The sequence below is a fragment of the Pseudomonas sp. NPDC086581 genome, from assembly GCF_044746165.1.
In the GTDB taxonomy this organism is placed as follows: domain Bacteria; phylum Pseudomonadota; class Gammaproteobacteria; order Pseudomonadales; family Pseudomonadaceae; genus Pseudomonas.
Genome location: NZ_JBIVBR010000004.1, coordinates 1 through 110987, shown reverse-complemented (window position 1 = coordinate 110987; position 110987 = coordinate 1). Strand labels below are relative to the sequence as shown.

The 110987-nt window shown below is 66.0% G+C and carries 109 protein-coding genes and 2 pseudogenes; 65 read left to right on the top strand and 46 right to left on the bottom strand.

Annotated elements, in window-relative coordinates; genetic code table 11:
- Positions 1-512: 512 nt before the first annotated feature.
- The 4 genes from ACIPK7_RS10240 (at position 513) to ACIPK7_RS10225 (ending at position 3336) form a co-directional block, all read left to right on the top strand.
- Complete coding sequence (locus tag ACIPK7_RS10240; protein ID WP_192294201.1) at positions 513-1349, top strand: outer membrane protein OmpK; 837 nt, start codon at positions 513-515, stop codon at positions 1347-1349.
- 189 nt (positions 1350-1538) lie between these two features.
- Positions 1539-1922 (top strand): hypothetical protein, encoded by a 384-nt coding sequence (locus ACIPK7_RS10235; RefSeq protein WP_401087527.1) that lies wholly within the window; start codon positions 1539-1541, stop codon positions 1920-1922.
- 158 nt (positions 1923-2080) lie between these two features.
- Positions 2081-2749: a TetR family transcriptional regulator C-terminal domain-containing protein gene (locus ACIPK7_RS10230; protein ID WP_401087526.1), complete on the top strand. Its 669-nt coding sequence runs from the start codon at positions 2081-2083 to the stop codon at positions 2747-2749.
- On the top strand, positions 2746-3336 hold the full coding sequence (locus ACIPK7_RS10225) for an IMPACT family protein (protein WP_401087524.1): 591 nt from the start codon (positions 2746-2748) through the stop codon (positions 3334-3336). Before ACIPK7_RS10230 ends, ACIPK7_RS10225 begins: the two co-directional genes overlap by 4 nt.
- 475 nt (positions 3337-3811) lie before the next feature.
- On the opposite strand, the gene ACIPK7_RS10220 is transcribed toward ACIPK7_RS10225, so the two are convergent.
- The 5 genes and pseudogenes from ACIPK7_RS10220 to xdhA form a co-directional block, all read right to left on the bottom strand.
- Positions 3812-4540 (bottom strand): methyl-accepting chemotaxis protein, encoded by a 729-nt coding sequence (locus ACIPK7_RS10220; RefSeq protein ID WP_401087809.1) that lies wholly within the window; start codon positions 4538-4540, stop codon positions 3812-3814.
- A gap of 138 nt (positions 4541-4678) precedes the next feature.
- Positions 4679-5701 (bottom strand): annotated as a pseudogene (locus ACIPK7_RS10215) (cache domain-containing protein); the annotation flags it as partial.
- A gap of 146 nt (positions 5702-5847) precedes the next feature.
- Positions 5848-6708 (bottom strand): xanthine dehydrogenase accessory protein XdhC, encoded by an 861-nt coding sequence (gene xdhC, locus ACIPK7_RS10210; protein ID WP_401087522.1) that lies wholly within the window; start codon positions 6706-6708, stop codon positions 5848-5850.
- Positions 6705-9044: a xanthine dehydrogenase molybdopterin binding subunit gene (gene xdhB / locus ACIPK7_RS10205; RefSeq protein WP_401087520.1), complete on the bottom strand. Its 2340-nt coding sequence runs from the start codon at positions 9042-9044 to the stop codon at positions 6705-6707. Before xdhB ends, xdhC begins: the two co-directional genes overlap by 4 nt.
- The gene (xdhA, locus tag ACIPK7_RS10200; RefSeq protein WP_401087518.1) at positions 9037-10461 is read right to left on the bottom strand and encodes a xanthine dehydrogenase small subunit; all 1425 of its coding nucleotides are present in this window, start codon (positions 10459-10461) and stop codon (positions 9037-9039) included. Before xdhA ends, xdhB begins: the two co-directional genes overlap by 8 nt.
- Positions 10462-10927: 466 nt before the next feature.
- On the opposite strand from xdhA, the gene ahpC reads away from it, so the two are divergent.
- Positions 10928-11491 carry an alkyl hydroperoxide reductase subunit C gene (gene ahpC / locus ACIPK7_RS10195; RefSeq protein ID WP_017517843.1) on the top strand — a complete coding sequence of 188 codons (564 nt, stop codon included), beginning with the start codon at positions 10928-10930 and terminating at the stop codon, positions 11489-11491.
- A 261-nt stretch (positions 11492-11752) separates the two neighbouring features.
- A complete protein-coding gene (gene ahpF, locus ACIPK7_RS10190; protein WP_401087516.1) occupies positions 11753-13318 on the top strand; it encodes an alkyl hydroperoxide reductase subunit F in 1566 nt (521 codons plus the stop codon).
- Positions 13319-13495: 177 nt separating this feature from the next.
- On the opposite strand, the gene cls is transcribed toward ahpF, so the two are convergent.
- The 14 genes from cls to zur form a co-directional block, all read right to left on the bottom strand.
- On the bottom strand, positions 13496-14929 hold the full coding sequence (cls, locus tag ACIPK7_RS10185; protein ID WP_401087515.1) for a cardiolipin synthase: 1434 nt from the start codon (positions 14927-14929) through the stop codon (positions 13496-13498).
- Between the two features lie 42 nt (positions 14930-14971).
- Positions 14972-16369 carry an amidase gene (locus ACIPK7_RS10180; RefSeq protein WP_401087513.1) on the bottom strand — a complete coding sequence of 466 codons (1398 nt, stop codon included), beginning with the start codon at positions 16367-16369 and terminating at the stop codon, positions 14972-14974.
- Between the two features lie 106 nt (positions 16370-16475).
- Positions 16476-17057 (bottom strand): alpha/beta hydrolase, encoded by a 582-nt coding sequence (locus ACIPK7_RS10175; RefSeq protein WP_192432415.1) that lies wholly within the window; start codon positions 17055-17057, stop codon positions 16476-16478.
- A 118-nt stretch (positions 17058-17175) separates the two neighbouring features.
- On the bottom strand, positions 17176-17829 hold the full coding sequence (locus ACIPK7_RS10170) for a gamma-glutamylcyclotransferase (RefSeq protein ID WP_401087511.1): 654 nt from the start codon (positions 17827-17829) through the stop codon (positions 17176-17178).
- 369 nt (positions 17830-18198) lie between these two features.
- The gene (locus tag ACIPK7_RS10165; protein WP_024766994.1) at positions 18199-18600 is read right to left on the bottom strand and encodes a biopolymer transporter ExbD; all 402 of its coding nucleotides are present in this window, start codon (positions 18598-18600) and stop codon (positions 18199-18201) included.
- A gap of 1 nt (position 18601) precedes the next feature.
- On the bottom strand, positions 18602-19318 hold the full coding sequence (locus ACIPK7_RS10160; protein WP_401087509.1) for a MotA/TolQ/ExbB proton channel family protein: 717 nt from the start codon (positions 19316-19318) through the stop codon (positions 18602-18604).
- A gap of 49 nt (positions 19319-19367) precedes the next feature.
- Positions 19368-20180 carry an energy transducer TonB gene (locus tag ACIPK7_RS10155; RefSeq protein ID WP_401087507.1) on the bottom strand — a complete coding sequence of 271 codons (813 nt, stop codon included), beginning with the start codon at positions 20178-20180 and terminating at the stop codon, positions 19368-19370.
- A gap of 328 nt (positions 20181-20508) precedes the next feature.
- On the bottom strand, positions 20509-21291 hold the full coding sequence (locus tag ACIPK7_RS10150; protein WP_401087505.1) for a MetQ/NlpA family ABC transporter substrate-binding protein: 783 nt from the start codon (positions 21289-21291) through the stop codon (positions 20509-20511).
- Positions 21292-21332: 41 nt separating this feature from the next.
- Entirely contained in the window at positions 21333-21998 is a 666-nt protein-coding gene (locus ACIPK7_RS10145) for a methionine ABC transporter permease (RefSeq protein WP_192432410.1), read from the bottom strand.
- Positions 21995-23005, bottom strand: coding sequence for a methionine ABC transporter ATP-binding protein (locus ACIPK7_RS10140; RefSeq protein ID WP_401087503.1), 1011 nt, complete (start codon positions 23003-23005; stop codon positions 21995-21997). Before ACIPK7_RS10140 ends, ACIPK7_RS10145 begins: the two co-directional genes overlap by 4 nt.
- A 194-nt stretch (positions 23006-23199) precedes the next feature.
- Positions 23200-23586, bottom strand: coding sequence for a hypothetical protein (locus ACIPK7_RS10135; protein ID WP_081518833.1), 387 nt, complete (start codon positions 23584-23586; stop codon positions 23200-23202).
- A 37-nt stretch (positions 23587-23623) separates the two neighbouring features.
- Positions 23624-24412 carry a zinc ABC transporter permease subunit ZnuB gene (znuB, locus tag ACIPK7_RS10130; protein WP_017521234.1) on the bottom strand — a complete coding sequence of 263 codons (789 nt, stop codon included), beginning with the start codon at positions 24410-24412 and terminating at the stop codon, positions 23624-23626.
- Entirely contained in the window at positions 24405-25205 is an 801-nt protein-coding gene (gene znuC, locus ACIPK7_RS10125) for a zinc ABC transporter ATP-binding protein ZnuC (RefSeq protein WP_192432408.1), read from the bottom strand. The genes znuB and znuC overlap by 8 nt, the downstream gene beginning before the upstream one ends.
- Positions 25205-25711 carry a zinc uptake transcriptional repressor Zur gene (gene zur, locus ACIPK7_RS10120; RefSeq protein ID WP_015474971.1) on the bottom strand — a complete coding sequence of 169 codons (507 nt, stop codon included), beginning with the start codon at positions 25709-25711 and terminating at the stop codon, positions 25205-25207. Before zur ends, znuC begins: the two co-directional genes overlap by 1 nt.
- A 70-nt stretch (positions 25712-25781) precedes the next feature.
- On the opposite strand from zur, the gene znuA reads away from it, so the two are divergent.
- The 3 genes from znuA (at position 25782) to ACIPK7_RS10105 (ending at position 30051) form a co-directional block, all read left to right on the top strand.
- On the top strand, positions 25782-26711 hold the full coding sequence (gene znuA / locus ACIPK7_RS10115) for a zinc ABC transporter substrate-binding protein ZnuA (RefSeq protein WP_401087500.1): 930 nt from the start codon (positions 25782-25784) through the stop codon (positions 26709-26711).
- A gap of 488 nt (positions 26712-27199) precedes the next feature.
- Positions 27200-29347, top strand: coding sequence for an adenosylcobalamin-dependent ribonucleoside-diphosphate reductase (locus ACIPK7_RS10110; RefSeq protein ID WP_401087498.1), 2148 nt, complete (start codon positions 27200-27202; stop codon positions 29345-29347).
- 17 nt (positions 29348-29364) lie between these two features.
- On the top strand, positions 29365-30051 hold the full coding sequence (locus ACIPK7_RS10105; RefSeq protein ID WP_401087497.1) for an NrdJb: 687 nt from the start codon (positions 29365-29367) through the stop codon (positions 30049-30051).
- 254 nt (positions 30052-30305) lie between these two features.
- On the opposite strand, the gene ACIPK7_RS10100 is transcribed toward ACIPK7_RS10105, so the two are convergent.
- Positions 30306-31256 carry a homoserine kinase gene (locus ACIPK7_RS10100; RefSeq protein WP_401087495.1) on the bottom strand — a complete coding sequence of 317 codons (951 nt, stop codon included), beginning with the start codon at positions 31254-31256 and terminating at the stop codon, positions 30306-30308.
- A 34-nt stretch (positions 31257-31290) separates the two neighbouring features.
- Positions 31291-31578 carry a DUF2782 domain-containing protein gene (locus tag ACIPK7_RS10095; RefSeq protein ID WP_401087493.1) on the bottom strand — a complete coding sequence of 96 codons (288 nt, stop codon included), beginning with the start codon at positions 31576-31578 and terminating at the stop codon, positions 31291-31293.
- A 74-nt stretch (positions 31579-31652) separates the two neighbouring features.
- On the opposite strand from ACIPK7_RS10095, the gene polA reads away from it, so the two are divergent.
- Positions 31653-34403, top strand: coding sequence for a DNA polymerase I (gene polA / locus ACIPK7_RS10090; RefSeq protein WP_401087491.1), 2751 nt, complete (start codon positions 31653-31655; stop codon positions 34401-34403).
- A 277-nt stretch (positions 34404-34680) separates the two neighbouring features.
- On the opposite strand, the gene yihA is transcribed toward polA, so the two are convergent.
- On the bottom strand, positions 34681-35343 hold the full coding sequence (gene yihA, locus ACIPK7_RS10085) for a ribosome biogenesis GTP-binding protein YihA/YsxC (protein WP_045213409.1): 663 nt from the start codon (positions 35341-35343) through the stop codon (positions 34681-34683).
- A 180-nt stretch (positions 35344-35523) separates the two neighbouring features.
- Between yihA and ACIPK7_RS10080 the strand changes: the two genes are divergently transcribed.
- From ACIPK7_RS10080 to ACIPK7_RS10045, 8 genes are all read left to right on the top strand, one after another.
- A complete protein-coding gene (locus ACIPK7_RS10080; protein ID WP_017521244.1) occupies positions 35524-35814 on the top strand; it encodes a cytochrome c5 family protein in 291 nt (96 codons plus the stop codon).
- A 46-nt stretch (positions 35815-35860) separates the two neighbouring features.
- Positions 35861-36466: a cytochrome c gene (locus tag ACIPK7_RS10075; protein ID WP_151188949.1), complete on the top strand. Its 606-nt coding sequence runs from the start codon at positions 35861-35863 to the stop codon at positions 36464-36466.
- 179 nt (positions 36467-36645) lie between these two features.
- The gene (locus ACIPK7_RS10070; RefSeq protein WP_081518825.1) at positions 36646-37287 is read left to right on the top strand and encodes a thiol:disulfide interchange protein DsbA/DsbL; all 642 of its coding nucleotides are present in this window, start codon (positions 36646-36648) and stop codon (positions 37285-37287) included.
- A 12-nt stretch (positions 37288-37299) separates the two neighbouring features.
- Positions 37300-38172, top strand: a complete 873-nt coding sequence (locus ACIPK7_RS10065) for an endonuclease/exonuclease/phosphatase family protein (RefSeq protein ID WP_192432401.1) — start codon at positions 37300-37302, stop codon at positions 38170-38172.
- A complete protein-coding gene (locus ACIPK7_RS10060) occupies positions 38169-40175 on the top strand; it encodes a diguanylate cyclase (protein ID WP_401087488.1) in 2007 nt (668 codons plus the stop codon). Before ACIPK7_RS10065 ends, ACIPK7_RS10060 begins: the two co-directional genes overlap by 4 nt.
- A 158-nt stretch (positions 40176-40333) precedes the next feature.
- Positions 40334-41104, top strand: coding sequence for a DeoR/GlpR family DNA-binding transcription regulator (locus ACIPK7_RS10055; RefSeq protein ID WP_192432399.1), 771 nt, complete (start codon positions 40334-40336; stop codon positions 41102-41104).
- A 15-nt stretch (positions 41105-41119) separates the two neighbouring features.
- Positions 41120-42955, top strand: a complete 1836-nt coding sequence (glmS, locus tag ACIPK7_RS10050) for a glutamine--fructose-6-phosphate transaminase (isomerizing) (RefSeq protein ID WP_192432398.1) — start codon at positions 41120-41122, stop codon at positions 42953-42955.
- A gap of 503 nt (positions 42956-43458) precedes the next feature.
- Positions 43459-44763, top strand: a complete 1305-nt coding sequence (locus ACIPK7_RS10045) for an MFS family transporter (protein WP_401087486.1) — start codon at positions 43459-43461, stop codon at positions 44761-44763.
- Between the two features lie 15 nt (positions 44764-44778).
- Here the strand turns inward: ACIPK7_RS10045 and ACIPK7_RS10040 are convergent, their stop codons facing one another.
- The gene (locus ACIPK7_RS10040; protein WP_401087484.1) at positions 44779-46251 is read right to left on the bottom strand and encodes an MDR family MFS transporter; all 1473 of its coding nucleotides are present in this window, start codon (positions 46249-46251) and stop codon (positions 44779-44781) included.
- Between the two features lie 341 nt (positions 46252-46592).
- Between ACIPK7_RS10040 and cfaB the strand changes: the two genes are divergently transcribed.
- Together cfaB and ACIPK7_RS10030 are read left to right on the top strand one after the other, a co-directional pair.
- The gene (gene cfaB, locus ACIPK7_RS10035) at positions 46593-47777 is read left to right on the top strand and encodes a C17 cyclopropane fatty acid synthase CfaB (protein ID WP_192432396.1); all 1185 of its coding nucleotides are present in this window, start codon (positions 46593-46595) and stop codon (positions 47775-47777) included.
- Positions 47778-47907: 130 nt separating this feature from the next.
- Complete coding sequence (locus ACIPK7_RS10030) at positions 47908-48384, top strand: GNAT family N-acetyltransferase (RefSeq protein ID WP_192432395.1); 477 nt, start codon at positions 47908-47910, stop codon at positions 48382-48384.
- Here ACIPK7_RS10030 and folE2 read toward each other — a convergent pair.
- The gene (gene folE2 / locus ACIPK7_RS10025) at positions 48381-49268 is read right to left on the bottom strand and encodes a GTP cyclohydrolase FolE2 (RefSeq protein ID WP_401087481.1); all 888 of its coding nucleotides are present in this window, start codon (positions 49266-49268) and stop codon (positions 48381-48383) included. The two genes, ACIPK7_RS10030 and folE2, sit on opposite strands and share 4 nt — an antisense overlap.
- Before the next feature lie 69 nt (positions 49269-49337).
- Positions 49338-49739 carry a hypothetical protein gene (locus ACIPK7_RS10020; RefSeq protein WP_401087479.1) on the bottom strand — a complete coding sequence of 134 codons (402 nt, stop codon included), beginning with the start codon at positions 49737-49739 and terminating at the stop codon, positions 49338-49340.
- A gap of 116 nt (positions 49740-49855) precedes the next feature.
- On the opposite strand from ACIPK7_RS10020, the gene dksA reads away from it, so the two are divergent.
- Genes dksA through ACIPK7_RS10005 form a run of 3 tightly spaced genes read left to right on the top strand, consistent with a single transcriptional unit; the run spans position 49856 to position 52226 of the window.
- Positions 49856-50260 (top strand): RNA polymerase-binding protein DksA, encoded by a 405-nt coding sequence (dksA, locus tag ACIPK7_RS10015; protein ID WP_192432392.1) that lies wholly within the window; start codon positions 49856-49858, stop codon positions 50258-50260.
- A 29-nt stretch (positions 50261-50289) separates the two neighbouring features.
- Positions 50290-51504 carry a zinc metallochaperone GTPase ZigA gene (gene zigA, locus ACIPK7_RS10010; protein WP_401087807.1) on the top strand — a complete coding sequence of 405 codons (1215 nt, stop codon included), beginning with the start codon at positions 50290-50292 and terminating at the stop codon, positions 51502-51504.
- Positions 51504-52226 carry a DUF1826 domain-containing protein gene (locus ACIPK7_RS10005; protein ID WP_401087477.1) on the top strand — a complete coding sequence of 241 codons (723 nt, stop codon included), beginning with the start codon at positions 51504-51506 and terminating at the stop codon, positions 52224-52226. Before zigA ends, ACIPK7_RS10005 begins: the two co-directional genes overlap by 1 nt.
- 47 nt (positions 52227-52273) lie before the next feature.
- Here ACIPK7_RS10005 and ACIPK7_RS10000 read toward each other — a convergent pair whose 3' ends face one another.
- On the bottom strand, positions 52274-52630 hold the full coding sequence (locus ACIPK7_RS10000; protein ID WP_192294118.1) for an NADH:ubiquinone oxidoreductase: 357 nt from the start codon (positions 52628-52630) through the stop codon (positions 52274-52276).
- Between the two features lie 77 nt (positions 52631-52707).
- On the opposite strand from ACIPK7_RS10000, the gene ACIPK7_RS09995 reads away from it, so the two are divergent.
- Complete coding sequence (locus tag ACIPK7_RS09995; RefSeq protein ID WP_401087475.1) at positions 52708-53670, top strand: CobW family GTP-binding protein; 963 nt, start codon at positions 52708-52710, stop codon at positions 53668-53670.
- Positions 53671-53755: 85 nt separating this feature from the next.
- The gene (locus ACIPK7_RS09990; protein ID WP_401087473.1) at positions 53756-54781 is read left to right on the top strand and encodes an energy transducer TonB; all 1026 of its coding nucleotides are present in this window, start codon (positions 53756-53758) and stop codon (positions 54779-54781) included.
- Positions 54782-54923: 142 nt separating this feature from the next.
- Here ACIPK7_RS09990 and ACIPK7_RS09985 read toward each other — a convergent pair whose 3' ends face one another.
- Together ACIPK7_RS09985 and ACIPK7_RS09980 are read right to left on the bottom strand one after the other, a co-directional pair.
- On the bottom strand, positions 54924-55433 hold the full coding sequence (locus ACIPK7_RS09985) for a nucleoside 2-deoxyribosyltransferase (RefSeq protein ID WP_401087471.1): 510 nt from the start codon (positions 55431-55433) through the stop codon (positions 54924-54926).
- Between the two features lie 2 nt (positions 55434-55435).
- The gene (locus tag ACIPK7_RS09980; protein WP_192432388.1) at positions 55436-56518 is read right to left on the bottom strand and encodes a calcium:proton antiporter; all 1083 of its coding nucleotides are present in this window, start codon (positions 56516-56518) and stop codon (positions 55436-55438) included.
- Between the two features lie 191 nt (positions 56519-56709).
- Here ACIPK7_RS09980 and ACIPK7_RS09975 point away from each other — a divergent pair, with 191 nt between their 5' ends.
- From ACIPK7_RS09975 to ACIPK7_RS09965, 3 genes are all read left to right on the top strand, one after another.
- The gene (locus tag ACIPK7_RS09975) at positions 56710-57660 is read left to right on the top strand and encodes an adenosine deaminase (protein WP_401087469.1); all 951 of its coding nucleotides are present in this window, start codon (positions 56710-56712) and stop codon (positions 57658-57660) included.
- A 189-nt stretch (positions 57661-57849) separates the two neighbouring features.
- Positions 57850-58530 carry an SDR family NAD(P)-dependent oxidoreductase gene (locus tag ACIPK7_RS09970; RefSeq protein WP_401087467.1) on the top strand — a complete coding sequence of 227 codons (681 nt, stop codon included), beginning with the start codon at positions 57850-57852 and terminating at the stop codon, positions 58528-58530.
- A gap of 79 nt (positions 58531-58609) precedes the next feature.
- Positions 58610-59539 (top strand): AEC family transporter, encoded by a 930-nt coding sequence (locus tag ACIPK7_RS09965; protein WP_401087465.1) that lies wholly within the window; start codon positions 58610-58612, stop codon positions 59537-59539.
- A 204-nt stretch (positions 59540-59743) separates the two neighbouring features.
- On the opposite strand, the gene ACIPK7_RS09960 is transcribed toward ACIPK7_RS09965, so the two are convergent.
- From ACIPK7_RS09960 to ACIPK7_RS09935, 6 genes are all read right to left on the bottom strand, one after another.
- Positions 59744-61273, bottom strand: a complete 1530-nt coding sequence (locus tag ACIPK7_RS09960) for an APC family permease (RefSeq protein WP_192432384.1) — start codon at positions 61271-61273, stop codon at positions 59744-59746.
- A 122-nt stretch (positions 61274-61395) separates the two neighbouring features.
- Entirely contained in the window at positions 61396-62412 is a 1017-nt protein-coding gene (locus ACIPK7_RS09955; protein WP_401087463.1) for a heme-dependent oxidative N-demethylase family protein, read from the bottom strand.
- A gap of 14 nt (positions 62413-62426) precedes the next feature.
- On the bottom strand, positions 62427-63395 hold the full coding sequence (locus ACIPK7_RS09950) for a PDR/VanB family oxidoreductase (protein WP_401087461.1): 969 nt from the start codon (positions 63393-63395) through the stop codon (positions 62427-62429).
- The gene (locus ACIPK7_RS09945) at positions 63392-63991 is read right to left on the bottom strand and encodes a dimethylamine monooxygenase subunit DmmA family protein (RefSeq protein ID WP_192432381.1); all 600 of its coding nucleotides are present in this window, start codon (positions 63989-63991) and stop codon (positions 63392-63394) included. Before ACIPK7_RS09945 ends, ACIPK7_RS09950 begins: the two co-directional genes overlap by 4 nt.
- A gap of 579 nt (positions 63992-64570) precedes the next feature.
- Positions 64571-66007, bottom strand: a complete 1437-nt coding sequence (locus tag ACIPK7_RS09940; RefSeq protein WP_401087459.1) for a sigma-54 interaction domain-containing protein — start codon at positions 66005-66007, stop codon at positions 64571-64573.
- Positions 66004-67125: a PAS domain-containing protein gene (locus ACIPK7_RS09935; protein WP_192294094.1), complete on the bottom strand. Its 1122-nt coding sequence runs from the start codon at positions 67123-67125 to the stop codon at positions 66004-66006. The genes ACIPK7_RS09940 and ACIPK7_RS09935 overlap by 4 nt, the downstream gene beginning before the upstream one ends.
- 372 nt (positions 67126-67497) lie before the next feature.
- Between ACIPK7_RS09935 and ACIPK7_RS09930 the strand changes: the two genes are divergently transcribed.
- Positions 67498-67860 carry a PilZ domain-containing protein gene (locus ACIPK7_RS09930; RefSeq protein ID WP_192432379.1) on the top strand — a complete coding sequence of 121 codons (363 nt, stop codon included), beginning with the start codon at positions 67498-67500 and terminating at the stop codon, positions 67858-67860.
- 48 nt (positions 67861-67908) lie between these two features.
- Here the strand turns inward: ACIPK7_RS09930 and ACIPK7_RS09925 are convergent, their stop codons facing one another.
- The 7 genes from ACIPK7_RS09925 to ACIPK7_RS09895 are packed head-to-tail and all read right to left on the bottom strand — an operon-like array spanning position 67909 to position 74181.
- A complete protein-coding gene (locus tag ACIPK7_RS09925; protein ID WP_401087456.1) occupies positions 67909-70005 on the bottom strand; it encodes a flagellar biosynthesis protein FlhA in 2097 nt (698 codons plus the stop codon).
- A gap of 2 nt (positions 70006-70007) precedes the next feature.
- A complete protein-coding gene (flhB, locus tag ACIPK7_RS09920; RefSeq protein ID WP_401087454.1) occupies positions 70008-71141 on the bottom strand; it encodes a flagellar biosynthesis protein FlhB in 1134 nt (377 codons plus the stop codon).
- Complete coding sequence (gene fliR / locus ACIPK7_RS09915; protein WP_081518794.1) at positions 71134-71934, bottom strand: flagellar biosynthetic protein FliR; 801 nt, start codon at positions 71932-71934, stop codon at positions 71134-71136. The genes flhB and fliR overlap by 8 nt, the downstream gene beginning before the upstream one ends.
- Before the next feature lie 4 nt (positions 71935-71938).
- The gene (locus tag ACIPK7_RS09910) at positions 71939-72211 is read right to left on the bottom strand and encodes a flagellar biosynthetic protein FliQ (RefSeq protein ID WP_045213351.1); all 273 of its coding nucleotides are present in this window, start codon (positions 72209-72211) and stop codon (positions 71939-71941) included.
- Positions 72212-72221: 10 nt separating this feature from the next.
- Positions 72222-72974 (bottom strand): flagellar type III secretion system pore protein FliP, encoded by a 753-nt coding sequence (gene fliP / locus ACIPK7_RS09905; protein ID WP_401087452.1) that lies wholly within the window; start codon positions 72972-72974, stop codon positions 72222-72224.
- Positions 72974-73345, bottom strand: a complete 372-nt coding sequence (locus tag ACIPK7_RS09900; protein WP_138213266.1) for a FliM/FliN family flagellar motor switch protein — start codon at positions 73343-73345, stop codon at positions 72974-72976. The genes fliP and ACIPK7_RS09900 overlap by 1 nt, the downstream gene beginning before the upstream one ends.
- Positions 73342-74181 (bottom strand): FliM/FliN family flagellar motor switch protein, encoded by an 840-nt coding sequence (locus ACIPK7_RS09895; protein WP_401087450.1) that lies wholly within the window; start codon positions 74179-74181, stop codon positions 73342-73344. Before ACIPK7_RS09895 ends, ACIPK7_RS09900 begins: the two co-directional genes overlap by 4 nt.
- A 453-nt stretch (positions 74182-74634) precedes the next feature.
- Here ACIPK7_RS09895 and ACIPK7_RS09890 point away from each other — a divergent pair, with 453 nt between their 5' ends.
- From ACIPK7_RS09890 to ACIPK7_RS09810, 17 genes are all read left to right on the top strand, one after another.
- Positions 74635-76035 carry a sigma 54-interacting transcriptional regulator gene (locus tag ACIPK7_RS09890; RefSeq protein ID WP_401087448.1) on the top strand — a complete coding sequence of 467 codons (1401 nt, stop codon included), beginning with the start codon at positions 74635-74637 and terminating at the stop codon, positions 76033-76035.
- A gap of 23 nt (positions 76036-76058) precedes the next feature.
- A complete protein-coding gene (locus tag ACIPK7_RS09885) occupies positions 76059-76394 on the top strand; it encodes a flagellar hook-basal body complex protein FliE (protein WP_192432372.1) in 336 nt (111 codons plus the stop codon).
- Positions 76395-76403: 9 nt separating this feature from the next.
- Positions 76404-78104: a flagellar basal-body MS-ring/collar protein FliF gene (gene fliF / locus ACIPK7_RS09880; protein WP_401087446.1), complete on the top strand. Its 1701-nt coding sequence runs from the start codon at positions 76404-76406 to the stop codon at positions 78102-78104.
- Positions 78082-79122, top strand: a complete 1041-nt coding sequence (locus ACIPK7_RS09875; protein WP_045213334.1) for a FliG C-terminal domain-containing protein — start codon at positions 78082-78084, stop codon at positions 79120-79122. The genes fliF and ACIPK7_RS09875 overlap by 23 nt, the downstream gene beginning before the upstream one ends.
- Before the next feature lie 6 nt (positions 79123-79128).
- Positions 79129-79827, top strand: coding sequence for a flagellar assembly protein FliH (fliH, locus tag ACIPK7_RS09870; RefSeq protein ID WP_401087444.1), 699 nt, complete (start codon positions 79129-79131; stop codon positions 79825-79827).
- A gap of 2 nt (positions 79828-79829) precedes the next feature.
- Positions 79830-81161 carry a flagellar protein export ATPase FliI gene (fliI, locus tag ACIPK7_RS09865; protein WP_401087443.1) on the top strand — a complete coding sequence of 444 codons (1332 nt, stop codon included), beginning with the start codon at positions 79830-79832 and terminating at the stop codon, positions 81159-81161.
- On the top strand, positions 81161-81583 hold the full coding sequence (locus ACIPK7_RS09860; RefSeq protein ID WP_401087441.1) for a flagellar FliJ family protein: 423 nt from the start codon (positions 81161-81163) through the stop codon (positions 81581-81583). Before fliI ends, ACIPK7_RS09860 begins: the two co-directional genes overlap by 1 nt.
- 181 nt (positions 81584-81764) lie before the next feature.
- Positions 81765-82049 (top strand): flagellar biosynthesis anti-sigma factor FlgM, encoded by a 285-nt coding sequence (gene flgM / locus ACIPK7_RS09855; RefSeq protein ID WP_192432367.1) that lies wholly within the window; start codon positions 81765-81767, stop codon positions 82047-82049.
- Complete coding sequence (flgN, locus tag ACIPK7_RS09850) at positions 82046-82486, top strand: flagellar protein FlgN (RefSeq protein WP_192432366.1); 441 nt, start codon at positions 82046-82048, stop codon at positions 82484-82486. Before flgM ends, flgN begins: the two co-directional genes overlap by 4 nt.
- Positions 82487-82847: 361 nt before the next feature.
- Positions 82848-84197, top strand: a complete 1350-nt coding sequence (gene fliD / locus ACIPK7_RS09845; RefSeq protein WP_401087439.1) for a flagellar filament capping protein FliD — start codon at positions 82848-82850, stop codon at positions 84195-84197.
- A complete protein-coding gene (fliS, locus tag ACIPK7_RS09840) occupies positions 84194-84592 on the top strand; it encodes a flagellar export chaperone FliS (protein ID WP_192432364.1) in 399 nt (132 codons plus the stop codon). The genes fliD and fliS overlap by 4 nt, the downstream gene beginning before the upstream one ends.
- Positions 84576-84893 carry a hypothetical protein gene (locus ACIPK7_RS09835; protein ID WP_192403249.1) on the top strand — a complete coding sequence of 106 codons (318 nt, stop codon included), beginning with the start codon at positions 84576-84578 and terminating at the stop codon, positions 84891-84893. The genes fliS and ACIPK7_RS09835 overlap by 17 nt, the downstream gene beginning before the upstream one ends.
- A 3-nt stretch (positions 84894-84896) precedes the next feature.
- Entirely contained in the window at positions 84897-86054 is a 1158-nt protein-coding gene (locus ACIPK7_RS09830) for a flagellar hook-length control protein FliK (RefSeq protein WP_401087437.1), read from the top strand.
- 44 nt (positions 86055-86098) lie between these two features.
- Entirely contained in the window at positions 86099-86587 is a 489-nt protein-coding gene (locus tag ACIPK7_RS09825) for a flagellar basal body-associated FliL family protein (protein ID WP_192432362.1), read from the top strand.
- A gap of 6 nt (positions 86588-86593) precedes the next feature.
- Positions 86594-87364 carry a FliA/WhiG family RNA polymerase sigma factor gene (locus ACIPK7_RS09820; RefSeq protein ID WP_225614841.1) on the top strand — a complete coding sequence of 257 codons (771 nt, stop codon included), beginning with the start codon at positions 86594-86596 and terminating at the stop codon, positions 87362-87364.
- Between the two features lie 13 nt (positions 87365-87377).
- A complete protein-coding gene (gene motA, locus ACIPK7_RS09815) occupies positions 87378-88250 on the top strand; it encodes a flagellar motor stator protein MotA (RefSeq protein WP_401087434.1) in 873 nt (290 codons plus the stop codon).
- Positions 88247-89305, top strand: a complete 1059-nt coding sequence (locus ACIPK7_RS09810; RefSeq protein WP_401087433.1) for an OmpA family protein — start codon at positions 88247-88249, stop codon at positions 89303-89305. The genes motA and ACIPK7_RS09810 overlap by 4 nt, the downstream gene beginning before the upstream one ends.
- A 5-nt stretch (positions 89306-89310) precedes the next feature.
- Here the strand turns inward: ACIPK7_RS09810 and ACIPK7_RS09805 are convergent, their stop codons facing one another.
- The 3 genes from ACIPK7_RS09805 to lafA form a co-directional block, all read right to left on the bottom strand.
- On the bottom strand, positions 89311-89799 hold the full coding sequence (locus ACIPK7_RS09805) for a hypothetical protein (RefSeq protein ID WP_192432360.1): 489 nt from the start codon (positions 89797-89799) through the stop codon (positions 89311-89313).
- Entirely contained in the window at positions 89787-90626 is an 840-nt protein-coding gene (locus ACIPK7_RS09800) for a transcriptional regulator (RefSeq protein WP_401087431.1), read from the bottom strand. The genes ACIPK7_RS09805 and ACIPK7_RS09800 overlap by 13 nt, the downstream gene beginning before the upstream one ends.
- A gap of 292 nt (positions 90627-90918) precedes the next feature.
- Positions 90919-91800 carry a lateral flagellin LafA gene (gene lafA / locus ACIPK7_RS09795; RefSeq protein WP_192432358.1) on the bottom strand — a complete coding sequence of 294 codons (882 nt, stop codon included), beginning with the start codon at positions 91798-91800 and terminating at the stop codon, positions 90919-90921.
- Positions 91801-92106: 306 nt separating this feature from the next.
- Here lafA and ACIPK7_RS09790 point away from each other — a divergent pair, with 306 nt between their 5' ends.
- The 7 genes from ACIPK7_RS09790 (at position 92107) to ACIPK7_RS09760 (ending at position 99154) form a co-directional block, all read left to right on the top strand.
- The gene (locus tag ACIPK7_RS09790; RefSeq protein ID WP_401087429.1) at positions 92107-92724 is read left to right on the top strand and encodes a CDP-alcohol phosphatidyltransferase family protein; all 618 of its coding nucleotides are present in this window, start codon (positions 92107-92109) and stop codon (positions 92722-92724) included.
- A gap of 63 nt (positions 92725-92787) precedes the next feature.
- A complete protein-coding gene (locus tag ACIPK7_RS09785) occupies positions 92788-94545 on the top strand; it encodes a bifunctional alpha/beta hydrolase/class I SAM-dependent methyltransferase (RefSeq protein WP_192432356.1) in 1758 nt (585 codons plus the stop codon).
- An 8-nt stretch (positions 94546-94553) separates the two neighbouring features.
- A complete protein-coding gene (locus ACIPK7_RS09780; RefSeq protein ID WP_401087805.1) occupies positions 94554-95894 on the top strand; it encodes a phosphatase PAP2/dual specificity phosphatase family protein in 1341 nt (446 codons plus the stop codon).
- A complete protein-coding gene (locus ACIPK7_RS09775; protein ID WP_401087427.1) occupies positions 95884-96330 on the top strand; it encodes a hypothetical protein in 447 nt (148 codons plus the stop codon). Before ACIPK7_RS09780 ends, ACIPK7_RS09775 begins: the two co-directional genes overlap by 11 nt.
- A gap of 14 nt (positions 96331-96344) precedes the next feature.
- The gene (locus ACIPK7_RS09770) at positions 96345-96974 is read left to right on the top strand and encodes a lysophospholipid acyltransferase family protein (RefSeq protein WP_401087425.1); all 630 of its coding nucleotides are present in this window, start codon (positions 96345-96347) and stop codon (positions 96972-96974) included.
- Between the two features lies 1 nt (position 96975).
- A complete protein-coding gene (locus tag ACIPK7_RS09765) occupies positions 96976-97905 on the top strand; it encodes a phosphatidate cytidylyltransferase (RefSeq protein WP_192432352.1) in 930 nt (309 codons plus the stop codon).
- 187 nt (positions 97906-98092) lie between these two features.
- Positions 98093-99154: an ATP-grasp domain-containing protein gene (locus ACIPK7_RS09760; RefSeq protein ID WP_401087423.1), complete on the top strand. Its 1062-nt coding sequence runs from the start codon at positions 98093-98095 to the stop codon at positions 99152-99154.
- Between the two features lie 60 nt (positions 99155-99214).
- Here ACIPK7_RS09760 and flgA read toward each other — a convergent pair whose 3' ends face one another.
- On the bottom strand, positions 99215-100012 hold the full coding sequence (flgA, locus tag ACIPK7_RS09755; protein ID WP_168190521.1) for a flagellar basal body P-ring formation chaperone FlgA: 798 nt from the start codon (positions 100010-100012) through the stop codon (positions 99215-99217).
- 86 nt (positions 100013-100098) lie between these two features.
- Here flgA and flgB point away from each other — a divergent pair, with 86 nt between their 5' ends.
- From flgB to ACIPK7_RS09695, 12 genes are all read left to right on the top strand, one after another.
- The gene (flgB, locus tag ACIPK7_RS09750) at positions 100099-100464 is read left to right on the top strand and encodes a flagellar basal body rod protein FlgB (protein WP_081518768.1); all 366 of its coding nucleotides are present in this window, start codon (positions 100099-100101) and stop codon (positions 100462-100464) included.
- A gap of 4 nt (positions 100465-100468) precedes the next feature.
- Positions 100469-100897, top strand: a complete 429-nt coding sequence (gene flgC, locus ACIPK7_RS09745) for a flagellar basal body rod protein FlgC (protein ID WP_081518767.1) — start codon at positions 100469-100471, stop codon at positions 100895-100897.
- Entirely contained in the window at positions 100897-101565 is a 669-nt protein-coding gene (locus ACIPK7_RS09740; RefSeq protein ID WP_401087421.1) for a flagellar hook capping FlgD N-terminal domain-containing protein, read from the top strand. The genes flgC and ACIPK7_RS09740 overlap by 1 nt, the downstream gene beginning before the upstream one ends.
- A 36-nt stretch (positions 101566-101601) precedes the next feature.
- Positions 101602-102789: a flagellar hook protein FlgE gene (flgE, locus tag ACIPK7_RS09735; protein WP_401087419.1), complete on the top strand. Its 1188-nt coding sequence runs from the start codon at positions 101602-101604 to the stop codon at positions 102787-102789.
- A gap of 9 nt (positions 102790-102798) precedes the next feature.
- Positions 102799-103527: a flagellar basal body rod protein FlgF gene (locus ACIPK7_RS09730; protein ID WP_401087417.1), complete on the top strand. Its 729-nt coding sequence runs from the start codon at positions 102799-102801 to the stop codon at positions 103525-103527.
- 27 nt (positions 103528-103554) lie between these two features.
- Positions 103555-104340 carry a flagellar basal-body rod protein FlgG gene (flgG, locus tag ACIPK7_RS09725; protein WP_259758564.1) on the top strand — a complete coding sequence of 262 codons (786 nt, stop codon included), beginning with the start codon at positions 103555-103557 and terminating at the stop codon, positions 104338-104340.
- A 2-nt stretch (positions 104341-104342) separates the two neighbouring features.
- Entirely contained in the window at positions 104343-105005 is a 663-nt protein-coding gene (flgH, locus tag ACIPK7_RS09720; RefSeq protein ID WP_401087415.1) for a flagellar basal body L-ring protein FlgH, read from the top strand.
- 15 nt (positions 105006-105020) lie between these two features.
- Complete coding sequence (locus ACIPK7_RS09715) at positions 105021-106124, top strand: flagellar basal body P-ring protein FlgI (protein ID WP_401087413.1); 1104 nt, start codon at positions 105021-105023, stop codon at positions 106122-106124.
- Positions 106124-107164 (top strand): lytic transglycosylase domain-containing protein, encoded by a 1041-nt coding sequence (locus tag ACIPK7_RS09710; RefSeq protein ID WP_192432346.1) that lies wholly within the window; start codon positions 106124-106126, stop codon positions 107162-107164. The genes ACIPK7_RS09715 and ACIPK7_RS09710 overlap by 1 nt, the downstream gene beginning before the upstream one ends.
- Positions 107161-108528, top strand: a complete 1368-nt coding sequence (gene flgK, locus ACIPK7_RS09705; protein WP_192432345.1) for a flagellar hook-associated protein FlgK — start codon at positions 107161-107163, stop codon at positions 108526-108528. Before ACIPK7_RS09710 ends, flgK begins: the two co-directional genes overlap by 4 nt.
- Before the next feature lie 22 nt (positions 108529-108550).
- Positions 108551-109465: a flagellar hook-associated protein FlgL gene (flgL, locus tag ACIPK7_RS09700; RefSeq protein WP_401087411.1), complete on the top strand. Its 915-nt coding sequence runs from the start codon at positions 108551-108553 to the stop codon at positions 109463-109465.
- A 141-nt stretch (positions 109466-109606) separates the two neighbouring features.
- The gene (locus ACIPK7_RS09695) at positions 109607-110653 is read left to right on the top strand and encodes a hypothetical protein (protein ID WP_401087409.1); all 1047 of its coding nucleotides are present in this window, start codon (positions 109607-109609) and stop codon (positions 110651-110653) included.
- 195 nt (positions 110654-110848) lie between these two features.
- On the opposite strand, the pseudogene ACIPK7_RS09690 reads toward ACIPK7_RS09695, so the two are convergent.
- Positions 110849-110987 (bottom strand): annotated as a pseudogene (locus tag ACIPK7_RS09690) (IS110 family transposase); the annotation flags it as partial.

Genomic DNA, 110987 nt, shown 5'->3' with positions numbered 1-110987 from the left:
CGGATCAGAGCTGTTGCCGACCCGAACGGCGGCGTTCGAGCCATGAAGCAGGCATCCGACAGACCGACCGCCGGGCGGTCCGAGGCACTTTGGCAGGTGTGGTGAAGGCCCTTGTCTGGCATCATCCGCGCCCGGAAAAACGCGTGGTGTGTTCCGACGGCTGTTGTGTAGATTTCCCACAAGATAGTTGTATACAGAATTTGCGTTGATTCGTTTCAACACAAAGAGGTCATGTATCCAATCTTCTGGTCGGCGATCGCCATTGCGGTGCCTCCTGTTGGGGCCGATGCCCTCCAATCAGGCGAAGTTGTCCTGTGAGTCAGGAAATGGCCCGTCCCGTGCACCTGCGTCTTCCCTGCCAAAGGAGCGGACCTGAAGGGGTTCGTCATAAAAGTGGAACATCTGGTCAGGATTGGCGCCAATCTTGCTTTTCCTCGCCAGGCCTGACCGACCGGACAGGTTCCACCGACAATTAAAAAACGCAACACGACTGCACTGATTAGGAGCAACGCATGACTCGCACTCTCGCATCCCTGCTGCTCGCCGGCGGGCTGCTCGCGGCCGGGCAGGCCATGGCTGGCGGTGAAGACCTGACACCGGCGCCGGCTTCCAACGACGGCCCGCTGATCTGGCACAACGAAAGCCTGACCTACCTGTGGGGCAAGAACTTCAAGGTAGACCCGCCGATCCAGCAGACCTTCACCTTCGAGAGCGCGAGCGCCTGGACCTGGGGCGACATCTGGTTCTTCGTCGACCAGATCAACTACAACGGCAAGGAAAGCGCCACCAACGGCAAGAACACCTACTACGGTGAGTTCAGCCCGCGCCTGTCGTTCGGCAAGATCACCGGCACCGATCTGTCCTTCGGCCCGGTCAAGGACGTGCTGCTGGCGACCACCTACGAATTCGGCGAAGGCGACGTCGAGTCCTACCTGGTCGGTCCGGGCTTCGACCTGGCGCTGCCGGGCTTCGACTACTTCCAGCTGAACTTCTACTACCGCAAGCCCGACGGCAACCGCGTGCCGTCCGGCGCCTGGCAGATCACCCCGGCCTGGGCCATGACCTTCCCGGTGGGTAATTCCGACATTCTGTTCGATGGCTTCATGGACTGGGTCGTCAACAACAAGGACGCCAGCTCCAGCCACCGCAACCAGTCGGACTACCACGCCAACCTGCACTTCAACCCGCAGCTGAAGTACGACCTGGGCAAGTCGCTGGGCTACGAAGCCAAGCACCTGTATGTGGGTATCGAGTACGACTACTGGTCCGACAAGTACGGCATCAAGGATTCGCAGTACTTCACCACCGACCAGAACACCGTGAGCGCGCTGGTCAAGTACCACTTCTGATGTTCCCGACGACCCCGCCGCCTGGCGGGGTTGTTCTTTCCCGCGGTCTTCGCCTGATTCGCTTCCCTCTGTTTTTCCCGCAAGACTTTCAGAAATGGCTGACATTTGACCCGGTCCCCGGCCAATTGGCCTCGCGGGAGCGAGGCACTAGCGTTGCATCTCTTTAGCTTCACCAAGGAGATGTGAGCCATGAAGAAACTGTTGATCGCGGCCGTCGTCGCGAGTATTTGCACCCCGGTGCTGGCGGCGGAGCCCGGCGCGATCCAGCCGCTGGAGAGCTACCGGCACAAGCAGGGCTTCTACCAGAGCACCGAGATGCGCCCGATTCTCAAGCCCGCCGTGGCTGAAACGGGCACCAATACCGGTGCTGCCGCTGTGGGTGGTGGCGCTGCTGCCGCTGCCGTTCCGGCCGCTGGCGCATCGTTGGGCCTGGCCACGCCGCTGGTGGGTTCGCTCACCGTCGGCGCAGCCGTGGGTATCGGTGCTGCGGTGGTTGCCGTTGGCGCGGCCGTTGGCAACCATGGCGGTGGTGGGCACCACAGCACTTCCGGCACCACCGGCACCACTCGCTGACGTTGACGCCCGGCCTGCGCCGGGACGTTACCGCCGATGGCAGGAACCGGCCGCCGTGAGGGAGCCGGTTCCTGCCATTTTTCACGCATCGCGCTTGAATCCCGCTACCCGCCTGGGTTATCCATGCAGCGCCCCCGCTCAATGCACGGACATCCCGCATGACCCTCCAGGTACCCGCCCATACCGCGCCCCACGGCGAAAAGCCCGCCGGCCGCATTCGCCAGAAGAACGAGGAAGCCATCCTCGCCGCCGCCGAGGAGGAGTTCGCCCGCCACGGCTTCAAGGGCACCAGCATGAACACCATCGCCCAGCGCGTCGGCCTGCCCAAGGCCAACCTGCATTACTACTTCAGCAACAAGCTGGGGCTGTACGTGGCGGTGCTGAGCAACATCCTCGAGTTGTGGGACAGCACCTTCAACCACCTGACCGTGGACGATGATCCAGCCGTCGCGCTGGCGACCTACATCCGCGCCAAGATGGAATTTTCCCGCCGCTACCCGCAGGCCTCGCGGGTGTTCGCCATGGAGATCATCAGTGGCGGCGAATGTCTCTCCGAGCATTTCAGCCAGGACTATCGCACCTGGTTCGCCGGCCGCGCCGCCGTGTTCCAGGCCTGGATCGACGCCGGCAAGATGGATGCCGTCGCCCCGGTGAACCTGATCTTCCTGATCTGGAGCAGCACCCAGCACTACGCCGACTTCGCCACCCAGATCGGCTTCGTCACCGGCCGCAAACGCCTGTCCAAACAGGACTTCAGCGATGCCAGCGACAATCTCATCCGCATCATCCTCAAGGGTTGCGGGCTGACGCCGCCGGCTTCGGTATGAGTTTCACCCTCGCCGGCCCCGCGGTTTACCAGGAAGACATCCGCAAGAGTCGCTTCCACTGCGTTGCCGCCCCCATCGCCAGCGAGGCAGAGGCCCAGGCCTTCCTTGCCGCCCATCGCGACCCCAGCGCCGGGCACAACTGCTGGGCCTGGAAGCTGGGCAACCAGTACCGCTTCAGCGACGACGGCGAGCCCGGCGGCACCGCCGGCCGGCCCATGCTGGTCGCCATCGAGGGGCAGGACATGGACCGCGTGGTCGTCGTGGTCAGTCGCTGGTTCGGTGGCATCAAGCTCGGCACCGGCGGCCTGGCCCGCGCCTATGGCGGCTGCGCGGCGAAGTGCCTGCAGGACGCCGAACGCATCGAACTGGTGCCCAGCCGCCGCCTGGCATTCGACTGCAGCTTCGCCGAGCACGCGCTGTTCAAGGTGCGAGTGCTGGCGCTCGGCGCCAGCGTCGAAGACGAAGCCTTTGGCGCGCAAGGCGTGCGCATGACGCTGAACCTGCCGAGCACCCAGGTCGAGCCGCTGCAGAAGCTGCTGGGCGACCTCAGCCGTGGTCGCGTGCGGGCGCAGTTGCTGGACGCCTGATTCTTCTCCCCAAACACCGTGGAACCGCCTGTGGATAACCTGTGGCAGGACCTCTGCTGCCCACGTACTTCGCAGTCTTCAGCGCCCCGCGTATTTTTTGATCAATTGCTGTCAGGCCTGTTGAGCAAAATATGAACAAGCTGTGGAAAAGGTGTGGGTGAAACTCCCCCTGAATGTCGTCAGACGCCACTTCTGACCACTCGGTGAATTATTCATTGGATTGATGCAGGGCTTGCAGGGCCTGGGCTCGGGCTTGTTGACGGATTCGCGGGCGGCGTCCGGAGGGGTGGGGGCAACTCTCTGGACAATCTGTGGGCAACTTGTGGGCAAGGTGTCTCGCTGGCGAGACACCTCGTGCGCTGATCGGTCGTCATCACCCGCCAGGCATAGCGAAAAGCCCGCCGCTTCGCTTGGAAAATCTGTGGGTAACTCTGGGGAAAAGGCGCCGGCACGAGGCCGGCGCCAGAGCCGCCGTTCAAAGGCGGAACTGCGCCATCTGCCGTGCCAGGTCATCGGCCAGGTTGCGCAGCTCGCGGCACTGTTCTCGGCCGTGCTGCACTTCGCGGGTAGTGGCGTGGGCGAGGTCGGCGATGCCCTGCACGTTGCGGTTGATCTCCTCGGTCACCGCCGACTGTTCCTCGGTGGCCGTGGCAACCTGGTGGTTGATGTCGCTGATGCGCTCCACCTGGCCGGCGATGGCGCCCAGAGAGGCACCGGCCTGTTCGCTGGCGGCCAGGCTCTGCCCGGTGGTCTGCTGGCTGGACTGCATCGAGCGCACCGCGGCCTCCGCGCCGCCCTTCAGGCGCTGGATGATGGTGAGGATTTCGTCGGTTGAGCCCTGTGTGCGGCTCGCCAGCGTGCGGACCTCATCGGCCACCACGGCGAAGCCACGGCCCAGTTCCCCCGCGCGCGCCGCCTCGATGGCGGCGTTGAGGGCGAGCAGGTTGGTCTGCTCGGACACGCCACGGATCACCGCCAGCACCTGGTCGATGCTCGCCACCTGCCCCGCCAGCTCGCCCACGGCGCTAGCCGCTTCGCCGATCTCCCCGGACATGCGCTGGCCGACTTGCAGCGAGCCGCCGACCACGCGCCGTGCTTCGCCGGCTTCCTCACGCGCCTGCTGCGAGGCGCTGGCGGCCTGCTCGGCGTTGCGGGCGATTTCCTGCACCGTGCTGCCCATTTCGTTCACCGCCGTGGCGACCATGTCGGTCATCTCCTGCTGGCGGCCGGCGCGGTCGGCGGTGTTGTCCACCACCTGCGCCACTTCGCTGACAGTGCGCAGCAGTTGCTGGCTGGTGCCGAGTACGGCGCTGATCAGCGCGCGCTGGCCTTCGAGGAAGCGGTTAAAGCCACGGGCCAGGTCGCCCAGTTCGTCCGCGCGGCTGTCGTCCAGTCGGCGGGTGAGATCACCGCCGCCTCCGCCGATTTCCAGCAACGCGCGGGTGACCTGGCGGATCGGCCGGGCCAGGCTGCGCGCCATCAGCACCACCAGCGCCAGGCAGAGCAGGGCGACCAGGGCTCCGGCGAGGCCGGAGAAGGCCAGCGCCTCGCGGGCGTCGGCGTAGATTTCCGCTTCCGGTACTTCGCTCACCAGGGTCCAGCCCAGGTCATGCAGCGGCAGGCTGGCGGCCAGGTAGTCCTCGCCGTCGCGCTCGAAGCGGGCGCTGTGGAAGCCCTGCTGGCCGAGCAGCGCGCCAGCGGCGCTGGCGCCAATCAGGTCGCCGAGGCTGCGTCCCTTGGGCAGCGAGACGTCGGGATGGATCTGCACCTGGCCGTCGTTCTTCACCAGGTACACGCGCCCGGACTGGCCGAAGCGGAAGTCGCGGATCAGCGTCGACAGTTCGCGCATCTCCAGGCCCAGCCCGGCGATGCCCAGCAGCTTGCCGTCACGTTCCACGCGCTGGTCGATGAACAGCGCCAGTTCGCCGGTGCTGCCGTCGGTGTCGATGTTCCACATGCGTGGCTTGCCGCTGTCGATGAACTGGAAGTACCAACTGTCCTTCGGCTCGCTGCGGCTCAGCGTGCGCTCCTTGCCCTTGTCGCTGTAGTAGGCGCCGCTGGCGTTGGAGGTGATCAGCGCCGAGAAGGCCTTCTGCGACGCGCGGATGCCGCCCAGGTAGCGAGTGAATTCGGCCAGTTTCTCCGGGCTTTCGCCCGCGGCCAGCCAGTCCTGCACCAGGGTGTTGTCGGCGATGCCAGCTGCTGCGGTGATGGGGCCGGTTAGGCGTTTTTCGAAGTCGTTGGCGATCGCCCGGATGCTTGCCGGCAGCGCCTGGTCGAGCAGGTAGCGCTCACTGAGGCGGTTGACCAGCACGGCGTAGAGACCGAGAACGATGAGAAGGCTGATGAGCAGGGCGGCGCCCATGCTGAGGATGAGCTGGGTCTGGATACTTCGCAGGCGCATTTTCTTGTTTTCCTCCGAACGCACAACGAAACGCCCGCCAGTGGCGGGCGAAGAGACGGGGTCGTTGAGTGTATCGGCGGCAGCGGGGAAAACTGTTGTCCCACTGGTCAGGTTTTTGCGTCTTCTGATTCGTCGCTGCGCGCGCCCGGACTACAAAGCGCTGCCCATTCCACGCCTTCGCGCATCTTCCGGGCAGGAGCGTCCTGGTGATAGCGGGCGATGACCTGGGCGGCTACCGAGATGGCCACTTCCAGCGGGCGCTTGCCGGGGACTTCGGAGAGACCGATGGGACAATGCATCTGACCGATCACCTCCTGTGGATAACCATGCTGTTCCAGCCGCATCTGGAAGCGCCGGGCCTTGGTGCGCGAGCCGATCATGCCGAGGAAACCGGCATCGCCGCGCTTGAGCACCGCCTCGGCGATGGCGTAATCCAACGGGTGATTGTGGGTCATGACCAGGAAGTAGCTGCCCGGCGGTGCCTCGTGTACGGCGTCTTCCGGCTCTTCCAGCAGGCGCATGCGTACGCCCTCGGGAAGGGCCTGGGGAAACTCTGCCGCCCGACTGTCGACCCATTCCAGGCGCAGTGGCAGCCCCGCCAGCAGCGGTGCGAGGGCGCGGCCCACATGGCCGGCGCCGAACAGCACCACCTGCGGCCCGCGCTCGGCGAAGCATTCGAACAGCAGGCTGGCGCGCCCGCCGCAGCATTGGCCCAGCCGCGCGCCGAGGGGGAAGTGCTCCAGCGCCTGGCTGTCCTTGCCGGCCAGCAGCAGCTGGCGCGCGTGCTCGATGGCGGCGAATTCCAGATGGCCGCCGCCGATGGTGTCGAAGGCTTCCCCTGCAGTGACCAGCATCTTGCTGCCGGACTCGCGGGGCGTGGAGCCCTGCACGCCGATCACGGTGATCAGCACGTAGGGCTCGGCGCTGTCGCGCAGGCGGGCGATGGCGTCCATCCAAGTTCGGGTCATGCTCGGGTCTCCTTGCGCATCACCTCACAGGCCCAGAGTACCCGCTCCGGCGTCGCCGGCGTATCGAGATCGGGGCTCAGCCGGTAGTCGGCGAGGCTGGCGATGGCGTCGCGCATCGCCGACCACACCGAGATCGCCAGCATGAACGGCGGCTCGCCCACGGCCTTGGACAGGTACACGCTGTCTTCCTCGTTGGGGCGCTCGAACAGCGCCACGCGGAAGTCTTCCGGTACGTCGCTCACCGCCGGGATCTTGTAGGTCGCCGGGCCCACCGTGAGCAGCTTGCCGGTATGGTCCCAGCGCAGCTCCTCGGTGGTCAGCCAGCCCATGCCCTGGACGAAGCCGCCCTCGATCTGGCCGATGTCGATGGCTGGGTTCACGCTGCGGCCGACGTCGTGGAGGATGTCCACGCGCTGCACGCGGTATTCGCCGGTCAGGGTGTCGACCTCCACCTCGGACACCGCCGCGCCATAAGCGAAGTAGAAGAACGGGTGGCCCTGGCCCTTCTCGCGGTCGTAGAAGATTTTCGGCGTGCGGTAGAAGCCGGTGGCGGAGAGCTGGATGCGCGCGAAGTAGGCGGCCTGGATGACCTCGGTGAAGCCCAGGTGCTGCGCCCCGACGCTCACCCCGCCGTGCTCGAAACGTATCTCCTGCGGCTTCACCCCGTCGCGTTCGGCGAGGAAGTCGATCAGGCGCTTCTTCAGCGTGCGGGCGGCATCGCGGGCGGCCATGCCGTTCAGGTCGGTGCCGCTGGAGGCGGCGGTGGGCGAGGTGTTGGGTACCTTGTCGGTGCGCGTGGCGGTGATCACTACGCGCTCCAGCGGCAGCTGGAATTCCTCGGCGACGATCTGCGCGACCTTGGTGTTCAGGCCCTGGCCCATCTCGGTGCCGCCGTGGTTCAGCTGGATGCTGCCGTCGGTGTAGAGGTGGACCAGCGCGCCCGCCTGGTTGAGGTGCTGCGCGGTGAAGGAGATGCCGAACTTCACCGGCGTCAGCGCCAGGCCTTTCTTCAACACCGGGCTCCGCGCATTGAATTCATGGATCGCCAAGCGGCGCGCGGCATAGTCGCTGCTCCGCTCCAGCCGCGCGATCAGTTCGCCCAGCAGGTTGTGCTCGACCTTCTGGTGGTAGGGCGTCAGCTCCCGGCCCATTCCCCCGTAGAGATTGAGCTTGCGTACTTCGAGCGGGTCCTTGCCGACCGCGCGGGCGATGTCGTCCATCGCGCGCTCGATGATCATCATTCCCTGCGGCCCGCCAAAGCCGCGAAAGGCGGTGTGCGAGACGATGTTGGTGAAGCTGCGGTAGCCGGAGATCGCGACGTCGGGGATGAAGTAAGCGTTGTCGGCATGGAACATCGCGCGGTCGACGATGGCGTCGGAAAGGTCCGGCGAATGGCCGCAATCGCCCACGACCTCAAGCTGCGCGGCGAGCAGCCGGCCCTCGTCGTCGAAGCCGATGCGGTAGCGGTTGTGGAAGGGATGGCGCTTGCCGGTCAGGCGCATGTCGTCGGCGCGGGGCAGGCGCAGCTTCACCGCGCGGCCGGTCTTGCGTGCCAGCAGCGCGGCGAGGCAGGCGAAAGGCGCGGCCTGGGTCTCCTTGCCGCCGAAGCCGCCGCCCATGCGCCGCACTTCCACCGTGACCTTGGCCAGCGGGATCGCCAGCACTTCGGCCACCAGTTTCTGCACTTCGCTCGGGTGCTGGCTGGAGGTGTGCACCAGCATGCTGCCGTCGTCGCCGGGCAGAGCGAGCGAGGCCTGGCCTTCGAGGTAGAAATGCTCCTGGCCGCCGATGAACTGGCGGGCTTCCAGCACCTGAGGAGCGCTCTCCAGCGCTGTCTGCGCGTCGCCCCGGCGCATGTGGTGCGGCGGGCGCACGAAGCGTTCCTCGGCCTTGGCCCGCAGCGGGTCGATCAGCGGGTCTTCCTTCGCGTATTCGACTTTCGCCAGACGCACCGCGCGGCGCGCCTGGAGCAGGCTTTGCGCGGCTACTGCGAACAGCGCCTGGCCGTGGTATTTCACCCGCTCGCCGGCCAGCAGCGGGTCGCCGGGGAACACCGGGCCGATGTCGGTGTGGCCGGGCACGTCGTCCAATGTCAGAACCGCCACAACGCCAGGAGCGCTACGCACGGCGTCGAGGTCGAGGGAGAGCACCGCGCCGCAGGCGATTTCAGTCAGGCCGACGGCGGCGTGCAGCAGGTCGCGCGGCTCCTTCAGGTCGTCCACGTAGCGCGCGGCGCCGCTCACATGCAGTGCGGCGCTGTCGTGCTCGCGGGTCTCGCCTGCGCTATGGATGGCGACTGAGATGCCGTTGCCGGCCAGCGGTGGCAGGCTACGCATGGCGCACCTCCGCGGGGCTTGGGGTCCATTCCAGTAGTGCGCGCTGCAACAGGTTCTGCGCCACCTTCAGGCGATAGGCGGCGCTGGCGCGCAGGTCGTCGATGGGCTGGAAATCTTCCGGGATCGCGGCTTGGGCGGCGGCCACGGCTGCGGCGTCGAAAGGCCGGCCGCGCAGGGCTGTTTCGGTCTTTGCGCCGCGCAAGGGGGTAGCCGCCATGCCGCCGCAGGCAAGGCGCGCGTCAGTGACGATGCCGGCATCGTCGAAGTCCAGACGCAGGGCCAGGCAGACGGCGGAAATATCGTCGTCGCGGCGCTTGGAAATCTTGTCGACGCGGAACCGCTGGTTACCGCGCAGGCGCGGAATCAGCAGCGCTTCGATGTACTCGCCGGGTTGCAGCAATGTCTGGCTGTAGCCGGTGAAAAAGCTGTCGATGGCCACTTCGCGCACGGCTCCCGCCTTGCGCAGGCGTAGCCGGGCATCCAGCGCCAGCAGCACCGGCGGCATATCGCCGATGGGCGAGGCGTTGGCGATATTGCCGCCCAGGCTGCCGCGCTGGCGAATCTGCAGCGAGCCTAAGCGTTCGAGCAGGGCGGCGACGCCGGGGAATTCCTGCAGCGCTTCGAGGCAGTCGGTGTAGGTCCGCGCTGCGCCGATCAGCAGATATTCGGAATGGACTTCCAGGCGCTGCAGTTCGCTCACCCGGTCGAGGTGGATCAGCGCGGGAAAGGCCTTCAGGTTCTGCGTGGCTTCCAGCGCCAGGTCGGTGCCGCCGGCGATCAGCCGTGCCTGCGGATGACTTTGCAGCAGGGCGTCCAGTTCCTCCAGCGAGGCGGGTAGCCAAGCCTGTGCCTCGCCGTTGTGCAGCGCGCCGGCTGTGGGTATCTCCTGAAGACGGGCTACGGTCAGGGCGGTGTCCTGCTCGAAGCGGTCGTGGCAGGGCTGCCCGGCGATCTGTGTGGCAGCGTCGAGGATCGGCCGGTAGCCGGTGCAGCGACAGAGGTTGCCAGAGAGCGCGGTCAGTGCCGTCTCGCGGTCGTGCGGCAGCGGCGAGTGGCGCCATGCGAACAACGACATGACGATGCCCGACGTGCAGAAACCGCACTGCGAACCGTGGCAGTCCACCATCGCCTGCTGCACCGGGTGCAGTGCGCCGGGCTCGCCAAGATGCTCCACGGTCAGCACCTGGCGCCCGTGAACCGCACCCAGCAGCGTGATGCAGGCGTTCACCGCGCGGTAGCGCAACGCTTCGCCTTCGGGCTCCGCGAGTACCACGGTGCAGGCCCCGCAGTCGCCGGAGGCGCAGCCCTCCTTGGTGCCGGTGCGTGCGCGGTGGATGCGCAGGTAGTCGAGCAGGCTGGTTTCCGGAGCGAAGCCGTCGGCCTGGACCGTTTCGTCGCCGAGTAGGAACTGGATCATCGGGAGTCCTCGTCGTCATGCGTGCGGCCGTGCCGCTTCGCGAAGGCTGTCCGTAAACATCGAGAGCCGCGTGGCGAAGGGCTCTCTGGCACTAGCATAGGCTTGTGGGCAGGCTTGACCAGTGAGGCAGGAATCCGCCGCTTTCGACAATCTTCGAAGCGCCGTACGTCGCGAGTGGCGTTGTTCTCGCGACGCTTTCGGGCGAAGGTGGTTTGATCGGTGCGTCAGAGGATGGCTGAAAACCCACGGGCCAGACACCTCCTGCGACGCGTCCTGGCGTAGGAGGTGGGGATTCGCCTGATAGGAAACTTCTTCCTTTTATAGTTCTCTCCATAGAGAGACTCAATTTCCGTGATGCCCTAAATCAATGGGCATTCATTGTCATCAGGCGATAATCTTGCCCCTGTCGAATTTCAACCGATCGACCACTCGATTAAACGACAAACTCTCATTGAGGAATTGCCTAATGTCCCTGATCAACACCCCCGTTCAACCGTTCAAGGTCAACGCTTTCCATAACGGCAAGTTCATCGAAGTCACCGAAGAATCCCTCAAGGGCAAGTGGTCCGTTCTGATCTTCATGCCGGCAGCCTTCACCTTCAACTGCCCGACCGAGATCGAAGACGCCGCCAACAACTACGCCGAGTTCCAGAAGGCCGGTACCGAGGTCTACATCGTGACCACCGATACCCACTTCTCCCACAAGGTGTGGCACGAAACTTCCCCGGCCGTTGGCAAAGCCCAGTTCCCGCTGATCGGCGACCCGACCCACCAGCTGACCAACGCCTTCGGCGTACACATTCCGGAAGAAGGCCTGGCTCTGCGCGGCACCTTCGTGATCAACCCGGAAGGCATCATCAAGACCGTCGAAATCCACTCCAACGAGATCGCTCGTGACGTCGGCGAAACCCTGCGCAAGCTGAAAGCTGCCCAGTACACCGCCGCTCACCCGGGCGAAGTCTGCCCGGCCAAGTGGAAAGAAGGCGAGAAGACCCTGGCTCCGTCGCTGGACCTGGTCGGCAAGATCTAAAAACGGCCGGGAAGCTGTTGCGCAGCGCTCATGCTGCGTTGAAATCAGGCGCGGGCTTTGTCATTTACAATTTGTAAACTCCGCGCCCACGCCTGATTTCGCCTTGCCTGAGCGCTTGCTCACGACGCTTCCCAATCCGTTTTACGCAGTACCCCCGAGGATGCCTACCGGCATCCTCCCTACCAAAGCCAAAAGCGTGCGTAGGGTGGGCTGAAAAGCCTGCCGGGGAACCCCTTTGCTCAAATTCCGAGGATTTGAATCATGTTGGACGCCACTCTTAAAACCCAGTTGAAGGCCTACCTGGAAAAGGTCCAGCAGCCGTTCGAGATCGTCGCGTCCCTCGATGACAGCGACAAATCCCGCGAAATGAGCGAGCTGCTGCACGAAATCGTCGGCCTGACCGACAAGATCACCCTGCGTGAAGATGGCAGCGACGCTCGCAAGCCGTCCTTCTCGCTGAACCGTCCCGGGGCGAACATCGGCCTGGCTTTCGCCGGCATCCCCATGGGCCACGAATTCACCTCTCTGGTGCTGGCGCTGCTGCAGGTCGGCGGCCACCCGTCCAAGCTCGAAGCCGAAGTGATCGAGCAGATCAAGGGCATCCAGGGTTCGTTCGAGTTCGAAACCTACTTCTCGCTGTCCTGCCAGAACTGCCCGGACGTGGTCCAGGCGCTGAACCTGATGGCCGTGCTCAACCCGAACATTCGCCACGTCGCCATCGACGGCGCGCTGTTCCAGGAAGAAGTCGAGCGCCGCCAGGTGATGGCTGTCCCGAGCATCTACCTCAACGGTGAAGTGTTCGGCCAGGGCCGCATGGGCGTGGAAGAAATCCTCGCCAAGATCGACACTGGCGCCGCTGCCCGCGAAGCCGAGAAGCTGTCGGCGAAAGAAGAGTTCGACGTACTGGTCGTCGGCGGTGGCCCGGCTGGCGCTGCGGCGGCGATCTACGCCGCTCGCAAGGGCATCCGCACCGGCGTGGCGGCCGAGCGCTTCGGCGGCCAGGTGCTGGACACCATGGCGATCGAGAACTTCATCTCGGTGACCGAGACCGAAGGCCCGAAACTGGCCCGCCAGTTGGAGGAACACGTCAAGCACTACGACGTCGACATCATGAACCTGCAGCGAGCGAGCGCCCTGATTCCGGCGAAGACCCCCGGCGGCCTGCACGAAGTGCAGTTCGAGGGCGGCGGCAGCCTGAAGGCCAAGTCGCTGATCCTGGCCACCGGCGCCCGCTGGCGTGAAATGGGTGTCCCGGGCGAGAAGGAATACAAGGCCAAGGGCGTTTGCTTCTGCCCGCACTGCGACGGCCCGCTGTTCAAGGGCAAGCGCGTGGCGGTGATTGGCGGCGGCAACTCCGGCGTCGAAGCGGCCATCGACCTGGCCGGCATCGTGTCCCACGTGACCTTGCTGGAGTTCGACAGCAAGCTGCGCGCCGATGCTGTGCTGCAACGCAAGCTGTTCAGCCTGCCGAACGTGGACGTGATCACCAGCGCGCTGACCAGTGAAGTGAAAGGCGATGGCCAGAAGGTCACCGGCCTGGTCTACAAGGACCGCAACTCGGAGGAGTTCAAGTCCATCGACCTGGAAGGTATCTTCGTGCAGATCGGCCTGCTGCCCAACAGCGAATGGCTCAAGGGCACCATCGAGCTGACTCCGCGTGGCGAGATCATCGTCGATGCTCGCGGCGAGACTTCGCTGCCGGGCATCTTCGCCGCCGGTGACGTGACCACTGTTCCGTACAAGCAGATCGTGATTGCGGTCGGCGAAGGCGCCAAGGCGTCGCTCTCCGCCTTCGATCACCTGATCCGCTCCTCCGCGCCAGACTGATGACCTCGCGCTAGAGAAAGAAACGCCCGGTTCACGCGAGTGAACCGGGCGTTTTCTTTGGTGCGGGAAAAGCGTTCGCGAGCAATGACGATGGCGTCCCCCTCGCTCCTACGAAGAGCGATCGCTCGGATTCCCTGTAGGAGCGAGCTTGCTCGCGAACATCGTCGCTTCGAATCTTCAGAGAATCGGCGATACCAGCCGCGCTACCCGCATCCCCAACTGCTGCAGACGGTGCACGCGCTTGCGGTCGTCCAGGGTCATCTCCACCGATTGCGCGAAGTCCTCCTCCAACATGGTCTCCACGTCGCGGGCGAAGCCTTCATCGACGGTGATCACCATGATCTCGAAGTTCAGGCGGAAGGAGCGGTTGTCCAGGTTGGCGCTGCCCACGGCGGCACTGTCATGGTCGATCAGCACTACCTTCTGATGCAGGAACCCCGGCTGGTAGCGGAACACCCGCACGCCGGCGCGCACGGCTTCCAGCGCGTAGAGGCTGGAAGCGGCGTAGACCGTCTTGTGGTCAGGCCGCGAGGGCAACAGGATGCGCACGTCCACGCCGCGCAGCACTGCCAGGCGCAGGGCAGCGGCAACGGCTTCGTCCGGGACGAAATACGGCGTGGTAATCCACACTCGCTCCACCGCTGCGTTGATCGATTCGACGAAGAACAGCGAGCAGGTTTCCTGGGTGTCCGCCGGGCCGCTGGGCACCACCTGGCAGAGCATCCCGGCGTCGTCATAGCCGTCGGGCAGGATCAGCGTCGGCAGCGTATGGGTGGCCCAGAACCAGTCCTCGGCGAAGCACTCCTGCAGGCACGCTACCGCCGGGCCGTGCAATTCGATGTGGGTGTCGCGCCAGGGCGCCAGCGGCGGCTTTTCGCCCAGGTATTCGATGCCCACGTTGTGCCCGCCAACGAAGCCTCGCACGCCGTCGACCACCACGATCTTGCGGTGGTTGCGGAAGTTAACCTGGAAGCGGTTGATCATTCCGCTGCCGGTGCTGAAGGCGTGCACCTGCACGCCGCCCTGGCGCAGGCGTTCGATGTAGCGCCGCGACAGCGCATGGCTGCCGATGCCGTCATACAGCAGGAACACGTCGACACCGTTGGCCGCGCGCTCCAGCAGCAGTTGAGCAAGGCGCTGGCCGAGGGCGTCGTCGCGGATGATGAAGAACTGCACGAGGATGACTTTCTTCGCGCTGGAGATGGCCTCGAAGATCGCGTCGAAGGAGGCCTTGCCGTTCACCAGTAGGCGCACCTTGTTGTTGGCCAGCGTCGGCATGCGCGCCAGAGCGACCATGGCCTTGAGCGACTTGTAGGCGTGGTACTGGCGGGCGGCGAGGGCTTCTTCGACCCAGGGGCGCCAGTCCAGTTCGGCGGCGGCCACGTGCATCTCCTCGTTGGCCTGCCGGCGTGCGCCGATGTAGGCGTCGAAGCGGCTGCGGCCGAAAACGAGGTAGGGCACCAGCGTCAGCAGCGGCATGAACACCAGCGAGGTCGCCCAGGCGATGGCGCCCTGGGCGGTGCGTACGCTGAGCACGGCGTGGATCGCGGCGATGATCCCCAGCAACTGGATGACGACCAGGAAGTGGGCGATGTAGGTGGTGTACTGCATGGGCGCGCGATCCGTTCCTTGTGGTCGGCGGTGCGTCTGAGCCTAGTTGACTCTCGGCGGCTGCGGCCAGCGGCTGACGGGGCCGCGCCAGTGTTCGTAGGTCTTGCCCAGGCGCAGCACCTGGATGTCGGCGAAGCGCGGGCCGACGATCTGCAGGCCGATGGGCATGCCGGCGCTGGTGAAGCCGCAGTTGATTGAGAGTGCCGGTTGCTCGGACATGTTCCAGGGCACGGTGAAGCCGATGTGCTCGAAGGGCAGCGCCGGGTCGTTGGTGGGCGATGCCCATTCGGCCGGGAAGGCGGCGACCTGGTTGGTCGGCGAGAGCAGGAAGTCTAACTCGTGGAATTGCTCGGCCGCCCGTCGACGCATGTCGAATGTGCGGTTGTAGCCGCGCACCGCATCGGCGCCGCTGACCGAAGCGCCGCCTTCGGCCCACTGGTAGATGTACGGCAGGACCTTGGCCTGGCGTTCGCGCGGTAGGTTTTCCAGCTCGGCCCACAGGCGCGCGCGCCAGAACTTGTCGAGGCCGTCGAGCAGTTCGCGATCAAGGATCGGCTGTACCTCGACTATCTCCGCGCCGGCGTTGGAGAAGCGCCGCGCCACCGCCTCGACGGCAGCGCGGACTTCCTCGTCCGGTTGCAGGCCGCAGCCGGGGTCGAGTTGCAGGCCGATGCGCAAGCCCTGCACGTCCAGCTCCTCGATGTGCCAGTCCAGATCCGCCGGCGGCAGCGCCGTAGCGTCGCGCCAGTCGGGGCGGGACAGGTGCTTCATCATCAGCGCCGCATCATCCAGCGTGCGGGTCATGGGCCCGGCGCAACGCCCGGTGTAGTAAGGGTCGATAGGAATACGCCCGAAGCTCGGCTTGAAGCCGACCAGGCCGCACCACCCCGCCGGCAGGCGTACCGAGCCGCCGATGTCAGTGCCGATGTGCAGCGGCCCGTAGCCGGCGGCGGCGGCCGAGGCGGCTCCGGCGCTGGAGCCGCCGGGGTTCATGCGCAGGTCCCAGGGGTTGCGCGCCAGTTCGTGGAAGCTGGAGAGCCCGGAGGAGAGCATGCCGAAGTCCGGCACCGTGGTCTTGCCCAGCAGGATCGCGCCGGCCTCGAACATCCGCGCGGCAGGCGGTGCGTCGCCGGTTGAAGGTTGCAGCAAGGTGGCGGCGCTGCCCTGGGGAATCGGGTCGCCGCGAGTGGCGATCAGTTCCTTGATGGTCACCGGCACGCCATCCAGTTCGCCGCAGGGCGCGCAGCGGATCCAGCGCGCCTCGGAGCGCCGCGCCTGCTCCATCGCCCGCTGCGGATCGAAGGCGAACAGCGCGCAGAGTTGCGGCTCCCAGCGGTCGATGTGAGCGATCAGGTGCTCCAGGTATTCGACGGGGGAGAGCTGGTGCGAGCGGTAAAGGGCCAGCAGTTCGACGGCGGACAGGTCGTGCAGCGGGGGCATGGCGGTCTCCGGCGTGGGCTATGCCTCACCCTAGCCGAATCCGCGCTGCGATGGGATAGGCGCGGACGTCACACCGCGCTCCATGCTCCGGTAATCAGGAGTCGGATCAGGCGCGCTGGCGCGATTGCTGGTCGATCAGGTACTGCAGGCGATACAGATGACGGTAGCCCGATTCCCACGCGCCGTGGCCGGATTTCACGTTGATGTGCCCGGCGGAGGGCAGGATCACCGTCTCGGCGCCCCAGGCGCGGCCGAGGATCAGCGCGCGTTGCGGACTGCAGGCGGCGTCGTTGTCCGAACCCACCAGCACGGCGGGGAAAGGCAGCGTCTGTGCGGCGATGGGGGCGAAGTTGCGCAGGGCTTCGTGGCACGTCTCACGCTCCACATCGGCCGGGGCGACCAGCAGGGCGCCGGCGACCTGGGCGAGGGCGCGGCGGTCGGCGCGGGCCGCCCAGGAGGCGACGGTGACGCAGCCGAGACTGTGGGCGATCAGTACGACGCGGCCCGGCTCGCGGCGGATTTCGCGGTCCAGTTCGGCGACCCAGTCGTTGTGCTGCGGGATGATCCAGTCCTGCTGCTGCACCCGCGCGGCGTTCGGCAGGGCGCGCTGCCAGTGGCTCTGCCAATGGGCGTCGTCGGAACCGTGCCAGCCCGGCACGATCAGGTAGCGGATGCGTTCATTGCGCATGGGGCGGCCCTCTCGAATCGTCATGAGAAGGCATTCTAGGGAGGGTTTTAATATTCGTTAAGGAATAAGAAATTCTTTGCTTATGCAGTATTTCTATCTAACGAACAGCGATAAGGCGTTAGTCCTGCGCCCGGCGCAGCGGGCAGCAGCGTGCCAGGATGCCTTCCAGGTTGAGGTCGGGCATGGCGTATTCGCGCAGCGCCTTGGCGGTCTGCTCGACATAGTCGCGGGTGGTGCCGAAGTGGCCCTGGGCGCTGTCGAGCACGTGCTGGACGACATTGTCGGGCAGGGAGCCGGCGTAGCTGGGCAGGTGGCGTTCGAGGACGAAGCCCAGGGCGCGCACGCGGCTACCGTCGTCGAGGCGGCAATTGAGCCATTCCGGGCGGTAGGAGGCGTAGGGCATCTCTCGTTCCCAGAGCGCGTAGAGGTTGGCGTCGAGGTTGTCGTCGGGCAGGCGGAAGGCGAAGCCGGCGCAGGAGCCGCCCCGGTCCAGGCCGAGCACCAGGCCCGGCGCTTCCGGGGTACCGCGGTGGGTGAGGGACCACAGGTAGAGCCCGCGATGGTAGCCGTGCACCCGCGCGCGGCGAGCCTCGGCCACCGGGAATTCCGGGCGCCAGATCAGCGAGCCATAGGCGAACAGCCATACCGGGCCGGCGCCGTGTTCGCTCATGGTGATGTCGAGCGAGGCGCGCAGCTGATCGGGTGTGAAGCGTTCCGGCACCCCCAGTGTCGGTGGATAGAACGGGCCTTCCGAAGCGGGAGACGATGTCATGCGGTACCCCTCAGGTCTCCTAACTGTCATCAACTTAGTAGAACTGCGGCGGCCACGGAAGGGCCTGAAAGGCATAGGTTTATTGCCAGGGCGGGGATGACGACGAACGGCGGGTGATCTGGCAGACGCAGGAGTCGCTGGCGTTCAGGTAGGGCGGATAACGCGTCAGCGCTATCCGCCGCGGGGCCTGTGGCGCATAACCCGTTCCGGGTTATGCGCCCTACGCGATCAACCGTCATCGGCGCGAAACGCGCGAATAAAAAAAGGCCGCTCACCCCTGCCTGAGTATTGGGAGAGCGGCCTTGAAGCTCGGTACGTTGTGGAGGTCCCTTTCTACACCCGCTCTGTTTCAGGTGTCTTACAGGTGCCTCAGCGCGCGGTGATCACCGCCAGCTTGGTAATCCCTGCCTTCTCGATGGAGGCCATGGCCTTGGCCACCTGGCCGTAGTTCACGGTCTCGTCGGCCTGCAGTTGCACACGGACTTCGGCGTCCTTGGCCTTCGCGGCCGCCAGGTTGCTCTGCAGCAGGTCCGGCTGGATCTCGTCCTTGTTGATGAACCACTTGCCGGCGCCGTCGATGCTCACCACCAGCGGGTCCTTCTGCTCCGGCGGGGCGACCGCCTCGGTCTTGGGCAGGTTGATCGGGATGGCGTTGGTCAAGAGCGGCGCGGTGACGATGAACACCACCAGCAGCACCAGCATCACGTCCACCAGCGGGGTGACGTTGATCTCGGAGAGAACTTCGTCGCTGTCCTGGGTCGAGAAGGCCATGTCAGCTTGCCTCCTTCACGCTGTTGCCGGCAGCCGGTTTGCGCGCGGCGGTGGGCAGGGTGACGACGCGGAAGGCGCTCTTCTGCGCGAGGCTGTAGAAGTCGTGGGCGAAGTCGTCGAGGTCGGCCGCGGTGAGCTTCAGGCGACGGAGGAAGTAGTTGTAGACCAGCACCGCCGGCACGGCGACGGCGATACCCACGCCGGTGGCGATCAGCGCGCTGCCGATGGGGCCGGCGACGGTTTCCAGGCTGGCGGAGCCCGCCGCGCTGATGCCCTTGAGCGCTTCCATGATGCCCCACACGGTGCCGAACAGGCCGATGAAGGGCGAGGTGGAGCCGATCGAGGCAAGCACTGCCAGGCCCGATTCCAGCGAGCGGCGTTCACGCTGGATCTGCTGGCGCAGGGCGCGTTCGAGGCGGTCCTGATGGTTGATCGACTGGGCGAGGTCCGGCTGGCCGTTGTCCTGTACCTGGATGGCAGCGAAACCGGCCTGGGCCACGCGGGCCCCGGCACCAGGCTTGCCGGCGGCCTGGTCACCGGCCGATTCGAGGCTGGTGGCGCTCCAGAACTGCTTCTGGAAGCGCTTGTCCTGGGACTTCTGGCGGGTGAACTGGACGCCTTTCACCAGGGCCAGCGCCCAAGTGACGACGGAGAAGCCGACCAGCAGCCAGATGACTGCGCCTTCGACGGATTCCAGGGGGTTCAGGGGCAGACTCATGGGTGTTCTCCTTCCGCGTTTCTCGTGCGGCTGATCTGGGCAAGTTGAATCAATGCAATTTGAAATCGATGGGTACGCTGACCCAGCCGTCCTGGGCCACGTCGCCGCGCTTGGCGGGGACGAAGCTCCAGCGTTTCACCGCACGCACCGCGGCATCGTCCAGGGCATCGCGGCCGCTGCTCTTCTGCACCTGGATCTCGCTCGGGCTGCCGCTGGCGAGTACATGCACACGCAGCAGCACGGTGCCTTCCCAGCCACGGCGCTGTGCCAGTGGCGGGTATTCCGGCGCCGGGTTCTTCAGGTAACCGGCGCTGGCCGAAGGCGGCGTCAACGGTGCCGGAGCCGGTGCCGCCGGGGCGGGCGGTGCCGGGGGCGGCGGGGTCTCTGCCTTGGGCGGTGCGGGTTGCTCGACCGGCTTGGGCACGGGTTTGGGCTTGGCCACCGGTTTCGGCTTGGGTTTGGGGATCGGCTTGGGCGGCGGCGGTTTCACCGCGTTCTCGTCCACCACCGGGGGCGGCGGTTCCTGCACCACCGGTTCGGGAATCGGCTCGGGCGGCGGCGGTTCGACTACCGGCGGCGTCGGCGCGGTGAATTCGATGGTCATCGGCGGCACCTGCGGCGGCACCTCCGGCAGTTGCGGGGTGGGCTGCTGGCTCAGCCAGTAGACCACCGCGCCATGCAGTGTCAGGGCGAACAGACCGAGCAGGACGGCTTCGCGACGGCTCAGCGCGCGGGCTTTCGCCGGCACGTGGCGGCCCAGCTCCAGTGCGTGGCGCAGCGGGCGGCCGAGATCGACCAGGTCGCCGCCGGGCACGTGGCGCAGGAAGGCATCCGGCGCGAGGGCATGCTGGGGTTGAGCCATGAACGATCTCCTTGCAGGTCTGCGCGGCTCTAAGTCGCGCTTGGAACGGACCTGCATGATTGGCGGAGCGCCTTAGCTCTTGAAGTGATTGTTTCTCTTATTTAAATAACTTTCTGTGCTATAGGTTTTTGGCGAATCGCTGTAGGCCGCACCATTCGTGGGTTTCAGCGGATCGGCAAAAATCCGATGCCTTTGCGGCATGGAAAATATGCAGGAAAGGTTGGTGTTTTTTTTGAGCAGAGGCCCTGGCGCGCGGCTTTGCGGGGTGCTGAAACGAAAAAACCCGGTCATTCGACCGGGCTTTTTCAGAGCGACAGCTTCGCGGCGATCAGAACGCCGGAACGACGGCGCCCTTGTACTTCTCGAGGATGAACTGCTTGACCTCGGGGCTGTGCAGGGCGGCGGCCAGTTTCTGCATGGCGGCGCTGTCCTTGTTGTCCGGGCGGGCCACCAGGATGTTCACGTAGGGCGAGTCGGCGCCTTCGATGGCCAGCGCGTCCTTGGTGGGGTTCAGCTTGGCTTCCAGGGCGTAGTTGGTGTTGATCAGGGCGAGGTCGACTTGGGTCAGCACGCGCGGCAGGGTGGCCGCTTCCAGCTCACGCACCTTGATGTTCTTCGGGTTCTCGACGATATCTTTCGGGGTGGCGGTGATGGACTTGTTGTCCTTGAGCTTGATCACGCCGGCCTTGTCCAGCAGCAGCAGCGCGCGGCCGCCGTTGGTGGCGTCGTTGGGGATCACCACGGTGGCGCCCGAGGGCAGCTCGTCGAGCTTCTTGTACTTGGTGGAGTAGGCGCCCAGCGGCTCGATGTGCACGCCGGTGACGGCGATCAGGCTGGTGCCCTTGGTCTTGTTGAACTCATCCAGGTACGGCTGGTGCTGGAAGAAGTTGGCGTCCAGGCGCTTCTCGGCGACCTGGGTGTTGGGCTGCACGTAGTCGGTGAATTCCTTCACCTTCAGCTCAACCCCTTCCTTGGCCAGGATGGGTTTGACGAAGTTGAGGATCTCGGCGTGCGGCACCGGGGTGGCGGCGACGGTCAGGCTGTCGGCGGCCTGGGCCAGCGGGGCGGCGATGACTGCGGCGGCAGCGAACGCGGCGAACAGTTTCTTCATGGTTGGCTCCTTGGTCGGCCCGCATCCGGCGGGCCTTGTGGTTATTTGCGCGAGTAGTGGACCACCAGCTTGTCGCCGACGGTCTGCAGGATCTGGACGAGGACCACCAGCATCACCACGGTGAGCAGCATCACGTCGTCCTGGAAGCGTTGGTAGCCGTAGCGGATCGCCAGGTCGCCGAGGCCGCCGGCGCCGACCACGCCGGCCATCGCGGTGTAGGACACCAGGGTGATGGCAGTGACGGTGATGGCGGCGATGATGCCCGGACGGGCCTCGGGCAGCAGGGCATTCCAGATGATCTGGCGGGTGCTGGCGCCCATGGCCTGGGTGGCTTCGATGATGCCCTTGTCCACCTCGCGCAGCGCGGTTTCCACCAGGCGCGCGAAGAACGGCGTGGCACCCACCACCAGCGGCGGGATGGCTCCGGCGACGCCCAGCGAGGTGCCGACCAGGATCACCGTGAGCGGGATCAGCACGATCAGCAGAATGATGAACGGCAGCGAGCGCAGCACGTTGACGATGAACGCCAGCACGCCGTAAATGCCGCGGTTGGCGAACAACTGCTTGGGCCCGGTGAGGAACAGCAGCACGCCCAGCGGCAGGCCGAGGATGACGGTGAACAGCAGCGAGCCGCCGAGCATCCAGAAGGTGTCGAGGCTGGCCTGGAGGATTTCCGACCAGTCGATATTCACAAAGAAGTCGTTCATGCGCGCAGCACCTCCACATGGACATCGGCCGCGTTGAGCTGCGCCAGAGCGGCTTCGATGTCACCGCCCACCAGGGACAGGGTGAGCTGGCCGTAGGGCTGGTCCTTGATCCGGTCGATGCGCCCCGCGAGGATGCTGTAGTCCACCCCGGTCTGGCGCGCGACGGTGCCCAGCAGCGGCGCGTAGGTCGCCTCGCCACGGAAGGTCAGGCGCAGGATGCGGCCCGGCACGTGGGCGAAGTCATCGTGCTGCTCGTCCTCGTCGACGCGCTCGGCCTCGAAGACGAAGCGGCGGGTGGTCTCGTGCTGCGGGTGCAGGAACACGTCGGCGACCTCGCCCTGCTCGACGATGCGCCCGGCATCCATTACCGCTACCTGATCGCAGACACGACGGATCACGTCCATCTCGTGGGTGATCAGGACGATGGTCAGCTTCAGCTCGCGGTTGATCTGGGCCAGCAGTTGCAGGACCTGGCCGGTGGTCTGCGGGTCGAGGGCGCTGGTGGCCTCGTCGCAGAGCAGGATGGTCGGCCGGCAGGCCAGGGCGCGGGCGATGCCGACGCGCTGCTTCTGGCCGCCGGAAAGCTGTGCCGGGTACTTGCGGGCGTGGTCCTGGAGGCCGACGCGCTCGAGCAGTTCGTCCACCCGCGCGCTGATTTCCGCGGCGCTGAAGGTGCCGGCGAGCCTCATCGGCATGGCGATGTTGTCGGCGACGGTCTTGGAGGCCAGCAGGTTGAAGTGCTGGAAGATCATCCCGACGCGCTGGCGGAAGCGGCGCAGGCCGTCGGCGTCCAGCGCGGTGATGTCTTCGCCGTCGATGACGATGCGCCCGCCGCTGGGTTCTTCCAGGCGGTTGATCAGGCGCAGCAGGGTGCTTTTACCGGCGCCGGAATGGCCGATCAGGCCGAACACCTGGCCGCCCTCGATGCTCAGGCGGGTCGGCTGCAGGGCCGGGATATCGCGTCCGGCGACGCGATAGGTCTTGTGGACGTCGTGGAATTCGATCACTTAGCGAACCTTGTGGGTACGGGGAGGCGCCGCTCGCTGCCGGAGCCGTCGGATGAACAGGCGTAGGAAACGAGCGTAGGCGGTCAGCCAAAACCGCGCATTTTAACCTGCTTTTTTATGGCTGATTAATCTTTGTTCAGCTAAGCACGGAACAAAAGGAAATAACGGGCGCCGCGAACGGGCGCCCGTGGGGCTCAGGGCGTGCAGTTCGGCTGGACGGCCGGGGCGACCGGAACGGCGGGCTTCTGCAGGCCGCTGACGTCGGCGGCGACGCCAGGGGCGCGAGGCATCAGCGAGCGGGCGCGGGTCAGAGCGGTGGTGGCGCCATTGACGTCGCCCTTGGCCAGCGCTTCGCGGCTGCGCTCAAGGTACGCGTCGGCCAGGCGCTTGCGGCGCTCGGCGAGCTGGGTGGCGTCTTCCTGTTCGGAACCCAGCGCGAGCTGCGCGGATTCCAGACGGCCGGCGGCCAGTTCGGTCTCGAAGCCACTGCTGCTGGGCGGATTGCTCGCGGTGCTCTGGCAGGCCGCGAGGGCCAGCGCCATGGCCATCAGCGCGAACAGGCGGATGACGAACGACTTCATGCGTCAGGGTCTCTTTTGATCAAAAAATCGCCAAATTCTACACCGTCCGGCGCGGCAGGACAAAACTCAGCAGGAACAGGGCCGCCGCGCTGACCACGATGGAGGGGCCGGCGGGGGTGTCCTTGAACCAGGACAGCGAGAGCCCGGCACACACCGCCACCAGGCCGATCAGACTCGCGCCGAAGGCCATCTGTTCCGGGCTGCGCGCATGCCGCTGGGCGGCAGCGGCGGGGATTATCAGCAGCGAGGTGATCAGCAGCACGCCGACGATCTTCATGGCCACGGCGATGACGATGGCGATCAGCAGCATCAGCGCGAGACGGATGGCGGTGACCGGCAGGCCTTCGACCCGCGCCAGTTCCTCGTGCACGGTGATCGCCAGCAGCGGCCGCCACAGCCAGCAGATCAGGCCGAGCACCAGGGCGCTGCCGGCGACTATCCACAGGAGGTCGGTCTGGCTGACGGCGAGCAGGTCGCCAAACAGGTAGGCCATCAGGTCGACGCGCACTTCCTTCATGAAGCTCAGGGTCACCAGGCCCAGTGACAGCGTGCTGTGCGCGAGGATGCCGAGCAGGGTGTCGGCGGCCAGCGGCTGGCGCTGTTGCAGGGTGACCAGCAGCACGGCGAGCAGCACGCAGCCAACGGTCACTGCCAGCGTCGGACTGACGTCCAGCAGAAAGCCTAAGGCCACGCCGAGCAGGGCGGCGTGGGACAGGGTGTCACCGAAATAGGCCATGCGTCGCCAGACGACGAACGAACCCAGGGGCCCGGCGACCACCGCCAGGGCCAGCCCGGCGAGGAGGGCGTTGAGCAGGAAATCAGCCATGGTTGCAGTCGGGGCCGTGCTGGTGGACCGGAGTGAAGCGGGTGCCGGCCGGGAAGGCGGGTTTCACCACCTCGCCGTGCAGGTCGTGGGAATGGTCATGGTGATGGTGATAGACCGCCAGGCTACGGGCGTCCTGGCCGAACAGCTCGACGAAGGCCGGGTCGCCGCTGACCTGTTCCGGGTGCCCGGAGCAGCAGACGTGGCGGTTCAGGCAGACCACCTTGTCGGTGGCGCTCATCACCAGGTGCAGGTCGTGGGACACCATCAGCACGCCGCAGCCGAGGCGGTCGCGCAGGCGGCCGATCAGACGGTACAGCTCGGCTTGCCCGGCGACATCGACGCCCTGCACGGGTTCGTCGAGCACCAGCAGCTCCGGCTTGCGCAGCAGGGCGCGGGCCAGCAGCACGCGCTGCAGCTCGCCGCCGGAGACACTTTGCAGCGGCTTGTCGATCACATGCGCTGCGCCGACTTCCTTCAGCGCATCCAGCGCATGGGTGCGCTGCACGCCGGGGACCAGGCGCAGGAAACGGAACACCGTCAGCGGCAGGGTCGGGTCGACGTGGAGCTTTTGCGGCATGTAGCCGATGGACAGCTTCGGCTGGCGCCAGACGCTGCCGGTATCGGGCTTGAGCAGGCCGAGCACGCTGCGCACCAGGGTCGTCTTGCCGGCGCCGTTGGGGCCGATCAGGGTGACGATCTCGCCGGGGGCGATGGTCAGGTCGACGTTCTGCAGCACCGCCTGGCCGGCGTAGCTGACGCCGACGCCTTGCAGGCGGATCAGGGCGTCGCTCATCACGCCTCCCGCTGGCCGGGAGCGCAGGCGCCGCAGAGGCCGACAATTTCGACGGTCTGGCTTTCCACGGCGAAGCCGACGCCCTTGGCGCCGGCGACGATGGCCTCGCTGATGGCTGGTTGCTCCAGCTCGATGGCGGTGTGGCAGGCGCGGCAGATCAGGAACTGGCCCTCATGGGCATGTTCAGGGTGGGCGCAGCCGATGAAGGCGTTGAGCGAGGCGATGCGGTGCACCAGGCCGTTTTCCAGGAGGAAGTCGAGGGCGCGGTAGACCGTCGGCGGCGCTGCCTTGCGGCCGTCCTCCTCGCTCAGCACGGCGAGGATGTCGTAGGCGCCCAGTGGCTTGTGGCTCGCCCAGACCAGCTCCAGCACGCGTCGGCGCAGTTCGGTCAGACGAACTCCCTGCCGGGCGCACAGCGCATCGGCATCCGCCAGAGCGCTTGCCACGCAGTTGGCGTGGTCGTGCGGACGGCAGGCGAGGGGTGTCTTGGGGGCGATCTTGTACATGCGCGGCGACGCTCGGGTTCAGAGACGTTATTATATTACTCTTTCATATCTCCCCTGTGTGAGTGCCGCCGTGTCCTTCCGTCCCGTCGCCCTGCTGACCGCTGCCTGCGCGCTGCTGCTCAGCCTCCCCGTGCGCGCCGAGGTCAGCGTGCTGACCAGCATCAAGCCGCTGCAACTGATCGCCGCCGCCATCCAGGATGGCGAAGGCACGCCGGACGTGTTGCTGCCGCCGGGCGCCTCGCCGCACAGCTACTCGCTGCGCCCCTCGGACATCCGCCGCGTGCGTGATGCCCAGTTGTTCTACTGGGTCGGCCAGGACCTGGAAAACTTCCTGCCCAAGGTGCTGGAAAGCCGCAAGGGCCCGAGCGTGGCCGTACAGGACCAGGCCGGCATGCACCTGCGCAAGTTCGCCGACTTCAGCGAGTCGAACCATCCGGACCATGACGACGAGACCGGCCATGATCATGATCACCGGCCCGGCATGATCGACGCGCATTTGTGGCTATTGCCCGCCAATGCCCAGGTGATCGCCGCACGCATGGCCGAGGACCTGGCCATCGCCGACCCGGCCAACGCCACTCGCTATCAGGCCAACCTGAAGGCCTTCGATGAGCGCATGGAAACTCTCGACGCGCGCCTGAAACAGCGCATCGAACCGCTCAAGGGCAAGCCCTTCTTCGTCTTCCACGAGGCCTTCGACTACTTCGAGGAAGCCTATGGCCTCCGCCATGCCGGGGTGTTCGCAGTCTCCGCCGATGTGCAGCCGGGCGCCCGCCACGTGGCGGCCATGCGCACACAGCTGCAGAAGGCCGGCCCGTCATGCATCTTCAGCGAACCGCCGATTCGCCCGCGCCTGGCAGATACCCTGAGCCAGGGCCTGCCGGTGCGCCTGGCCGAACTGGATGACCTGGGCGTGGGCGTGAAGGTGGATGCCCAGGGTTACGAAAAGCTGCTGGGCAACCTGGCGGATGAGTTCGCGGGGTGCCTGGAGAAGCTCTGAGTCGAGCTGCTGCCGGAGTTTCCCGATCGCAGGGCGAATAACGCCTCGGGCGTTATTCGCCGATGGGCTTCGGATGGCGGATAAAGCGTTCCGCCTTATCCGCCCTACGTTGCTGCCTTTCGTAGGAGCGAGCTTGCTCGCGAATCAGGGCGACCTGATGCTCCGCTGCAAGGCGGGTTCGCGAGCAAGCTCGCTCCTACAAGGTTCGATGCTTGCGTGATGCATCGAGCGCTCAAGTAATCGCTTCTGCCGCGCCTGATCGTCGCACCCTCCTTGCCTGAAATTTCCCGTAATTTCCTCCCCTGATTCCCCACCAATCGTCGGCTTTCCGCATCTTTGACGGCGTTCGCCGTTCAATTGTCTATGGTGTCTACTTGAGGTTGCCTGACACAAGATGTTGATGGTGATCAGGAATCCATGCCTATATATGGGGTCTACTCGCGCTCCATTTGCGACTGCCACCCAACCGACAGGAGGTTCTTTCCCGGATGGCCAAGACCGATGCGCGCCAACGCGGCGCCAACCCAGGAGTTCTCGCCCTGCAGCCTGCCTCGCAGGATATCTGGGACAGCAAGTACCGCTTGAAGCACAAGAGCGGTGACCCCATCGACGGCAGCGTCGACGAGACCTGGCAGCGCGTCGCCCGCGCCCTGGCCGACGTCGAGGCCGACAAGGCCCTGCGCGAGCACTGGTACGAGCGCTTCCTCTGGGCCCTGCGCAACGGCGCCATCCCGGCCGGGCGGATCATCTCCAACGCCGGTGCCCAGGGGTACAAGCCGGCCACCTCGACCATCAATTGCACCGTCTCCGGGATTATCCGCGACTCCATGGACGACATCCTGGAGAAGGTCCACGAGGCCGGGCTGACGCTCAAGGCCGGCTGTGGCATCGGCTACGAATTCAGCACCCTGCGCCCACGCGGCGCCTACGTCTCCGGCGCCGGCGCGCACACCAGCGGGCCGCTGTCGTTCATGGATATCTACGACAAGATGTGCTTCACCGTCAGCTCCGCCGGGGGGCGGCGTGGCGCGCAGATGGGCACCTTCGACGTCAGCCATCCGGACGTGCGCGAGTTCATCCGCGCCAAGCGCGAAGACGGCCGCCTGCGCCAGTTCAACCTCAGCCTGCTGATCACCGACGGCTTCATGAACGCCGTGGAGGATGACGAGGACTGGCCGCTGGTGTTCCCGATCCACCAGAAGGAGCGCGACGAAGTCGACCTGAAGAACGCCGAGGAAGTGGTCTGGCGCGACTGGCCGCTGCATGACGACTACCTGGTAGGCGATGACGGCCGCGTCGCCTGCAAGGTCTACGGGCGGGTCAAGGCGCGGCACCTGTGGGACATGATCATGGTGTCCACCTATGACTACGCCGAGCCCGGCTTCATCCTCATTGACCGGGTCAACGAGATGAACAACAACTGGTGGTGCGAGGCGATCCGCGCCACCAACCCCTGCGGCGAGCAGCCGCTGCCGCCCTATGGCTCGTGCCTGCTGGGCTCGGTAAACCTGACGACCTTCGTGGTCGACGCCTTCGGCGACAACGCGCGCTTCGACTGGGAACGCTACCGCGAAGTGGTCCGCGTGTTCACCCGCATGCTCGACAACGTCGTGGAGATCAACGGCCTGCCGCTGGAGCAGCAGCGCGCGGAAATTCTCGGCAAGCGTCGCCACGGCATGGGCTTCCTCGGCCTGGGCTCGGCGCTGACGCTGCTCAAGCTGCGCTACGGCAGCCCGGAAGCCTGCGTGTTCACCGAGGAAGTGGCGCGTGAGATGGCCCTGGTTGGCTGGGAAGTGGCCCTGGAGCTGTCCCGCGAGAAAGGTCCGGCACCGGCCCTGGTGAAGGAATACGAAGTCACCGCCGAGATGCTGCGCAAGCGTCCGGAAATGAAGGCCGATGGCCTCAAGGTCGGCGACAAGGTGGCCGGCCGCGTGCTGCACGCCAAATACTCGCGCTACATGCAGCGCGTTGCCGAGCATGCGCCGCAGTTGATCGAGGAACTGGCCGAGCACGGCGCGCGCTTCACCCACCACAGCTCCATCGCGCCCACCGGTACCATCAGCCTGAGCCTAGCCAACAACGCCTCCAACGGCATCGAGCCGAGCTTCGCCCACCACTATTCGCGCAACCTTATCCGCGCCGGGCGCAAGACCAAGGAGAAGATCTCGGTCTTCAGCTACGAATTGCTGGCCTACCGCGACCAGGTGGACAAGCACGCCGTACCAGGCGCCGAGGAAGAGAAGCACCGCCTGCCGCACTACTTCATCACCGCCGACGACATCACTCCGCAGCAGCACGTGGACATCCAGGCCGCTGCGCAGAAGTGGATCGACTCGTCGATCTCCAAGACCGCCAACGTCCCCACCGACTACCCGTTCGAGGACTTCAAGGACATCTACCTCTACGCGTGGCGGCAGGGCCTGAAGGGCTGCACCACCTTCCGCTTCAACCCGGCGGCCTTCCAGGGCGTGCTGGTGAAGGAGTCGGACCTGGAGAAAACGCTGTACCGCTTCGAATTGGAAGATGGCAGCGTGGTGGAGCTCAAGGGCAACGAGGAGGTGGAATACGACGGCGAGATCCATACCGCCGCCAACCTCTTCGACGCCCTGAAAGAAGGCTATTACGGCAAGTACTGATACCCCTGGAGAAAGCTATGAGCGTCAAGATCAACCAGAAGATCAAAGGCTTCCAGGTGGTGGACGTGGCCGAGGAAAAGGCCCGTGTGGAAGCCGCCGCGGCCGCCGCCGTGGTGAAGATGGATGAAACCCTGCAACGGCCGGAGCTGCTGGTCGGTGCGACTTACAAGATCAAGTCGCCGCTGTTCGAGCATGCGCTCTACGTGACCATCAATGACATGGTGCTCAACCCGGACACCCCGTATGAACAGCGCCGGCCCTTCGAGATCTTCATCAACTCCAAGAACATGGACCACTTCCAGTGGATCGTTGCGCTCACCCGGATCATGTCCGCGGTGTTCCGCAAGGGCGGTGACTGCACCTTCCTGGTCGAAGAAATGAAGGCGGTGTTCGACCCGCGTGGCGGCTACCTGAAGCGCGGCGGCATCTATATGCCATCGATCGTCGCCGAGATCGGCGCCGTGGTGGAGCGCCACCTGGTCGCCATCGGCCTGATGGAAGGCCCGCAGCTGGACGAGGAACAGCGCCTGTACCTCGCCGAGAAACGCGCCGCCTACGAAGCCGCCCAAGGCACCAACAAGGCCGAGCCCGGCGAAGGCTTCCCCGCTGGCGCCCAGCTGTGCGGCAAGTGCAACACCATGGCGGTGGTGCAGATGGATGGCTGCGCGACCTGCCTGAACTGTGGGCATTCGAAGTGCGGGTGAGCTCGCTCAAAACGCATGCGTTTTGAAGGGCGAACGACTGGCCATGGATGGCCGGGCCGGGGCTGACCCTGGGCAGAGGAGCCGCGGCAGGGATGCCGGCTTCCCGTTCGATCTTCACCCTACCCGCCTCACACCGGCCTGCCTTTCTGTAGGAGCGAGCATGCTCGCGAACAAACTCCGCAGCGGGGCTGTTCGCGAGCAATAACGATGGCGTCCCCCTCGCTCCTACAGGTTCAGCATTTGCGTTGCGCCAATCACAACGCAAACGGCAAATGAATCCCCACCTTCTGCCGCTGCGCCAGGCGGCGCTCGAACTCGCTCGGGTCGTGGATCAGCACGTCCTGCCCGGCGAATGCCTCGGCGGCGATCAGTCGCGACAGCCAGAAGCGCACGCAAGCCACCCGCAGCATCTCCGGCCAAAGCTCAGCTTCCAGCGCGGTGAACGGCCGCTTGGCCGCATAGGCCGCCAGCAGGGCGCGGGCACGCGGGCCGTCGAGGGCGCCGTCGTCTGTCGAGCACCAGTCGTTCACGGTGATTGCCAGATCGTAGAGCATCCAGCCGGAGCTGGCGTTGTAGAAGTCGATCACCCCGGCCAGGTGCGGGCCGTCGAACAGCACGTTGTCGCGGAACAGGTCGGCGTGCAGGTTGGCGCGCGGCAGCGCCGGTTGCTCGGCGAGCAGGCGGGCGATTTCTTCCAGCGCATCGCCCAGCAAGCTCGCGGCGTTGCCGGACAGGTGCGACTGCATCGCCTCGCCTTCATGCAGCATCCAGCTCAAGCCACGGTCGCTGGGGCGCTCGATGATGCGCTCGCGGGTCGCCTGGTGCAGGCGTGCCAGCAGGTCGCCGACCTCCTGGCAGTGATGGTTGTTCGGCGAGCGTTCGTGACGGCCGGCCAGGCGCGGTTGCAGCAGCGCCGGCTTGCCTTCGAGCTGGCGCAGCGCTTCGCCGCTCTTCGTGCGCAGCGCGTAGGGCACCGGCAGATCAGCTTCGTGGAGTACGTCGAGCAGTTCGATGAAGAACGGCATCTCCTGCACCGGGCCGCGCTCCACCAGGGTCAGGACGAATTCGCCCTGCTCCAGGCTGACGAAGAAGTTGCTGTTCTCAGAGCCTTCCGCAATGCCGCGGAAGTCCCGCAGGCGGCCGAGGCCGTAGGGGGCGAGGAAGTCTTCCAGGGCCGGACGTTCCAGAGGTGTGAATACCGACATGCTCAATCCTCTGGAGCGTCGTGGAGGGGAGGGTTTACCAGCTGAAGATCTGCCACTGCGGAATCAGCTTGTCGGGCTGGTCCGAGCGGATGAAGTTGCCGTCGCTGCCGTCCTGGCGCACGAGGAAGTACGGCTTGCCATGCTTGGGCACGACCTTGATGGCGTAGAGGAATCCGTTCACGCGGTATTCCTGGATGGTCTTGTCGCCCTCCTGGCGGATGGTCACATCCGGTTCCGGCGTCGGGGCTTCGTCCGCCGCCAATACGGTGGTCGCGCCAAGACCCAGCAGAGCGGCGAGCAACAGGCGGTTCAACGTACGCATGATAACCTTGTCCCTTTGTCGAATTGGCTACGGACATTTTAGCCCGAGCCCTTCTGAAAAGGTTGATTCCCCTCATGAGCCAAGCACCCCTCGTCCTCGTGGACGGCTCGTCCTACCTGTATCGCGCTTTCCATGCCCTGCCGCCGCTGATGACCTCCACCGGCATGCCCACGGGAGCGGTGAAGGGCGTGCTGAACATGCTCAAGAGCTTGCGCAAGCAATACCCGGACAGCCCCTTCGCGGTGGTGTTCGATGCCAAGGGTGGGACCTTCCGCGACGCGATGTTCGCCGAGTACAAGGCCAATCGCCCCTCGATGCCGGACGACCTGCGCGTGCAGGTGGAGCCGCTGCACGCCACCGTGCGTGCCCTCGGCCTGCCGCTGCTGTGCGTGGAAGGTGTGGAAGCGGACGACGTGATCGGCACCCTGGCCCGCCAGAGCGCGGCCGGAGGCCGGGCGGTAGTGATCTCCACCGGCGACAAGGACATGGCGCAGCTGGTTGACGGGCACATTACGCTGGTCAACACGATGACCGGTAGCGTGCTCGATGTGGATGGCGTAAAGGAGAAATTCGGTGTCGGTCCTGAGCTGATCATCGATTACCTGGCGCTGATGGGCGACAAGGTCGACAACATCCCCGGCGTGCCCGGAGTCGGCGAAAAGACCGCCCTTGGTCTGCTCACCGGCGTCGGTGGCGGCCTGGATGTGCTCTACGCCAGCCTGAACAAGGTGCCCGAACTGCCGATTCGCGGCGCCAAGGGCCTGCCGGCCAAGCTCGAAGAGCACAAAGACATGGCCTACCTGTCCTACCAGCTCGCCACGATCAAGTGCGATGTCGAACTGAACATCGAGATCGATGCCTTGCACCCCGGCGAGCCGGACCGCGAGGCCCTGGCCGAGCTGTATCGCACCCTGGAGTTCAAGACCGGGCTGGATGAACTGCAGCGCGAGGCAGCCAAGGCCGGCAGCCCGCAGCTGGCGCTGGAGGAGGCTCCGGCGGCGGCAGCGCAGAAGAACTACGAGATCGTCCTGGAGCAAGCGCAGTTCGACGCCTGGATGAAGAAGCTGGAAGCCGCCGAACTGATCGCCTTCGACACCGAGACCACCAGCCTCGACCCGCAGCAGGCTCAGGTGGTGGGCGTGTCCTTCGCGGTCAAGGAGGGCGAAGCCGCCTACGTGCCGCTGGCCCACAGTTACATGGGCGTGCCGGCGCAGCTGGACCGCGACGCGGTACTCCAGGCTCTCAAGCCGCTGCTGGAGGATCCGAAGAAGCGCAAGGTCGGCCAGCACGCCAAGTACGACATGAACGTCCTGGCCAACGCCTCGACGCCCATCGCCGTGCAGGGCGTCGCCTTCGACACCATGCTCGAATCCTACGTGCTGGACTCCACCGCGACCCGCCACGACATGGACAGCCTGGCGCTCAAGTACCTGGGCCACAGCACCATCCGCTTCGAGGACATCGCCGGCAAGGGTGCCAAGCAACTGACCTTCGACCAGATCGCCCTGGAACAGGCCGGCCCCTACGCCGCCGAAGACGCCGATGTGACCCTGCGCCTGCACCAGACCCTGTGGCAGAAGCTGGAGGCTATCCCGTCGCTGGCGAAAGTCCTCACCGAAATCGAGATGCCACTGGTACCGGTGCTGGCGCGCATCGAGCGCAACGGCGCGCTGGTCGATGCCAATCTGCTGGGCAAGCAGAGCGTCGAACTGGGCGAGAAGATGGTTGAGCTGCAGCGCCAGGCCTTCGAGCTGGCGGGCGAGGAGTTCAACCTCGGCTCGCCCAAGCAGCTGGGCGCCATCCTTTATGAAAAGCTCGGCCTGCCGGTGCTGTCCAAGACCGCCACCGGCCAGCCGTCCACCGCCGAGGCCGTCCTCGCCGAGCTGGCCGAGCAGGATTACGAGCTGCCCAAGGTGATCATGCAGTACCGCTCGCTGAGCAAGCTCAAGAGCACCTACACCGACAAGCTGCCGGAGCAGATCAACCCGCGCACCGGGCGCATCCACACCAGCTACCACCAGGCTGTGGCGGCGACCGGTCGACTGTCCTCCAGCGACCCGAACCTGCAGAACATCCCGATCCGCACCGCCGAAGGCCGGCGCATCCGCCAGGCCTTCGTTGCGCCCAAGGGCTACAAGCTGCTGGCGGCGGACTACTCGCAGATCGAACTGCGCATCATGGCCCACCTGGCCAAGGACGAAGGCCTGCTGGACGCCTTCCGCCACGACCGCGACGTGCACCGTGCCACCGCCGCCGAAGTCTTCGGCGTGCCGCTGGATGAGGTGACCGGCGATCAGCGCCGCAGCGCCAAGGCGATCAACTTCGGTCTGATCTACGGCATGAGCGCCTTCGGCCTGGCCAAGCAGATCGGCGTCGAGCGCAAGGAGGCCCAGGCCTACATCGACCGCTATTTTGCCCGCTACCCGGGCGTGCTGGCCTATATGGAGCGCACCCGCGCCCAGGCCGCCGAGCAGGGCTTCGTCGAAACCCTCTTTGGCCGTCGCCTGTACCTGCCGGAAATCGCCTCGAAGAACGGCGCCATGCGCAAGGCCGCCGAGCGCACAGCGATCAACGCGCCCATGCAGGGCACGGCCGCGGACATCATGAAGCGCGCGATGGTGGCTGTGGATAACTGGCTGCAGGAAAGCGCCATCGATGCCCGCGTCATCCTCCAGGTACACGACGAACTGGTCCTGGAAGTGCGCGAGGACCTGGTGGATCAGGTCCGTGATGGCATTCGGCCGCTGATGAGTGGCGCGGCGGAACTGGACGTACCGCTGGTCGTCGAAGCCGGTGTCGGGGTGAACTGGGACGAGGCGCACTGACGACTGGACGAACGGTCACAAGGCCCGTCAGCCGGGCCTTCTGGAGCGATTGTTCAGGCCCTTGGGGGCCGGCCCGAAAAAATCTTTTGTGACCCGCTGAACTTTCCCGCGAAGAGCCGAGTCAGAACTCGTGAATGGCTGGTGAAGCCCTTCGATGCTCCTTTGCAGTGTTTAGTGTTGGCAGATTACTGGACCCCGCCCTAGCGGTCCGGACTTAAACCCCGAACTTCCCCCTCCCCATACGAAGCTCGGGGTTTTTTTTGCCTGCGATTCGGCCTCAGGCCTCCTCGCCGGCCTCCTCTTCTTCCTCATCCAGCAGCCCCAGCCAGCCGGCCAGGACCAGCTGCGCCTCTTCCACGCCCTGGCGCTTGGGCGCCGAGAACAGCTGCAGGGTGGCGACATCGCCCCAGCCATCGAGGATTTCCTTGCGGGTCTTGAGCAGCGCGTTCTTCGCCGCGCCGTAGGCCAGCTTGTCGGCCTTGGTCAGCAGCACGTGGATCGGCAGCTGGCTGGCCTGCGCCCAGTCGAGCATCAGGCGGTCGAAGTCGGTCAGCGGGTGGCGGATATCCATCATCAGCACCACGCCGGCTAGCGCATTGCGGCTGGAGAGATAAGCTTCCAGGTGCTGCTGCCAGTGCAGCTTCAGCGGGATCGGCACCTTGGCGTAGCCGTAGCCGGGCAGGTCGACCAGGCGGCGTTCGTCATCCAGGCGGAAGAAGTTCAGCAACTGGGTGCGGCCGGGGGTCTTGGAGGTTCGCGCCAGGTTCGCGTGGGTCAGCGCGTTCAGCGCGCTGGACTTGCCCGCGTTGGAGCGGCCGGCGAAGGCGACTTCCAGGCCGGAGTCTTCCGGGCACTGGTTCACCTTGGCGGCGGAAATGAGGAAAGTGGCCTGTTGGCAGAGGCCGAGAATCGGGTTTTTCGTAGCGTTATTCGAGGACATGGGTAACTTCGCGGCGGGTGCGACGCGGTGTCGCGGGGGGCGGTTTCGTTTCCGTTTGGGCATCTGAAGTATATAATGCCGCGGATTTTGTGTGCGCTTTATCCCCCAGGGTCGAGCCACACGGGAACGTTGGAGTCCGCGCAATCAAGAACGCGGATGTTCCCTGCGATGAGGATAATCATGAAGAAACTGCTGTTCGCAGCCATCGTTGCCGCGCTGGCATCCAGCGCCCTGGCGGCCCAGGATCCGGAAGCCGTTTTCAACAGAGCCTGTGGCGCCTGCCACAATGGTCAGTTGCCAATGGCGCCGAAAAAGGGCGACGCCGCCGCTTGGAAGCCACGCCTGGACAAGGGCATGGACACGCTGGTGCAACATGTGACCAACGGTTTCAACGCGATGCCGCCTCGCGGCCTGTGCACCGACTGCAGCGCCGAGGATTACCAGACAATTATCCAGTGGATGTCGAAGTAACTCCCAGGCCTTACTCTTTCACCCTTAGCCGTTATTGGATTAGCTGATGAACAAATTGATCGTGAGTCTGCTGTTGACCCTGGGTCTTGTCGGTGTGGCGAACGCCGCTGGCGATGCCAAGGCCGGTCAGGCGAAAGCTGCTGTTTGTGGTGCCTGCCACGGCGCCGATGGCAACAGCATGGCGCCCAACTTCCCGAAACTGGCCGGGCAGGGTGAGCGTTACCTGCTCAAGCAGATGCACGACATCAAGGACGGCAAGCGTACCGTGCTGGAAATGACCGGCCTGCTGACCAACCTCAGCGATGAGGACCTGGCAGATATCGCCGCCTACTTCTCCAGCCAGAACGGCAGCGTCGGCGCCGCCGATCCCAAGCTGGTCGCCCAGGGTGAAGCCCTGTTCCGTGGCGGCAAGCTCGCCGAAGGCATGCCGGCCTGCACCGGTTGCCACAACCCGGCTGGTCAGGGCAACGCCGAAGCCGGCTTCCCGCACCTGGGTGGCCAGCATGCGGCTTACACCGCCAAGCAGCTGACTGCCTTCCGCGAAGGCGAGCGCACCAACGACGGCGACGCCATGATCATGCGCAGCATCGCCGCCAAGCTGTCCAACAAGGACATCGCCGCGATCTCCAGCTACATCGAAGGCCTGCACTAAGCAGCCCTCGTGGCGGAAACGCCAGATCGAAAATCTGCTTCGAAAAAAAGGGTGGCTCAGGCCGCCCTTTTTTGCATCCGCCCCCACTACAATGCTGGAACCGTGTCTGGCCCCTCCGGTCAAACCGCTTCATCCCGCCGCGTGCAGCGTGGCGGTTCCGCTCAGCCAAGGAGTGAACCATGCGTAACCTGATTTTCACCGCCGCTCTTGCCTTCGCCGGCCTGTTCGCCGTCAACGCGAACGCCGCCGACTTCGAAGCTGGCAAGAACTACACCGAGCTGAACCAGGCCGTTCCGGTCTCCCAGCCCGGCAAGATCGAGGTGGTGGAGCTGTTCTGGTACGGCTGCCCGCACTGCTACGCGTTCGAGCCGACCATCAACCCGTGGGTCGAGAAGCTGCCGGCCGACGTTCACTTCGTGCGTATTCCGGCCATGTTCGGCGGCCTGTGGAACATCCACGGCCAGCTGTTCCTGACCCTGGAATCCATGGGCGTGGAGAAGAAGGTGCACCACTCGATCTTCGAGAAGCTGCACAACAACCCCAAAGCCCTGACCACCCCGGAAGAAATGGCTGACTTCGTCGCCGAACAGGGTGTGGACAAGGACAAGTTCCTGAGCACCTACAACTCCTTCGCCATCAAGGGCCAGATCGAAAAGGCCAAGAAACTGGCGATGGCCTACCAGATCAGCGGCGTGCCGACCCTGGTTGTCAATGGCAAGTACCGCTTCGACATCGGCTCGGCCGGTGGCCCGGACGAGGCGCTGCAGCTGGCTGACCAGCTGATCGCCAAGGAACGCGCCGACGCCAAGGCCGCTCAGTAAGGGCCGAAGACGATGCTGCGCCGGCGGACTCGTGATCGTGTCGCGGGGGCCTGCGCCCCGCGGGTGAATGCCGCCCATGGGACATCCGCCGGTCTGCCCGACGACGGCCGGCTCCGCCTGCTCAGCTTCAACATCCAGGTGGGCATCAGTACCGAAAGGTACCGCCACTACCTGACCCGCGGCTGGCAGCACCTGCTGCCGACCGCCGGGCGCGCCAGCAATCTCCAGCGCATCGGCGATCTGCTGCTTGACTACGATGTGGTCGCGCTGCAGGAAGCTGATGGCGGCAGCATCCGCTCCGGCAACATCAACCAGGTCGAACACCTGGCTCAGCTCGGTGCCTTCCCCTACTGGTACCAGCAGCTCAACCGCAATCTCGGGCGCATCGCCCAGCACAGCAACGGCCTGCTCAGCCGCCTGCAGCCCACCGCGCTGGAGGACCACCCGCTGCCCGGCCCGCCCGGACGCGGTGCGATCCTCATGCGCTTCGGCGAAGGCAAGGACGCGCTGGCCGTGGTGATGATGCACCTGGCCCTCGGCGCGCGGACCCGCACCCGCCAGCTCGCCTACATTCGCGAGCTGCTGCAGGACTACCGCCACCACGTGCTGATGGGCGACATGAACACCCATGCCACCGACCTGCTGGAAAGCTCGCCATTGCGCGACCTCCAGCTCATCGCCCCGCAGGTCGAGGCTACATTCCCCAGTTGGCGCCCGCAGCGCTGCCTGGACCACATCCTGCTCAGTTCCGAGCTGGCGCTGGAACGCGTCAGTGTCCTCCCGCACCCGATTTCCGACCACCTGCCCGTGGCCGTGGAAATCCGCCTGCCGGATGCCCTGCGTTCGTCCTCGTCGCTCGCCTTGCGCGGCGAGGCCCCTGAATGAGTCGCGACGACGACCAACGCTGGAAACAGAAATACCTGGACAACCTCGAGCAGCAGGAAAAGCTCGAGCGCCGCTGGGATGCCCGTCTCGACCTGCTGCGCCGCGGCCTGGTGCGCAGCAGCCTGGCGGCCGAGGGCAGCGACAAGGCAGTGGACGCCTGCATGAAGGAGCTGCGCGAAGTGTTGCGCCGCGACGACATGGACGCCGGCCTGTCGCGCCTGATCCCGCAGTTGGAAAAGGCCGTGCTCGACTCCGAGCAGCGCCGCCAGCAGCGCGTCGAGCAGAACATCGCCGCGCTCAGCCAGCTGTCGCAACAACTGTTGTCACTGGACATGCCGGGCGACGTACGCAAGCCACTCAAGCGCCTGTCCAAGGACATTCCCAGCCGCGGCAGTTCCTCCCGCGAACTTCCTGCGCTTCTGGCCGAACTCAGCCGCCTGCAGCGGCAGGTGCTGGACCATTTTGGCAATGGCGGCGGCGAGCAACGCCCCGGCTTCCTCCAACGGCTGTTCGGCAGCCGGGACAACGACGACGCAGACTTACCGGAATCGGTGGCCACTGCGCCCGCAGCAACGCTAGAAGCCACGCCCATCGACGAAGCAGCGATGGTTGAGCCGTTGCCCGCTGTCGCCCAACCTGCTGCACCTGCACCTGCACCTGCACCTGCACGCGCCGAGCAGGTGGGCGCTGAAGCGGTTGCCGAGCCCGTCTTGGAACGGGGCGACGCCGTGGCTTCGACTCCCGCGCCAGAATCCGTCGCCGCACCATCTGCGACCTCGCTGCCCGAACCTGTTGCCATGGCAGAGGCAATGGTTCCGGCGCCCGCAGCGAAGTCTGCCGCCCACGACGATTCCAACTTGCTCGACAGCCTGCCGGTGCCGCCCGGCCTGTTCGGCACGCCGGAAGACGCGCGCCAGGCCAACGATCCCTACGCTCTGCCGCCACGCCCGGAGCCCGGTTACAGCGCCGTAGCGCCGCACATCGAGGCGAGCCTGCTGCGCCTGCTGGACGAGATGCACCTGCCGGCCGCCCAGCAGATCCAGGCCGAGGAGCTGCGCTCGCGCATCCATGGCAGCCTCAACTGGTACGAACTGGTGCCGGTGCTGGATGACCTGGGCGTCCTGGTGCTGTCGCTCAATGACAGCGGCCAGCGCGAGTTCGAAGGCTATCTGCACCAGCTCAATGAACGCCTGGGCACCTTCCTCGACGGCCTGCAGGTGGTCCAGGAGAACCACAGTGGCTCCAGCTCCAGCGCCCGCGAACTGGACGATACCCTGCGTGAACAGGTCAGCGGCCTGAAGGAAAGCGTGCTGGAGGCAACCGACCTGGAAGGCCTCAAGCGCAATGTCGAGTCGCGCCTGCAGGGCTTGGTCGGCACCATGGACCGCTTCCGCGAGGAGCGCGAAGTCCGTGAGCGCGAAGTGGGCGAGCGCATCCAGTCGCTGGTGACCCGCGTCACCAGCATGGAAGAGGAGGCCCGCAACTTCCAGGCGAACATCGAGGACCAGCGCCAGAAGGCCATGACCGATGCCCTGACCGGCCTGCCTAACCGTGCCGCATTGAGCGAGCGGCTGGAGCTGGAGGTCTCGCGCTGGGAGCGCTACGGCGGTGACCTGCTGCTGGCGGTGCTCGACGTCGACCACTTCAAGCGCATCAACGACGACTTCGGCCACCTCGCGGGTGACAAGGTGCTGAAGATCATCGCCAACGAACTGGCCAAGCGCGTGCGCAAGACCGACTTCATCGCACGATACGGCGGCGAGGAGTTCGTCGTGCTGCTGCCCGCCACGCCGCTGGACGGCGGACAACAACTGCTCGACGTGCTGCGCGGCGCCATCGAAGCCTGCCCGTTCCACTTCAAGGGCGAACGCCTGAGCATCACCTGCTCGGCGGGGCTGACGGCGTTCCGCGACGGCGAGCGCGCCGAGGCCGTGTTCGAACGCGCCGACCAGGCGCTGTACCGCGCCAAACGCGGCGGGCGCAATCGCCTCGAAGTCGACTGACGAGCGGCCCTGCCTGTGGGAGCGCGCTGGGCGCGCGAATCGCGGGCACGGCCCGTTCCTGCGGGGAAGCATTTCATTTCGGCTGAAAATTCTTGACGAATGAAAGCTTCTAGGTTTTGATTTGCACCATTATCTTTCGAATCGAAACTTAATCGTTCATGTCGAAACGCAACACTCCCCAACGCCGCCACGACATTCTGGCGCTACTCGCCGAACAGGGCGAAGTCAGCGTGGACGATCTCGCGCGTCGCTTCGCCACCTCCGAGGTGACCATCCGCAAGGACTTGGCCGCCCTGGAAGGCAACGGCCTGCTGCTGCGCCGGTACGGTGGCGCCGTGCCGATGCCCCACGAGCTGATCGCCGAGCCGAGCCAGCCGCTGTCGCGCTACAAGCAGGCCATTGGTCGCGCCGCGGCGGCCTGCATCCGTGAGCACGCGCGGATCATCATCGACAGCGGCAGCACCACCGCCGCGCTGATCCCGGAGCTTGGCCGCAAGCCCGGCCTGGTGGTGATGACCAACTCCCTGAGTGTGGCCAATGCCCTGCGTGAGCTGGAGCGCGAACCGGTGCTGCTGATGACCGGGGGTACCTGGGACCCGCACTCGGAGTCGTTCCAGGGCCAGGTGGCCGAACAGGTGCTGCGCTCCTACGATTTTGATCAGCTGTTCATTGGCGCCACCGGGCTGGACCTTGAGCGTGGCACGACGACCTTCAACGAACTGCTGGGCCTGAGCCGGGTCATGGCCGAGGTCGCCCGTGAGGTGATCGTCATGGCCGAGTCCGACAAGCTGGGCCGGCGCATTCCCAACCTGGAGCTGCCCTGGAGCAGTGTCCAGACCCTGATTACCGACGAACGCCTGAGCGATGAAGCGTTCGAACTGATCCAGGCGCGCGGCGTGAAAGTGATCCGCGCGCGCTGCGAAGACTGACAGGAGAGCCAAGCCATGTGTGGAATCGTAGGCGCCATCGCCGAGCGCAATATCACCCCGATCCTCGTCGAAGGCCTCAAGCGCCTGGAATACCGTGGCTACGACAGCGCCGGTGTGGCGGTGATCCAGGCTGACGGTGCGCTGGACCGCCGCCGCCGCGCCGGCAAGGTTTCCAGCCTGGAGCAGGCCCTCGAGGAGCAGCCGCTGCTCGGTCGCCTGGGGATCGCCCACGTTCGCTGGGCCACCCACGGCGCGCCCACCGAGGCCAACGCCCACCCGCACTTCTCCCATGGCGAAGTGGCAGTGGTGCACAACGGCATCATCGAGAACTTCGAACCCCTGCGTGAAATGCTCAAGGCGCGCGGCTACGAGTTCACCTCACAGACCGACACCGAGGTCATCGCCCACCTGCTACACCTGCGCCTGGGTGAGCTGGGCGACCTGACCGTCGCGCTCAAGGCCGTGGTCAAGGAACTGCACGGTGCCTATGGCCTGGCGGTGATCAGCAGCAAGCAGCCCGACCGCATCCTCGCCGCCCGCAGCGGCAGCCCGCTGGTGGTGGGCCTGGGGCATGGCGAGAACTTCCTCGCTTCCGACCAGCTGGCGCTGCGCCAGGTCACCGACCGCTTCATCTACCTGGAAGAAGGTGACATCGCCGAAATCCGCCGCGACGGACTGCAATTGTGGGACGTGAAAGGCAACCCGGTGCAGCGTGAGGAAGTGCGCTACCACGAGGGCGCCGAGGCGGCCGACAAGGGCGGTTACCGCCACTTCATGCTCAAGGAGATCCACGAGCAGCCGGCCGTGGTGCAGCGCACCCTGGAAGGTCGCCTGGGTGCTCAGCAGGTACTGGTGGACAACTTTGGCCCGCAGGCCCGCGAGCTGTTGGCCAAGGTGCGCACCGTGCAGATCGTCGCCTGCGGCACCAGCTACCACGCCGGCATGGTCGCCCGTTACTGGCTGGAGAGCCTGACCGGCATTCCCTGCCAGGTCGAAGTTGCCAGCGAGTTCCGCTACCGCAAGGTGGCGGTACACCCGGACTCCCTGTTCGTCACGATTTCACAGTCCGGCGAGACCGCCGACACCCTGGCCGCACTGCGCTACGCCAAGGAACTGGGTTTCCTGTCCAGCCTGGCGATCTGCAACGTCGCCACCAGTTCGCTGGTGCGCGAGTCGGACATGACCCTGCTGACCAACGCCGGCCCGGAAATCGGCGTGGCCTCCACCAAGGCCTTCACCACTCAGCTGGTCGCCCTGCTGCTGCTGACCCTGGGCATCGGCCAGGTGCAGAAGCGCCTGGGCGACGGCGTCGAGGCCGAGCTGGTGAACGAGCTGCGCCGCCTGCCGACCCACCTGGAAGAAGCCCTGTCCATGGACAAAGTGGTGGAGAAGATCAGCGAACTGTTCGCCGAGAAGCACCACACCCTCTTCCTCGGCCGTGGCGCCCAGTACCCGGTGGCGATGGAAGGCGCGCTGAAGCTCAAGGAAATCTCCTATATCCACGCCGAGGCCTACCCGGCCGGCGAGCTCAAGCACGGCCCGCTGGCGCTGGTCGATGCCGATATGCCGGTGGTTACCGTGGCACCGAACAACGAGCTGCTGGAGAAGCTCAAGTCCAACCTGCAGGAAGTCCGCGCCCGTGGCGGCGAGCTGGTGGTCTTCGCCGAAGGCGGCAGCGGCATCAGCGATGGCGAAGGCACCCATGTGGTGGGCATGCCGGCAATCCACGACTGCCTGGCGCCGATCCTCTACACCGTGCCGCTGCAGCTGCTGTCCTACTACGTCGCCGTGCTCAAGGGCACCGACGTGGACCAGCCGCGTAACCTGGCCAAGTCTGTAACCGTGGAATAAGCACGCAGGCGTCAGGAGAAAGGTCCCTTCGGGGGCCTTTTTTCGTTTCAGGGCGTGGGAATTCAGGGGAAAAGGCGAGGGGGCGGATCAACATTCCCCCGGTGCCTGCACGTCCGGGGGTATGGACGGGGCACCGAGGCCAGGCGGCTTGAGCCGCTACACGAGGGGAATGGAAATCGACCTTGTCTTGTGGACAAGGTCGGACTCCGGCCCTGCGAGGGGTACCTGACAAGTCTCCCGCAGGGCCGGGAGCGGGGCCAACGATAGAAGCTGGCTAGTGGCCGGTCAATCGGAAACGACAAACGCGCGTTCGCCAGTGTCCGATATTCGAACTAAAAGGGCTGGTCGACCCGCGGATTTCGTTAGCTGGCTATCGGAGGTGTCTATACTGTTTCTGATTGTGTCCGGGAAACTTCGCATCTGGAGCGAGGTGCGGGCACGGACGGCAGAAGGATTTCCGTCCATCAAGACGGGACGCTGTTCCAACTGACAAGAGAATCCCCATGAACACACCTGCCGCACCGCAATATTCCGCCCACGAGCGCCGCTCGCGCATCCTCGCCATCGTCGGCGCCTCGTCGGGCAACCTGGTGGAGTGGTTCGACTTCTACGTCTACGCCTTCACCGCGCTGTATTTCGCCCATGCCTTCTTCCCCTCGGACGATCCGACGGTCCAGCTGCTCAACACCGCTGGGGTATTCGCCGCGGGCTTCCTGATGCGCCCGATCGGCGGCTGGCTGTTCGGCCGCATCGCCGACAAGAAGGGCCGCAAGACCGCGATGATGATCTCGGTGCTGATGATGTGCGGCGGCTCGCTGGCAATCGCGGTGATGCCGACCTACGCCACCATCGGCGTCGCGGCGCCGGCGCTATTGCTGCTGGCGCGGCTGTTCCAGGGGCTTTCCGTGGGCGGCGAGTACGGCACCAGTGCGACCTACATGAGCGAAGTGGCGCTCAAGGGCCAGCGCGGCTTCTTCGCTTCCTTCCAGTACGTGACCCTGATCGGCGGCCAGCTGCTCGCCGTGCTGGTGGTGGTGGTCCTGCAGCAACTGCTGACCACCGACGAGCTGAAGGAGTGGGGCTGGCGGATACCCTTCGTGGTCGGCGCCATCACCGCGGTGATCGCCTTCTACCTGCGCCGTTCGCTACACGAGACGGCCAAGGAAGCCAACCTCAAGCGCAAGGAGTCTGGCACGCTCGCCGAGCTGTTCACCCACCACAAGCGCGCCTTCTTCACCGTCCTCGGCTTCACCGCCGGTGGCTCGCTGATCTTCTACACCTTCACCACCTACATGCAGAAATACCTGGTGAACACCGCCGGCATGGACCCGAAGGTGGCCAGCGGCGTGATGACCTTCGCGCTGTTCTGCTACATGTGCATGCAGCCGCTGTTCGGCGCGCTGTCCGACCGCATCGGCCGCAAGACCTCGATGCTCTGGTTCGGCGCCCTGGGGATGATCTTCACCTGGCCGATCCTCTCCGCGCTGAAGGCGGTGAGCAGCCCGTACCTGGCCTTCGTGCTGATCATCGCGGCCATGGCCATCGTCAGCCTGTACACCTCGATCAGCGGCCTGATCAAGGCGGAGATGTTCCCGCCGCAGATTCGCGCCCTGGGCGTGGGCCTGTCCTACGCGGTGGGCAACGCGATCTTCGGCGGCTCCGCCGAATACGCCGCGCTGGGCCTGAAGACCATGGGCATGGAAGAGGTGTTCTACATCTACGTTTCGGTCATGTGCGGCGTGGCGCTGCTGGTCTGCCTGCTGCTGCCTGACCTGCGCAAGGTCAGCTATCTCAACGACGAGGACTGACCTGCGCCGGCAGCGCTAGTCGTTGCCCCGGCCGCGCAGGGCGTGGTCGGGCAGCGACAGGGCGATCAGCAGGGCCAGGGCGCCGAAGCCTGCGTTGATCAGGAACAGGTGCCCGAAAACTCCATCCAGCGTGAGCCGCTGCGCCTGGTGGCCGGCCCCACTGAGGCTGGCCAGCAGCGCGCTGGCCGACAGCCCGTGACCCGCTTCGCCTGCCAGCGGCTGCAACATCGCCAGCAGCAGCGCGGACATCAGCGCAATCCCTACCGCCCCGCCCAGTGAGCGGAACAGCGTGATATTGCTGGTCGCCACTCCGAGGTGTTTCGTCTCCACCGCGCTCTGAGCCGCCACCAGGCTGGTGGGGAACTGCGTCCCGGCGGCAATGCCGGTGAGCAGCATGCACACGCCCGAGAGGAGGTACGAGTTGGGCGGCGTCAGCGCGAGACCGGCAATCGCCAGCGGCATCAGCAGCGCGCCACCGACGATCTGCGGCTTGTAGCGGCCGATGATCGCGGTGAGACGGCCGCAGCAGTACGCGCCGATCGGCACGCCCATGGCCAGCGGCAGCAGGTGCAGTGCGGCGCTGTCTGCGCCGGCGCCAGTCACCGACTGGAAGCGCAGCGGCACCAGCACCGACAGCGAGATGACCTGGAAACTGGCGAAGAAGCTGATCAGCCAGCTCAGGGTGGCCGCTCGAATACCGAACAGGTGCATCGGCACCAGCGGTTCCGGCGCGCGGCGTTCCTGCAGCACAAACAGGGTGATCAGCACCAGCGCGGCGACGAACAGCGCAAGCATCTGCGGGTCGTTCCAGCGCGCGCCCTGGCCGACCTCGGTGATTGCCAGCAGCAGGCTGCCCAGACCTGCGATCATCAGCGTCGTGCCGAGGTAGTCGATCACCGGCTTGCGCCCCGGCACCGGCAGGCCGCGCAGGGTCTGGCGCGACACCGCGAGGGCGACCAGGCCCACCGGCAGGTTGATCAGGAACACCCAACGCCACGACAGGTACTCGGTGAGCAATCCGCCCAGCACCGGGCCGGCGATGCTCGCCACCGCGTACATGCTGCTGAAGTAACCCTGGTAGCGGCCACGTTCGCGCGGCGGGACGATGTCGCCGATGATCGCCTGGCTCACCGACATCATCCCGCCGGCGCCGATACCCTGCAGGACGCGGGCGAGCACCAGCTGCTCCATGCTCTGTGCGGCGCCGCAGAGCAATGAGGCGACGGTGAACAGGCCGATGGCGAAGAGCATCAGCACGCGGCGGCCGTAGAGGTCGCCGAGCTTGCCGTAGATCGGCATGGAGATGGTCATCGCCACCATGTAGCCGGAGATGACCCAGGCCAGCAGGTCGAAATCGCCGAAGCCTGATGAGATCGCCGGCAGAGATACGGCGACGATGGTCTGGTCGAGCGCACCGAGGAAGATCGCCAGCATCAGCCCCACCAGTACGGTGCGGACCGCCGGGCGAGGCGCGGAGAAGGTAGTCAAGACAGCCCCCTTGGACGGCAGAGGTCCTCCGCCCGGAATGCACGCGGAGGGGGCGTCAGTGTAGTGCAATCGGCTGACGATCTGTCACGCCGGTGTCATCGTTGCCGGTTAGTAAAGGCTCTATCTCGGGGCTGGCAACGATGCGCGGCATTTCGGCTGCTACGCTTGCGTAGCGAACTATCGTTCGACGCATTCTTTTTGGAACGTCCCGCCAATCGCCGGACTCCACTGCAAGGGTGCTGGCGGGGTGGAGCCCGATAGTTTTTTGCGGACCGGACCATAGGGGAAGACTATGGAGTAGCTGGTCTATAGTTTTTCAGCCCCGTGACCAGGAGGTTTGCATGAAAGCCAATCTGCCCTCTGAGTTGCTGTCCCTGCAGTTGCCGCTGCGTATCCGCATCGGCGAAGCTCAGGCCTTCGACCTCGGCCCCGACCCGCAGGTAACTCTGGTTGTCCGCGATCCCACGCTGCTGACCGAGATCACCCACCCCAGCCTCGATATCCTCGGTCGTGCCTATGTCGAGAACCGCATGGACATCGAGGGGCCGATGCAGGAAGTGATCGCCACTGCCGACGCCCTGAGCGCTGCGCTGGGCGATGAAGACGACGATGCCGAATACGTGCGCGAAAGCCACGACAAGGCCACCGACGCCGAAGCCATCCATTACCACTACGACTTGTCCAACGCGTTCTACCAACTCTGGCTCGATCCGGAGATGGTGTACTCCTGCGCCTACTACGAAACCGGCAACGAAAACCTGGCCGCCGCCCAGTTGGCCAAGCTGCGCCACCTGTGCCGCAAGCTGCGACTCAAGCCTGGCGAGAAGCTGCTCGACGTCGGCTGCGGCTGGGGCGGGCTGGCGCGCCTGGCGGCGCGGGAGTTCGGCGTCGAGGTGCACGGCATAACCCTGAGTGAGGAGCAGCTCAAGCTCGGCCGCGAGCGGGTCAAGGCGGACGGGCTGGAAGGCAAGGTGAACCTGGAACTACGCGATTACCGCGACCTGCCGCGCGACGGCCGCTACGACAAGGTGGTCAGCGTCGGCATGTTCGAACACGTCGGCCACGCGAACCTGGGCCTCTATTTCCAGCACCTGTACGACGCGGTGCGGCCGGGCGGGCTGGTGATGAACCACGGCATCACTTCCAGTAATACCGACGGCCGTCCGGTCGGGCGCGGCGCGGGTGACTTCATCGACCGCTACGTATTCCCTCACGGCGAGCTGCCGCACCTGTCCCTGGCCATTGCGCGTATGAGCGAGGCGGGACTGGAGGTGGTCGACGTCGAAGGGCTGCGCCTGCACTACGCGCGCACCCTGGACTTCTGGAGCGCCAACCTCGAAGCGAGGCTGGACGAGGCGGCAAAACTGGTACCCGACCAGGCCCTGCGCATCTGGCGCCTGTACCTCGCCGGCTGCGCCTATGGTTTCAAGAAGGGCTGGATCAACCTGCACCAGATTCTCGCCAGCAAGCCGCACACTGATGGCGGCCACGAAGTGCCCTGGAGTCGCCGCGACATCTACGCCTGAGCCTGTTCGGGGATTGCTATCGGGCCGGCTTGCCGCGCCCGATGCCTTTCCGGTGCGGAGCAAAAGTCTTGCATCCAGGGGCGAGGGAAGATAAACCCCCTGTCCCCACTGACTCTTTGGTAGATGAATCATGGTGAATTTCTTTCCGGACCTGACTCTCGTCGAACTCTCGCCCACGCAGGCGCCCTGGTCGCTGCTGCTCAAGGCCGATCCCAGTCGCGAGCAGATCGAGAGCTACCTGCCCGACTCCCGACTGCTGGCGCTGAACGAGGCGGACTCCGTACGCGGCGTACTAACGCTGACTCCCCGCGAGCCCGGCGTCGCCGAGATCACCAGCCTGGCGGTCGAGGACGAATGGCAGGAGCGCGGCCTGGGCCGACGCCTGCTGCTGGCGGCCATCGAGCAGGCCCGCGAGGCCGGCCTGCAGCGCCTGACCATCGCCACCGGCAACTCCAGCTTGGCGCAGCTCGGCCTGTATCAGCGCCTGGGCTTCCGCATCGTTGGTATCGAGGCGGATCACTTCGTACGGCATTATCCCGAGCCGATCTACGAGAACGGCATCCAGTGCCGCGACCAGATTCGTCTGGCGCTCGACCTGAACGCTTAGTCGCGCCCCCAGCGACTCACCGCCACTGCATCGTGGGCGTGCAGGCTTTCCGCATGCACTACGCGTACCTCGAAGCCCGACACCTCTTCGCGCTGCAACAGCGCCTGGTGCAGTCGGCGAGCGGCGTCCTCGCAGAACATCAGGTTCTGCCCATTGGCCAAGGCGAAGGCCTGTTCATCGGCGCGTTTCACTGCCGTCTGAACGGCGGTGCCGAGGGCGGCTTCGGTGTGGTCGATCAGCGCGCTGAAAGCGAATGTCTGTGCGGCCGGGTCGAGCCGCAGGTTCAGCTGTGCCTCGCTGCGCTGGCTGTGCGGCGTGGCGACTATGCCTTGCGGGCTGCCGAGCCAGGCGCGAACCTCGCTGGCCTTCAGCGGGCGGCCGGTGAAGTCGGCGTCGAAGCGTTCCTGGATCAGCTGGCGCGCCACTGCCGCCGAGCACGGGCAGGTCGAGGAGTAGGGCAGGCTCAGGCACAACTCCAGTTGCAGCGCATCGCCCTCCAACTGCGCGTGGATCTCGCAGGGGTAACGCTTCCAGCCACTCAGCGGGCTGACCAGCGCCGGGCGCCGCAGCAGCAGTTCGAAACGCAGCGTCAGGCTGGCGCGCCGGGAAAGCTGCGCGTGGCTCCTGAGGAACTGCCTGAGCAGGGCATGCAGCAGCGCGGGTGAAAGCTCCGCATCCGCCAGCGCCTCCAGCGCCAGGTACAGCCGCGACATGTGGATGCCGCGCGCGTCGGCTTCGTCGAGGCTGACGCCGGCGTCGGCATAGGCGGCAACGCGCTCGCCAGCGATACGCAGCGGCACGGCGATGCCTTGCATGCCGACCCAGTCGAGCGGGATGGGCAGGCGGGTCGATTGGCAGGCGATATCGGGGAGCAGGGCGGTCATGGGCGGGTCACAGTTGGCAATTGTTATAATATAACGTATTTGCTTCCCGGCGATCCCGCAATGGGCTCGTCAGCGTTCGTGCTGTTTGCAGCCACTGACACGGCCGCAGGTCAGTCGCGCGCTGTCACCCGATGAGCTGCTGAAGCGGCTGATGTTGGTCCAGCCGATGCCGCGGCTGGTGCCGACCCACACCTGGCCATCGCTGGTCACTCCGCTGAAGAAGGTCAGGCTGCCGTAGCGCGTGCCGGTCTGCGCCCAGCGTCGTCCGCTGCTCGCCTCGAAGCCGCGCAGGTAGGTGTCGTGGCCCTGGGTGGCGACGCTGTAGAGATTTCCCGAATCGTCCATGCAGGCCAGCACCGAAGCCGACCAGGCACAGCGCGACGGCTCCTCGCCCGGGAAGGGCAATGGCGCGGAACCGCTGGCGTGGGCGAAGGGGGCGAACAGGCAGAGCAGCAGGGCGCGGCGCAGCATCGGAGGTCTCGGGAGGTGGGTGCAGCAGGGTTTCGATATCTCACGTCGGCAGGGTATTGTCGAGTGCGAAAGGTTATAATATAACATAAAAGATCACTCCCCACCCGGAGACGATCATGACCGAACAGGAACTGCTCGCCCAGCCCGCCGAGGCCTACATGAGCGAGGCGCAACAGGGCTATTTCCGCGCACTGCTGCTAGGCCAGCGCGACGAGTTGCAGGGGCGTATCGAGGAGGAATTCCAGGCGCTGCAGGACACCGAGCGGGCCAGCGACGAAGCCGATGTCGCCAGCCGCGAAGAGTCGCGCCAGTGGCAACTGCGCCTGCTGGAGCGCGAGAAGAAGCTGCTCGACAAGATTGACCAGGCGCTGGAGCGCCTGGCGCGGGGCGGCTACGGCTGGTGCGAGGAAACCGGCGAACCTATCGGTCTGCGCCGCCTGCTGCTGCGCCCCACCGCCTCGCTGTGCATCGAGGCCAAGGAGCGCCAGGAACGGCGCGAACTGCACGTCCGCGTAGCCTGAATTTCTGGAGCCCACCCGTGAACAGCCCCCTGAATACATCCGCCAGAGCGCCACTACCCGTTACCGTGCTGTCCGGCTTCCTCGGCGCCGGCAAGAGCACGTTGCTCAACCATGTGCTGAAGAACCGCGAGAACCTCAAGGTCGCGGTCATCGTCAATGACATGAGCGAAATCAACATCGACGGCCGCGAGGTGCAGCGCGATGTCAGCCTCAATCGTGGCCAGGAACGCCTGGTGGAGATGAGTAACGGCTGCATCTGCTGCACCCTGCGCGAAGACCTGCTGGAAGAGGTCAGCCGCCTCGCCAGCGAAGGTCGCTTTGACTACCTGCTGATCGAATCCACCGGCATCTCCGAACCGCTGCCGGTGGCCGAGACCTTCACCTTCCGCGACGAGCAGGGCCGCAGCCTGTCCGACCTGGCGCGGCTGGACACGCTGGTCACCGTGGTTGACGGGCTGAACTTCCTCGCCGATTACCAGGGCGCCGACAGCCTCGCCGAGCGCGGCGAAACCCTCGGCGAGGACGACGAGCGTTCGCTCAGCGACCTGCTGGTGGAACAGGTGGAATTCGCCGACGTGATCCTGGTGAGCAAGATCGACCTGATCGGCAGCGCCGAGCGTGACGAGCTGCTGGCGATCCTGCGCCGGCTCAACCCGGACGCCGATATCCGGCCGATGGTGATGGGCCAGGTGCCGCTGGCGAGCATCCTCGACACCGGCCGTTTCGACTTCCAGCGCGCCGAGCGGGCGCCGGGCTGGCTCAAGGAGCTGCGCGGCGAGCACCTGCCGGAGACCGAAGCCTATGGCATCTCCTCGGATGTCTACCGGGCGCGCCGGCCCTTCCACCCGCAGCGCTTCCACGACTTCCTCGCCCAGCCCTGGAGCAACGGCCGTCTGCTGCGCTCCAAGGGCTTCTTCTGGCTCGCCAGCCGCTACCGCGAGGCCGGCAGCTGGTCCCAGGCCGGCGGCCTGATGCGCCACGGCCTGGCCGGACGCTGGTGGCGCTTCGTCCCGCGCGAGCACTGGCCGCAGGACACCACCGAGCTGCAGGGTGTGCTGCGCCACTGGCGCGAAGACAGCGGCGATTGCCGCCAGGAGCTGGTGTTCATCGGCCAGAACCTGGACTTCCCGCAGCTGTTCGCCGAGCTGGACCATTGCCTGCTGGACGATGAAGAGATGGCCGCCGGCACCACCGCCTGGAAGCGTCTGCCCGATCCCTTCGAACCTTGGGAGGCCGGCGCCTGATGCTCGCCCTCGAAACCCCCGTCTGGCCGCGCCAGGTGCTCAGCGACGATCCGCAGGTGCTCGCCGAAGTGCTCAAGGAAGACGTCAACCTGGCCGTCTGGCAACGCACGCTGTACCCGGAAATCAGCAGCTTCGCCGGTTGGCTGGGGACCCAGGCGCTGGACCTCACGCAGAGCCTCGAGGTGGTCGATGAGCGCGTCGAACTGGGCGACCTGCTGCGCCAGTACGCCATGCTCGACGGCTGCATGCTGTTTCGCAGCGACCTGCAATGGCTGGCCGAAGCCTTCGCCTGCCTGACCGGTGCGCAGCGTATCGGCTTGCGCCTGCGCAGCCTGGACAAGGCCATGTGTCCGCGCTTCCACGTCGATCACGTGCCGCTGCGCCTGGTCACCACCTACTCGGGCTCTGCCAGCCAATGGCTGGAGGAGTGGGCCATGGCCCGCGCGCGGCTGGGCGATGCGGCCGCCGAACCGGTCAGCCGGGCCGAGATCCGCGAGATGGCCGCCGGCGACGTGGGGTTGTTCAAGGGCGAGAAATGGGCCGGCAATCTCGGCGGCGGCATCGTCCACCGCTCGCCGCTGCCGGCGCCGGGTGAGCGACGCCTGCTGCTCACGCTCGACTGGCTCGGCCGAGGTTTCGCGCGGGCAAAAAAATGGGCCACCCGGGGAGAGCGGCCCAATTCACCAAGATCATGTCCGGCGTGGGGGGCCGGGAGGGTGTGAGGTACCCGACGTCAGTAAGCCCGAGCCGTGTGACAGGGCGATGACCGCTACTGCGGTTTGCGCCAGTGGCCGTTGCTCTGCTGTTCGCAGAAGGGCTGGAGGATGCGCGCGTCGCTGGCCACCCCGTAGTAGTGGATGTCCTGGCGGTAGGGCACGCCCTGGGTCTGGGCGTTCTCACAGACACCGAAGGCGCCGCTGGGGCAGTTTTCGGCGTAGGTCACCTCGACCTTCTGGTCCTTGAGCTGCGGCTGGCAGAAGCCCTCGCGGAAGAGCTTTTCCGGGATGGTGCGGTTCTGCTGGCAGACCTTTACGTCGACGTCCTTGCCCTGGGTGTGCACCACGCAGGCTTCGCCGTGGGCGAGCAGGGGCAGGCAGGCGAGGGCTAGGGGCAGCAACAGGCGCATGATCGATCCGGGGTTGGCGAAAGAAAGCCGCGACTCTAGCGCTTTTCCCGGCGAGCGTCAGGCGGCACCATGGGCGAATGTTGAAGCAGATCCCGACTCATCTCATCGCCGGCCCCCTCGGGGCGGGCAAGACCAGCCTGCTGCAGGACCTGCTGGCGCAACGCCCGGCGGGTGAGCGCTGGGCCGTGCTGGTCAACGAATTCGGCCAGGTCGGCCTGGACGCCGCGCTGTTGTCCCGCGACGAAGACGGCATCGCCCTGGGCGAAGTCGCTGGCGGCTGCCTGTGCTGCGTGAATGGCGCGCCGTTCCAGGCCGGCCTCGGCCGGCTGCTGCGCAAGGCCAGGCCGCATCGCGTGTTCATCGAGCCTTCCGGTCTGGGCCATCCCGCGCAACTGCTGGCGCAACTGCGCGGCGCGCCATGGGAGGGTGTGCTGGCGGTGCAGCCACTGGTGATGGTGCTCGATGCCGCCGCACTGGCTGCCGGGCAGCCGCTGCCCGAGGCGCAGCGGCTGGCGCTGGGCGAAGCATCGCTGCTGCTGATGAACAAGTCCGAAGCGCTGGATGACGGAGCGCGTGCGGTCTTGGCGGCGCGTTTGCCGGAGGTGCCGTTGCGCTGGACGACCCGCGGCCGCCTGCCGCTGGGCGAGCTGCCGAGTACGCCGATTGAAGCGGCGAGTGCTGATTTGCCGCAGCGCGCTTCGTCCACCGAACCGGCGATGCTGGTGCGCCGTGACTCGCCGCTGCGCCAGGTACGCGTCGAAGAGGGCCGACAGGCGGTCGGCTGGCGCTTCCACCGTGACTGGCGCTTCCGCACAGCCGAGCTGGACGCCTGGCTGGCCGGGGTTCCCGGCCTGTTGCGGGCCAAGGCGGTGCTGCACGGCGAGGACGCCTGGCTGGCCTGCAACCGTACCGTTGGTCCGGCGCCGTGGACGCCAAGCGCGTGGCGCAAGGACAGCCGTATAGAGCTGATCCTGGCCACTGAACTTGATCCACAGGTGCTGCAGGACGGTCTTTTTCGCTGCGCGATTGCACCCATCTGACAGATAAGGTTGCCCTCCCGGAGCGAGTGAATGATAATAATTATCAGAAGATATTGCTTCGTGAACTCTTCCCGCAGGCTTTTTCATGTCGTTACCCCAACCGCGCAAAGCGGCGGACGCAAGTCCTGCCGTGGACGCTGAGGAACAGCTGTTTACTTCCGCCACGGCGGATGACGGCGCCCATTTGCCCAGCGTGAACGCCCAGCGCGCCAATGAGGCCAGCCTGAGACTCGTCAGCTGTGCGGGTCCTCGCCGTGACGAGGAAGTGGCGACCGAAGAAGTCCTGATTCCCTACGCCGCGCCGGTCGAAGGCGTGGAAGACGGCGACCAGCCGCCGCCTCCCGGTGGCTGGTGGAAGTCCTCTGGTCTGGCCATCGGCCTGCATCTGGCGATCGTCGCCGCGCTGATCTGGGTGGTGCCCACGCCGGCTGAACTGAATCTGGGCGCTGGCGAGATGCCCAAGGCCATGCAGGTCAGTGTCGTCACCCTGCCGCCCAAGCCTGAGCCGGTGCAGCAGCCGCCCGCCGCCGCGCCGACTCCCCCGCCGCCGGAACCCGAGCCCCCCAAGCCCATCGAGCCGCCCAAGCCGGTAGAGAAGCCCAAGCCCAAACCCAAGCCGGTCGAGAAGGCCGTGCCCAAGGTGTCGCCCAAGCCCAAGCCGAAACCCAAGCCCGAGCCTGACCCGGAGCCCGCCGAGGAAGCTGCCGCGCCGCCGACCCCGGCCGCCCCGCCGCCGCCCGCTGCGCCAACCGTTGGCCAGTTCACCCAGGGCGCCCAGGCCGCACCAGCCGGCTCGCAAGGCCCCGCCGGCCTGCCCACTGGCAGCCTCAACGACAGCGACATCAAGCCGCTGCGCATGGACCCGCCGGTCTACCCGCGCATGGCCCTGAACCGTGGCATAGAAGGTCGGGTGAAGGTGCTGTTCACCATCACCAGCGATGGTCGCATCGCCGACATCCAGGTGCTGGAGTCCACGCCACCGCGCATGTTCGACAACGCCGTGCGCGATGCCATGGGCAAGTGGCGCTTTGAGCCCCGCGTCAGCGGCGGCCGGATCGTCGCCCGCCAGGCGACCAAGGTGTTCTTCTTCAAGCTCGAGGGGCGTCGCTGACGGTCCTTGCGAGCCAATGAAAAACGCGCCCGAGGGCGCGTTTTTTGTTTCCGGCGATTGGCTCTTGGTAGGAGCGAGCTTGCTCGCGAAGCGCCCACGCAGCGGAGTGGCCGAGGAATCCGTTCGCGAGCGATAACCGCTCCTAAAGGTGACTCGTCAGCTCCTTGCGCAGCAATTCCAGCGCTTCGCGCGGCCCGCCCACGGCGATCTTCGCCGGCACGCCGAGCATCAGGTTCAGCGGCAGGCCGAAGCCCTCGATTTGATTGCCGTCGCGGTCGCGGCCGGGCTCTTCGCCGTGCCACTCGCAGGGCAGGCGTTCCGCGCAGCTGCCGCCTTCGTCGATATAGCCGAACAGGGGCTTGCCCAGTGCGGCGGCGTAACCCAGTTCGAAGGCCGTGCCGCTGTCCGGTTCGGCGCCGCGGAAGGGGTTGAGGTTGGCCAGCACCGCGTCCGCCTGGCGGATCAGTTCCAGGTTCGCCTGGTAGATCCAGCGCGCCTGCGCCACTGGCTCGACGATGCCCGCCGGCACCGAATGATCCAGCGGGTAGAGCCCCTGCACGCCGAATTCGGCGCACAGGGCCTTGAGCCGCTCGCCCTGCTCGAAGGCATCGGGGAGGAATACGTCGGGGCCGGCGAGGTACAGCTTGAGCATGCTCAGAGTCCCATGAACGACAGCATCAGGAAGGTGGCGAACAGCACGAAGTGGGTCATGCCTTCGATGGCGTTGGTCTTGCCGTCATGCAGGTTGTAGCCGGCGACCATCAGGGTGATGAACATCATGCCGGTCTGCAGCGGGGTCATCGCCATCTGAATCGGCTGGCCCTTGAACAGCGCGAGGGCCTCGATCACCGGCACGGTGAGGATCACGGTGGACAGCGATGCGCCCAGGGCAATGTTGACTACCGGCTGCATGCGGTTGGCCATGGCCGCGCGAAGCGCGGTGAGGATTTCCGGGCTGGCGGAGATTGCCGCCACCAGCAGCGCCGGCACGATGGGCGGCACGCCGCTGCCTTCCAGGCCGACGTCGAGGGCCTTGGACATCACCTCGGCCAGCGCGCCGATCAGCACCACGCCAACCACCAGCAGGCCCATGGACTGCTTGCTGCTGCCGGGGGCCTCGTGGCCTTCGCCGTGCTCGCCGTGGGTGGCGTAGTTGTAGCTGAAGAAGTAGCTGTGCTGGCCGGTCTGCATGCGCAGGAACAGCGCGTAGAGCATGACCATGCAGCCGATGGTGAAGAATGAGTAGAGCTTCCACTGCTCGGCCGGGATCAGCTCCGGCACCACCATGGAGATGCCCACGGCGGTGAGGATCATGGTCACGTAGGTCTTGCCCGAGTCGTCGTTGTACGACTGCTCGCCGTGCTTGAGGCCGCCCAGCAGTGCGGCGAGGCCGAGGATGCCGTTCATGTCGAGCATCACCGCGGCGTAGATGGTGTCGCGGGCCAGCGTCGGCGAGTGGTTGTGGTTCATCATGATCGCCAGGATCACCACCTCCACCAGCACCGCCGCCAGGGTCAGGATCATCGTGCCGTAGGGTTCGCCGACCTTTTCCGCGAGGATCTCGGCGTGATGCGCCACGCGCAGCGAAACGCCGATGATCACCGCCAGCAAGGCCGTGGCCGTGATCCCCGCGAGCATCTTGCCGCCGCCCAGCAGGCTGTGCTCCAGCGGGTAGACCGCAATCGCCACCAGTAGGGCGAGGAGGAGGAATTTTTCGTCTTTGAGCGCGCGCAACATTGAGGGGGATGTCCATTCCGTAAGAGGCGAGTGCGCCATCTTAGGCAATGCCCGATGACCGCACCAGCCGCCGCCGGACGACAGCGGGACGCGGCTCACGTGGGTTGTGCTGCCCATCATCGGCAAGTTCGCCTGCATCCTCGCCGGGCCGTGCGATAATTTGCCGATTGCCTGGATAACGAGAACTCACCATGTACGACTGGCTCAATGCCCTGCCCAAGGCCGAATTGCACCTGCACCTGGAGGGTTCGCTGGAGCCCGAGCTGCTTTTCGCCCTGGCCGAGCGCAACAAGGTCGCCCTGCCCTGGGGCGACGTCGAGAGCCTGCGCAAGGCCTATGCGTTCAACAACCTGCAGGAATTCCTCGACCTCTACTACGCTGGCGCCGATGTGCTGCGCACCGAGCAGGATTTCTACGACCTGACCTGGGCGTACCTTCAGAAGTGCAAGGCGCAGAACGTCATCCACGTCGAGCCGTTCTTCGACCCGCAGACCCACACCGACCGCGGCGTGCCCTTCGAGGTGGTGCTGCGTGGTATCCAGGGCGCGCTCAAGGATGGCGAGAAACAACTGGGCATCAGCCATGGCCTGATCCTCAGCTTCCTGCGCCACCTGTCCGAGGAAGAGGCGTTCAAGACCCTCGACCAGGCCATGCCGTTCCGCGACGCCTTCATTGCCGTCGGCCTGGACAGCTCCGAAGTCGGCCACCCGCCGAGCAAGTTCCAGCGCGTGTTCGACCGCGCCCGCAGCGAAGGCTTCCTCACCGTCGCCCACGCTGGCGAGGAAGGCCCGCCGGAGTACATCTGGGAAGCCCTGGACCTGCTCAAGATCGAGCGCATCGACCACGGCGTGCGCGCCATCGAGGACGAGCGGCTGATGCAGCGCATCATCGACAAGCAGATCCCGCTGACCGTCTGCCCGCTGTCCAACACCAAGCTCTGCGTGTTCGACCACATGCGCGAGCACAACATCCTCGACATGCTCGAACGCGGCGTGAAGGTGACGGTGAACTCGGACGACCCAGCCTACTTCGGCGGCTACGTCACCGAGAACTTCCAGGCCCTGCACGAGCACCTGGGGATGACCCGGGAGCAGGCGCAGCGGCTGGCGCAGAACAGCCTGGATGCGCGGTTGGTGAAGTAATGAGGTCCGGCGTCGGCTTGTAACACCCTCTCCCTTCAGGGAGAGGGTTGGGGAGAGGGCATCGCCCAGCGCCAGATTCTGATCTGAAAACCCCGTCCCGATCCGTCCCCTCATCTGGCGCCTGCGACCTTTCGCGCAACCCCTGCTACCCCTATAAGAACGCCTCTCCCACCGTCACGAGGTAGCAGCATGAACAGGATCGTCGCCATCACCGGCGGCTTCGGCCATCTGGGCAGCGTGGTCGGCCAGGCATTCGCCGAGGCTGGCTGGCAGGTCGCGTTGCTCGACCGCGCGGTCGGCCCGCGTTATCCACAGGCCGGCGCGTTGTCCATCGGCGGCATCGATCTCACCGATCCCGTCGCGGCCCGTGCCGCGCTGGAGCAGGTCAACGAGCATTTCGGCGGCCTGGACGCGCTGATCAACGTGGCTGGCGGCTTCCACTGGGAAACCCTGGGCGATGGCGACGTCGACACCTGGGACCTGATGTACCGCATCAACCTGCGCACCGCCGTGGTCTCCAGCCAGGCCGCGCTGGCGCACCTGAAGGCACGCGGGTACGGGCGCATCCTCAACATCGCTGCCGCGGCCGCCACCCGCGCGGCGCTGGGCATGGGTGCCTATGCGGCGTCCAAGGCCGGCGTCATGCGCCTGACCGAGGCGCTGGCTGAGGAACTGAAGGACGCGCGCATCACCGTCAACGCGCTCATGCCGAGCATCATCGACACCCCGCAGAACCGCGCCGACATGCCCACTGCGGAATTCGACCGCTGGGTGAAGCCGGAGCAGTTGGCGGCAACGCTGCTGTTCCTCGCCTCGGATTCGGCGGCGGCGATCACCGGCGCCTGCATTCCGGTGACCGGGCGGGTCTGAATTCAGACTTAGGCCGTATTGGACGACGGCGGCCTCGGCCCCTATCCTCGCCTGCTGTCTTGCTGTCCGGTTCCCCGTCATGTCCCACGTCCTGACCGTCGTCCTGCCGATCTTCGCGCTGATCCTGGTCGGCTGGCTGTGCCGGCGCAGCAATCGCCTCGGCCCGCAGGCGGCCTCGGAGATCAACAAGCTGGTGGTCTGGCTGTGCCTGCCGGCGTTGCTGTTCAAGGTCACCGCCACCGCGACCTGGGAGGAAATCTGGCAGCCGGGCTTCCTCGCCGCCTTCACCGGCGGCTGCCTGCTGGTGTTCTTCGCCACTCTTGTCTGGCGGCTGATGCAGGGCCGCGCGCTGCCGGCGGCGAGCATCGACGGCCTCAGCGCGTCCTACGCCAATACCGGATACATGGGCATTCCGCTGTGCCTGCTGGTGTTCGGCCAGGACGGCCTGGAGCCGGCGCTGATCGCCTCGCTGCTGGTGGTCTGCGTGCTGTTCGCCATCGCCGTGGTGTGCATCGAGATCGGCCTGCAGGAGGAGAAGCACATCGGCCGCGCCGTCTGGGTGGTGAGCAAGGCGCTGGGCAAGAACCCGCTGGTGGTGTCGCCGATCATTGGCGGTCTGTGGGCGGTGACCGGCATGGGCCTACCGGCGCCTTTGCTGCATTTCCTCGACATGCTTGCCGCCGCCACCACGCCTTGTGCGCTGGTGTCGCTGGGCCTGTTCCTGGCGCAGAAGCAGGACGGCGAGCAGGTCGGAGCCTGGCCGCTGGTGGCGATCAAACTGATCGGCCAGCCGCTGCTCACCGGCTTCCTCGCCTACAAGGTGTTCGACCTGCCGCCGCTTTGGGCGGACTCGGCGCTGCTGCTCAGCGCACTGCCCACCGGCACCGGGCCGTTCATGCTCGCCGAGTACTACCAGCGCGAGGCGGCGGTGGTGTCGCGGAGCATCCTGGTGTCGACGCTGGGGTCGCTGGTCACGCTGTCCATGTGCCTGCTGTGGATCGCTCGATAAGGCTGTCGTCACTCGGGACACCCGTGCCGCCGCTTGCCCTCACCCCAGCCCCCTCGCTCCTACAAAACCGGGCATAAAAAAACGGACCGGCCATCGCGGGGATGGCGGGTCCGTTGCGCAAACGCAGGGGACCGTCACCGGGGAAAGGTGACGATCCAGACGCAGCCCCTCAGGCGTATGGCCCGAATTGCGTCAACGTTGCGATCAAGCCGGTTCGGTCAGCGCGCCCGCAGCGCGCGCGGGTAGTTGGCGGCTGGAGATCCGGTGGGCGTCGCCCGCCGGTGCCGTGCCCTTGTCGTAGGGTTTGGCCAGCAGCATGTAGACCAGGCCCGCGCCGATCACCACGACGGTGGTGAGGATCATCGAGTAGTTCATGTACCAGGGCGCGTCCGGGGTGCGCGGCCAGACCATGTTGGTAATAGCCGCCACGCCGTAGATCAGCGCCGCGATGTTCACCGGCACGCCCCACTTGCCCAGGCTGAAGTGGCCGCCGGGCACCCAGCCCTTGGCGCGGGCGATCAGCGAGGCGATGACGATCAGCTGGAAGGACACGTAGATGCCGATCGCGGCGAAGCCGACGATGGTGGCCACGGCGTCGCCCATGAACAGGCCCAGGCAGACGATGGCCGCCGGCATCACGCCTGCTACCACCAGCGCAACGGCCGGCACGTGGTTGGTGTTGAGCTTGGACAGGGCCTTGCTGCCAACGATCATCTCGTCGCGGGCATAGGCGAACAGCAGGCGGCTGGCGGCGGCCTGCAGGCTCAGTACGCAGGACACGAACGACACCATCACCACCGCCATCACCAGCTTCGAGCCGACCGGGCCGAAGGCATTGGCGAGAATAGTGGTCACCGGGTCGGTGTCTTCGCCGTTGATCACGCGCTGGATGTCCGGCACCGAGAGGATCAGCGCCAGGCACGCGAACATCGCGGCGGCGCCGCCGATGTAGATGGTCATGCGCATGGTCTTGGGGATCATCTTGCCGGGGTTCGGGGTCTCCTCGGCGACGTCACCGCAGGCCTCGAAGCCGTAGTACTGGAACAGCCCCGCCAGGGACGCGGCGAGGAAGGCCGGCCAGTAGCTGCCGTCGATGCGGATGTCGAAGGTGTTGAACAGCACGCTGAACGGCTGATGACGCTCGAAGATCAGCAGGTAGCCGCCCACCAGCAACGCACCACCGAGTTCGCAGATGAAGCCGAACATGGCGACGCGGGCCAGCAGCTTGGTGCCGGACAGGTTGAGCACGGTGGACAGCGCGATCAGTGCCAGGGCGATGCCGATAGCGGCGTTGCCGTGCATCTCGAAGCCGAGCATGGCGGCCATGTAGGGGCTGGCGCCCACGGCGATGCCAGCGATGGATGTGCACAGGGCCCAGGCATATACCCAGCCCACCATCCACGCCCAGCGCTTGCCCACCAGGCGACGCGCCCAGGGGTAGACGCCGCCGGAGATGGGGAACTGCGAGACCACTTCGCAGAACACCAGGCAGACCAGCATCTGGCCCAGGCCGATCAGCAGGTAGGTCCAGAACATCGGCGGACCGCCGGCGGCCAGGCACAGGCCGAACAGGGTGTAGACGCCGACCACCGGCGACAGGTAGGTGAAGCCCAGGGAGAAGTTCTCCCACAGACTCATGCTGCGTTCGAAGTTGGAGCTGTAGCCGAGGGCAGCGAGCTGCTCGGCATCGGAATCGGTTACGCCAGCGGCACGCTTGGCAGGAGACCCACTCATCGTTGTTTCCTCTCGGGGGGTTGATGGGCAGAAGGCAATCGGCCGGCGGGCCTCACGACGCCCGCCGGCTCCCTTTTCGGGTTTGTAGTTGTGTGTACTGCGCGGCTTTGCTCGGTGAAGAGTTACTGGCCGTCGTCGAACTGCGAGAGCCACTGCACCGCCTGCTGGTGGTAGCGGGTGAAGCCCTTGTAGTCGACGAGCTGCTGGTCGAGGCTCTTGAGCACGCGGTGCATGCGCTTGGCCCACGCCGGGTTGGTGGCGATGTCTTCCAGGCTCAGCAGGTAGGTGCGGATCGGGAACACGATGGCGTTGCTGCGCGGCAGACGGTGCAGTGGTTGCAGCTCGATACGCAAGTAGACCTTTTTCCCGGCGTTCTCGGCGGTCACCGTGGTGCGGTCCGGTGCCCATTCGGGCAGGGACTCGGCGGAGACGTCCAGGCGCGGGTTGACGGTCAGCGACCAGTTCAGGCGGCGCACCGGGTGGCCGTTGCGCAGGCGCAGGAGGAACTTCAGCGCGCGGTCGAGCATGCCGGTTTCCTTCACCAGCGGCACCGGGCCGTGGAACTCGTGCCAGGCCATGCCCAGGTTGAAGCGCAGCGAGTAGTCGGCGCGCTGGGTGGCGATGCCCGCGCCCCAGTACAGGGTGCCGTCGCGCTCTTCCTGCAGGACCCAGTCGCCCTGGGCCTGGCGGGTGACGTATTCCATCGGTTCAAAGGGCAGGGTCGACGGATCACCGAAGGTGAAGGTGTCGTCGATATCCAGCAGCTTGTTGGTCCAGTGCCAGCGGGTGCCGTCCTTCTCCAGGGAGAAGTACTCCGGGTAATCCTTGGCGTAGGACTCCATGATCAGTTCGAGCAGGTCCCACTGCGCCTCCATCATGTGCGGCGCGGAGACGTAGTGCATGCCCGGGTCCTTCTCCAGGGTGATCGCACGGTCGCGGCACTCGCTGATGTAGTGCTCGTCGATGTCGAACACCGCGCGGAAGGCGTCGGTGCCTACCGAGACGTGCGGCTCCAGGTTCATCGAGTACATGTACTCGTCGTCCGGGAAGGGCCAGGGCGCGCGGTCGATGCAGGCCTGGCTGTTGGCGTAGGTGTAGTCGTCGCGGTAGGTTTCGTCGGGGCGGAATTGGATGGTCATGGTCGTTCTCCGGCTCAGCAGTCGATGACCAGCCGCGAGCATTTGGCACGCGACACGCAGGGCATGATTTTCTGGTTGGCGGCCTTGTCCTCGTCGGACAGCCAGTCGTCGGTGTGGAGGATTTCTCCGTCCAGCTCCAGGACGTTGGTCTCGCACATGCCGCAGGCGCCGCCGCGGCACAGGTACGGGATCTCGTGGCCGGCGGCCTCGGCGGCCTCCAGCAGGCTCTGGTCGGGCGACACCTGGATGGTCGCGCCGCTGCGCGCCAGGGTGACCTGGAACGCCTCGCCGACGCTGCCCTGTTCGAGGAAGCGTTCGTAGTGGATGTGGCTGTCGGTCCAGCCGTGGGCATGGGCGGCGTCGATGGTCGCCTGGATCATGCCCTCGGGGCCGCAGACATAGACGTCGCTGCCCAGCGGCCGCTCGGCCAGCACAGCGCTGATGTCGAGGCGCTCGCCGCGGTCGTCGCGGTACAGGCGCACGGCATCGCCGTATTCCTGCAGCAGCTCTTCACCCAGGCGCGCATGGGCGTCGCCGCGTACCGCCAGGTGGACTTCGAAGGGGGTGCCGCGCAGGCGCAGCTCGGCCAGTTGCGAGCACACCGGGGTGATGCCCACGCCGCCGGCGATGAACAGGTGCAGGCGCGCGTGCTTGCTCAGCGGGAACAGGTTCACCGGGCGGAGGATTTCCAGCTCGTCGCCTTCCTTCACCACGTCATGCATGTGCTTCGAGCCGCCACGGCCCTCTTCCACGCGGCGCACGGCGATCTGGTAGGCGCTGGCGTCGTAGGGCGAACTCATCAGCGAGTAGGCGTTGCGGTAGGTGCCGCTGGCGTGGGGCATCAGCACCACGACGTTGCTGCCGCCGGAAAACGGCGTCAGGTGCGCGCCGTCGGTGGAGGCCAGGGTGAAGCGCTTGATCTCCGGGGTCACCTGCTCGATGCGGGTGACGCGGACCTTCAGGGTTCCGTTGGACAGGCTCATGTGTCGAGCTCCTCGGCTTCAGGCAGTTCGCCGGGGACTTCGGCGTCGGCCTTCACCGCCTGGAAGGCGGCGAGGCGGCGGGAGTAGTGGTCGCGGACCACCAGGGTGCGGGCGCAGTGCGGGCACTCGAAGACGCGCTGGGTGACGTTCTCGGTGTAGCCGTCGCAGTGCACGCACCAGACGCGGCGCACGAAGGAGCCGGCATGCTCGCGCAGCACCTCGTCCTTGTTCAGGTTGATCGCATCGGCGGCCTGCATGGCGGTGCCGATGAAGCTCTCGGAACCGGCCAGGTACAGGCGGGTGCCCATGCGGGACTGGCCCAGCAGCGCGTGCAGGTCATCGACCAGCGCGCGGTTGCTCGGGTAGATCGCAAGCTCGACGTCGGTGATGTCGCGCAGCGCGGCGAGGTGATCCTGGCCGGAGAAGGATTCGGTGGAATACAGCACGCGGATGGGCGCGGTGCGCGGCATCTCGCCGAGCAGGCGGAGCATGGCGGCGCCGCCGCTGCCCTGGCCGGCGATGATGTGGTGGTGGCCACCGGCGAGCGGGCGCAACTGGTCGTAGACCGGCCGGCTCTTGATACCTGTGATGAGCATTGTTCTTGTGCCTCCAGAACTGCCGCGGCCCTGAGTCAGAAGCGGCGGCGCGATTCGAGGACCCGTGCACGGTCACGGGTCGGAGGTACACAGAGCATAGGCTGTGCCAAATGGTTAACTAATTGAAATTTAAGGAAAAAATAAAAATCGGAAAACGCAGGTGTAAGCAGAAATGACAACGCCTGTAGGCAGCCTTGCAGCGGTGGATTGTCGCAGGGGGCGTTTTTGAAGCGGCGGGAAGGCGGCGTGATCGGGTGCTGAGGAAATGCTGTCTGTAGGAGCGAGCTTGCTCGCGAACCTTGCCGTAACTCGGGGCCTGCGGCCGCCCTCACCCTAACCCTCTCCCAGAGGGAGAGGGGACTGATCGGCATGAGCTTCACCTTGCGGGCTCGCCGGCTGACTCCCAATCATCCGCGCGCTCCAGACGGCCCCCTCTCCCTCTGGGAGAGGGCTGGGGTGAGGGGCTTTTCGGAAAACAGCGCGGTAGGGCGCATAACCCGGAACGGGTTATCCGCCACCACGGCGGATAACGCCGTGGGGCGTTATGCGCCCTACGTCAGGTGACTTTTGCGGGAGCGCTCAATCGTCCCGCTGCAACTTGCGGATCAGCGTGCCGACATCGATACCCAGGTGGATCGCCGCCTTGCGCTTGCTGCCGCACAGGCGCACCGCGCGCAGGATCACCTGGCGTTCGTAGCGCTGCACCTGCGCCTTGAGCGGCTGGTCGTCGATGGCCGCCGCCGGTTCGTCGAGGGCGACGGGGCTACCGGCCGGCGGCGCGCCGAGCAGTTCCGGCGGCAGGTGCAGTTCTTCCGCCACGTCGTCGGCCAGCACGGCGAGGCGCTCGAAGATGTTCACCAGCTCGCGGATGTTGCCGGGGTAGTCGTAGCCCAGCAGACGTTCGCGGCAACTTGATGCCAGCCGAAGCGGCGGCTGGCGGTCGCGGTTGATGCGCGCCAGGAGGATGTCCATCAGCACCGGCAGGTCGTCGCGGTGGGCGCGCAGCGGCGGGATTTCCACCGGCAGCACGGCCAGGCGGTAGTAGAGGTCGGCGCGGAATTCGCCGGCCGCCACCTGGGCGCGCAAATCCTTGTTGGTCGCGGCGATCACCTGTACCTGAACCTGCTTGGACAATGGCGAACCCACCGGCTGGATGGTGCCGTCCTCGAGGAACTTGAGCAGCTTGGCCTGCACCTGCAGCGGGATTTCGCCGATCTCGTCGAGGAACAGCGTGCCCCCCGAGGCGCTCTCGATGTAGCCGCGCTTGCCCGACTGCAGCGCGCCGGTGAAGGCGCCGCGCTCGTAGCCGAACATCTCCGACTCGAACAGGGTTTCCGGGATGCTCGCGCAGTTCACGTCGATGAAGGGCCGGTCGCCCCAGCCGGCGGCGCGGTGGATGTGTCGGGCGATCGCGGTCTTGCCCACGCCGGGCTCGCCGAGCAGCAACAGGCGCGCGCGGCGGCGGAAGGCGCGCACGCCCATGTCGGCGATGGAGGACAGCAGCGGCGACATGTGCAGCGCGTTGTCCTGCGGGTCGCCCAGGCCCTGCAGGTCGGTGGTCGAGGCGCGCCCGGAAGGGCTGCGCAGGCTGCCCGCCGTGCCCGGCTCGTATTCGCGCTGGATCAGCAAGGTGTAGGGCTTCTCATAGGCCGTGGTGGGCACCGCCTGGGCGCGGGTGAGGAACACCCTGCCATCGCGCGAGCGGGTCAGCGCGCTCTTGCCGCCACGCCGCAGGGCCTGTTGGAAGTCGTCGAACTGCAGCGCCGAACGCTGGAAGAAGTCCACGTCCGGCAGGGCCAGCACGTCGACGCGGGTGACGCGGTTGACCCGTTCCGCTGCGAGGTTGATGAAGCGCACCCGCGAGTCGCCGTCGCAGACGATCAGCGCCTCGCTGAAACTGTCCAGCAGGGCGTGCAGCGCCGGCGTTTCCAGCAGCGCGGAGAGCATTTCGGCCGATGCGCTGACCGAGGAGCGCATGCCCATGCGCAGCGGTGCGAAGAAGCCTTCTTCGCTCATGGATGCAGCTCCGTCGCGTTGTTTGCCTGGCGCAGCACGAAGACGCGCCAGGCCACGCCCTCGCGGATGAGGATGCGCGAGCAGTGGCTGTTGAAGGACTGGTAGTTGCCGAACTGGTCCGGCAGGTCGAGTACCTGCCAGGTTCGTTCGGGCAGCGGCATGCGGTTCAGCGTCGAGGCCAGGCCGGCGGCGCGGGTGATGCCGAAGGTTTGCTCGAAGGCCGCGTTGCGCCATTGCGGCTGGGCCTGCTCGTCGATCACCAGCACGGCGTCGGGCACCGCGTCGAACACCCGGCGCAGCGCTTCGATGCGCTGCTCGGCGTCATGTTGCATGCGTAGCTCCTGGCTGACGTCGCGCAGGCTGCCCCACATGCGCAGCATGCGGCCGTTGTGGATGCTGGCGCGCACGTCGTTCTCCACGTAGGCCGGCGAGCCGTCGTGGCGGCGGTCCACCGACAGCGCGCCGTCGACGTGGAATTCCGCCTCGATCAGGCGCCGCACGAACTCTTCGTTGGCCGGGCTGCGCGGCCAGTACAGGCGCACCGGCTGCTCGCTGAAATCGACGTCGGCGGGCATCTCGTAGATGTTGGCCATGGCGCGGTTGCACATGCGCCAGTAGGAGCGGTTCTCGAATACCTGGCGGACGATCTCGTCGGGCGTCTCGCGCACGTCCACCGACTCGGCAAACTCGATGCACCAGTAGGCCACCCGCGCGCTGAAGAGCATCTGGCTCATCACTTCGTTGGCGCTCTGCAGCTCGCCCAGGCGGCGGCTGATCGGCCCCAGCGGCATCTTCACCAGGTGCAGGCGCGCGGGCTCGCCGTCGCGCCATTGCAGCACGCCGCTGGCGAGCACCGGCAGCAGGCCGCCGTTGTGGCGGATCAGGGTCAGTTCGAGGTCCTGCACGCGCTCATCGGCCGGCGGGCTGGCGAACAGCTGCATCAGCGCGTTCAGCGAGTCGGCGGTGTAGATCAGCTCGGCGCCCTGGCCATCCAGCGAGCCGGGCGCGTAGCCGAGCTGGTCGGTCTGCTCGGCGGAGACTTCGATGAAGCGTCCTTGGGACGTCAGGCTGTCGGACAGCAGCAGGCCTCTGTCCAGCAGCAGTTTCAGTGGGTCCATTTCTCCCTCCAAGGCAGATCTCCAAGGCAAATTCCCAACACGGCGATGCGGCCGCACGGCCGCGAACAAGCGGCACTCAAGGAGACCAAGGCATGTTGCATGCCAGCCTGAAACCCCGTGTGCCGTGGGGTTGCGTGCACGGATGTATGCAAAAACGCAGCACTGAGCGCAGACCTGCAGCGCAGATTGCAGAGTATCCGCTGCACGCCTGCAGCGCCGCGCCGCGCGATGGAAGGCGCAGCGATTCCCGCGGCAAATACTGGCCAGTTGATAGCTTTTGAGTTCGTTTGAGGTACTGGCGCTGCTAGGATGCGCGCGCGTTTCGCTCCCTGAAGCGCCCGTCCCAGAGCCCGCTCCCTACAAGAGGCCGCCATGCGCAAACACCGCCGTTTGACCTTCCGCCACATCGGCCAGATCAACGTGACCAACCGCCTGAGCGGCGACCCCATGGGGGTGGTCCTGGACGTCTCGATGGGCGGCCTGCGGCTGGTGACGGACGACCCGCTGGCGCCGGGCAGCTGCTACGACATGCGCCTTGAGATTCCGGTGCGCGAGGACCACACCCGCTCGGTGGATATCACCGCGATCTGCCAGTGGTCGAAGAAGGACGCCAAGAACGCGCGCTTCGAGCAGGGCTTCAAGCTGGACCGGCCGAGCGCGGCGTTCACTGAGTTGGTGACGTCGATGTCGGTGAGTTTCAACCGCAGTCTGTTGGGGCGGGCGCGGTTGTCGTGATGGGGTTGGTTTGGGTGCGGGCTGATGCACCCTCTCCCAAAATACTCCCTACCCCAACGTCCCCATAATCTGCACCCCCACCCGCTCCGGAATCTCGTTCTGCGACAGCACGTGCAGCCCCGGGCTGAACACCCGTGCATAACGCGCCAGCAGCGGCCGCAGTTGCGGCATCACGGTGAGGATCGGTGGGTGGCCTTCCTTGCGCAGCTTTTCCTTCACCACCGGCATGCTGTGCTGCAGCTGGTTGAGCAGGCTGGGCTCCACCGGGATGTTATCCAGGCTCACCGGGCCGGCCTGCTGGGCGATGCTCAAGGCGCCGAGCAGGGTGTTCTCCAGGGCGTTCTCCAGCACGAAGACGCTCAGTTCCGGGCGGTCGCCGGCGATCGACGAAACGATGCTGCGGCGCAGCGCATAACGCACGTCGGAGGCCAGCAGCACCGGGTCCTTGGTGGTCTCGCTGCCTTCGAGCAGGGCGCTGGCGATGGTGACGATGTCCTTGAGCGCCACTTCCTCCTGGAGCAACTGGCGGAATACCCGGTGCTGCTGCGAATAGGTCAGCTGCGCCTTCAGCGATTCCGCCAGCTTGGGCGCCTGCAGGGTCAGGCGCTGCATCAGGTGCTCGACATCGTCGTGCTTGAAGATGTCCGGCAGGTGCTCGCGCACTACCTTGTTCAGGTGCGTGGCGACCACGCTGGCGCAGTCGATCACCTGGTAGCCCAGGTTCAGCGCGCGGGACTTGTCCGCCGGCAGGATCCACACCACCTGCATGCGGTACGCCGGGTCGACGCCGAGGATGCCGTCGATCTCGCCATACAGCTCCGGTGAGGGAATCGCCATCAGCCGGTCGGCGTGGATTTCCGCGCCGTCGATGCGCTCGCCGTTGATGTGGATGGCGTACTGCGAAGCCTTCAGGCGCAGGCTGTCGCGGATCTGCACTTCCGGCAGGAGGAAGCCGAGGTTCTCCGAGAGCGTCTGGCGCACCCCGCGAATGCGTTGCGGTAGGGGCGCGCCGCTGGCTTCGTTGACCAGGCTGACCAGCTTGTAACCCAGGGAGATCGACAGGCGCTCTACCAGCGGGATGTCTTCCCAGCCCAGTTGCTGCGCGCGCTCCTGGTCCATCGCTTGCGTCAGCGCCTGGGTCTGCTCCAGCGTATTCGCTTCGATGGGCGGGCCGGCCAGCGACAGGCGCCAGGCGATGAAGGCCACCAGCGCGGCGAAGGCGAAGAAGGCGATGTGCGGCATGCCCGGCACCAGGCCGAGCACCACGAGGATACCGGCGACGGTATAGAGCAGCGACGGCGAGGCGAGCATCTGCTTGCGCACCAGGCTGGTGATTTCCGCCGACTCGTTGACCCGCGTGACGATGATCGCCGCTGCGGTGGACAGCAGCAGCGCCGGGATCTGCGCTACCAGGCCGTCGCCGATGGTCAGCAGGGCGTAGCGCTGGAAGGCCGCACCGGCCGGCAGGTCGTAGACGAACACACCGATGGCCAGGCCGCCGAACAGGTTGATCAGCAGGATCAGGATGCCGGCGATGGCGTCGCCACGGACGAACTTCGAGGCGCCGTCCATCGCGCCGTAGAAGTCGGCTTCCTTGGCCACTTCCGAGCGGCGGCGCTTGGCTTCGTTCTGGTCGATCAGGCCGGCGTTGAGGTCGGCGTCGATGGCCATCTGCTTGCCGGGCAGGGCGTCCAGGGTGAAGCGCGCGGTCACCTCGGAGATACGCTCGCCGCCCTTGGTGATGACCATGAAGTTGATGATCATCAGGATCACGAAGACGATCAGGCCGACGATGAAGTTGCCGCCGATCACGACGTGGCCGAAGGCTTCGATCACCTTGCCGGCCGCGCCCGTGCCGGTGTGGCCGTCGAGCAGCACCACGCGGGTGGAAGCGACGTTGAGGGTCAGACGCAGCAGCGTGGTGACCAGGATCACCGTGGGCAACAGGGAAAAGTCCAGCGGACTTTTCGACGACACGCTGACCAGCAGCACCAGTATCGCCACCACGATGTTGAAGGTGAACAGGGCGTCCAGCACCAGCGGCGGCAGCGGCAGGATGATCATCGAGAGGATCGACAGGATGATCAGCGGGATGCCGATGCGGCCGCTCTGGAAGGTCGGCAATAGTGACTGCAGTAGGCGCATGGTCAGACTCTGTTCAGCAGTTCTTCGGGAATGGGGACGTTCTTGATCAGCTCCGGCCGCTCACGGCGCCCGGAGCGCCAGGCCTTGAGCTGGAGGATATAGGTGAGGACGTGGGCCACGGCCTTGTACAGCTGCGCGGGAATCTGCTGGTTCACCTGGGTGGTGGCGTAGATGGCGCGCGCCAGCGGCGGCAATTCGAGCACTTCCAGGTCATGGGCCTTGGCCAGCTTGCGGATGTACAGCGCGGTCTCGTCCAGGCCCTTGGCGACCACGTAGGGCGCCTGGGCCTTCTTCGGGTCGTAGCGCAGCGCCACGGCAAAATGCACCGGGTTCACTATCACCACGTCGGCGGTCCTGATCGATTTGCTGATCTGCCGGTGCACCAGCTGGCGCTGCATCTGGCGGATGCGCGCCTTCACTTCCGGTCGGCCTTCCTGGTTCTTGTGCTCTTCCTTGCGCTCCTGCTTGGTCATGCGCAGCTTCTTCTTGAAGAAGAAGTACTGGATCGGGATGTCGATGACCGAGAACAGGATGAACACCACCAGCAGCGACAGGGTGATGTCGTAGAAGGTGCCGAAGGCGGCGGCAATGGCGCTGTGCACGTTGCTGCGCTGTAGCGCCAGCAGGCCGGGCAGGGCGCTGTGCAACTGATAGAGGGCGACGAGGATCAGCACGACGATCTTGAGCAGCGACTTGGCCAGCTCCGTCCAGTTCTGCATCGAGAAGATGCGCCCAAGCCCGGTGATCGGGTTGAGCTTGGACAGCTTGGGCATGAAGTTCTTGCTGGAGAAGATCCAGCCGCCGGGGATCATCGAGAACAGCACCACCAGCAGCGGCGTGACCAGCAGCGGCAGCAGCGTGGTGATGAACAGCACCAGATGGTGGCCTAGCACCAGCGGCAGGTCGTCCAGGCCGATCTCGCTGTGCCGCAGATCGATGAAGGACAGCGCAAAGCCCTGCCTGATGCCATCGTAGAAGTGCTCCACGCAGAACTTCAGCGCGACCAGCGTGGCCAGTAGCGAGAGGGTGGTGGAGAGGTCCTTGGAGCGGCTGACCTGGCCGTCCTCGCGGCTCTTTTTCAGCTTCTGCTGGGAGGCCTCTTCCGTTTTCTCCTGGGCGCTGTGCTGGTCAGCCATGGCGGCCCTCGCGGAAGATCACGCCGATGGCATCGAGCAACTGGCGGGTGAGCTTGAGGTAGTTCTCGGGGATGTCCGGCAGGGTCAGCCAGATGCACGCCAGGCCAGCGATGATCGCCATGGGAAAGCCTAAGGAGAACAGATTGAGTGCCGGCGAGATGCGGTTGAGCAGGCCGAAGCAGAACTGCACCAGGGTCATGCAGAACACCACCGGCAGGGTGATCAGCACGGCGGCGGAGAACACCCAGGCGAGGCTGCCGGCCACCGACTCCAGTCCCAGGTAATGCAGCCCGCTGCCCACCGGCCAGTAGATGAAGCTCTGGTAGAGGATGCTCACCACCAGCAGGTGACCGTCGATGGAGAGGAACAGGAACACCAGCAGGATGAAGTACAGCTGGTAGAAGATCGAGGACGACGACACGCCGTTCATGGGGTCGTTGTACACCGCCATGCTCAGGCCCAGCTGGGTGGATATCACGTCGCCCACCAGGGTGAACACGGTGAACACCAGCATCAGCGAAAGGCCCAGCATCAGGCCGAAGACGATCTGCTCCAGCGCCACCAGCAGGCCCTGCGCGGACAGCGGATCGATGGCCGGCGGGCGCGGCAGCGCGGCGCCCAGGGCGACGGTCAGGGCCAGGCCGAGGAGGATGCGCAGGCGCATGGGGATCGCCTTGTGGCTGAAGATCGGCGCCAGGGCGAACACCGCCATGATCCGGCAGAAGGGCCACCACCAGGCCTGCAGCGTTTGCAGGTAGTCGAAGGCCTGCAGGATGGATGCGCCTTGCTGCATGGCATCAGCCGACCAGGCGGCCCGCCTGGTGGAACGACTCGATGAACAGCTCCGAGAGCGTGCGCAGGATCCAGTGGCCGGCGAACACCAGCATCCCCAGGGTGATCAGCAGGCGCGGGAGGAAGCTGAGCATCTGCTCGTTGATCTGCGTGGCCGCCTGGAAAATGCTCACCAGCAGGCCGCCGATCAGGCTGGGTACGATTAGCACGCAGACGATCAGCGCGGTGATGTGCACGGCGTTGGAGACGATATCGACGGCGCTTTCCGGAGTGAGCATCGCAGGGGTCCTAGAACGGCTGCACGCTGCTGGTTAGCGTGCCCATCATCAGGGCCCAGCCGTCCACCAGCACGAAGATCATCAGCTTGAACGGCAGCGAGATCATCATCGGCGAGAGCATCATCATGCCCATCGCCATCAGCACGCTGGCCACCACCAGGTCGATCACCAGGAACGGGATGAAGATCATGAAGCCCAGCTGGAATGCGGTCTTCAGCTCGCTGAGCACGAACGAGGGCAGCAGCAGGGAGAAGTCCAGGTCGTCGAGGTTCTCCGGCACCGTCTCGCCGGCCAGGCTGACCATGGTTTCCAGCGAGGTGCGGTTGGTCTGCGCGAGCATGAAACGGCTGAGGGTCTGCTTGGCGCGGCCCAGGCCGTCTTCCAGGCTGATCTGGTCGGCCTCGAAGGGCTGGTAGGCGTTGCTGTACACGTCCTGCCAGACCGGGCGCATGACCAGCAGCGTCATCACCAGTGCGATGCCCACCAGCACATTGTTCGGCGGGCTCTGCTGCAGGCCGATGGCCTGCCGGAGGATTGCCAGCACGATGACGAAGCGGGTGAAGCAGGTCATCAGCATGAGCATCGCCGGAAGGAAGCCCAGCAGGGTCATGACGATGAGGATCTGCAGCTTGACGCTGAAGGCCTGGCCGTCCGCCGTATCGTGCAGGTTGAACAGCGTGACCTCGCCACCGGCCGCCTGCGCGTAGAGCGGGCAGAGCGCGGCGATGAGCAGGCCGAGCGTGGCCAGGCAGCGGGACGGCATCACGCAGTCAGGGCGTCGAGGCTGGCGCCGCACAATTCGAGCACGCGCAGGCCGTAGTTGCCGTTCATCACGACCACCTCGGCCTTGGCGAACAGCGCGCCGTTGACCTTCACGTCCAGCGGCTCGCCGGCGAGCTTGTCGAGGATGATCACGCTGTTGGCGTCGACGTCCATCAGCTCCTTCAGCGAGATTTCCACCGAGGCGACTTCCAGGGTGACGTTCACTGGGATCTTGCCGAAGAAGGCCAGGTCTTGCTGCGGCAGCGGCGCGCGCACGGGTTCGGCGGGGATGTCGGTGACATCCTGGGTGAGGCCCAGGTCGCCGTCGTTGATCAGCGACTCGAACTCGGAGTCGGAGAGAGAACCGGTCATGGGTTTTTCACGCTTTCCAGAGAGGAGAGGAAGAGGGTGCCGTCGTCTTCGAAGATGGCGCCGCGGAACAGCTTCTGCTGGTTGACCCGCACGTCGACGCGCTCCAGCGGGCGGATCGTCAGCACATCGCCCGGCTCCAGGGCCAGCACTTGCGACAGCGGCAGGCGCGCGGCGGCGACCACGCAGTCCAGGCGCAGCGGCAGGTGCTTGATGTGCTCCACCGGGTTGCCGGTGAGGCGCGGCGGCGGCGGGCCGGCGAGGCGGCGGGTCAGTTCGTCCGCCAGCGGGTTGTCCAGGTAGAGGTAGAGCGAGGAGCGCTCGCCCGTCAGGTGGCTGACGTAGCTGAACTCGGCGACGTACTCCCACTGCACTTCTTCATAGGTGGGGTCGATCTGCTGCAGACGGCCGACCGATTCGCCCATCAGCAGGGCGCGGCCGAACAGGTCCACCACGTCCAGGCCGAGGCGGTCGAGCATGCGCTGCTCGGAGCTGCTGATCGGCGGCGTGTCGCGATGGGCGACCACGGTGCCGCCGTAATAGCACTCGATGACTTCGGTGAGCAGGGCGCGGTCCATGGCGAAACCGAACTTGCCCAAGGGCGAGTCGAATAAACACTCCAGTTCACGGGGAAGTTCCTCGTGAATGGTCAGGTTATCCAGCTCGAGATTGATTCGATAATGCCGCAGGAAGTAGTCGCTGATAATCCTCGGATATTTTCCGGAGATCTCTTTGATGTACTGCGGAATCTTGTGATAATGCCGGCCGAGTTTCTGCGGTTTCAGTCGAATCAGACTATCGGCGGGCACGCCATGGTGGACTTTTGATTTACCAGTCATGCTCAGCGTCGTACTTCCAGGTTCGATCTGCCATCTGCCCAAGGACACGGGAGGTGTCGTGACCGCCGGGGTCGGCTGATCGTTGCTCGCGGCATGCTCTGTATGTCGTAGTGCCCCGTGACTGAGGCGTCACGGCTGCTGACATGGCGGAATGATAGCGATCTGAGGTCGCCCGATTAAATCAATAGATATCAAATGATGTTTTTGACGGAACTTTTTTTCTATTGATCTTAATTAATCGGCGGGAAGCTATGGCGTAGTGCTGGCACTTGTTAGTGTGGGTGAGTTAGTTACAGGTTGCAGCGACTTTGAATATGACGAAGTTGTTGCAATGCCACCCGTGAGATACCCGGCCCATGAAGAAGTTCCGCAGTCGCCGAGAGAGTTTTCCGGCCGACGCTGGCGTTGAACGAGGACAGGGGTTTCGAACGCACTAGCGAATGGAAAGTTGCGGTGAACAGTTTAAGCCAGTCGATCGATCAATTATGTGAAACGCTGCTCGAAGAGCGGCCGGCGCAGAAAAAAGTTGCGATCATCGGGCCGTCCTCGGACGCCGCTCACGCCCTCCTTTTGCAGGCGCTGCTGGCCGAAGGCTGCCGCGTCGAACGCTTCTCCGGATTCGCCGAACTGGCCCGTGCGCGCAGCGACGCTGTCCTGCTGTTCATCCTCGCCGGCGCCTTCCCCGCCCCGGACCTTTATGCCCAGGTCGGCGCGCTGCTCAGCGATGGCCGCGAGCGTGACGTGGTGCCCATCGTCGGCTATGAAGAGCAGGACAAGGCCGCCACCCTGCTCGACCTGGGTTGCGTCGACTACCTGCTGTCGCCCTTCGGCGCCGGCCAGCTGGCCGCGCTGCTGCGTCGCCAGGAAGCCTCCAGCGCCGCCCAGGAACTGTTCGTCTCCCGCTCTCAGGCCGGCCGCCGCCTGCTGGCCATGGCGCAACGCGTCGCGCAGACCCGCGCACCGATCCTGATCACCGGCGAGACCGGCACCGGCAAGGAACTGCTGGCCCGTTATATCCATGGCATCGCCACCCCGGACGCGCCCTTCATCGCGGTGAACTGCGCGGCGATCCCCGAGGCGATGCTCGAATCCATCCTCTTCGGCCACGAGCGCGGCGCCTTCACCGGTGCGGTGACTGCCCAGCCGGGCAAGTTCGAACTGGCCAATGGCGGCACCCTGTTGCTGGACGAGATCGGCGAGCTGCCGCTGGCCCTGCAGGCCAAGCTGCTGCGCGTGCTGCAGGAGCAGCGCGTGGAGCGCCTGGGCGGGCGCCGCGAGATCGAGCTGGACGTGCGCATCATCGCCGCCACCAACCGCGACCTGCAGGCTGAAGTCAGCGAAGGGTGCTTCCGCGCCGACCTTATGTTCCGCCTCGACGTGCTACCGCTGCACATCTCGCCCCTGCGCGAGCGCAAGGAAGACGTGCTGCCGCTGGCGCGACGCTTCATCCGCCAGTACGCCCCGCAGGACGCCGATCACGACTTGCTGACCGAATCCGCGAGCCGAGCGCTGCTGCAACATGACTGGCCGGGCAACGTGCGCGAGCTGGAAAACACCCTGCAGCGCGCCCTGGTATTGCGCAACGGCCTGTTCATCCAGCCCCGCGACCTCGGCCTGGCCGCGCCGGACGTGCCGCTGGCCACCGTCGCCGCGGTGATCCCGCTGGCGGCCGAAGGCGGCCGCGCCGCGCTGCGCGCCAGCGGCAAGCTTGCCGAGTACCAGCACGTCATCGACACCATCCGCCGCTTCGGCGGGCACAAGACCAAGGCCGCCGAGAGCCTGGGCATGACTACCCGCGCGCTGCGCTACCGGCTCAACGCGATGCGTGAGCAGGGCGTGCAGGTGCAGTTCTGATTTCGTTTCCGGGGGAAACTTCCATGAGTTCGATCATGCAGGTGCAGCAGGACATGCTGGACCGGATGAACCGTTACGCCGACCTGGCCAGCGGCCCGGCCGTGCGCCCCGCCGCGCCGCTCTCGGGCAATGCGCCGGCGCAGGGCATCGGCGCCAGCTTCGAGCAGGCACTGCGCTCGGTGGACGCCGAGCAGCACAAGTCCAGCGCCGCCATGGCTGCGGTGGACAGCGGCCAGAGCGAAGACCTGGTCGGCGCCATGATCCAGAGCCAGAAGGCCAGCGTGTCGTTCTCCGCGCTGCTGCAGGTGCGCAACAAGCTCACCGGCGCTTTCGACGAAATCATCCGCATGCCGCTGTAAGGACTGACAGTGCTGCAGAATCTCAAGGGGCGGCTGCCGCTCGACAAACTCAAGCTCGACCCGCGCCTGGGCCTGCTCGGCATCGCCCTGGGCGCCGCCCTGCTGGCCGCTGCCGTGGTCTTCTACCTGTGGCGCGACCAGGGCGCCTACCGCCCGCTGTATGGCGCCGGCGAAGCCTACCCGGCCGCCGACGTGATGCAGGTGCTGGACGCCGAGGCCTTCGACTACCGCCTGCATCCGCAGAGCGGCCAGGTGCTGGTGCGCGAGGAAGACCTGGCGCGCGCCCGCATGCTGCTCGCAGCCAAGGGCGTGAAGGTGTCCATGCCGGCCGGCTACGAGCTGTTCGATAAGGACGAGCCGCTGGGCACCAGCCACTTCCTTCAGGACGTGCGCCTGAAGCGCAGCCTGGAAGGCGAGCTGGCCCGCACCATCATGGGCCTGAAGGGCATCGAGCAGGCGCGCGTGCACGTCGCCCGCGAGGACAGCAATTCCTTCGTGGTCGGCCGGCGTGACCCGGCCAAGGCTTCGGTGCTGCTGCAACTGGCGCCCGGCCAGCGGCTTAGCCCGGAGCAGGTCGGCGCCATCGTCAACCTGGTCGCCGGCAGCGTGCCGCAGTTGAAGCCCGAAGACGTCAGCGTGGTCGACCAGAACGGCGTGCTGCTGTCGCGCGGCATCAGCGGCGTCGGCGGTCCCTCGCAGAACTGGCAGGCGGTGGACGAGTACCAGCGCAAGGCCGTGGGCAATGTCGAGGAAGTGCTGGCGCCGGTGCTCGGCCTGGGCAACTACCGTATCAGCGTGTCTGCCGACATCGACTTCAGCCAGAAGGAAGAAACCCTGCAAGCCTACGGCGAAGCGCCGCGCCTGCGCAGCGAAGTGCTGCGCAACGAGAGCACGCTGGACCAGCTTGCCCTCGGCGTGCCCGGCTCGCTGAGCAACCGTCCGCCGGAGCCGCCGCCGCAACAGCAGCAGGGGCAGAACAACGCCCAGGGCAATAACCAGGCTGCTCCGGGTAACGGCAAGGTCGCCAATACCGACAACAAGGCCGCGACCTCGACCCGCGAGGAAGCCACTCGGCAGAACGACTTCGACCAGAGCGTCACCCACATCAAGTACCCGGCCTTCGCCCTGCGCCAGCAGAGCGTCGCCGTGGTGATCAACGCCTCCACCGCGCCCGAGGGCGGCTGGACCGACAAGGCCCGTGCCGACCTCGAAACCATGGTGAAAAGCGCCGTGGGCTTCAATGCCCAGCGCGGCGACCTGATCACCGTCAGCGTGTTTCCCTTCGCCGCCACCGCGGTGGAAGAGTCCACCGCCAGCTGGTGGGAGAGCAGCGCCCTGCAGTCGCTGGTGCGCTATACCGTGCTCGGCCTGATTGCGCTGCTGTTCCTGCTGTTCGGTGTGCGCCCGGCCGTGCGCAGCCTGACCCAGCGCGTGCAGCCGACGGCCACCGCCGAGCTGCCTGAAGGCGCCGCCGAGTATCCATTGGCGCTGGATGCCGAGCGGCGTCTGTCGCTGGGCAGCGAAAGCGTCGGCGGGCTCAACGTGCTCGGCGAGTTGAACCCGCTCTCGGAAATCCGCCTGCCGGCGCCGGGTTCGGGCCTGGAGCACCAGATCGAGCATCTGCAGATGCTGGCGAAGAACGACCCGGAACGGGTCTCGGAAGTGATCAAGCACTGGATTGGCCGCAATGACCGACACGAGCCTGCCTGAAGAAACGAAAAAGCGCGGCCCGCAGATGCGCGCCGTGAGCTCCCTGGAACAGGCGGCGATCCTCATGCTGAGCATGGGTGACGAAGCCTCTTCCGGCATCCTGCGCAATTTCAGCCGCGAGGAGATCGTCAGCATCAGCCAGGCGATGGCGCGGCTGTCGAACGTCAAGCAGAACACCGTCTCCGACGTGATCGGCCGGTTCTTCGACGACTACAAGCTGCAATCCAGCATCAAGGGCGCCTCGCGCTCCTACCTCGCTGGCATGCTCGGCAAGGCGCTGGGCAGCGACATCACGCGCAACCTGCTGGACAGCATCTACGGCGAGGAAATCCGCGCCAAGATGGCACGGATGGAGTGGATCGATCCCAAGCAGTTCGCCGCGCTGATTGCCAAGGAACACGCGCAGATGCAGGCGGTGTTCCTCGCCTTCCTGCCGCCGGGCATGGCCACCGACGTGCTCGAAGCCATGCCGCCGGAGCGCCAGGACGAGCTGCTGTTCCGCATCGCCAACCTCAGTGAAGTGAACAGCGACGTGATCGCCGAGCTGGAACAACTGATCGACCGCAGCCTGCGCGTGCTCTCCACTCAGGGTTCGCAGGTGCGCGGGGTCAAGCAGGCGGCGGACATCATGAACCGCTTCAAGGGCGACCGTAACCAGATGTTCGAGCTGCTGCGCGCGCACAACGACGACCTGGTCGGCAAGATCGAAGACGAGATGTACGACTTCTTCATCCTCTCCCGGCAGAACCAGGAAGTGCTGCAGACCCTGCTGGAAGTCATTCCGCTGGACGAGTGGGTGGTCGCCCTCAAGGGCGCCGAGCCCGAGCTGGTGCGCGCCATCCAGGGCGCCATGCCCAAGCGCCAGGCGCAGCAGATGGAGTCGATCAACCGCCGCCAGGGCCCGGTGCCGCTGAGCCGCGTGGAGCAGGTGCGCAAGGACATCATGGGGGTGGTGCGCGAGCTGGCCGCCGAGGGCGACCTGCAGGTGCAGCTGTTCCGCGAGCAGACGGTGGAGTAACCGCGCATGGCGATCAAAGTCATCAAGGCCGACAGCCGCGCCTGGCGCCCCTACCGCTTCCCGCCGCGCTGCGCCACCGCCAGCGCCGACAACCATGGCTGGGACAGCGACCCGGCGGCGCGCCAGCGGGCCATCTCCGAAGGCTTCCAGGAAGGCCTGGAGAAGGGCTACCAGGACGGCGTCGGCGAAGGCCGTGAAGCCGGCCTGCGCGAAGGTTTCGAGGCCGGTCGCCAGGACGGCCTGCGCAAGGGCCGCGAGGAAGGCCGCGCTGCGGGTCGCCAGGTGTTCGACGAGGCCAGCGCTCCGCTGCAGGCCGCCGTCGAGGCCTTCGGCGAGTACCACCAGGCCTTCCAGCGCAGCCGCCAGAAGGAGCTGCTGGAGCTGGTGCAGAAGGTCGCGAAACAGGTCATCCGGGTCGAGCTGACGCTCAACCCCACCCAGTTGCTGACCCTGGCCGAGGAAGCCCTCGCGGCCATGCCGGGCGAGCAGGGCGAGGTGCAGATCCTGCTTAATCCGGAAGAATGCGCGCGCATCCGCGAGCTGAACCCCGAGCGCGCCGCCAAGTGGCGCCTGGTGCCGGACGAACGCCTGGCGCTGGGCGAATGCCGCGTGGTCACCGCCCAGGCGGAAGCCGACATCGGTTGCCAGCAGCGCCTGGACAGTTGCATGGAAGCCCTGAGCGCGCACCTGCAGGACGAAGACTGACGATGGCCCTGGGCGACGGCTTCAAGCTCGAAGAAGCGCTGCGCTCGCTGGACTCGGTCCAGCTGGCGCGAGTCAGCGGTCGCCTGGTGCGCGTCTCCGGCCTATTGCTGGAAAGCCTCGGCTGCCGGCGCATGACCGGCCAGCGCTGCTACGTGGAAGTCGCCGACGGCGAGCGCCTGGAGGCGCAGGTGGTCGGCTTCAACCGTGACATCACCTACCTCATGCCCTTCAAGAAGCCCGTCGGCCTGACCTCCGGCTCGCGGGTCTTCCCGGCGCCGGACGAAGCCGTGCTGCACATCGATCATTCCTGGCTGGGGCGCGTGGTCAACGGCCTCGGCGAACCCCTGGACGGCCTCGGCAAGCTCGCCGGCCGCCACCCGCTGCCCACCGAACTGCCGCAGGTGAACCCGCTGCGCCGGCGCCCGGTATCCGAGCCGCTGGACGTCGGCGTGCGCGCCATCAATGGCCTGCTGACCCTGGGCAAGGGTCAGCGCGTCGGCCTGTTCGCCGGCAGCGGCGTGGGCAAGAGCGTGCTGCTGGGGATGATCACCCGGCAGACCAAGGCCGATGTCGTGGTGGTTGGGCTGATCGGCGAACGCGGCCGCGAGGTGCAGGAGTTCATCCTGCATTCCCTCGGCCCGGAAGGCTTGCAGAAGGCCGTGGTGGTGGTGGCGCCAGCCAACGAATCGCCGCTGATGCGCCTGAAGGCCACCGAACTGTGCCACAGCATCGCCGCCTACTTCCGCGACCAGGGCAAGGACGTGCTGCTGCTGGTGGATTCGCTGACCCGCTACGCCATGGCCCAGCGCGAGATCGCCCTGGCCCTGGGCGAACCGCCGGCCACCAAGGGCTACCCGCCATCGGTGTTCGGCATGCTCCCGGAGCTGGTCGAAAGCGCCGGCAACGGCGAGGGCGAGGCCGGCAGCCTGAGCGCCATCTACACGGTGCTGGCCGAGGGCGACGATCACCAGGACCCGATCGTCGACTGCGCCCGCGCCATCCTTGACGGGCACATCGTGCTGTCGCGCCGGCTGGCGGACGTCGGGCACTACCCGGCCATCGACATCGGCGCTTCGGTCAGCCGCTGCATGAGCCAGGTGGCGGACCCGCTGCACCTGTCGGCGGCGCGGCAGTTCAAGGAATTCAGCGGAACCTATGAGCGCATCAGGGAGCTGATCCCGCTGGGCGGCTACACGCCAGGCATGGACGTGAAGACCGACCGCGCCGTGCAGTTGGCGCCGATGCTGGAACGCTACCTGCGCCAGGAGACCGCCGACGGCGCCGAGCTGGGCAACAGCGTCGCCACCCTGCAAAGCATCGTCGGGGGCCGCTGATGAAGACGCAGATCGACATGCTCGGGCGCCTGGCCGACGTCCGCGGCGGCAAGGTCCGCGAGCTGCTGGGACGGGTGAATTACCAGCAGAACCTCTGCCAGCGCTATCGCAACAACATCACCGGGCTGGACCGCCTGTGCGGCTTCAGCGTGGCCACCAGCACGCCGCTGCAGCGACACAACCAGCAGCAGTACAAGGCGACCTTGCACAAGATGCTGCAACTGCAGCGCCGCGAGCTGGAAGTCGCCGAGCAGACCCTGGCGCGCATCCAGGGCGAGCTGATGGCAGCCATGCGCAGCGAGAAGGTGCTGACCCAGGTGATCGAGGCCAAGGTCTGCCAGTGGCGGCTTCAGCTTGCGCAGCAGGAGCAGAAAATCCAGGATGGCCTCGCCGCGCAGTCCTGGTGGCGGGCGCGGGCTTGAGTGTGGGGGGCGGAAGTGGCGGATAACGCGTTCCGCGTTATGCGCCCTACGCAGGTGTTCCGTAGGGCGAATAACCGCTAGCGGTTATCCGCCGTTTGTTCCGCGAAAATCGGCATTTAAGTTTTCCGGCGAGGCGGTCGCCCTCTCAGGGAAAGCCCCAAAAAATATTCGGATACCGACCATGGAAATCACCCGGCAACTGCCCAGCATCGCGCTGGCCACCAGCGAGTCCGCCAAGAGCGCGCGCAGCGAGCGCGTCGCCCCGGTGGCGGAGACCAGCGCCAGCGCGCCGGTCAGCGACTCGCTGCGCCTGGACGAGATGCAGGAAACCCTGCGCGCCATGCCCGACGTGGACCAGGACCGCGTCGCGGAAATCCGCCGCGCGCTGATGAATGGCGAGCTGCAGAACGACACCAGCGTGCTCGCCACCAGCATCCTCTCTTACCATCGCGGCAGCGACGCATGACCCAGCGCGCGCGGCTGCTGCAGGTGATCGAGCAGGACATCCAGCAGGATGGTCGCGATTGCCTGACGCTGCGCGACCGCCTGCAGGAGCTGTATCGCCACCTGCTGGCGCGGGACAGCGCGCAGATCGAGGCGCTGAACCCGGACATCCAGGCACTGCTCGAATCCGTCGCCGGCCGCGCCCAGCGCCGCAGCCGTGTGCTGCGCGCCTTTCACCTGCCGATGGACGCCGACGGCATGCGCACGCTGCTGTCCAACTACAAGCCGCCGCGCCGCGAGGAATTGCAGCAGGAGTGGCTGCAACTGGGCCAGCTCACCGCCCAGTGCAAGCGTCTCAACGAGCGCAACGGCAAGCTGCTGGCGATGCACCACGACATCCTCAGCCAACTGATGGGCGATCCGCGCGAACAGCCGGTGTATTCGCGCCAGCTGTACTGATCCCGCGCTCGTCCTTCACGGGCTCTATTCGCCAGCAAGGACTGGGCGTCCCCCTCGGTCCTACGGAGAGCGCGCCGGCATTTCCTTGTAGGAGCGAGCTTGCTCGCGAACCGCACGGCACCCAACTCCCCCGTCACCCGCAAAACACCCCGCCAAAACCCCTTAACGAATCCCTCCCCACGGTCGCCTTTTGTCTTCATCAAGGTGCGCGCCCGGCAGGCGGAAATGCCGCTTCCCGCTGCGCGCCAAAACACGCCGGGCGGAAGTGACGCTTCTCCCCGGTCAGCCCGAAAGCCCCATATGGCGGGCCTTCCGGCGTTGGCACCGTAATTGCTCTTCCGACCCAAAGAGGTGGATTCAGATGGCGACCATAGATTCCGATTACGTCAAAAGCATGGCCCAGCAGCTGGCCACGTACGAAGTGCAGAACGGCCTGAGCAAGGCGGACCGCAACAAGTCCTCGTACCAGTCCCAGCTGACCGCCGTGACCTCCCTGGAGTCGGCACTCAAGACCTTCTCCTCGGCGGTGAAGAGCCTGCAGGGCGTGACCGGCAGCAAGACCAGCATGCTGGTCAACAGCGCCACCACCAGCAAGGACGGCTACCTGACCGCCAAGGTCGACAAGAACGCCGTGCCCGGCAGCTATGACTTCTTCGTCGAGCAGCTCGCCACCAGCCATCAGCTGTCCCTCTCCGGCCTTCAGGCCGGCGATGTCGACACCCAGGGCACCCTGACCCTGACTCAGAACGGCAAGTCCTTCGATATCGACCTGAGCAAGATCGACACAGACGGCGATGGCAGCAACTCGCTGGACGAGCTGGCCGCAGCGATCAACAAGGCCACCGACAACACCGGCGTGAAGGCCACCCTGGTACGCAGCAACGGCCAGGTGTCGTTGGTGCTGGGGGCGGAGAAGTCCGGCGCGGACAACGCCATCAGCCTGTCGCTGAGCGGCACCGACAGCGCCAACAGCGCTTTCGAGAACACCATCGGTAATCCGCAGGAACTGTCCAGGGCGCAGGACGCCCGCGTCCGCCTTGGCGGCGAGAACGGCATGCTGCTGACCAACGCCAGCAACACCTTCGACAACATCATCGATGGCGTCAGCGCCACCTTCACCCAGGCGCAGAAGTCCGGTGAGCAGGCCATCCGCCTGACCGTCGCGCAGGACCAGAGCGAAACCAAGAAGAAGGTGCAGACCTTCATCGACGCGTTCAACGCGCTGGCCAGCACCATCGACAGCCTGACCGCCGCCGGCGACCAGAACGGCAACTCCCGTGGCGCCCTGGCGGGCGACTCCAGCGTGCGCGCCATCGAGAATTCGCTGAACCAGATGGTCCGCACCACCTTTGGCGGCGCCAACCTGATCAACCTGGGTATCAGCGCCGACCGCAGCGGCAAGCTGACCCTCGACGCCACTCGGTTCGAGAAGGCCATCGCCAGTGACCCCGAGTCCCTGGACAAGCTGTTCATGGGCAAGGGCAACCTGCTCGACAGCCTGGACAAGGGCGTCGCCGTCTACACCAACAGCACCAATGGCGTCATGAAGAACCGCAAGGACGCCCTGAACAACAGCCTGCGCCGCGTCGACGATGACTACGACAACCTGCAGAAACAGTACGACACCTACTACGCGCGCTACCTCAAGCAATACACCTCGATGATGCAGATCATGCAGTCGATGGACCAGACCAGCGGGATGTTCGGATGACCGCCTACGGCATGAACGAAAGCTACGACAGTTATCGGATGATCGACCTGGAGTCCAAGGCCGCATCGTCTTCGCCCTATGAGCTGGTGCTGGTGCTGTTCGACGGCCTGCTCGACGAACTGGCCCGCGCCCGCGGGCACATCGAGCACAAGCGCTACCAGCAGAAGGGCCGCTCCCTGGAGAAGTGCCTGAACATCCTCAACGGCCTCAACGGCGCGCTCGACTACGAGAACGGCGGCGAGACCGTGCAGGGCCTGGCACGTCTTTACGACTATTGCATCTACCGCCTCTCCGACGTCAGCGTGTCGCTGGATGTCGCCGGCATCGACGAAGTGGTGCGCCTGCTGGGCATCCTGCGTGAAGGCTGGGAGGGCGTGAGTGCCGCACGTGGATGATCGCCAGCGCCTGCTGCAGCTGTATGAACGGCTCGGCGGGGCGCTGCAGCGCAAGGACTGGAAAGCCATGGGGCAGGTCGACCTGGCAATCCGCGCGCAACTGGTGGCGATGTCGTCGCAGACCGGATTGGCCGCCGATGTGCTGCTGGCCAGGAAGCACCTGAAGCGCCTGCATGAGCAAGCGTCGCAGGCCTGCGCCGAGGAGTGCGAGCGCCTGCGCCGGCTCCTGCTCTCGCACCTGGAATACGCCGAGGGCCGCTCGGCGTACATGCAGGTGGATACGTACCAGGAGGGTCGATAGACCGTGATCCAGCTACCGACCCAATCCCTGCCGGCCGCCGAGCGCGATACGCCTGCGGTGGCCGAGGCGCGCCCGCAGGACTCGCGCCGAAATGACACTGGCACCGTCAGTGCTTCCGGCTTCCGCGTGCAACAGCTGGCGCAGTCGGATGCAGGCGAACGAACCATCACCGTGCAGTCCTTCCTCACACAGTTTGACACCGCGCAGGTCGAGCAGCCGCCGCAGCCCGGTGCCGCAGTCCCGGTAAAGCCGGAGGCGCTGCCCACGCAAGCCCGCGATCGCGATACGCAGGGCCAGCAGGCCGACGAGGCCTCGCCCTCCGGGGCGGAGAACTGGCTCGCCGGCATGCTCAGCCAGGCCGGTCTGGTGGTGCAGGCGCGGGACAGTGCGCCCGAGCAGAGCAGCTCGCGTGTTTCCGGCTTCGCCACCCAGGCGGGCGATTCTTCTGCACAGCCCGCGCCTGCCGCCGTGAAGCCGGAGGATGTATTGCTGCCTCCCGCCGATCTCTCCGAGGAACCGGCCAAGGCCGCCGCGCCGGCAACCCGCGAGGCGACCCAGAGCCAGGCGCAGACGTTGCTGCAGCAGCACCTGGCCGCTGCCACACCGGCATCGGATTCCAGTGTCCCAGCGCTGCCGAGCGCTGCACTCGACCCGCGCGTGCCGGCAACCGATGGCCATGCGCAGCCCGCCGCCGGGTCACCGGCCTCGACGCTGTCCGACAGGCCGCTGCACCTCAAGGGCAACAACGAGGCGCATTGGGGCGAGCAGATGGTCAGCGCGCTGCGCGACAACGTCGAGCTGCAACTCGGCCAGCGCGTGCAGAACGCCACGATCCGCCTCGATCCGCCAGAGCTGGGCGCCATGGAGATCCTCGTGCGCCACGAGGCCGGCCAGCTCAACGTGCAGATCTCCGCGTCCAATGGCGACGTGGTGCGCATGCTGCAGAACACCAGCGAGCGCCTGCGCCAGGAGCTGGTCGGGCAGAACTTCCTGCAGGTCAACGTGCAGGTCTCGTCCGATTCGCAGTCCGGTCAGCAGGGTCAGCAGCACCGCCAGCGCCTGGCCGAGGAACAGCTCGCGGTCACCGCCAACCCACGCGATGCGCAGGCGCGCGAACGTTCCGCGCCGCGAGGCGAGAGCGACGTACTGATTACCGTGTAGGTCGCCAGCGGCCCTCACCCCCACAGAATTTTTCGAGAAACCCCATGTCCACGCCGCGTCTCGTTCTACTGATGCTCATCGTGAATATCGCCGTCGTGCTGGGTGGCGTGTTCGTCAACTACAAGATGATCAAGTCCGCCAGCCTCGCCCCGGCCGCCGTTGTCTCCGACCAGGAGGGCGGCAAGGAAGACACCAAGGAAGAAGAAGAGCAGGAGAGCGCCGAATACCTCTTCGTGCCGGTGGAGAAGATCATCGTCAGCTCCCGTGGCGAAGACCGTGAGCACTACTTCGTGATCGACCTGGTGCTGCAGGCCAAGGCCGAGCAGGAGCGCAAGAAGCTCGAGAGCGTCGCGCCGATGGTACGTAGCTCGGTGGTCGCCAACCTGACCCCGGAGAAGTTCGAGGTGCTGCGCGCAATGCCCATCGGCGACGTGCAGGCGCGCCTGGAAAAGGCGGTGATCGATGACTTCGCTGCACGCAAGGTGGTGGTGCCTTTCGAGCACGTGATGCTCAGCAAGATGATTGTTCAATAAGCCGCCATGCACGCCCTTCGCGATCCCGCCCTCAGCTATGCCAGTGGCTCCGCTGGCCTGGCTGGCTACGACAGCCCCAACGGCGGCCACGCGTGCTTGTCGCCGGCGGCCGAGCAGCGCTGGATGATGCAGTACCTGCCGCTGGTGCGGCGCATCGTCAGCCAGCTGTCGCTGCAGGCCAACCAGGTGCTGGACCGCGAGGACATGGAGCAGATTGGCCTGATGGGCCTGCTCGAAGGGCTGCGCCGCTATGGCGAGCCGGATGAGCAGTTCGGCCGCTTCGCCGCGTTGCGCATTCGCGGGGCCATCCTCGACGAACTGCGCCGGCAGGACTGGCGTCCGCGCCAGGTGCGGCAGCAGGCGCACAAGGTACGCGATGCGATCCGCTCCCTGGCCCGCCAGCTCGGCCGGGTGCCCAGCGACGAGGAAGTGCTCGCCGCCACCGGCCTCGACGAAGCCGGCTACCAGGACTATCTGCGCGCCGAATCCTCCGAGGCCATCGAGAGCTTCGATGCGCTGCTGCAGAACGGCCACGACGGCGTGCAGGGCAGCGGCGATGCGCTGGAAGAGCGCGTGCTCAAGGAACGCCTGCTGGCCCAGGCACTGGAGCGCCTCAACGAGCGCGAGCGGTTGATCCTCAACCTGTATTACCAGCACGAGCTGAACCTCAAGGAAATCGCCCTGGTGCTGGAGCTGACCGATGCGCGCATCTGCCAGCTGATGAAGCAGGCGATCGGCAAGTGCAGCCGTTTCCTCAACGACCCCGACCCTCTCTGAAGAATCCACAACCATGCAGAAAATCATCGGCGCCCTGATCATCATCGCCGCCGTGCTCGGCGGCTACGCCATGGCCCATGGCGACATGCGTGCACTCTGGCAGCCGGCGGAGATGCTCATCATCCTCGGCGCGGGCCTGGGCACCCTGGTCGTCGCCAACCCGCGCGAAGTGCTGCTTGAGATGTGCTTGCAGATCAAGGGCGTTTTCGTCTTCAAGCGCCGTGGCGAAGAGTTCCAGCGCCAGTTGCTGATGCTTCTCTACGAGCTGCTGGAAATGGTCGACGTCGGCGGCTTGAAGGTGCTCGACGCGCATATCGAGGAGCCGGACCAGAGCGACCTGTTCGCCCGGTACCCGTTGATCCTCCAGGAAAAGAACCTGATGGCGTTCATCGCTGACAACTTCCGCCTGATGGCCATGGGCAAGATCAGCGCCCACGAGCTGGAGGGCTTCCTTGAACAGGAACTGGACGCCATGGAGCACGCCCTGCTGCAGCCGTCCAAGTCGCTGCACAAGGTCGGCGAGGCGATGCCGGGCTTTGGCATTCTCGCGGCGATCCTCGGCATCATCATCACCATGGGCAACATCGGCGGCTCGGTAGCCGAGATCGGCGCCCACGTGGCCGCTGCACTGGTGGGCACCTTCTTCGGCATCTTCGTCTGCTATTGCCTGATGGACCCGCTGTCCAACGCCATGTCGCAGCGTGTGAAGACCGAGCTGTCGGCGCTGGAGTGCGTGCGTACCACGCTGGTTGCCCACGTTGCCGGCAAGCCCACGCTGCTGGCGGTGGACGCCGGGCGCAAGCTGATCGAGCAGGACGTGAAACCGGCCTTCAAGCAGCTGGAGACCTGGGTCACCCGCTATGAGGAAGAGCGGGACGCAGCATGAAGAAACGTGCCGACAAGCACAGCGAAGTCATCATCAAGCGCCGCAGCAAGAAGGGTCACGATGATGAACACGGCGGTGCCTGGAAAGTAGCGTTCGCCGACTTCACCCTGGCGATGATGGCGCTGTTCATGGTGCTGTGGATCGTCCATCCGCAGACCGAGCCGCAGCCGGTGGCGGTGGGCGACCAGGATGCCAACCCGGTGGTCGATGGCGGCGCCGGCGTGTTCGATGGCGCCAGCCGCACGCCCATCGAGCTGGACGGCATGCCGCAGCCGATCAAGACCCCGGAGAAGCCCGCGCCGCAGCTCGCGTTGGATGCCGGCAAGCAGGGCAAGGCCGGCGACCAGGCGAAGGACTCCAGCGTGCAGCAGGACGGCGATGGTCGTCAGTACGACAGCAACGAGGACCTGCGCGAGCTGGCCGAGCTGATCCGCGAGGTGTCCGGCAAGGTCGACGCGCTGGCCAATATTGAGGTGACGGTGGTGCCGCAAGGGCTGCGCATCCTGATCAAGGACGACCAGCAGCGCTTCATGTTCGCCCGTGGCCAGGCAACCCTCGATCCGCACTTCCAGACCCTGCTCGGCGCGCTGTCCGGCGTGCTGGCCAAGGTTCAGAACAAGCTGATCCTCAGCGGTCACACCGATGCCGTGCAGTACCGCCGGCCGGATGGCTACAACAACTGGAACCTCTCCGGCGACCGCGCCCTGCGCGCGCGCAACGTGATGGTCGACAGTGGCCTGCCTGCCGCGCATGTGTTGCAGGTGGCGGCCCAGGCCGACGTCATGCCGCTGCGCCCGGAGGACCCGGAGAGCGGCGCCAACCGACGCATCGAAATCCTCCTGCTGACCCAGCGCGCGGAGAGCCTGTACCGGGAAATCTTCGGCGAGAGTTATGCCCAGGTGCACTACTCGGCGTCGGGAGCGAAGCTCATCGAGCCGCAGCCGCAGCCGCAGCCGCAGCCGCAGCCGCGGGGGACGGAGGTAAACGCGCCGGCTTCAGCGGCGCTCGAAACGACGGCTCCCGCCGACGCGGCGGAGCCAACGTTGAAGCTGTGAGCTGCTCAGCGATTACGCAGATGGCGCGGGCAGAACACCTGGCGCGTCTCCACGCCGTAGAGGCAGCCGCCCAGGGGTTCGAGGGTGATGCGGGCGCCGCGCTGGCGACCGTAGAGCAGGTTGAAGATCAGCTCGCTGTCCAGGCCGCTGTCGGCCTGCAGGTTGCTGATGCTGTTGTCCTCCACCTGCAGCTGGAAGCGCCCGCCCAGGTCGCTGCCGACCAGGCCGGAGACTTCGAGGATGTTGGCGTCCTGCTGGATCATCGAGTAGAAGCGTCCTTCGTGGAACATGGTGGTCTGGGCGATCTCCAACACCTTCCCGTTGCCCAGCAGCACCTGTCCGGAAGAGGCGTAGCGGCCGTCGATGGCCGAGGTGTTGTGGGCGTGCTTCCACAGCATGCCCAATGCCAGCGCCAGGCAGACGACGCCGAACAGCGAGATCACCAGGCAGCGGCGCGCCACGCCGGCCTGGCGGCGTAGGTTCAGTTCAGGCACTTGCGCAGCTGCTCCTGGGGAATCCGGGCGACCTGGCTCTCGTGGATCAGCAGCCAGTTGGAGTTGCCTTCGGGTTGCACGCAGACCAGTTCATAGAAGCCCGAGGTCATGTGCAGCATGAGGCCGATGGGGCGGCTGGCCAGGTCGGCCAGCTGGCGAGCCAGGGGGCGAGTGCTGCTGATCAGCCGTTGCAGGTCCTGTTCGTTGTCTTCGACGTAGGTGATCTGCAGGGAGCCCAGGTTCTGTTCGGCGGTGAGGACCGGGCTGCGGACCTGGGTGTAGTAGAAGGCGCCGGAGAGAACCAGCAGGCCGAGGATGCAGAGGCTGGCGGCGGCGAGTTTCAGGCGCCGCAGATTCGGCGGTCGCAACCCGGGAGCGGCAACGATCTCCTCCAGCGGAATGACTTCCGGGGTAGCGTCGGTGACTTCCGCGTCCAGTTCGCTGGCCTGGCCGACTAGGTACTGCGGATTGAACATGTAGCCGCGGCGCGGCAGCGTCTGGATGATCTGCCGCTGCTTCTCGTCCGCCAGCACCTGGCGCAGGGTGTAGATCTGCTGGTTCAGGCTGCCCTGGCCGACCACCCGGTCGGACCACGCATGGGTCAGCAACTCATCGCGCGCCACCACGTCACCCGGGCTCTGCAGCAGGCGTTCGAGCACGCGACTACCGGAAAAACCCAGGTCGATACGCTCCACCTGGCCATCACGGTCGAGGTCGAGTTGATAGAGCGCGGGATAGAACTGCGCGACGCAATCGGAGCGCCCGGTGCGGAGGGTCAGGCAGGCGATCGGCCGACTGTCCGCTGGCGTGGAAGTGAGTGTGTTCATCTTGCCCTTGCGAGCCGCTCCCTTGACGGTCGCGGGGAAACTCCATTTGTCCATGGAGGCAGAGGCATTATTTTGACGTCAGAAAAATGTGGGTGCAAGTTCTGAATTTTGCACACTCGTGCTTGCAATTTTCACGCAAGCCTTGAAACCGCTGATGCAGAGGGGCTGCGCCGCGACCGGTGGTCGCAACGCCATCGGTCAGCGTACCCGCAGACAGCACAACGCCCCGTCGAGGCGGGGCGTTGGCGGATCAGGGCGCGCGAGGCGGGGGCTCCTCGCGCTGGCCGGGGGCTTAGCCCAGCAGGCCCATGATCATGCTGGGCATCTGGCCAGCTTGCTTGAGCATGGAGATGCCGGACTGCATCAGCATGGAGTTCTTGCTCATGTTGGCGCTTTCGACGGCGAAGTCGGCGTCCATGATGCGGCCTTTGGACAGGTCGGTGTTGTCCTTCATGTTGGCCAGGTTGTTGGAGGTGTGCTGCAGGCGGTTGATGTTCGCACCGAACTGCGCGCGCAGGCTGCCGATGGCGTCCAGCGCGGAGCTGGCGTTATCGATGGCGGTGTTGGCGTCGGTGATGGTTTCCAGCTCGGTGCCGGCAGCCGGGGTAGCGGCGAACTGCTTGGTCAGGGTACCGAAGGCGTCGGTGACGGCCTTGAGCTGGGTGGCTACGTCGACGTTCAGGGTCTCGGCCTTGTCCGAACCGATCTGGAAGGTCACGCCACCAGTGGTGCCGAACTTGCCGCTGGCGCCATCGACGCCGAACAGCGCGTCACCGGCGAACTTGGTGTTGGAGATGATGTTGGTCAGCTCCTTGCCCAGCTCGTTGAACTCGGCCGACAGGGCCTTGCCGTCGTCGGTGGAGTTGGTGCCGTTGGCAGCCTGGGTGGCCAGGTCCTTCATGCGCTGGGTGATATCGGTCAGTTCGCTGAAGGCGCCGTCGGCGGTCTGCATCAGGGAGATGGCGTCGCTGGTGTTGCGCATTGCCACGTCCATGCCGCGCGATTGGGCATTCAGGCGGGTGGCGATCTGCAGGCCGGCGGCGTCGTCGGCGGCGGAGTTGATGCGCAGGCCGGTGCCCAGGCGCTGCTGGTTGGTGGCCAGCAGGCTGTTGGTCTTGCCCAGGTTGGTCTGGGTGATCAGGGAGGAGTAGTTGGTTTGAATCGACAAGGCCATGGTGGACTTCCTGTATGAGCTGAATGAAGCCGGCGTTGTGCCTGCTGAAGGGGTAAGGCGACAGCTCGCGGGGAAGGATTAAGGGTGGATGAAAAAAAATTGGCGCGGGGATTCCGGCGATACCGGCCGGCGCCGCGCGGGCATCGCCGGCCTAACGCATGTGTCCTTTTGCTCCGGAGCGGTCATCTATGTTGTTGAGACGTATCTGACAGCCCTGGCGCCGGGGTGCGGCTAAGCTCCCCGGGTCCACAAGGCTGTGGATCGTTCGTCCGAACACCTTGTTCCGAACTGTGAGAAAGGAACCTCATGATCTCCGTCTACCAGCTCAAGTCCCGTTTCCAGAACCTGCTCCGCCCCATGGTTACCCGCCTGTACGAGCGCGGCGTCACTGCCAACCAGGTGACGCTGGCCGCCTGCGGCCTTTCGCTGCTGGTGGCGCTCACGGTCGCGCTGCTGGCCGGCCACGCCTGGATATTCCTGCTGATCCCCTTGTGGATGTTCCTGCGCATGGCACTCAACGCCATGGACGGCATGCTCGCCCGCGAGTTCGGCCAGCAGTCGAAGCTGGGCGCCTACCTCAACGAACTCACCGATGTCATAGCCGACAGCGCGCTCTACCTGCCGTTCGCCCTGCTGCCGGGCGTGAGCCCGGCGCTGGTGGTGCTGGTGGTCCTGCTGGCGGTGATCAGCGAATACGCCGGCGTGCTCGGGGTGATGGTAGGTGCCTCCAGGCGATACGACGGGCCCATGGGCAAGAGCGACCGCGCACTGTGCTTCGGCGTTTTCGGCGCGGCCGTGGCGGCTGGGCAACTGCCGCTGGCCTGGCTGAATCCACTGCTGGTGCTGCTGGCACTGCTGCTGGTGCTGACTATCTTCAACCGGGTGCGCCAGGGGCTGGCCGGGCAGAAACAACCACAGGCCTGAGCCAGGGCCGCCATCTCAGGACGGGGACCGGACAGTCCCGCAAGCCATCGAACAGAGGAAGTTATGCGCGAGTCTTCGAATCACCACTTCGTTACCCATGACGGCGTCGAGCTGTTCTACCGCCACTGGCCGGCCGCCGCCGGCAGCGACGAGCCGCGCCGCGCGGTGTTGCTCTTCCATCGCGGCCACGAGCATTCCGGGCGCATCGGCCACCTGGCCGACGAACTCGACCTGCCCGGCTTCGACGTCTTCGCCTGGGATGCCCGCGGCCATGGCCAGTCGCCCGGCGCGCGCGGCGACAGCCCGAGCTTCGGCACCAGCGTGCGCGACGTGCAGACCTTCGTCGAGCACATCGCCTCGACCTACGGCATCGCCATCAGCGACATGGCGGTGGTGGCGCAGAGTGTCGGCGCGGTGGTCGCCTCCACCTGGGTGCACGACTACGCGCCGCCGATCCGCAGCCTGGTGCTCGCCTCGCCGGCGTTCAAGGTCAAGCTCTACGTGCCCTTCGCCCGGCCGGGCCTGAAGCTGGCGCGCTGGTGGCGCGGCAACTTCTTCGTCAACAGCTATGTGAAGGCGAAATTCCTCACCCACGACCCCGAACGCATCGCCTCCTATGACAGCGACCCGCTGATCGCCAAGGCCATCTCGGTGAACGTGCTGTTGGGCTTGTACGAGGCGGCCGACCGCGTGGTGGCCGACGCCCAGGCGATCCAGGTGCCGACGCAACTGCTGATCTCCGGTTCCGACTTCGTGGTTCACCGCAAACCGCAGCAGCGCTTCTTCGACAACCTCGGCACGGCGCGCAAGGAGCTGCACATCCTGCCCGGCTTCTTCCACGACACCCTCGGTGAGCTGAACCGCGGGCAGGCGACCACGCGCGCGCGGCGCTTCATCCTCGAGTGCTTCGCCCGCCAGCCCGAACTCGCCGACCTGCGTGGCGCCGACCGCTTCGGCTACACCTGCGCCGAGGCGGAAGCTCTGGCGACGCCGCTGCCGGCCTGGTCGATCCGCGATCTCTACTGGCGTGCGACCCGTGCCAACATGCGCCTCGGCCGGCTGCTGTCCGACGGTATCAACCTCGGCTTCCAGACCGGCTTCGATTCCGGCAGCACCCTGGATTACGTCTACCGCAATCATCCCGCTGGCGCGGGGCCGGTGGGCCGCATGATCGACCGCACCTACCTGGAGTCTGCCGGCTGGCGCGGCATCCGCCAGCGCAAGGTGAACATCGAGGAACTGCTGCGCCTGGCCATGGCCAGCCTGCGCGAGCAGGGCCGCGAGGTGCGCATCCTCGACATCGCCGCCGGCCACGGGCGCTACATTCTTGAGGCGCTGCAAGGCCTCGAGACGCTGCCCGAGAGCGTGCTGCTGCGCGACTACAGCGATCTGAACGTGCGCGAGGGCTCGGCGCTGATCGAGCGTCTGGGCCTGACGGAGCGCGCCCGCTTCGTGCAGGGCGATGCCTTCGACAGCGCCGACCTCGCCGCCGTCGAGCCGAAGCCGACACTGGCGGTGGTCTCCGGCCTCTATGAGCTGTTTGCCGACAACGCCATGGTCAGCGGTTCGCTGGCCGGCCTGGGCGAGGCGGTGGAAGAGGGCGGCTACCTGATCTACACCGGCCAGCCCTGGCACCCGCAACTGGAGCTCATCGCCCGTGCGCTGACCAGTCACCGTGCCGGCCAGGCCTGGGTGATGCGCCGCCGCACGCAACTGGAGATGGATCAGCTGGTGGCCGCCGCCGGGTTCCGCAAGCTGGCCCAGCGCATCGATGAGGACGGCATCTTCACCGTCTCGCTGGCACGCCGGGAGCGCAGCTGATGGCGTCGATGCCGGCGCGTGATCCCGGAGTCCTGCGGCGTGCGGTGATCTGGCTGCTGTTCCTCGGGCCGTTCTTCTTCCTCAGCTATGGCTTCGCCAACTGGGTGGCGGGGCAGCGCGAGTCGGTCGGAGTCCTGGTGTTCGACTGGGAGCGCGGTACGCCGCTGTGGCCCTGGACGATCATCCCGTACTGGTCCATCGACCTCCTGTACGGGCTGTCCTTCCTGCTGCCGCGTACCCGGCGCGGGCTGGATTGCCACGCCCTGCGCCTGCTCACCGCGCAGGTTGTTGCGGTGGCCTGCTTCCTGCTGTTTCCACTGCGCTTCAGCTTCGAGCGCCCCATGCTGGACGGCTACTTCGGTGTGCTGTTCGACCTGCTGATGGGCTTCGACAAGCCGTTCAACCAGGCGCCCTCGCTGCACATCGCCCTGCTGGTGATCCTCTGGGTTGCCTACGGTCGCTACGCCAGCGGCGCATGGCGCTGGCTGCTACACGGCTGGTTCGCGCTGATCGGCCTGTCGGTGCTGACCACTTGGCAACACCATTTCATCGATGTGCCGACCGGTGCGCTGCTGGGCTTCTTCTGCGTCTGGTTGTGGCCCCGGGAGGTGCGCTCGCCGCTGCGGGCGTGGAGCCTCAGTGGTGATCCGCAACGGCGTCGGCTGGCGGCACTCTACGCCGGCGGGGCGCTGCTCTGCCTGGTGTTGGCGCTGGCCGGGGGCGGCCTGTGGCTCTGGCTGTGCTGGCCGGCGGTCTCCCTGGTGCTGGTCGCGCTGTGTTACCTGGGGATCGGCACGGTGGGCTTCCAGAAGCGCCCGGACGGCCGCCATTCGGTGGCGGTCTCCTGGCTGCTGGCGCCTTATTGGCTTGGCGCGTGGCTCAATGCGCGCTGGTGGACGCGGCGCCATCCGCAGCCGGACGAAGTGCTACCGGGCCTCTGGCTCGGGCGCCTGCCGGACTGGTACCAGCCCCGGTATCTGCCGAGCCTGTCGATACTCGACCTGTGCGCCGAGCTGCCCTGCACCGCGCAGGCCCGTCGTTACGAGTGCCTTCCGCTGCTCGACCTGGTAGCGCCGAATGTCGAGCAGTGCCGGCAAGGCGCGGAGCTGATCCAGCGACTGCACGCCGAAGCCCCTGTGCTGGTGTGCTGTGCACTGGGCTACTCGCGCAGCGCCACGATAGTAGCGGCGTGGCTGCTGATATCCGGCCGTGCGGCCACGCTCGAGGATGCGCTGGCGCAGGTTCGCCACGCGCGTCCACAGGTGGTGCTCAAGACCGAACAACTGGCCGTGCTGGCGCAGATCGCCGGCCAGCCGAACCTGTCACAGGAGGTGAGTCATGTCGGTTGATCCCGCGCTGATCCTGGTGGCCAGCCTGCTGCGCCGCGGCAGCAGTCTCAACGGCCTGTCCTCGGCACTCACCGTGCTGGCGCTGGCGCTCGGCTTCTACGGCGTGCTGATGGCCAGCGCCACTCTGGCGTTCAGCCTGAGCATGGCATTGCTGGTCCTGCTCGGGCTGGTGCAGAAGTTCTATGCCATGCGCGTGGCGCTGGACGCGGACCTGTTCGAAGCCATGGCCAATGCCGGAGAGGCGCTGCAGGAGAAAACCCGCCAGCTCGACGAGGCGCTGGCCACCTATGCCGGAGTGCCGGCGGACAAGGCCGGCCGCCCCTGGAGCGAGCGCAGCCGTGGCGCACTCGTCCTGCTGCGCCGGCAGGTGCAGCTCTGCGCGGTGCAATGGCTCGTCGCGCTGCTGTGCCTGATCACCCTGACCTTTCAATCCTGAGGAATCCACCCGCAATGCTGGAACGACTCTTCGCCTACGCCATCATCGCCGGCGCCCGCGCGGTGACCGGCCTGCGCAGCCTGTGGATCGGCACCACGCCGATCCCGGCGCAGCGCATCTACTATGCCAACCACAGCAGCCATGGCGATTTCGTCCTGCTCTGGGCCTCGCTCCCGCCGGAGCTGCGGTCCCGCACGCGACCTGTGGCCGGTATGGACTACTGGGGCAAGGGCGGCCTGCGTGGCTTCATCATCAACCGCGTGTTCCATGGCGTGTTGATCGACCGCACGCGCGGCGCCGAGGGCGGCAACCCGCTGGAGCCGGTGGAGCGCGCCCTGGCCGACGGCGATTCGCTGATCCTCTTCCCCGAAGGCACGCGCAACCTCGATGAGGAAGTACGCCTGCTGCCGTTCAAGAGCGGCATCTACCACCTGTCCAAGGCCCATCCGCAGGTGGAACTGGTGCCCGTGTGGCTGGACAACCTCAACCGCGTGATGCCCAAGGGCCGCGCGCTGCCCTTGCCGCTGTTGTGCACCCTGAGCTTTGGCGCACCGCTGGTGGTGGAGGAGGGCGAGGCCAAGGAAGCCTTCCTCGAACGCGCCCGCGAGGCGTTGCTCAAGCTCGCCGCGCCGGAGGGTCGCTGAAATGAACCAGACCTGGCTGCTCTTCGGTGGCATCGGCGCCATCCTCGTTCTCGCCTCGCTGGTCGGCGCGGTGCTGCGCTGGAAAGCGCCGCCCGGACCGCACGCGGTGATCGACAACCTCAACGCGCGGATCAACGCCTGGTGGGTGATGGTCGCGGTGATCGGCTGCGCCTTCGCCCTCGGCCACTGGGCGGTGATCCTGCTGTTCTATGGCGTGTCGTTCTACGCCCTGCGCGAGTTCCTCACGCTGATGCCGACCCGGCGCAGCGACTATCCGGCGCTGGTGGCGGCGTTCTACTTCGTGCTGCCGATGCAGTACCTGCTGATCGGCATCGGCTGGTACGGGCTGTTCTCCATCTTCATCCCGGTCTATGTGTTCCTGCTGCTGCCGATCCTCGCCTCGCTGGGCGGTGACTCCAAGCACTTCCTCGAGCGCGCCTCGAAGGTGCAGTGGGCGCTGATGCTGGCGGTGTTCTGCATCTCCTACGTGCCGGCGCTGCTGACCCTGGAGATCGCCGGCTACGAAGGGCGCAACCTGCTGCTGATCGCCTTCCTGGTCATCGTCGTGCAGCTGTCCGACGTGTTGCAGTACGTCTGCGGCAAGCTCATGGGCAAGCGCAAGATCGCGCCGAACCTGTCGCCGTCCAAGACCCTGGAAGGCTTCATCGGCGGCGTCACGCTGGCCACGCTGATCGGCGGCGCACTGTGGTGGATCACGCCCTTCAATTTCTGGCAGGCGCTGCTGATCGCCCTGATGATCAACATCCTCGGTTTCTTCGGCGGGCTGGTGATGTCGGCGATCAAGCGCGACCGTGGGGTGAAGGACTGGGGCCACATGATCGAAGGCCACGGCGGCATGCTCGACCGCCTGGACTCGGTGTGTTTCGCCGCGCCGGTGTTCTTCCATTTCGTCCGCTACTGGTGGACCTGACCCCCGTCGGAAATCCCCCAGGCGCTCCGGGGTAACCACTCCGGAGCGCCGGTTCGCGGCTACGCTTGCTCTATTCCTTCGGGAATGTCGTACGGCAACGGAGTGTTTGGGCGTAAGCAGTCGAATCTTCACGGGGCCATGAAGCAATGAGCACTCTCTTTCCGCAAATCACCGGCGGGGCTGCATCTTGAACGGCCCGGCGGGTGGTTTCCGGTTTACCTGCCTGGTCACCGCCATCGGCTCCTACTCCGCCGAATCGGTGATCTCATCGCTGCGCGAGCACTGGGGCGCGCGGGTGGTGGGGACCAATACCCAACCCCGCAACTGGTGCGCCACCTCCGCTTTGCTGGATACCTTCCATCGGGTTCCGGCGGCGAGAAATGTTACCGAGTATGTGGAGCGCATCCTCAGGATCTGCGAAGCCGAGCAGGTGACCCATGTGGTGCCGCTGATCGACCCCGAGGTCGATGCCTTTGCGCTGCACCACGAGGCGTTCGCCGAACGCGGCATCACGCTGTGCATGCAGCCCCTGGAGACCATTCGCGTCGCCCGCGACAAGTGGCTGGTGCACCAGGCCTTCCGCAACGATGCGCTGATCCGCACCATTCCCACCTGGCGCCTGGAAGACCTGCCCGTACCGGGGCTGGACCTGCCGCTGATCGCCAAGCCGCGCGACGGGCGTAACTGCGAAGGGCTGATGCAGGTGCGCGACGCGGATTTCCTGCACTACGTGCGCAAGCGTTTCTCGGACCGCGACTACATCGTGCAGCCACTGCTGCCGGGTGAGGTCTGCGTGGTGGACGTGGTACGCCAGCGGAGCAGCGGCGACTGGGCGGCCATGGCGCGCCAGGAACTGGTGCGCACGCCGACTGGCGCGGGCCTGACCGTGCGCATGCTGGCCGATCCGCAACTGGTCGAGATGGCCGGACAGGTCGCCCGCGTGCTGGACGTGAACGGCTGCATCAATATGGAGTTCCTGGTGCAGGACGGCGAGGCGCTGCTGATGGACGTCAACCCGCGCTTCTCCGGCGGGATCGCCTTCAGCCACCTGTCCGGCTACGACATGGTCGCCAACCACCTGCGCTGCTTCCGCGAGGCGCCGCTGGATGCGCCGGTGCTGCCGGCGCCGAGCATCCACGCGCGGCGGCTGGTGGAGGTGACCACGTTTGCCGCGCCGGCTGCTGCGCCCGAAGCCATCGTCGCGCTGCCGGGCTCGCTGGGCCGCGGTGACCGCAGCGCATCACTGTAGGAACGGACCGTGACCGCGACCGTCCTGCAGGGGGGGGGTAGGCAGTGAGCGGGTGCAGCATCAGAAGATGCTGCTCACCTCGCCTGACGCCGTCACCTTCGCCTCGATGATCTTCTGGCTGCGCAGGTTCTTCACGCGGATCACTTCGTCCTGCTTGCCGTTGGCCAGCGCCTCGCCGACGGCGCTGGCCTGGATGCCGTCCTGGCTGGCGACGATCTTCACCTGCTGGCCGCGCCGCACCAGCATTGCTCCATCGAGCAGTGCCGGCGTCAGCGGCTGGTCGGCGCGAATGCGGCGGCGGGCCGTCTTGCCGGCCACCTCGGCGATATCGGTGAAGTAACCCCGCGAGCTCTTGCCGAGCTCCACCGGCGCGAGCTTGAGTTGCGCCGCGTCCAGCGTCTGGCCGCGCGCGATCTCGCCGCTGGCGACCACGGTCGGCAGGTACACCGTGGGCTGGCTGATGAAGGTCACCGGCCAGCCGGACTGCCCTTTGCAGGAGGCTTCGAAACGCCGTCGCGCGCTGACCGCGGCCGGCGCTTCGAGCGCACGCAGCTGCGGGCCGCCGGGGCAGGCGGCGAGCTTGCCCAGGCTGTTGGGCAGGTTGTTGTTCACGGTGAAAGTCATGCCTTTCCAGCCGGCCTTGCGCGCGGCTTCCTTCAGCTCGGCAGCGACCTGCTGCTGCGCGGCAGCGTCGAGTTGCGCGCGCGCATCCTGGGCTTGTGCCAGGGCGGGAAGCAGCAGGAGGAAGCAGGCGGAAAGAGCCTTTCCGCATCCCGCCGCGCGGCGCGTCGAAAGCGGAAAAGCCGCGTTGCACGCGCTGTTTCGCGTCGCGCGTAAAGCCTTGTAAATCAACGACATGAAGCGATATTCCGGGGTGGGCATGCTTTGTGCTCTGTCGCTGCGCACACCGAAAGATGGCCGAACGACGAGAGCGGGTTGCGCGAATGAGTATACGGTTTGACGAGACCCTGGGTATCCACGAGAGAGCCCTCTCGCTGCACATGCAGCGCAGCGAAATCCTGGCCTCCAACCTGGCCAACGAAGACACCCCCGGCTTCAAGGCGCGGGACATCGACTTCGCCGCCGAGATGCAGCGCCAGGACAGCTCCAGCGTGCTGCTGGCGAGCACCAGCGCCGCGCGCCCTGACCTGAAGTACCGCATCCCCAACCAGCCTTCCCAGGACGGCAACAGCGTGGAGCTGTCCACCGAGCAGGCGGAGTTCTCGCGCAATGCGATGGATTTCCAGACCAGCCTGACCTTCCTGACCATGAAATTCCGCGGCCTCAAGCAGGCCATCGAAGGACGTTGACGCCATGGCATTCGATTCCATCTACCGCATCGCCGGCTCGTCTATGAACGCCCAGACCGTGCGCCTGAACACCGTGGCGAGCAACCTGGCCAACGCCGACTCCGCCGCCAACAGCCCGGACGCCGTGTACCAGGCGCGCAAGCCGATGTTCGCCGCCGTCTACGAGAACGACCAGCTCACCCGTGGCGCCGGCATGGGCGGCGCCCATGTGCAGGTGCTCGACGTGGTGACTTCCGGCCGCTCGCCGCAGCGCCGCTACGAGCCCGGCAGCCCGCTGGCCGACGCCACCGGCTACGTCTACTACCCCGACGTCAACGAGATCGAAGAGATGACCGACATGATGTCCGCCACCCGCAGCTTCGAGACCGGCGTGGAAGTGCTCAACCGGGTGAAGAGCATGCAGTCCAGCCTGCTGAAACTGGGAGACGCCTGATGAGCACGGTCAATAACGACACCAGCACCACTACCAGCGGCACCTCGACCGACACGCCCAAGCAGGCGGTGAACCTCGGCGAGATGACCGACATGGAGAACAGCTTCATCACCCTGCTGGTCGCCCAGGTGCAGTACCAGGACCCGACCAAGCCGGTGGACAGCACCGAGTTCATCAACCAGTACTCGGCCATGGCGCAGGTGAAGAGCATGCAGAACATGACCACCCTGCAGCAGAACAACCTGGTGCTGATGGACAACCTGCAGACCCTCACTGCCGCAGGTCTCGTCGGCCAGGAAGTGAAGGTCAGCGCCGACAGCCTGCAGCTGGACGGCGACAAAGTCAGCGGGCAGATCACCCTGGAGCACGCCTCGGCCACCACCGTGCTGCAGCTCACCGATGCCAACGGCGTGCGCACCGACATCACCCTCGGCCCGCAGGAAGCCGGCGCCGTGCCCTTCAGCGTGGACCCGCAGGCGCTTGGGCTGAAGCCCGGCAAGTACAGCCTGGCGGTCAAGACCGAGAGCGGCGAGACGCCGGGCATCGAGGTGTCCGGCCTGGTGCACAACGTCCGCGTTAGCGCCGATGGCCCGGTGCTGGAAGTCGAGGGTGCAGGGTCGGTGCCCTTCTACAAGATCGTCGAATTCAGTCAGGGCCGGGCCGCCTGAGCGCCTGCTTCCCCCCTCTTAGGATGAGATAACGCCATGAGCTTCAACATCGCCCTGACCGGCCTGAACGCCGTCACCCAGCAGCTGGACACCATCAGCAACAACATCGCCAACTCCGGCACCGTCGGCTTCAAGTCCTCGCGCACCGAGTTCAGCAGCGTCTACGCCGACAGCAAGGGCATGGGCGTGGAAGTCGCCGGCACCACCCAGAGCATCAGCCAGGGCGGTTCGCTGGTGTCCACCAACCGCGCCCTGGACCTCGCGATCTCCGGCGGCGGCTTCTTCGTGGTCAAGAGCGGCAACGGCGACACCCAGTACACCCGCGCAGGTGTGTTCGGCCAGGACAACGCCAACTACCTGGTCAACGCCACCGGCCAGCGCCTGCAGGGTTACCCGACCGATGCCGCCGGTAACCTGCTGGTGGGTACCGTTTCCGACCTTCAGGTGAAGACCGCCAACCTGCCGGCCAAGGCCACCGACAAGCTGGAGTTCGTCGCCAACCTCGACTCCAACGAGACCGCGCCGACCGTCTCGCCGTTCGACCCACAGAAGGTGGAGACCTACAACTCCACCTACACCAGCAAGATCTACGACTCTCAGGGCAAGGAACACACCCTGACCCAGTACTTCGTGCTGACCGGCACCAACACCTGGGACGCGCACTACGCGGTGGACGGCAATGCCGTCGGTGCCACCCAGTCGCTGACCTTCGCCCCGGACGGCTCGCTGTCCTCGCCGATCGCTTCCGTGCCGGTGAGCTTCACCCTGCCGGGCGTCGATCCGATGAACATCGCCCTGGACTACACCGGCACCAGCCAATACGGCTCGGACTTCGTCGTCACCACCAACCGCACCACCGGCTACGCCGCCGGCGAGCAGACCGGCATCGCGGTGGAGAACGACGGCAAGGTCTACGTCAACTACAGCAACGGCCAGCGCATGCTGCAGGGCCAGGTCGCCCTGGCCAACTTCATCAACAGCGGCGGCCTGCAGAACCAGAGCGGCACCGCCTGGACCGAGACTTCTGCGTCCGGCGCCCCGCTGATCGGCGTGCCCGGCATCGGCCAGTTCGGCTCGCTCTCGGCCGGCAACCTGGAAGGTTCCAACGTCGACATCACCCAGCAGCTGGTGGGCCTCATGGAAGGCCAGCGCAACTACCAGGCGAACACCAAGGTGATGACCACCGACAAGGAACTCACCCAGGTCCTGTTCTCGGCCATCTAAGGACACCTCATGGATCGCCTCGGCTACACCGCAATGACCGCCGCCAGCCGCAGCATGGCGGCGCTGGACGTGCGCGCGAACAACCTCGCCAACGTCAACACCCCTGGCTTTCGCGCCGACCTGGAGCACGCCACCGCCGTCGATGTGAGTGGCGCCGGCTATGACAGCCGCCACCTCGCGCGCATCGAGAGCAGCGGCGTGGACATGAGCGCCGGCACCCTGATGGCCACCGGGCGCGACCTCGACGTCGCCATCCAGGGCAATGGGCTGCTCGCCGTGCAGAGCGGCAACGGCGAGGCGTACACGCGCCAGGGCAATCTCGAGATCGACGCCGACCGCCAGTTGATGATCAACGGCCGTGCCGTGCTCGGCGAAGGTGGCCCGATCACCCTGCCCGAATACGACGCCATCGCCATCGGCAGCGACGGCACCATCTCGGTGATGCCGCGGGGCGACTTCATGATGACCGACGTCGACCGCCTCAAGCTGGTGGACGCCCCGGCTGCCTCCCTGGTGAAGAACGCCCAGGGCTTGCTGGTGAGCAAGGACGGCCAGAACGTCGCCGCCAGCGAAGACGTGCGACTGCTCTCCGGGCACCTGGAGCAGAGCAACGTCTCGGCCATCGACCAGCTGGTGGGGACCATGAGCCTGAACCGCCGGTTCGAGACCCAGGTGAAGATGATGAAGGCCGCCTCGGATCTTGCCGAGGCCGGCGACCGCATGATCCGTGGCGGCTGACGCGCGGCACGCAGACAGGAGCACAACATGAGTTCGGCACTTTGGGTCAGCAAGACCGGCCTGGCAGCCCAGGACACCGCGATGTCCACCGTGGCCAACAACCTGGCCAACGTCAACACCGTCGGCTTCAAGAGCGACCGCGCGGTCTTCGAGGACCTGTTCTACCAGGTACAGCTGCAACCCGGCGCCCAGGCTGACCAGGTCAACACCGTGCCCTCGGGCATCCAGCTGGGCAGCGGCGTGCGCGTCGTCGGCACGCAGAAGGTGTTCACCGAAGGCAGCATGCAGACCACCGGCCAGCCCATGGACCTGGCCATCGTCGGCAGCGGCTTCTTCCAGGTCGAGGCGCCCAACGGCGACACCTACTACACCGAGAACGGCCAGCTGCAGCTGAACAACGAAGGCATCGTGGTCAACGCCCAGGGCCTGCCGCTGACGCCGAACATCGAAGTGCCGGCCGGCGCCAGCCGCTTCACCGTCGGCAGCGACGGCATCGTCACCGCGGTGCTGCCGGGCGAGACCCTGCCCACCGAGCTGGGCCAGATCACCCTGGTCAACTTCACCAACCCGGCGGGCCTGGAAGCCATCGGCGGCAACCTCTACAAGGAAACCGCCGCCAGCGGCGAGCCGCAGGAAGGCACGCCGGGCGAGGAAGGCCTGGGCACCCTCAAGCAGGGCGTGCTGGAAGGCTCCAATGTGCAGGTGGTGGAGGCGATGGTGAACATGATCGCCATCCAGCGCGCCTACGAGGCCAACGCCAAGGTGCTCGACGCCGCGTCGGGCATGCAGCAGTTCCTCAACCAGACGGTCTGACCATGACGCGCCTTGCCCTGCTGCTCGCCCTGGCACTGCTCGCCGGCTGCCAGAGCTTCGACGAGATGCTGCCGGACGAGGATTCCTCGACCTACCAGCCCCCGGAGCTGGACTACAGCCAGCCGCCGACCACCAGCGGCGGTCTGTTCCGTTCCGGCTATGGCGGCTCGCTGCTGCGCGACAAGCGCGCCATCGGCGTCGGCGACATCGTCACCGTGGTGCTCAGCGAGTCCACCCAGTCGAGCAAGAGCGCGGGCACCAGCTTCGGCAAGCAGTCCAGCCTGGACGTGCCGGTGCCGACCATCCTGACCAAGGAATACGGCGGCCTGGAAAGCTCCGCCACGGCCAACCGCGACTTCACCGGCTCGGCGAAAAGCTCGCAGCAGAACACCCTCTCCGGCTCCATCGCGGTGACCGTGCACAAGGTGCTGCCCGGCGGCGTACTTCTGGTGAAGGGCGAGAAGTCCCTGCGCCTGAACCAGGGCGACGAGTTCATCCGCCTCACGGGGCTGGTACGCATCGACGACATCAACCGCTCCAACCAGGTGTCCTCGCAGAACGTCGCCAACGCAAAGATTTCCTACGCCGGGCGCGGCGTGCTCAACGACAGCAACTCGGCCGGCTGGCTGACGCGTTTCTTCACCCATCCGCTGTTCCCGATGTAAGCAGGCGAGCCCTCCATGCGTAGACATCTTTCCCGCCTGCTGGCGCTGCTCTGCCTGTCCTGGCAGGCGCAGGCGCTGGCCATTCCGCTGCTGGACCTGGTCGACATCGAAGGCGTGCGCGAGAACCAGCTGATCGGCTACGGCCTGGTGGTCGGCCTCGACGGCACCGGCGACAAGAACCAGGTGAAGTTCACCAACCAGTCGGTGGCCAACATGCTCAAGCAGTTCGGCGTGAACCTGCCGCCGAACGTCGACCCGAAACTGAAGAACGTCGCCGCGGTGAGCGTCACCGCCAGCGTGCCGCCGTCCTACAGCGCCGGGCAGACCATCGACGTCACCGTGTCCTCGTTGGGCGACGCCAAGAGCCTGCGTGGCGGCCTGCTGCTGATGACGCCGTTGCAGGGCGTGGACGGCGAAGTCTATGCGCTGGCCCAGGGCAATCTCGTCGTCGGCGGCCTGCATGCGCAGGGCCAGAGCGGCTCCAGCGTGTCGATCAACAGCGCCAACAGCGGCCTGATCCCCAACGGTGCGACCATCGAGCGGATGATCCCCAGCGACTTCGCCCAGCGCCCCGACGTGATGCTCAACGTGCGCAAGCCGAGCTTCCAGACCGCCAACCAGGTGATGAACGCAGTCAACGAGCGCTTCGGCTCCGGCACCGCCACCGCGCTGGACGGCACCAAGGTGTCGGTGCGCGCGCCGGTCAGCCTGGCCCAGCGCACCAGCTTCATGGCCATGCTCGAAGGCATGGAGGTGCAGGAAGGCCGTACCCGGCCCAAGGTGGTGTTCAACAGCCGCACCGGAACCGTGGTGGTCGGCCAGGGCGTGCGCGTGAAAGCCGCCGCCGTGGCCCACGGCACGCTCACCGTGACCATCAGCGAGAATCCCCAGGTCAGCCAGCCGGGGCCCTTCTCCAACGGCACCACGGCGGTCACCCCGCAGTCGGACGTCTCGGTCAGCCAGGACAAGAAACCGATGTTCAAGTGGCCCGAGGGCACCAGCCTGGAAAGCATCATCAACACGGTGAACAGCCTGGGCGCCACGCCGGATGACGTGATGAGCATTCTCCAGGCGCTGGAGCAGGCAGGTGCGCTGAATGCCGAGCTGGTGGTGATCTGATGAGCATCACCTCGCTCAATCGTCCCATAGTGCCCAGCGGCCAGCCCGGCGAGTCGCCCGAGCAGGTCCGCCGCGAGCAGTTGCAGGCAGCCTCCGAACAGTTCGAGGCGATGTTCCTGCAGCAGATCCTCAAGCAGATGCGCAAGGCCGGCGACGTGCTCTCCGCCGGCAGCCCGCTGCGCAGCCGCGACCTCGATACGATGCGCGACTTCTACGACGAGGCGCTGGCCGAGCACCTGGCCTCGCGCAAGCAGACCGGCATTGCCGACCTGCTGGTGCGCCAGCTGTCTGCCGAGCCTGCTGACACCACCGAGCCGGTGGCGCTCGCCGACAGCGGTGAAGCGCTGCGCCGGCCGTCGGTGTCCAGCCGCAACCCGCTGGTGGACACCTGGCAGCGTGGCATGGACCGTCTCGCCCACGCCTGGCAGCAAGGCACGGCGGGCTTCCGCACCCTGGTGGACAGCGTGATCGGCCAGGAGTCCGGCGGCAACGCCGCCGCCGTTTCGCCCAAGGGCGCGCGCGGCCTGATGCAGCTGATGCCCGACACCGCCCGCGAAGTGGCCGGCGAGCTGGGCTTGCCCTACGACGAGCAGCGCCTGACCAGCGACCCTGCCTACAACAAGGCGCTGGGCAGCGCCTACCTGGGCAAGATGCTCGACCGCTACGACGGCCAGCACGTGCTAGCCCTGGCCGCGTACAACGCCGGCCCCGGCAAGGTGGACGAGTGGCTGAAGAACAACGGCGACCCGCGCACCGGGCAGATCGGCATGGCCGACTGGGTGCGCAGCATCCCCTTTGAGGAAACCCGCGACTACACCCTCGGCGTGCTCCGCCGCGTGCGTGAGGCCCAGGCGCCTGCGCAGCTTCCCGGCAGCGGCCTGTCGCCCGAGAGCGGACTGAAGCACGCGCCGCAGGACGGATTTAAGCGCCACGCCGATTTCGTCGCCTATCAGGGACAACAGCCTGAAATTGTTTCCCGACCGGCCTCGGCGGCCTTTGCCCAGCCGATCCGCCTCGAGTCGAAGGAGAATGCCTCTTGAGTATGTTGAGCCAGATCGGCTACAGCGGCCTGCGCGCGGCGCAGATCGCCCTGGCCACCTCCGGCCAGAACGTCGCCAACGCCAACACCCCTGGTTTCAGCCGGCTGAGTCCGGTGCTCGCCTCGCTGGCCGGCGAGGGTGGCCTGAACGTCGGTGGCGGCGTGACGGTGACCAGCATCCGCCGCATGGCCAACGACTTCCAGAACCAGCAGCTGTGGCGGGCCACCACCGAGCAGAGCTACTACGACAGCGGCCAGCAGTACCTGTCCGCGCTGGAAGGCCTGATGGGCGGCGAGGGTTCGAGCATCAGCGTCGGCCTGGACAACTTCTTTGCCGCGCTCAGCGAGGCCACCGCCACTCCCGGCTCGGTCGCCCTGCGCCAGCAGATCGTCAACGAGACCAAGAACCTCACCCAGCGCTTCAATGGCCTGTCCGGCAACATCGACAGCCAGCTGCGCGCCCTGCAGGAGCAGCGCGGCTCCATGGTCGGCGAGATCAACGGGCTGACCGCCAACCTCGCCGCGCTGAACAAGCAGATCGTCGAAGTCGGCTCTTCCGGCGGCGACACCACCGCGCTGCGCGACCACCGCGAAAGCCTGGTTCAGGACCTCTCCAAATACGCCTCGATCCGCGTCAACGAAGTGGCCGACGGCTCGCTCACCGTTTCCCTCGCCAACGGCCAGCCACTGGTGGCCGGCAACTCCGCCGGGCAACTGGCGATCAGCCGCACCTCCAGCGGCGAGCAGGAGATCGCCCTGACCTTCGCCGGCACCAGCTTCCCGCTGGCCCAGGACGGCATGGGCGGTTCCCTCGGCGCGCTGTTCGACACCGAGTACGACACCCTGCGACCGAACCAGACCGCTCTGCATGAGATGGCGGGGCAGTTCGCGCAGATGGTCAACGACACCCTGGCCAATGGCTTCGACCTGAAAGGTAACCCTGGCCAGGCGCTGCTGACCTACAACGCCGGCAGCACCACGGCGATGCTCAGTGTGAACGACCTGAAACCCGAGGAGCTGGCACTGTCTGACACTGCGGGCGAGTCCGGCAACAACGTGAACCTGCTGGCGCTGCTCGATCTCAAGGGCCAGTCGATCACCCTCTCCGGCAGCCAGGTGACCCTCAACGACGCCTTCGCCGGCCTGCTCGGCAAGGTTGCCAGCGCCAGCCGGCAGAACCAGGCCGACCAGAAGACCGCCACCACCGTGGCCGCCCAGGCGCAGGCGCAGCGCGACAGCGTCAGCGCAGTGAGCCTGGATGAAGAGGCGGTCAACCTGATCACCTACCAGCAGGCCTACCAGGCCAACATGAAAGTCATCAGCACCGCCAAGGAGCTGTTCGATTCGATGCTCGCGGCCTTCTAGGTCCCTGGCTAAGGAAAGCACCATGCGCATTACCAACGCACAGATCACCGCGCTGATGGGCGGCTCGATGAACAGCAACTCGGCGGCCCTGGGCAAGCTGATGCAGCAGATGTCCAGCGGGCAGCGCATCCTCCAGCCCTCCGACGACCCCATCGCCAGCGTGCGCATGCTGCGCATCCAGCGTGAGGAAGCGAGCCTGGCGCAGTACCGCACCAACATCGGCAACGTCTCGGGCAACCTGTCCACCCAGGAAACCAACCTGCAGGCGACTTCGGACGCGATGCTCAACGTGCGCGACCTGCTGCTTTGGGCGGCCAACGGCTCCAACACCGGTGGCGACCTCAACGCCATGGCCGGTGAGCTGGAGAACATCGAGAAAACCATCGTCAGCTTCGTCAATGTGCGCGACGAGGAAGGCCGTTATCTGTTCTCCGGGACTCTGAGCGACACCGCTGCGGTGACCTACGAACCGCTGACCGACACCTACGTCGCCACCGGCAACGACAAGTCGCGCCAGGCGGCCGTGGCGAACGGCGTGCAGGTGGAAGAGAACGTCACCGCGCTGGGCGTGTTCGGCAGCAACATGGACTTTCTCAACCAGTTGCATGCCACGGTAAAAATGCTCAAGGACCCGGCGCTGGACGTCACTGATCCTGCGGTGCACGCCCAGATCGCGGCGACCATCGACAGCCTCGACGGCGCCCACGACGGCGTGCTCGGCGCCATCACCGAACTGGGCGGCCGGCAGAATACCCTGACCATGCTCAATTCGAGCAACGAGGAGGTGTCGCTGGTGAACCAGAAGATCAACGGCGAGCTGTCGCAGCTGGACTATGCCGGCGCGAGCATCGACCTGAACACCTACCAGCTGGCGCTGCAGGCCACGCAGAAGACCTACCTGAAGCTCAACGACCTGTCGCTGTTCAGTCGCCTGTAAGTTTCTTCGTAGGGGAGCCGGGCCGCGCCGCAAGGAGGTCTGGACGCCAATCGGCGGCGCAGCGCCCGGCTCCCCTACTTTTTATCCCGCCTCCGCCCGGCCACAGTGCCGGGCGGAAGCACATCCGGTGCAGAGGTCACCATGAAGGTCATCAAGCAACTGCCGGCCGCTGCGGTATTCGACCCGAGCGCCCGCCGCGACGTCATCCTGCCCTCCACCGGCGAGCGGCAGAACGCCCTGCGCAAGAACGATGAGAAAAGTGAGAACGCGGCGCAGATGGCGCGGGGCGCGCAGAAGAGCGGCAGCTTCAACCTGCAGCTGAACCAGCAGTTGTCCTCCATACAGTCGGCCGACAGCTACCTGGGCGACCTGCAGGACCGTCTGGGCGGCCTCAAGCTCAACCTCAGCCGCGAACTCAGCGCGCCGCAGTCCCAGGACCGCGAAGGCGTGCGCCAGGCCACCCGGCAGGTCAATGAGCTGCTGGAGCAGCGCGCCCAGCGTTCGGACGGCAGTCTCGACGCCAACTTCCGCCTGCGCCTCAACGAACCGGTGCGTAGCCGCTTCAGCCTCGAAGGACTGGAGTCGGTGCAGGATATCCAGCGCTCGGGCAAGGAAACCCTGCTGTTCAGCGCCGGGCGCCAGCTCGGGGAACCGGCGGCGGTGGTGCTGGACGATGGCATGAGCACCGAGCAGGTGCTGCGCCGCTTCAACGCCACGCTCGGCCAGGCCGGCATCCGCGCCGAACTCGATAGCGACGGTGCGTTGAAGTTCTCCGCGCCCGAGGCCGACTGGCAGCAGCTCAAGGGTCAGCTGGCGGTGCAGGGTGAGGGCAAGCTGTTCGCCAAGGGCAAGAATACCCGGCTGAAAAGCCAGGAAGAGGGGCTGCTGGCGTTCCCTACCGAGATCAAGACCGATGCCTTCCGCGAGCAGCGTCAGCTGCTCGACTCAGTCGTCTCGGCGCTGGATCGCATCGGCGGCCTGCGTGATCAACTGCGCCATCGCCAGGACGACATCCGCGACTTCCTCGACCGCCATGCCAGCGAGGACGAGCGCGAATGGGCACACCACTTTGCCGCCTCGATGCTCGACCGCATGGGGCGTAGCGCCACGCACTACAGCGCTGCCGCACAGACGGTGGTGGCACAGGCCAATCTCAGCCGCTTCGCGGTGGTGAGTCTGCTGGCCTGATTCGCTTGGGTCTTTCGTAGGGCGCATAACGCGCCAGCGTTATCCGCCGAGCGGGTGGCGGCGGATAACCTGTTCCAGGTTATGCGCCCTACGTTCTGGCCTGATGGATCGAAGGGCGTCCTGCGGACGCCGATCGCGGGCGTGGCCCGCTCCTACAGGGCTGCAGCGGCAAGGCTTTTGTAGGAGCAACTGTCTTCACACGGCACCTGTCCTCCAACCGGTGCCGTCTCTCACCATCGCGTTGATCCGCACGATCAGTACGCGCATGCATGCCACTAATGCGACCTTCGGGCACCGCCCCTTGTCCCGTAGTTTTTGGTAGCGATCAGCAAAC

Excerpts from the sequence above, each read along its gene's own strand:
- ACIPK7_RS09965 (WP_401087465.1), top strand. The coding sequence starts at position 58,610 with ATGTCCCACGTCCTGACCGTCGTCCTGCCGATCTTCGCGCTGATCCTG.
- flgG (WP_259758564.1), top strand. The coding sequence starts at position 103,555 with ATGAGTTCGGCACTTTGGGTCAGCAAGACCGGCCTGGCAGCCCAGGAC.
- ACIPK7_RS10170 (WP_401087511.1), bottom strand. The coding sequence starts at position 17,829 with ATGACATCGTCTCCCGCTTCGGAAGGCCCGTTCTATCCACCGACACTG.
- ACIPK7_RS09980 (WP_192432388.1), bottom strand. The coding sequence starts at position 56,518 with ATGTTGCGCGCGCTCAAAGACGAAAAATTCCTCCTCCTCGCCCTACTG.
- ACIPK7_RS10230 (WP_401087526.1), top strand. The coding sequence starts at position 2,081 with ATGACCCTCCAGGTACCCGCCCATACCGCGCCCCACGGCGAAAAGCCC.
- ACIPK7_RS09780 (WP_401087805.1), top strand. The coding sequence starts at position 94,554 with ATGCCGGCGCGTGATCCCGGAGTCCTGCGGCGTGCGGTGATCTGGCTG.
- ACIPK7_RS10160 (WP_401087509.1), bottom strand. The coding sequence starts at position 19,318 with ATGAGTCTGCCCCTGAACCCCCTGGAATCCGTCGAAGGCGCAGTCATC.
- ACIPK7_RS09990 (WP_401087473.1), top strand. The coding sequence starts at position 53,756 with ATGTCGTTACCCCAACCGCGCAAAGCGGCGGACGCAAGTCCTGCCGTG.
- fliD (WP_401087439.1), top strand. The coding sequence starts at position 82,848 with ATGGCGACCATAGATTCCGATTACGTCAAAAGCATGGCCCAGCAGCTG.
- glmS (WP_192432398.1), top strand. The coding sequence starts at position 41,120 with ATGTGTGGAATCGTAGGCGCCATCGCCGAGCGCAATATCACCCCGATC.
- cls (WP_401087515.1), bottom strand. The coding sequence starts at position 14,929 with ATGCAGTACACCACCTACATCGCCCACTTCCTGGTCGTCATCCAGTTG.
- lafA (WP_192432358.1), bottom strand. The coding sequence starts at position 91,800 with ATGGCCTTGTCGATTCAAACCAACTACTCCTCCCTGATCACCCAGACC.
- ACIPK7_RS09765 (WP_192432352.1), top strand. The coding sequence starts at position 96,976 with ATGAACCAGACCTGGCTGCTCTTCGGTGGCATCGGCGCCATCCTCGTT.
- ACIPK7_RS09930 (WP_192432379.1), top strand. The coding sequence starts at position 67,498 with ATGCGCAAACACCGCCGTTTGACCTTCCGCCACATCGGCCAGATCAAC.
- ACIPK7_RS10070 (WP_081518825.1), top strand. The coding sequence starts at position 36,646 with ATGCGTAACCTGATTTTCACCGCCGCTCTTGCCTTCGCCGGCCTGTTC.
- motA (WP_401087434.1), top strand. The coding sequence starts at position 87,378 with ATGCAGAAAATCATCGGCGCCCTGATCATCATCGCCGCCGTGCTCGGC.
- ACIPK7_RS09885 (WP_192432372.1), top strand. The coding sequence starts at position 76,059 with ATGAGTTCGATCATGCAGGTGCAGCAGGACATGCTGGACCGGATGAAC.
- ACIPK7_RS10030 (WP_192432395.1), top strand. The coding sequence starts at position 47,908 with ATGGTGAATTTCTTTCCGGACCTGACTCTCGTCGAACTCTCGCCCACG.
- ACIPK7_RS09770 (WP_401087425.1), top strand. The coding sequence starts at position 96,345 with ATGCTGGAACGACTCTTCGCCTACGCCATCATCGCCGGCGCCCGCGCG.
- ACIPK7_RS10105 (WP_401087497.1), top strand. The coding sequence starts at position 29,365 with ATGAGCGTCAAGATCAACCAGAAGATCAAAGGCTTCCAGGTGGTGGAC.
- ACIPK7_RS10225 (WP_401087524.1), top strand. The coding sequence starts at position 2,746 with ATGAGTTTCACCCTCGCCGGCCCCGCGGTTTACCAGGAAGACATCCGC.
- flgH (WP_401087415.1), top strand. The coding sequence starts at position 104,343 with ATGACGCGCCTTGCCCTGCTGCTCGCCCTGGCACTGCTCGCCGGCTGC.
- ACIPK7_RS09860 (WP_401087441.1), top strand. The coding sequence starts at position 81,161 with ATGAAGACGCAGATCGACATGCTCGGGCGCCTGGCCGACGTCCGCGGC.
- ACIPK7_RS09925 (WP_401087456.1), bottom strand. The coding sequence starts at position 70,005 with ATGCGCCTACTGCAGTCACTATTGCCGACCTTCCAGAGCGGCCGCATC.
- ACIPK7_RS09790 (WP_401087429.1), top strand. The coding sequence starts at position 92,107 with ATGATCTCCGTCTACCAGCTCAAGTCCCGTTTCCAGAACCTGCTCCGC.
- fliS (WP_192432364.1), top strand. The coding sequence starts at position 84,194 with ATGACCGCCTACGGCATGAACGAAAGCTACGACAGTTATCGGATGATC.
- ACIPK7_RS09785 (WP_192432356.1), top strand. The coding sequence starts at position 92,788 with ATGCGCGAGTCTTCGAATCACCACTTCGTTACCCATGACGGCGTCGAG.
- ACIPK7_RS09985 (WP_401087471.1), bottom strand. The coding sequence starts at position 55,433 with ATGCTCAAGCTGTACCTCGCCGGCCCCGACGTATTCCTCCCCGATGCC.
- ACIPK7_RS10080 (WP_017521244.1), top strand. The coding sequence starts at position 35,524 with ATGAAGAAACTGCTGTTCGCAGCCATCGTTGCCGCGCTGGCATCCAGC.
- ACIPK7_RS10180 (WP_401087513.1), bottom strand. The coding sequence starts at position 16,369 with ATGCCCCCGCTGCACGACCTGTCCGCCGTCGAACTGCTGGCCCTTTAC.
- ACIPK7_RS09740 (WP_401087421.1), top strand. The coding sequence starts at position 100,897 with ATGAGCACGGTCAATAACGACACCAGCACCACTACCAGCGGCACCTCG.
- ACIPK7_RS09935 (WP_192294094.1), bottom strand. The coding sequence starts at position 67,125 with ATGGACCCACTGAAACTGCTGCTGGACAGAGGCCTGCTGCTGTCCGAC.
- ACIPK7_RS10020 (WP_401087479.1), bottom strand. The coding sequence starts at position 49,739 with ATGCTGCGCCGCGCCCTGCTGCTCTGCCTGTTCGCCCCCTTCGCCCAC.
- ACIPK7_RS09695 (WP_401087409.1), top strand. The coding sequence starts at position 109,607 with ATGAAGGTCATCAAGCAACTGCCGGCCGCTGCGGTATTCGACCCGAGC.
- flgA (WP_168190521.1), bottom strand. The coding sequence starts at position 100,012 with ATGTCGTTGATTTACAAGGCTTTACGCGCGACGCGAAACAGCGCGTGC.
- flgC (WP_081518767.1), top strand. The coding sequence starts at position 100,469 with ATGGCATTCGATTCCATCTACCGCATCGCCGGCTCGTCTATGAACGCC.
- ACIPK7_RS10110 (WP_401087498.1), top strand. The coding sequence starts at position 27,200 with ATGGCCAAGACCGATGCGCGCCAACGCGGCGCCAACCCAGGAGTTCTC.
- ACIPK7_RS09875 (WP_045213334.1), top strand. The coding sequence starts at position 78,082 with ATGACCGACACGAGCCTGCCTGAAGAAACGAAAAAGCGCGGCCCGCAG.
- ACIPK7_RS10045 (WP_401087486.1), top strand. The coding sequence starts at position 43,459 with ATGAACACACCTGCCGCACCGCAATATTCCGCCCACGAGCGCCGCTCG.
- znuB (WP_017521234.1), bottom strand. The coding sequence starts at position 24,412 with ATGGCTGATTTCCTGCTCAACGCCCTCCTCGCCGGGCTGGCCCTGGCG.
- ACIPK7_RS10150 (WP_401087505.1), bottom strand. The coding sequence starts at position 21,291 with ATGAAGAAACTGTTCGCCGCGTTCGCTGCCGCCGCAGTCATCGCCGCC.
- flgM (WP_192432367.1), top strand. The coding sequence starts at position 81,765 with ATGGAAATCACCCGGCAACTGCCCAGCATCGCGCTGGCCACCAGCGAG.
- ACIPK7_RS10065 (WP_192432401.1), top strand. The coding sequence starts at position 37,300 with ATGCTGCGCCGGCGGACTCGTGATCGTGTCGCGGGGGCCTGCGCCCCG.
- folE2 (WP_401087481.1), bottom strand. The coding sequence starts at position 49,268 with ATGACCGCCCTGCTCCCCGATATCGCCTGCCAATCGACCCGCCTGCCC.
- flgE (WP_401087419.1), top strand. The coding sequence starts at position 101,602 with ATGAGCTTCAACATCGCCCTGACCGGCCTGAACGCCGTCACCCAGCAG.
- ACIPK7_RS10135 (WP_081518833.1), bottom strand. The coding sequence starts at position 23,586 with ATGAAGTCGTTCGTCATCCGCCTGTTCGCGCTGATGGCCATGGCGCTG.
- ACIPK7_RS09970 (WP_401087467.1), top strand. The coding sequence starts at position 57,850 with ATGAACAGGATCGTCGCCATCACCGGCGGCTTCGGCCATCTGGGCAGC.
- ACIPK7_RS09960 (WP_192432384.1), bottom strand. The coding sequence starts at position 61,273 with ATGAGTGGGTCTCCTGCCAAGCGTGCCGCTGGCGTAACCGATTCCGAT.
- ACIPK7_RS09810 (WP_401087433.1), top strand. The coding sequence starts at position 88,247 with ATGAAGAAACGTGCCGACAAGCACAGCGAAGTCATCATCAAGCGCCGC.
- flgB (WP_081518768.1), top strand. The coding sequence starts at position 100,099 with ATGAGTATACGGTTTGACGAGACCCTGGGTATCCACGAGAGAGCCCTC.
- polA (WP_401087491.1), top strand. The coding sequence starts at position 31,653 with ATGAGCCAAGCACCCCTCGTCCTCGTGGACGGCTCGTCCTACCTGTAT.
- xdhB (WP_401087520.1), bottom strand. The coding sequence starts at position 9,044 with ATGCGTAGCCTGCCACCGCTGGCCGGCAACGGCATCTCAGTCGCCATC.
- fliP (WP_401087452.1), bottom strand. The coding sequence starts at position 72,974 with ATGCCGTCCCGCTGCCTGGCCACGCTCGGCCTGCTCATCGCCGCGCTC.
- ACIPK7_RS09710 (WP_192432346.1), top strand. The coding sequence starts at position 106,124 with ATGAGCATCACCTCGCTCAATCGTCCCATAGTGCCCAGCGGCCAGCCC.
- ACIPK7_RS09775 (WP_401087427.1), top strand. The coding sequence starts at position 95,884 with ATGTCGGTTGATCCCGCGCTGATCCTGGTGGCCAGCCTGCTGCGCCGC.
- cfaB (WP_192432396.1), top strand. The coding sequence starts at position 46,593 with ATGAAAGCCAATCTGCCCTCTGAGTTGCTGTCCCTGCAGTTGCCGCTG.
- xdhC (WP_401087522.1), bottom strand. The coding sequence starts at position 6,708 with ATGACCCGAACTTGGATGGACGCCATCGCCCGCCTGCGCGACAGCGCC.
- ACIPK7_RS10155 (WP_401087507.1), bottom strand. The coding sequence starts at position 20,180 with ATGGCTCAACCCCAGCATGCCCTCGCGCCGGATGCCTTCCTGCGCCAC.
- ACIPK7_RS09950 (WP_401087461.1), bottom strand. The coding sequence starts at position 63,395 with ATGAGCCTGTCCAACGGAACCCTGAAGGTCCGCGTCACCCGCATCGAG.
- ACIPK7_RS09820 (WP_225614841.1), top strand. The coding sequence starts at position 86,594 with ATGCACGCCCTTCGCGATCCCGCCCTCAGCTATGCCAGTGGCTCCGCT.
- dksA (WP_192432392.1), top strand. The coding sequence starts at position 49,856 with ATGACCGAACAGGAACTGCTCGCCCAGCCCGCCGAGGCCTACATGAGC.
- ACIPK7_RS10060 (WP_401087488.1), top strand. The coding sequence starts at position 38,169 with ATGAGTCGCGACGACGACCAACGCTGGAAACAGAAATACCTGGACAAC.
- ACIPK7_RS10005 (WP_401087477.1), top strand. The coding sequence starts at position 51,504 with ATGCTCGCCCTCGAAACCCCCGTCTGGCCGCGCCAGGTGCTCAGCGAC.
- flhB (WP_401087454.1), bottom strand. The coding sequence starts at position 71,141 with ATGGCTGACCAGCACAGCGCCCAGGAGAAAACGGAAGAGGCCTCCCAG.
- ACIPK7_RS09825 (WP_192432362.1), top strand. The coding sequence starts at position 86,099 with ATGTCCACGCCGCGTCTCGTTCTACTGATGCTCATCGTGAATATCGCC.
- ACIPK7_RS10240 (WP_192294201.1), top strand. The coding sequence starts at position 513 with ATGACTCGCACTCTCGCATCCCTGCTGCTCGCCGGCGGGCTGCTCGCG.
- ACIPK7_RS10055 (WP_192432399.1), top strand. The coding sequence starts at position 40,334 with ATGTCGAAACGCAACACTCCCCAACGCCGCCACGACATTCTGGCGCTA.
- ACIPK7_RS09715 (WP_401087413.1), top strand. The coding sequence starts at position 105,021 with ATGCGTAGACATCTTTCCCGCCTGCTGGCGCTGCTCTGCCTGTCCTGG.
- ACIPK7_RS10145 (WP_192432410.1), bottom strand. The coding sequence starts at position 21,998 with ATGAACGACTTCTTTGTGAATATCGACTGGTCGGAAATCCTCCAGGCC.
- ahpC (WP_017517843.1), top strand. The coding sequence starts at position 10,928 with ATGTCCCTGATCAACACCCCCGTTCAACCGTTCAAGGTCAACGCTTTC.
- znuC (WP_192432408.1), bottom strand. The coding sequence starts at position 25,205 with ATGAGCGACGCCCTGATCCGCCTGCAAGGCGTCGGCGTCAGCTACGCC.
- ACIPK7_RS09995 (WP_401087475.1), top strand. The coding sequence starts at position 52,708 with ATGTTGAAGCAGATCCCGACTCATCTCATCGCCGGCCCCCTCGGGGCG.
- xdhA (WP_401087518.1), bottom strand. The coding sequence starts at position 10,461 with ATGATCCAGTTCCTACTCGGCGACGAAACGGTCCAGGCCGACGGCTTC.
- ACIPK7_RS10075 (WP_151188949.1), top strand. The coding sequence starts at position 35,861 with ATGAACAAATTGATCGTGAGTCTGCTGTTGACCCTGGGTCTTGTCGGT.
- yihA (WP_045213409.1), bottom strand. The coding sequence starts at position 35,343 with ATGTCCTCGAATAACGCTACGAAAAACCCGATTCTCGGCCTCTGCCAA.
- ACIPK7_RS09895 (WP_401087450.1), bottom strand. The coding sequence starts at position 74,181 with ATGACTGGTAAATCAAAAGTCCACCATGGCGTGCCCGCCGATAGTCTG.
- ACIPK7_RS09800 (WP_401087431.1), bottom strand. The coding sequence starts at position 90,626 with ATGAACACACTCACTTCCACGCCAGCGGACAGTCGGCCGATCGCCTGC.
- ACIPK7_RS10095 (WP_401087493.1), bottom strand. The coding sequence starts at position 31,578 with ATGCGTACGTTGAACCGCCTGTTGCTCGCCGCTCTGCTGGGTCTTGGC.
- ACIPK7_RS09945 (WP_192432381.1), bottom strand. The coding sequence starts at position 63,991 with ATGCTCATCACAGGTATCAAGAGCCGGCCGGTCTACGACCAGTTGCGC.
- ahpF (WP_401087516.1), top strand. The coding sequence starts at position 11,753 with ATGTTGGACGCCACTCTTAAAACCCAGTTGAAGGCCTACCTGGAAAAG.
- ACIPK7_RS09955 (WP_401087463.1), bottom strand. The coding sequence starts at position 62,412 with ATGACCATCCAATTCCGCCCCGACGAAACCTACCGCGACGACTACACC.
- ACIPK7_RS10000 (WP_192294118.1), bottom strand. The coding sequence starts at position 52,630 with ATGCGCCTGTTGCTGCCCCTAGCCCTCGCCTGCCTGCCCCTGCTCGCC.
- ACIPK7_RS09975 (WP_401087469.1), top strand. The coding sequence starts at position 56,710 with ATGTACGACTGGCTCAATGCCCTGCCCAAGGCCGAATTGCACCTGCAC.
- ACIPK7_RS09910 (WP_045213351.1), bottom strand. The coding sequence starts at position 72,211 with ATGCTCACTCCGGAAAGCGCCGTCGATATCGTCTCCAACGCCGTGCAC.
- ACIPK7_RS09900 (WP_138213266.1), bottom strand. The coding sequence starts at position 73,345 with ATGACCGGTTCTCTCTCCGACTCCGAGTTCGAGTCGCTGATCAACGAC.
- flgN (WP_192432366.1), top strand. The coding sequence starts at position 82,046 with ATGACCCAGCGCGCGCGGCTGCTGCAGGTGATCGAGCAGGACATCCAG.
- ACIPK7_RS10100 (WP_401087495.1), bottom strand. The coding sequence starts at position 31,256 with ATGTCGGTATTCACACCTCTGGAACGTCCGGCCCTGGAAGACTTCCTC.
- ACIPK7_RS10235 (WP_401087527.1), top strand. The coding sequence starts at position 1,539 with ATGAAGAAACTGTTGATCGCGGCCGTCGTCGCGAGTATTTGCACCCCG.
- ACIPK7_RS10175 (WP_192432415.1), bottom strand. The coding sequence starts at position 17,057 with ATGCGCAATGAACGCATCCGCTACCTGATCGTGCCGGGCTGGCACGGT.
- ACIPK7_RS09730 (WP_401087417.1), top strand. The coding sequence starts at position 102,799 with ATGGATCGCCTCGGCTACACCGCAATGACCGCCGCCAGCCGCAGCATG.
- ACIPK7_RS10165 (WP_024766994.1), bottom strand. The coding sequence starts at position 18,600 with ATGGCCTTCTCGACCCAGGACAGCGACGAAGTTCTCTCCGAGATCAAC.
- ACIPK7_RS10220 (WP_401087809.1), bottom strand. The coding sequence starts at position 4,540 with ATGGTCGCCACGGCGGTGAACGAAATGGGCAGCACGGTGCAGGAAATC.
- fliR (WP_081518794.1), bottom strand. The coding sequence starts at position 71,934 with ATGCAGCAAGGCGCATCCATCCTGCAGGCCTTCGACTACCTGCAAACG.
- flgL (WP_401087411.1), top strand. The coding sequence starts at position 108,551 with ATGCGCATTACCAACGCACAGATCACCGCGCTGATGGGCGGCTCGATG.
- fliH (WP_401087444.1), top strand. The coding sequence starts at position 79,129 with ATGGCGATCAAAGTCATCAAGGCCGACAGCCGCGCCTGGCGCCCCTAC.
- zur (WP_015474971.1), bottom strand. The coding sequence starts at position 25,711 with ATGTACAAGATCGCCCCCAAGACACCCCTCGCCTGCCGTCCGCACGAC.
- ACIPK7_RS09940 (WP_401087459.1), bottom strand. The coding sequence starts at position 66,007 with ATGAGCGAAGAAGGCTTCTTCGCACCGCTGCGCATGGGCATGCGCTCC.
- fliI (WP_401087443.1), top strand. The coding sequence starts at position 79,830 with ATGGCCCTGGGCGACGGCTTCAAGCTCGAAGAAGCGCTGCGCTCGCTG.